General features: G+C 72.7%; 98 protein-coding genes. 51 read left to right on the forward strand and 47 right to left on the reverse strand.

The genetic code is table 11. The annotated features are described in order from the left end of the window. Positions 1-93 precede the first annotated feature (93 nt). The gene (hrpA, locus tag ACIBO1_RS15740; protein WP_396746491.1) at positions 94-4,074 is read right to left on the reverse strand and encodes an ATP-dependent RNA helicase HrpA; all 3,981 of its coding nucleotides are present in this window, start codon (positions 4,072-4,074) and stop codon (positions 94-96) included. A gap of 259 nt (positions 4,075-4,333) precedes the next feature. Here hrpA and ACIBO1_RS15745 point away from each other — a divergent pair, with 259 nt between their 5' ends. Further along, on the forward strand, positions 4,334-4,711 hold the full coding sequence (locus ACIBO1_RS15745; RefSeq protein ID WP_396746494.1) for a cytidine deaminase: 378 nt from the start codon (positions 4,334-4,336) through the stop codon (positions 4,709-4,711). Positions 4,712-5,085: 374 nt separating this feature from the next. On the opposite strand, the gene ACIBO1_RS15750 is transcribed toward ACIBO1_RS15745, so the two are convergent. The 5 genes from ACIBO1_RS15750 to trmB all read right to left on the reverse strand — a co-directional run bounded on the left by ACIBO1_RS15750 (position 5,086) and on the right by trmB (position 11,926). Beyond that, positions 5,086-5,976: a hypothetical protein gene (locus tag ACIBO1_RS15750; RefSeq protein WP_396746497.1), complete on the reverse strand. Its 891-nt coding sequence runs from the start codon at positions 5,974-5,976 to the stop codon at positions 5,086-5,088. 247 nt (positions 5,977-6,223) lie between these two features. After that, positions 6,224-6,868, reverse strand: coding sequence for a hypothetical protein (locus ACIBO1_RS15755; RefSeq protein WP_396746500.1), 645 nt, complete (start codon positions 6,866-6,868; stop codon positions 6,224-6,226). Between the two features lie 41 nt (positions 6,869-6,909). Continuing rightward, positions 6,910-8,310, reverse strand: coding sequence for a hypothetical protein (locus ACIBO1_RS15760; protein WP_396746503.1), 1,401 nt, complete (start codon positions 8,308-8,310; stop codon positions 6,910-6,912). Positions 8,311-8,504: 194 nt separating this feature from the next. Then, positions 8,505-11,009 (reverse strand): DEAD/DEAH box helicase, encoded by a 2,505-nt coding sequence (locus ACIBO1_RS15765; RefSeq protein ID WP_396746506.1) that lies wholly within the window; start codon positions 11,007-11,009, stop codon positions 8,505-8,507. 206 nt (positions 11,010-11,215) lie between these two features. Beyond that, positions 11,216-11,926 (reverse strand): tRNA (guanosine(46)-N7)-methyltransferase TrmB, encoded by a 711-nt coding sequence (trmB, locus tag ACIBO1_RS15770; RefSeq protein ID WP_396746509.1) that lies wholly within the window; start codon positions 11,924-11,926, stop codon positions 11,216-11,218. A gap of 134 nt (positions 11,927-12,060) precedes the next feature. Here trmB and ACIBO1_RS15775 point away from each other — a divergent pair, with 134 nt between their 5' ends. Beyond that, positions 12,061-12,666 carry a hypothetical protein gene (locus ACIBO1_RS15775; protein WP_396746742.1) on the forward strand — a complete coding sequence of 202 codons (606 nt, stop codon included), beginning with the start codon at positions 12,061-12,063 and terminating at the stop codon, positions 12,664-12,666. Positions 12,667-13,117: 451 nt separating this feature from the next. Further along, positions 13,118-13,717: a class F sortase gene (locus tag ACIBO1_RS15780; RefSeq protein WP_396746745.1), complete on the forward strand. Its 600-nt coding sequence runs from the start codon at positions 13,118-13,120 to the stop codon at positions 13,715-13,717. 32 nt (positions 13,718-13,749) lie between these two features. Here ACIBO1_RS15780 and ACIBO1_RS15785 read toward each other — a convergent pair whose 3' ends face one another. The 3 genes from ACIBO1_RS15785 to ACIBO1_RS15795 form a co-directional block, all read right to left on the reverse strand. Beyond that, positions 13,750-14,061, reverse strand: coding sequence for an antibiotic biosynthesis monooxygenase family protein (locus ACIBO1_RS15785; protein ID WP_396746512.1), 312 nt, complete (start codon positions 14,059-14,061; stop codon positions 13,750-13,752). A 104-nt stretch (positions 14,062-14,165) separates the two neighbouring features. Next, complete coding sequence (locus ACIBO1_RS15790) at positions 14,166-14,963, reverse strand: exodeoxyribonuclease III (RefSeq protein WP_396746515.1); 798 nt, start codon at positions 14,961-14,963, stop codon at positions 14,166-14,168. Between the two features lie 258 nt (positions 14,964-15,221). After that, the gene (locus tag ACIBO1_RS15795) at positions 15,222-16,133 is read right to left on the reverse strand and encodes a proteasome assembly chaperone family protein (protein ID WP_396746518.1); all 912 of its coding nucleotides are present in this window, start codon (positions 16,131-16,133) and stop codon (positions 15,222-15,224) included. 195 nt (positions 16,134-16,328) lie between these two features. Between ACIBO1_RS15795 and ACIBO1_RS15800 the strand changes: the two genes are divergently transcribed. Further along, on the forward strand, positions 16,329-17,084 hold the full coding sequence (locus ACIBO1_RS15800) for an EcsC family protein (protein ID WP_396746521.1): 756 nt from the start codon (positions 16,329-16,331) through the stop codon (positions 17,082-17,084). A 26-nt stretch (positions 17,085-17,110) separates the two neighbouring features. On the opposite strand, the gene ACIBO1_RS15805 is transcribed toward ACIBO1_RS15800, so the two are convergent. Continuing rightward, positions 17,111-17,962: a GDSL-type esterase/lipase family protein gene (locus tag ACIBO1_RS15805; RefSeq protein ID WP_396746524.1), complete on the reverse strand. Its 852-nt coding sequence runs from the start codon at positions 17,960-17,962 to the stop codon at positions 17,111-17,113. A 119-nt stretch (positions 17,963-18,081) separates the two neighbouring features. Beyond that, a complete protein-coding gene (locus ACIBO1_RS15810; protein ID WP_396746527.1) occupies positions 18,082-18,672 on the reverse strand; it encodes an antibiotic biosynthesis monooxygenase in 591 nt (196 codons plus the stop codon). A 121-nt stretch (positions 18,673-18,793) separates the two neighbouring features. Between ACIBO1_RS15810 and ACIBO1_RS15815 the strand changes: the two genes are divergently transcribed. The 3 genes from ACIBO1_RS15815 (at position 18,794) to ACIBO1_RS15825 (ending at position 21,554) form a co-directional block, all read left to right on the forward strand. Next, on the forward strand, positions 18,794-19,057 hold the full coding sequence (locus tag ACIBO1_RS15815) for a DUF6343 family protein (protein WP_350695190.1): 264 nt from the start codon (positions 18,794-18,796) through the stop codon (positions 19,055-19,057). A gap of 13 nt (positions 19,058-19,070) precedes the next feature. Beyond that, positions 19,071-20,483, forward strand: a complete 1,413-nt coding sequence (locus ACIBO1_RS15820) for an NADP-dependent succinic semialdehyde dehydrogenase (protein ID WP_396746531.1) — start codon at positions 19,071-19,073, stop codon at positions 20,481-20,483. Positions 20,484-20,585: 102 nt separating this feature from the next. Then, entirely contained in the window at positions 20,586-21,554 is a 969-nt protein-coding gene (locus ACIBO1_RS15825; RefSeq protein WP_396746534.1) for a TIGR03885 family FMN-dependent LLM class oxidoreductase, read from the forward strand. A 42-nt stretch (positions 21,555-21,596) separates the two neighbouring features. On the opposite strand, the gene ACIBO1_RS15830 is transcribed toward ACIBO1_RS15825, so the two are convergent. Next, positions 21,597-22,121 carry a GNAT family N-acetyltransferase gene (locus ACIBO1_RS15830; protein WP_396746537.1) on the reverse strand — a complete coding sequence of 175 codons (525 nt, stop codon included), beginning with the start codon at positions 22,119-22,121 and terminating at the stop codon, positions 21,597-21,599. Between the two features lie 153 nt (positions 22,122-22,274). Next, on the reverse strand, positions 22,275-24,887 hold the full coding sequence (locus ACIBO1_RS15835; protein WP_396746540.1) for a glycoside hydrolase family 9 protein: 2,613 nt from the start codon (positions 24,885-24,887) through the stop codon (positions 22,275-22,277). Between the two features lie 222 nt (positions 24,888-25,109). On the opposite strand from ACIBO1_RS15835, the gene ACIBO1_RS15840 reads away from it, so the two are divergent. Continuing rightward, a complete protein-coding gene (locus ACIBO1_RS15840) occupies positions 25,110-25,838 on the forward strand; it encodes a protein phosphatase 2C domain-containing protein (protein ID WP_350695181.1) in 729 nt (242 codons plus the stop codon). A 105-nt stretch (positions 25,839-25,943) separates the two neighbouring features. Here the strand turns inward: ACIBO1_RS15840 and hrpB are convergent, their stop codons facing one another. From hrpB to ACIBO1_RS15855, 3 genes are all read right to left on the reverse strand, one after another. Then, on the reverse strand, positions 25,944-28,454 hold the full coding sequence (hrpB, locus tag ACIBO1_RS15845; RefSeq protein WP_396746748.1) for an ATP-dependent helicase HrpB: 2,511 nt from the start codon (positions 28,452-28,454) through the stop codon (positions 25,944-25,946). A 161-nt stretch (positions 28,455-28,615) separates the two neighbouring features. Beyond that, positions 28,616-28,816 carry a DUF397 domain-containing protein gene (locus ACIBO1_RS15850; RefSeq protein WP_396746544.1) on the reverse strand — a complete coding sequence of 67 codons (201 nt, stop codon included), beginning with the start codon at positions 28,814-28,816 and terminating at the stop codon, positions 28,616-28,618. Positions 28,817-28,858: 42 nt separating this feature from the next. Next, positions 28,859-29,701: a helix-turn-helix domain-containing protein gene (locus ACIBO1_RS15855; RefSeq protein WP_396746547.1), complete on the reverse strand. Its 843-nt coding sequence runs from the start codon at positions 29,699-29,701 to the stop codon at positions 28,859-28,861. Between the two features lie 143 nt (positions 29,702-29,844). Between ACIBO1_RS15855 and ACIBO1_RS15860 the strand changes: the two genes are divergently transcribed. Genes ACIBO1_RS15860 through ACIBO1_RS15870 form a run of 3 tightly spaced genes read left to right on the forward strand, consistent with a single transcriptional unit; the run spans position 29,845 to position 32,613 of the window. Continuing rightward, positions 29,845-30,471: a GPP34 family phosphoprotein gene (locus ACIBO1_RS15860; protein WP_396746550.1), complete on the forward strand. Its 627-nt coding sequence runs from the start codon at positions 29,845-29,847 to the stop codon at positions 30,469-30,471. A gap of 40 nt (positions 30,472-30,511) precedes the next feature. Further along, the gene (locus ACIBO1_RS15865) at positions 30,512-32,023 is read left to right on the forward strand and encodes an APC family permease (RefSeq protein ID WP_396746553.1); all 1,512 of its coding nucleotides are present in this window, start codon (positions 30,512-30,514) and stop codon (positions 32,021-32,023) included. Further along, positions 32,020-32,613: a GNAT family N-acetyltransferase gene (locus tag ACIBO1_RS15870; protein ID WP_396746556.1), complete on the forward strand. Its 594-nt coding sequence runs from the start codon at positions 32,020-32,022 to the stop codon at positions 32,611-32,613. Before ACIBO1_RS15865 ends, ACIBO1_RS15870 begins: the two co-directional genes overlap by 4 nt. A 125-nt stretch (positions 32,614-32,738) precedes the next feature. Here ACIBO1_RS15870 and ACIBO1_RS15875 read toward each other — a convergent pair whose 3' ends face one another. Further along, the gene (locus ACIBO1_RS15875; RefSeq protein WP_396746559.1) at positions 32,739-33,560 is read right to left on the reverse strand and encodes a SigB/SigF/SigG family RNA polymerase sigma factor; all 822 of its coding nucleotides are present in this window, start codon (positions 33,558-33,560) and stop codon (positions 32,739-32,741) included. 391 nt (positions 33,561-33,951) lie between these two features. Between ACIBO1_RS15875 and ACIBO1_RS15880 the strand changes: the two genes are divergently transcribed. Then, the gene (locus ACIBO1_RS15880) at positions 33,952-34,683 is read left to right on the forward strand and encodes a hypothetical protein (RefSeq protein ID WP_396746562.1); all 732 of its coding nucleotides are present in this window, start codon (positions 33,952-33,954) and stop codon (positions 34,681-34,683) included. Between the two features lie 420 nt (positions 34,684-35,103). Here the strand turns inward: ACIBO1_RS15880 and ACIBO1_RS15885 are convergent, their stop codons facing one another. Next, a complete protein-coding gene (locus tag ACIBO1_RS15885) occupies positions 35,104-35,643 on the reverse strand; it encodes a GNAT family N-acetyltransferase (protein WP_396746565.1) in 540 nt (179 codons plus the stop codon). 259 nt (positions 35,644-35,902) lie between these two features. On the opposite strand from ACIBO1_RS15885, the gene ACIBO1_RS15890 reads away from it, so the two are divergent. Together ACIBO1_RS15890 and ACIBO1_RS15895 are read left to right on the forward strand one after the other, a co-directional pair. After that, complete coding sequence (locus tag ACIBO1_RS15890) at positions 35,903-36,379, forward strand: MarR family transcriptional regulator (RefSeq protein ID WP_350695166.1); 477 nt, start codon at positions 35,903-35,905, stop codon at positions 36,377-36,379. A gap of 11 nt (positions 36,380-36,390) precedes the next feature. After that, entirely contained in the window at positions 36,391-37,380 is a 990-nt protein-coding gene (locus tag ACIBO1_RS15895; protein WP_396746568.1) for a pirin family protein, read from the forward strand. Positions 37,381-38,148: 768 nt separating this feature from the next. Here the strand turns inward: ACIBO1_RS15895 and ACIBO1_RS15900 are convergent. Then, positions 38,149-38,439, reverse strand: coding sequence for a hypothetical protein (locus tag ACIBO1_RS15900; RefSeq protein WP_396746571.1), 291 nt, complete (start codon positions 38,437-38,439; stop codon positions 38,149-38,151). Between the two features lie 195 nt (positions 38,440-38,634). Between ACIBO1_RS15900 and ACIBO1_RS15905 the strand changes: the two genes are divergently transcribed. Together ACIBO1_RS15905 and ACIBO1_RS15910 are read left to right on the forward strand one after the other, a co-directional pair. Further along, the gene (locus ACIBO1_RS15905; RefSeq protein WP_396746574.1) at positions 38,635-39,402 is read left to right on the forward strand and encodes a DUF5753 domain-containing protein; all 768 of its coding nucleotides are present in this window, start codon (positions 38,635-38,637) and stop codon (positions 39,400-39,402) included. Then, positions 39,393-39,581 carry a DUF397 domain-containing protein gene (locus ACIBO1_RS15910; RefSeq protein ID WP_396746577.1) on the forward strand — a complete coding sequence of 63 codons (189 nt, stop codon included), beginning with the start codon at positions 39,393-39,395 and terminating at the stop codon, positions 39,579-39,581. The genes ACIBO1_RS15905 and ACIBO1_RS15910 overlap by 10 nt, the downstream gene beginning before the upstream one ends. 127 nt (positions 39,582-39,708) lie before the next feature. Here ACIBO1_RS15910 and ACIBO1_RS15915 read toward each other — a convergent pair whose 3' ends face one another. Next, entirely contained in the window at positions 39,709-40,296 is a 588-nt protein-coding gene (locus tag ACIBO1_RS15915) for a general stress protein (protein WP_396746580.1), read from the reverse strand. A gap of 179 nt (positions 40,297-40,475) precedes the next feature. Further along, positions 40,476-41,855, reverse strand: a complete 1,380-nt coding sequence (locus ACIBO1_RS15920; RefSeq protein WP_396746583.1) for a glycoside hydrolase family 6 protein — start codon at positions 41,853-41,855, stop codon at positions 40,476-40,478. A gap of 167 nt (positions 41,856-42,022) precedes the next feature. Between ACIBO1_RS15920 and ACIBO1_RS15925 the strand changes: the two genes are divergently transcribed. Beyond that, positions 42,023-42,979 carry an NAD(P)/FAD-dependent oxidoreductase gene (locus ACIBO1_RS15925; protein WP_396746586.1) on the forward strand — a complete coding sequence of 319 codons (957 nt, stop codon included), beginning with the start codon at positions 42,023-42,025 and terminating at the stop codon, positions 42,977-42,979. A 115-nt stretch (positions 42,980-43,094) separates the two neighbouring features. On the opposite strand, the gene ACIBO1_RS15930 is transcribed toward ACIBO1_RS15925, so the two are convergent. Then, positions 43,095-45,218, reverse strand: coding sequence for a SpoIIE family protein phosphatase (locus ACIBO1_RS15930; protein ID WP_396746589.1), 2,124 nt, complete (start codon positions 45,216-45,218; stop codon positions 43,095-43,097). Between the two features lie 188 nt (positions 45,219-45,406). Between ACIBO1_RS15930 and ACIBO1_RS15935 the strand changes: the two genes are divergently transcribed. After that, positions 45,407-46,273 (forward strand): hypothetical protein, encoded by an 867-nt coding sequence (locus tag ACIBO1_RS15935; RefSeq protein ID WP_396746592.1) that lies wholly within the window; start codon positions 45,407-45,409, stop codon positions 46,271-46,273. A gap of 51 nt (positions 46,274-46,324) precedes the next feature. Here ACIBO1_RS15935 and ACIBO1_RS15940 read toward each other — a convergent pair whose 3' ends face one another. Further along, the gene (locus ACIBO1_RS15940) at positions 46,325-46,699 is read right to left on the reverse strand and encodes a DUF6401 family natural product biosynthesis protein (RefSeq protein WP_396746595.1); all 375 of its coding nucleotides are present in this window, start codon (positions 46,697-46,699) and stop codon (positions 46,325-46,327) included. Positions 46,700-46,839: 140 nt separating this feature from the next. Between ACIBO1_RS15940 and ACIBO1_RS15945 the strand changes: the two genes are divergently transcribed. Then, positions 46,840-47,286: a hypothetical protein gene (locus ACIBO1_RS15945; protein WP_396746598.1), complete on the forward strand. Its 447-nt coding sequence runs from the start codon at positions 46,840-46,842 to the stop codon at positions 47,284-47,286. A gap of 40 nt (positions 47,287-47,326) precedes the next feature. On the opposite strand, the gene ACIBO1_RS15950 is transcribed toward ACIBO1_RS15945, so the two are convergent. The 5 genes from ACIBO1_RS15950 to ACIBO1_RS15970 form a co-directional block, all read right to left on the reverse strand. Beyond that, complete coding sequence (locus ACIBO1_RS15950) at positions 47,327-47,683, reverse strand: hypothetical protein (protein WP_396746600.1); 357 nt, start codon at positions 47,681-47,683, stop codon at positions 47,327-47,329. A 26-nt stretch (positions 47,684-47,709) separates the two neighbouring features. Further along, the gene (locus ACIBO1_RS15955) at positions 47,710-47,967 is read right to left on the reverse strand and encodes a hypothetical protein (protein ID WP_350695150.1); all 258 of its coding nucleotides are present in this window, start codon (positions 47,965-47,967) and stop codon (positions 47,710-47,712) included. A gap of 123 nt (positions 47,968-48,090) precedes the next feature. Continuing rightward, positions 48,091-48,552, reverse strand: a complete 462-nt coding sequence (locus ACIBO1_RS15960; RefSeq protein WP_396746604.1) for an SRPBCC family protein — start codon at positions 48,550-48,552, stop codon at positions 48,091-48,093. Between the two features lie 49 nt (positions 48,553-48,601). After that, entirely contained in the window at positions 48,602-49,018 is a 417-nt protein-coding gene (locus ACIBO1_RS15965) for a DUF2795 domain-containing protein (protein WP_396746607.1), read from the reverse strand. A gap of 46 nt (positions 49,019-49,064) precedes the next feature. After that, complete coding sequence (locus ACIBO1_RS15970) at positions 49,065-50,045, reverse strand: YihY/virulence factor BrkB family protein (RefSeq protein ID WP_396746610.1); 981 nt, start codon at positions 50,043-50,045, stop codon at positions 49,065-49,067. Positions 50,046-50,194: 149 nt separating this feature from the next. Here ACIBO1_RS15970 and ACIBO1_RS15975 point away from each other — a divergent pair, with 149 nt between their 5' ends. Then, positions 50,195-50,596 (forward strand): ChaB family protein, encoded by a 402-nt coding sequence (locus tag ACIBO1_RS15975; protein ID WP_396746613.1) that lies wholly within the window; start codon positions 50,195-50,197, stop codon positions 50,594-50,596. Between the two features lie 87 nt (positions 50,597-50,683). Here the strand turns inward: ACIBO1_RS15975 and ACIBO1_RS15980 are convergent, their stop codons facing one another. Next, positions 50,684-52,117: an aldehyde dehydrogenase family protein gene (locus ACIBO1_RS15980; protein ID WP_396746751.1), complete on the reverse strand. Its 1,434-nt coding sequence runs from the start codon at positions 52,115-52,117 to the stop codon at positions 50,684-50,686. A gap of 72 nt (positions 52,118-52,189) precedes the next feature. On the opposite strand from ACIBO1_RS15980, the gene ACIBO1_RS15985 reads away from it, so the two are divergent. Next, the gene (locus ACIBO1_RS15985) at positions 52,190-53,800 is read left to right on the forward strand and encodes a phytoene desaturase family protein (protein ID WP_396746754.1); all 1,611 of its coding nucleotides are present in this window, start codon (positions 52,190-52,192) and stop codon (positions 53,798-53,800) included. A 28-nt stretch (positions 53,801-53,828) separates the two neighbouring features. Here the strand turns inward: ACIBO1_RS15985 and ACIBO1_RS15990 are convergent, their stop codons facing one another. Then, positions 53,829-54,596 carry a polyprenol monophosphomannose synthase gene (locus ACIBO1_RS15990; RefSeq protein WP_350695142.1) on the reverse strand — a complete coding sequence of 256 codons (768 nt, stop codon included), beginning with the start codon at positions 54,594-54,596 and terminating at the stop codon, positions 53,829-53,831. 86 nt (positions 54,597-54,682) lie between these two features. Next, the gene (locus ACIBO1_RS15995) at positions 54,683-55,129 is read right to left on the reverse strand and encodes an SRPBCC family protein (protein WP_396746616.1); all 447 of its coding nucleotides are present in this window, start codon (positions 55,127-55,129) and stop codon (positions 54,683-54,685) included. 169 nt (positions 55,130-55,298) lie between these two features. Here ACIBO1_RS15995 and ACIBO1_RS16000 point away from each other — a divergent pair, with 169 nt between their 5' ends. From ACIBO1_RS16000 to ACIBO1_RS16035, 8 genes are read left to right on the forward strand one after another with little or no spacing between them, the layout of a single operon-like run. Further along, positions 55,299-57,002: an HAD-IIIA family hydrolase gene (locus ACIBO1_RS16000; RefSeq protein WP_396746619.1), complete on the forward strand. Its 1,704-nt coding sequence runs from the start codon at positions 55,299-55,301 to the stop codon at positions 57,000-57,002. Next, positions 56,999-57,970, forward strand: a complete 972-nt coding sequence (locus ACIBO1_RS16005) for a glycosyltransferase (protein WP_396746622.1) — start codon at positions 56,999-57,001, stop codon at positions 57,968-57,970. The genes ACIBO1_RS16000 and ACIBO1_RS16005 overlap by 4 nt, the downstream gene beginning before the upstream one ends. Next, positions 57,961-59,175 (forward strand): glycosyltransferase, encoded by a 1,215-nt coding sequence (locus tag ACIBO1_RS16010; protein ID WP_396746625.1) that lies wholly within the window; start codon positions 57,961-57,963, stop codon positions 59,173-59,175. Before ACIBO1_RS16005 ends, ACIBO1_RS16010 begins: the two co-directional genes overlap by 10 nt. Beyond that, positions 59,175-59,870 carry an SIS domain-containing protein gene (locus ACIBO1_RS16015; RefSeq protein ID WP_396746628.1) on the forward strand — a complete coding sequence of 232 codons (696 nt, stop codon included), beginning with the start codon at positions 59,175-59,177 and terminating at the stop codon, positions 59,868-59,870. The genes ACIBO1_RS16010 and ACIBO1_RS16015 overlap by 1 nt, the downstream gene beginning before the upstream one ends. Positions 59,871-59,880: 10 nt before the next feature. Beyond that, a complete protein-coding gene (locus ACIBO1_RS16020) occupies positions 59,881-61,317 on the forward strand; it encodes a PfkB family carbohydrate kinase (RefSeq protein ID WP_396746631.1) in 1,437 nt (478 codons plus the stop codon). Then, positions 61,314-62,009: an SDR family oxidoreductase gene (locus ACIBO1_RS16025; protein WP_350695135.1), complete on the forward strand. Its 696-nt coding sequence runs from the start codon at positions 61,314-61,316 to the stop codon at positions 62,007-62,009. Before ACIBO1_RS16020 ends, ACIBO1_RS16025 begins: the two co-directional genes overlap by 4 nt. Continuing rightward, positions 62,006-62,953, forward strand: coding sequence for a glycosyltransferase family 9 protein (locus ACIBO1_RS16030; protein WP_396746635.1), 948 nt, complete (start codon positions 62,006-62,008; stop codon positions 62,951-62,953). Before ACIBO1_RS16025 ends, ACIBO1_RS16030 begins: the two co-directional genes overlap by 4 nt. Then, the gene (locus ACIBO1_RS16035; RefSeq protein WP_396746638.1) at positions 62,937-63,920 is read left to right on the forward strand and encodes a DNA topoisomerase IB; all 984 of its coding nucleotides are present in this window, start codon (positions 62,937-62,939) and stop codon (positions 63,918-63,920) included. The genes ACIBO1_RS16030 and ACIBO1_RS16035 overlap by 17 nt, the downstream gene beginning before the upstream one ends. Before the next feature lie 4 nt (positions 63,921-63,924). Here the strand turns inward: ACIBO1_RS16035 and ACIBO1_RS16040 are convergent, their stop codons facing one another. After that, the gene (locus ACIBO1_RS16040; RefSeq protein ID WP_396746641.1) at positions 63,925-64,683 is read right to left on the reverse strand and encodes a TetR/AcrR family transcriptional regulator; all 759 of its coding nucleotides are present in this window, start codon (positions 64,681-64,683) and stop codon (positions 63,925-63,927) included. 97 nt (positions 64,684-64,780) lie between these two features. On the opposite strand from ACIBO1_RS16040, the gene ACIBO1_RS16045 reads away from it, so the two are divergent. Further along, the gene (locus ACIBO1_RS16045; RefSeq protein ID WP_396746644.1) at positions 64,781-65,746 is read left to right on the forward strand and encodes an ATP-binding cassette domain-containing protein; all 966 of its coding nucleotides are present in this window, start codon (positions 64,781-64,783) and stop codon (positions 65,744-65,746) included. After that, complete coding sequence (locus tag ACIBO1_RS16050) at positions 65,739-66,503, forward strand: ABC transporter permease (protein WP_396746647.1); 765 nt, start codon at positions 65,739-65,741, stop codon at positions 66,501-66,503. The genes ACIBO1_RS16045 and ACIBO1_RS16050 overlap by 8 nt, the downstream gene beginning before the upstream one ends. A 64-nt stretch (positions 66,504-66,567) precedes the next feature. Here the strand turns inward: ACIBO1_RS16050 and ACIBO1_RS16055 are convergent, their stop codons facing one another. The 4 genes from ACIBO1_RS16055 to ACIBO1_RS16070 form a co-directional block, all read right to left on the reverse strand. Next, entirely contained in the window at positions 66,568-67,071 is a 504-nt protein-coding gene (locus ACIBO1_RS16055; protein ID WP_396746650.1) for a hypothetical protein, read from the reverse strand. A gap of 102 nt (positions 67,072-67,173) precedes the next feature. Beyond that, positions 67,174-68,805: a RecQ family ATP-dependent DNA helicase gene (locus ACIBO1_RS16060; RefSeq protein ID WP_396746652.1), complete on the reverse strand. Its 1,632-nt coding sequence runs from the start codon at positions 68,803-68,805 to the stop codon at positions 67,174-67,176. Positions 68,806-68,887: 82 nt separating this feature from the next. Continuing rightward, positions 68,888-69,838, reverse strand: coding sequence for a TIGR03557 family F420-dependent LLM class oxidoreductase (locus ACIBO1_RS16065; RefSeq protein WP_396746655.1), 951 nt, complete (start codon positions 69,836-69,838; stop codon positions 68,888-68,890). A 75-nt stretch (positions 69,839-69,913) separates the two neighbouring features. Then, complete coding sequence (locus ACIBO1_RS16070; RefSeq protein ID WP_350695121.1) at positions 69,914-70,039, reverse strand: hypothetical protein; 126 nt, start codon at positions 70,037-70,039, stop codon at positions 69,914-69,916. A gap of 217 nt (positions 70,040-70,256) precedes the next feature. On the opposite strand from ACIBO1_RS16070, the gene ACIBO1_RS16075 reads away from it, so the two are divergent. After that, positions 70,257-71,789 (forward strand): glycoside hydrolase family 3 protein, encoded by a 1,533-nt coding sequence (locus tag ACIBO1_RS16075; protein ID WP_396746658.1) that lies wholly within the window; start codon positions 70,257-70,259, stop codon positions 71,787-71,789. On the opposite strand, the gene ACIBO1_RS16080 is transcribed toward ACIBO1_RS16075, so the two are convergent. Next, positions 71,773-72,054 (reverse strand): GNAT family N-acetyltransferase, encoded by a 282-nt coding sequence (locus tag ACIBO1_RS16080; RefSeq protein WP_350695586.1) that lies wholly within the window; start codon positions 72,052-72,054, stop codon positions 71,773-71,775. The two genes, ACIBO1_RS16075 and ACIBO1_RS16080, sit on opposite strands and share 17 nt — an antisense overlap. Before the next feature lie 72 nt (positions 72,055-72,126). Between ACIBO1_RS16080 and ACIBO1_RS16085 the strand changes: the two genes are divergently transcribed. The 7 genes from ACIBO1_RS16085 to ACIBO1_RS16115 all read left to right on the forward strand — a co-directional run bounded on the left by ACIBO1_RS16085 (position 72,127) and on the right by ACIBO1_RS16115 (position 76,569). Then, entirely contained in the window at positions 72,127-72,510 is a 384-nt protein-coding gene (locus ACIBO1_RS16085; RefSeq protein ID WP_396746661.1) for a hypothetical protein, read from the forward strand. A gap of 93 nt (positions 72,511-72,603) precedes the next feature. Next, complete coding sequence (locus ACIBO1_RS16090) at positions 72,604-73,425, forward strand: DUF1206 domain-containing protein (RefSeq protein WP_396746664.1); 822 nt, start codon at positions 72,604-72,606, stop codon at positions 73,423-73,425. Between the two features lie 177 nt (positions 73,426-73,602). Continuing rightward, the gene (locus ACIBO1_RS16095) at positions 73,603-74,799 is read left to right on the forward strand and encodes a mechanosensitive ion channel family protein (RefSeq protein WP_396746667.1); all 1,197 of its coding nucleotides are present in this window, start codon (positions 73,603-73,605) and stop codon (positions 74,797-74,799) included. A gap of 215 nt (positions 74,800-75,014) precedes the next feature. Beyond that, entirely contained in the window at positions 75,015-75,449 is a 435-nt protein-coding gene (locus ACIBO1_RS16100) for a phage holin family protein (RefSeq protein WP_350695113.1), read from the forward strand. Then, entirely contained in the window at positions 75,446-75,784 is a 339-nt protein-coding gene (locus tag ACIBO1_RS16105; RefSeq protein WP_396746670.1) for a DUF3618 domain-containing protein, read from the forward strand. Before ACIBO1_RS16100 ends, ACIBO1_RS16105 begins: the two co-directional genes overlap by 4 nt. Continuing rightward, the gene (locus ACIBO1_RS16110) at positions 75,781-76,053 is read left to right on the forward strand and encodes a DUF4235 domain-containing protein (protein ID WP_350695110.1); all 273 of its coding nucleotides are present in this window, start codon (positions 75,781-75,783) and stop codon (positions 76,051-76,053) included. Before ACIBO1_RS16105 ends, ACIBO1_RS16110 begins: the two co-directional genes overlap by 4 nt. A 312-nt stretch (positions 76,054-76,365) precedes the next feature. Next, entirely contained in the window at positions 76,366-76,569 is a 204-nt protein-coding gene (locus tag ACIBO1_RS16115; RefSeq protein WP_067306996.1) for a cold-shock protein, read from the forward strand. Between the two features lie 103 nt (positions 76,570-76,672). Here ACIBO1_RS16115 and ACIBO1_RS16120 read toward each other — a convergent pair whose 3' ends face one another. Together ACIBO1_RS16120 and ACIBO1_RS16125 are read right to left on the reverse strand one after the other, a co-directional pair. Beyond that, entirely contained in the window at positions 76,673-76,936 is a 264-nt protein-coding gene (locus ACIBO1_RS16120) for a hypothetical protein (RefSeq protein WP_396746675.1), read from the reverse strand. Beyond that, positions 76,930-77,913, reverse strand: a complete 984-nt coding sequence (locus tag ACIBO1_RS16125; RefSeq protein WP_396746678.1) for an aldo/keto reductase — start codon at positions 77,911-77,913, stop codon at positions 76,930-76,932. Before ACIBO1_RS16125 ends, ACIBO1_RS16120 begins: the two co-directional genes overlap by 7 nt. Positions 77,914-78,072: 159 nt before the next feature. Between ACIBO1_RS16125 and ACIBO1_RS16130 the strand changes: the two genes are divergently transcribed. Next, entirely contained in the window at positions 78,073-79,098 is a 1,026-nt protein-coding gene (locus ACIBO1_RS16130) for an adenosine deaminase (protein ID WP_396746681.1), read from the forward strand. Between the two features lie 266 nt (positions 79,099-79,364). Here ACIBO1_RS16130 and ACIBO1_RS16135 read toward each other — a convergent pair whose 3' ends face one another. The 3 genes from ACIBO1_RS16135 to ACIBO1_RS16145 form a co-directional block, all read right to left on the reverse strand. Next, positions 79,365-80,642, reverse strand: coding sequence for an ATP-binding protein (locus ACIBO1_RS16135; RefSeq protein WP_396746758.1), 1,278 nt, complete (start codon positions 80,640-80,642; stop codon positions 79,365-79,367). A gap of 152 nt (positions 80,643-80,794) precedes the next feature. Then, positions 80,795-81,484 carry a response regulator transcription factor gene (locus ACIBO1_RS16140; protein WP_131054346.1) on the reverse strand — a complete coding sequence of 230 codons (690 nt, stop codon included), beginning with the start codon at positions 81,482-81,484 and terminating at the stop codon, positions 80,795-80,797. Between the two features lie 85 nt (positions 81,485-81,569). Beyond that, entirely contained in the window at positions 81,570-82,421 is an 852-nt protein-coding gene (locus ACIBO1_RS16145) for a DUF1775 domain-containing protein (protein ID WP_396746684.1), read from the reverse strand. Positions 82,422-82,621: 200 nt separating this feature from the next. On the opposite strand from ACIBO1_RS16145, the gene thrS reads away from it, so the two are divergent. The 3 genes from thrS (at position 82,622) to ACIBO1_RS16160 (ending at position 86,733) form a co-directional block, all read left to right on the forward strand. After that, positions 82,622-84,625 (forward strand): threonine--tRNA ligase, encoded by a 2,004-nt coding sequence (gene thrS, locus ACIBO1_RS16150; protein WP_396746687.1) that lies wholly within the window; start codon positions 82,622-82,624, stop codon positions 84,623-84,625. Between the two features lie 172 nt (positions 84,626-84,797). Next, positions 84,798-85,310, forward strand: coding sequence for an HIT family protein (locus tag ACIBO1_RS16155; protein ID WP_396746761.1), 513 nt, complete (start codon positions 84,798-84,800; stop codon positions 85,308-85,310). Positions 85,311-85,674: 364 nt separating this feature from the next. After that, entirely contained in the window at positions 85,675-86,733 is a 1,059-nt protein-coding gene (locus ACIBO1_RS16160) for an aldo/keto reductase (protein ID WP_396746690.1), read from the forward strand. Between the two features lie 16 nt (positions 86,734-86,749). Here the strand turns inward: ACIBO1_RS16160 and ACIBO1_RS16165 are convergent, their stop codons facing one another. Beyond that, a complete protein-coding gene (locus ACIBO1_RS16165; RefSeq protein WP_396746693.1) occupies positions 86,750-88,873 on the reverse strand; it encodes an elongation factor G-like protein EF-G2 in 2,124 nt (707 codons plus the stop codon). 246 nt (positions 88,874-89,119) lie between these two features. Between ACIBO1_RS16165 and pgsA the strand changes: the two genes are divergently transcribed. The 6 genes from pgsA to pdxT all read left to right on the forward strand — a co-directional run bounded on the left by pgsA (position 89,120) and on the right by pdxT (position 94,052). Beyond that, on the forward strand, positions 89,120-89,731 hold the full coding sequence (gene pgsA / locus ACIBO1_RS16170) for a phosphatidylinositol phosphate synthase (protein WP_396746696.1): 612 nt from the start codon (positions 89,120-89,122) through the stop codon (positions 89,729-89,731). Next, positions 89,728-90,606: a phosphatidylinositol mannoside acyltransferase gene (locus ACIBO1_RS16175; protein WP_396746699.1), complete on the forward strand. Its 879-nt coding sequence runs from the start codon at positions 89,728-89,730 to the stop codon at positions 90,604-90,606. The genes pgsA and ACIBO1_RS16175 overlap by 4 nt, the downstream gene beginning before the upstream one ends. A 14-nt stretch (positions 90,607-90,620) precedes the next feature. Then, positions 90,621-91,781 carry a glycosyltransferase family 4 protein gene (locus ACIBO1_RS16180; RefSeq protein ID WP_396746702.1) on the forward strand — a complete coding sequence of 387 codons (1,161 nt, stop codon included), beginning with the start codon at positions 90,621-90,623 and terminating at the stop codon, positions 91,779-91,781. A 26-nt stretch (positions 91,782-91,807) separates the two neighbouring features. Next, a complete protein-coding gene (locus ACIBO1_RS16185) occupies positions 91,808-92,314 on the forward strand; it encodes a hypothetical protein (RefSeq protein ID WP_396746705.1) in 507 nt (168 codons plus the stop codon). Positions 92,315-92,461: 147 nt separating this feature from the next. Next, entirely contained in the window at positions 92,462-93,370 is a 909-nt protein-coding gene (pdxS, locus tag ACIBO1_RS16190; RefSeq protein ID WP_396746708.1) for a pyridoxal 5'-phosphate synthase lyase subunit PdxS, read from the forward strand. A 76-nt stretch (positions 93,371-93,446) separates the two neighbouring features. Further along, positions 93,447-94,052: a pyridoxal 5'-phosphate synthase glutaminase subunit PdxT gene (gene pdxT, locus ACIBO1_RS16195; RefSeq protein ID WP_396746711.1), complete on the forward strand. Its 606-nt coding sequence runs from the start codon at positions 93,447-93,449 to the stop codon at positions 94,050-94,052. A 40-nt stretch (positions 94,053-94,092) separates the two neighbouring features. On the opposite strand, the gene ACIBO1_RS16200 is transcribed toward pdxT, so the two are convergent. The 4 genes from ACIBO1_RS16200 to ACIBO1_RS16215 all read right to left on the reverse strand — a co-directional run bounded on the left by ACIBO1_RS16200 (position 94,093) and on the right by ACIBO1_RS16215 (position 98,021). Then, on the reverse strand, positions 94,093-95,475 hold the full coding sequence (locus tag ACIBO1_RS16200; protein ID WP_396746714.1) for a type IV secretory system conjugative DNA transfer family protein: 1,383 nt from the start codon (positions 95,473-95,475) through the stop codon (positions 94,093-94,095). A gap of 14 nt (positions 95,476-95,489) precedes the next feature. Continuing rightward, positions 95,490-96,026, reverse strand: coding sequence for a hypothetical protein (locus ACIBO1_RS16205; RefSeq protein WP_396746716.1), 537 nt, complete (start codon positions 96,024-96,026; stop codon positions 95,490-95,492). After that, positions 96,023-96,946 carry a hypothetical protein gene (locus ACIBO1_RS16210; RefSeq protein ID WP_350695082.1) on the reverse strand — a complete coding sequence of 308 codons (924 nt, stop codon included), beginning with the start codon at positions 96,944-96,946 and terminating at the stop codon, positions 96,023-96,025. Before ACIBO1_RS16210 ends, ACIBO1_RS16205 begins: the two co-directional genes overlap by 4 nt. 226 nt (positions 96,947-97,172) lie before the next feature. Continuing rightward, positions 97,173-98,021: a helix-turn-helix transcriptional regulator gene (locus ACIBO1_RS16215; RefSeq protein WP_396746764.1), complete on the reverse strand. Its 849-nt coding sequence runs from the start codon at positions 98,019-98,021 to the stop codon at positions 97,173-97,175. A gap of 103 nt (positions 98,022-98,124) precedes the next feature. On the opposite strand from ACIBO1_RS16215, the gene ACIBO1_RS16220 reads away from it, so the two are divergent. Together ACIBO1_RS16220 and ACIBO1_RS16225 are read left to right on the forward strand one after the other, a co-directional pair. Continuing rightward, positions 98,125-98,355, forward strand: coding sequence for an NADPH-dependent FMN reductase (locus tag ACIBO1_RS16220; protein WP_396746719.1), 231 nt, complete (start codon positions 98,125-98,127; stop codon positions 98,353-98,355). Between the two features lie 12 nt (positions 98,356-98,367). After that, entirely contained in the window at positions 98,368-98,667 is a 300-nt protein-coding gene (locus ACIBO1_RS16225; RefSeq protein ID WP_396746722.1) for a hypothetical protein, read from the forward strand. Positions 98,668-98,818: the final 151 nt, after the last annotated feature.

Genomic DNA, 98,818 nt, shown 5'->3' on the forward strand with positions numbered 1-98,818 from the left:
CCTGGATACCGGTGTTGTATCCAGGCCCGACTCCAACGCCGCCGGTCGTCGTCTGGACCCGGCGCGGCCCGGTGAACGTTTCTGGACACCGCACTAGCCGCTCTCCGCGTCGTCCATGGCGCGATAGATGCGCTGCTCGGAGACCGGATACGGGGTGCCCAGCGCCTGGGCGAAGACGTTCACCCGCAGCTCCTCGATCATCCAGCGGATCTGCCGCACCGCAGCCGAGTTCCGTCGGGCCACCGGCAGCGCCGCGACCATCTCGTCGTACTCCCGCTGGACCACGGCGACCCGGTCCTGCTGCTGCTTGTCCCGCTGTGGGTTGGCCGCCAACCGCTCCATCCGCCGCTCGATCGCGGTCAGGTAGCGCAGCAGGTCGGGCAGGCGCGCGTACCCGGCCTCGGTGATGAACCCGGCGTGCACCAGACGGGTGAGCTGGGCGCGGATGTCGGCCAGGGCGGCCACCACGGCCAGGTTCCGGGTCGCGCCGAGCCGCTGCTGTACCGCGTACGCGGCGCCGAGTACCGCCCGGACCCGGTCCATCACCTCCACCACCGTGTCCACCAGCCCGGCCCGCACGGTGTCCCGCAGCGCGGCGAAACCCTCGGCGTCCCAGGCCGGTCCACCGGCGTCGCCGACCAGCTTGTCGATCGCCGCCCCGGCCGCGTCCTCGATCAACGCCTGCACTCCGCCGTGCGGGTTGCGGGACAGCGACAGCTTCGCCTCGTTGGAGAGCCGCCCCTGGAGGAACTTCGCCGGTGACGGCACGGTCAACCGCAGCAGCCGCCGGGTGCCGGCCCAGTGCGCGGCCTCCTGCTCGCCGGCCGAGTCGAAGACGCGTACGCCCACCGTGGCGCCCTCGTCCACCAGCGCCGGGTACGCGGTCACCGCGTACCCGGCCCGGACCTGCTCGATGGTGCGCGGCAGGGTGCCGATCTCCCAGCCGGTCAGCCCGGTACGCGCCACGTCCGGCGCGGCGGCGGCCACCACCTGGCGTACCTCCGCCTTGAGCTGGCGTTGCAGGGACGGCAGGTCCTTGCCCTCGGCGACCGGCTTGTCGTCCTCGCCGAGCACCCGGAAGGTGACCCGCAGGTGCGAAGGCAGCTTCGCCGGCTCCCAGGCGTCCCGGGGCACCGTCACCCCGGTCATCCGGCGCAACTGCCGGGTCAACGCGTCCAGCAGCGGCTCCTCGCCGGGCGTGATCGCGGCCAGCGCGGCGCGGGCGTAGTCCGGCACCGGTACGAAGTTGCGGCGCACCGGCTTCGGCAACGAGCGGATCAGCGCGATCACCAACTCCTCGCGCAGCCCCGGCACCTGCCAGTCGAAGCTCTCCGCCGGCACCTGGTTGAGCAGCGGCAACGGGATGTCCACCGTCACGCCGTCGGTCGGGGTGCCCGGCTCGAAGGTGTACGTCACCGGCAGGTTCACCCCGTCGGCACTCCACTGGTCCGGGAAGTCGGCCTCGTCCACCCCGCCCCGGCCCGCGTTGACCAGCAGCTCCCGGGTGAACGTCAGCAGATCCGGCCGTTCGCGGCGGGCCGTCTTCCACCAACTGTCGAAGTGCCGCCCGGAGACCACGTCGGCGGGGATCCGCTCGTCGTAGAACTGGAAGATCGTCTCGTCGTCGACCAGGATGTCCCGCCGCCGGGCCCGGTTCTCCAACTCCTCCACCTCGGCCAGCAGCCGCTGGTTGTCCCGCCAGAACTGGTGGTGGGTGGACCAGTCGCCCTCGACCAGCGCGTGCCGGATGAACAGCTCGCGGCTCAGCGCCGGGTCGATCCGACCGAAGGTGATCTTTCGCGAGGTGACCAGCGGTACGCCGTAGAGCGTCACCTTCTCGTACGCCATCACCGCCGCCTGCTTCTTCTCCCAGTGCGGCTCGCTGTAACTGCGCTTCACCAGGTGCTGGGCGAGCGGCTCGACCCACTCCGGTTCGATCCGCCCGTTCACCCGCCCCCACAGCCGGGACGTCTCCACCAGCTCGGCGGCCATCACCCAACGCGGCGGTTTGCGGAACAACGCCGACCCCGGGAACAGCCCGAACTTCGCCCCCCGGGCACCCAGGTACTCGTGCTTCTGGGCGTCCTTCAGGCCGATGTGGGACAGCAGGCCGGGCAGCAACGACTGGTGCACCCGGGGAGTGTCGATCTCCTCCGGCAGGTCCGCGTTCGGCGTACGCAACACTTGGCGCAACTGGCTGACGATGTCCTGCCACTCGCGTACCCGCAGGTAGTTGAGGTACTCGGCCTTGCACATCCGGCGGAACGCGCTGGACGACAACGCCCGTTGCTGCTCGCGCAGGTGACGCCAGAGATTGAGGTACGCGACGAAGTCCGACTCCTTATCGGCGAACCGGGCGTGCGCCTGGTCCGCCTGGGCCTGCCGATCGGCGGGCCGCTCCCGTGGATCCTGGATGGACAGCGCGGCGGCGATCACCATCACCTCGACGGCACACCCGTTGCGCTCGCCCTCCAGCACCATCCGGGCCAGCCGGGGGTCGACCGGAAGCTGGGCGAGACGCCGCCCGAGCGAGGTCAGCCGCCGGTCCGGGTCGGTCTCCGTCGGGTCCAGTGCCCCCAGCTCGTGCAGCAGGTTGACGCCGTCGGCGATGTTGCGCCGGTCCGGCGGGTCGATGAACGGGAAAGCGGCGATGTCACCCAGCCCGATGGCGGTCATCTGGAGGATGACCGAGGCCAGGTTGGTCCGCAGGATCTCCGGGTCGGTGAACTCGGGCCGGGCCAGGAAGTCCTGCTCGTCGTAGAGCCGGATGCAGATACCGTCCGAGGTACGCCCACAGCGACCCTTGCGCTGGTTGGCGCTGGCCTGCGAGACCGGCTCGATCGGCAGCCGCTGCACCTTGAGCCGCTGCGAGTAGCGGGAGATCCGCGCGGTCCCCGGATCCACCACGTACTTGATGCCCGGCACGGTCAGCGAGGTCTCCGCCACGTTGGTGGCCAGCACCACCCGACGCCCACCGTGCGGGGCGAACACGCGGTGCTGCTCGGCGACGCTGAGCCGGGCGTACAGCGGCAGGATCTCGGTGTGGCGCAGCGCCGGCCGGTGCTCGACGAGCCTGCCCAGCGCGTCGGCGGTGTCCCGGATCTCCCGCTCGCCGCTGAGGAACACCAGGACGTCGCCGGGCCCCTCGGCGGCCAGCTCCTGCACCGCGTCACCGATGGCCTGGACCTGGTCGCGGACATTCTCCTCGTCCGTGTCGTCGGCGTCCTCGTCGACCTCGACCAGCGGCCTGTACCGCACCTCGACCGGGTACGTCCGGCCGGACACCTCGACCACCGGCGCCGGCACCCCGTCCGGGTGCTCGGCGGTGGGCGGCCCGGCGAAGTGCCGGGCGAACCGGTCGGTCTCGATGGTCGCCGAGGTGATGATCACCTTGAGGTCGGGGCGGCGGGGCAGGAGCTGCCGGAGGTAGCCGAGGATGAAGTCGATGTTGAGGCTGCGCTCGTGCGCCTCGTCGATGATCAACGTGTCGTACTGGCGCAGCATCCGGTCGGTCTGCAACTCGGCCAGCAGAATGCCGTCGGTCATCAGCTTGACCAGGCTGTTCTCGCCCACCTGATCGGTGAAACGCACCTTGTAGCCGACCACCTCACCGAGCTGCGTGCCCAACTCCTCGGCGATCCGGTCGGCGACCGTCCGCGCCGCCAGCCGCCTCGGCTGGGTGTGCCCGATCAGCCCGTGCACCCCACGGCCCAACTCCAGGCAGATCTTCGGCAACTGGGTGGTCTTGCCCGAGCCGGTCTCGCCGGCCACGATCACCACCTGGTGGTCCCGGATCGCCGCCGCGATGTCGGCCGCGCGCTCGCTGACCGGCAACTGCGGCGGGTACGTCACCGTCGGCACCGCCGCCCACCGGGCCGCCAGCCGCGCCTCCGCCTCGGCCACCTCGCCCACGATCTCGGCCAGCGCCGCCTCCCGCCGCTGCGGATCGCGAACCTTCCGCAACCCGTCCAGCCGCCGACGCAGCCGACGCTGGTCGCGGAACATCAACGAGGAGAGACGACGGTGCACCTCGCGAACCGGATCGGTCGCGGCGGTGGTGGCTTGATTCTGCATGTCGTGGCCAAGGATAGGCAGCGACCCGCCGACCCGCCTCCTGGTTACCCCGCCAACGTCAGGGACGGATGTAAGGAAGGGTCCCCTGCTAACGCCTCAGGTATAGGAAGGGTCCCTTCCTAACACCGTGCGCGCCTGCACGTCCGCGTGCCCTGCATGGTGCGCGCCTGCACCCGCGCGTGCGTGCCTGCACCGCGTGGGCGTGAGCAGAGCGGCGGTTATCGTTGACCGCCGAGCCGGAGCGAGCACGGGAACGCCGATGACGATGCGTGACACCGACCGGGCGCTGGTGCAGGCCGCCAGCGCCGTGGCCAAGCTGCGCTGTCGCAGCGCCGCCCACACGCTTGCGGCGGCGGCCCGCACCGTCGACGGGCGGATAGTCTCCGGCGTGAACGTCGTGCACCCCACCGGGGGTGCCTGCGCCGAGGTGGTCGTGGTGGGCACTGCGGCGACCCAGCACGCGGGCGAACTGGAGACGATCGTCACCGTGGGCGATCGCGGTCGGAGCCTGGTGGCCCCCTGCGACCCGTGCCGACGGCTGCTGGCCGATCACTTCCCGGCGCTCCGGGTGATCACCGGCACGGTCGAGGACCCCCAGGTGCACCAGGTAACCGAGTCACCCACCACGCCCGAATAACCAACCTGGCCCCGCGCCGTGCGCGCGTCCTCATGATCCGCGCAACTTCATGGATACTGCTGCCTCCAGGGGTGCCTGAGACAGCAATATCAATGAAGTTGCGTGGATCTTGCGTCGTGCCGCGTCGGGCACGCGCACGCGATCGCGCCGCAGTCCAGGCCGGGCTGCGTCGACAGGCGGGTCGAGGCTGGCGGCGGGTGGCCCACCTTCTCGACTAAAGAAGGCGGTCGGTCAGGGGCTGCGGTCGGTCATGGGTGGCAGCCGGTCAGAGACGGCCGGGCAGGATTGGCGGCTCGTAAGGGTGGCGGTCGGTCAAAGGCAGCGGGTCAGTGGTGCGGCGGCCAAGAGGGGTGGTGGCCAAGAGGGGTGGTGGGTCAGGGGCGGCGGGTGGCCAGGGCGTGGCGGAGTTCGACGAGGAAGCCGTCGACATCGTCGCGGAGACGCTTGGCGGTGACGTGGAGTACCAGCCAGTCGGTGCCGAGCAGGCGGTTGAGGCGGCGTCGGTCGCGGTGGAACTGCTCCGGATCGTGGTGCCAGAGTCCGTCGTACTCGACGGCCACCCGATGCTCGGGCCAGGCGAGGTCGACGCGGGCGATGAATCTGCCCGCACGCTCCACGACGAACTGGGTGACGGGTCTCGGCAGTCCGGCCTGCACGATGCGTACCCGCAGACGTGACTCGGGCATCGACTCGGCCCCGGGGTCGGCGAACTCGACCACCCGCAGCAGTCGTTTCCCGCCACGGATTCCGAGGCGGGCGCGGGCCAGGTCCGCCACGTCGTCGAGTCGGACGACACCTGCGGAGGCCAGCCGGTCGACCACCGCGACCGCGTCTTCGAGGGGGTGCCACTGGGCGAGGTCCCAGCAGGTGCGGCGAGGGGTGGTGACCGGGATGCCGGAAAGCGAGACGGTCTCGTCCACGGCCACGTCGGCGCGGTGCACGGTCAGACCCGCCACCGGCCCGAGTCGCAGGGCGGTGGGGACCAGGACGTCTATCGGCTCGTCGACGCGGACCTCGCCGACGCCGAACAACGCGGCGGCACTGCGGCCCGCGACCGCCGCGCCGGGTGGGAGGACCAGCCGCGCCGCGCGACAGCGGGTACGGTGCGTCACCGCGAGTTGGGCGTCGACGTAGACGTCCCGGAAGAGCCGTCGCCAGGCTTTGCTGCGCAACTGGGTACGAGTGAGTAGCCCACCGGCCACCACCTCGGAGCCTCGGAAGAGGCGCCCACGTAGTTCCGGGGGCCGTCTGGGAGATACCGGCATGGACCCACCCTGGACGAGCGCGCTGCTTCTGCGCTGCTCCTGTGGACAACCGTCGCCCGCTGACAGTCCCGGCCTGTGGACAACGGCATCCGAGGTCGGACCAAGGTGGTGGGACCGACAGACCGGTGCCGGCCCCATGGGGTCTGGACAGGGACCATGGGGCCGGCCGGAAGCGGGATGATCGGTTGCGGACCAGCGGACCAGCGGACCAGCGGACGAGCGGACGGGAAGGGCAGGGGGAGAGGCGTCAGGCGGCGGCGGACCAGATGGCGCGGAAGGCGGCGGCCTCGCCGGCCAGCCAGCGTTCGATCTCCTGGGGCTTGGCGTTGTCGGGCATCCGGTGGGTGGTGCCGCGCCGGACGTCGACCAGGACCGGCTCGGCGTGCGGCAGGACGGCGTCCATGTGGCGGGCGGTCAGGTGCAGGGCGGCCAGGGTGGCCTCCTCGCTGGGCGGCGCCTCGTCGAAGTGCAGGCGGACCGCCTCGGCGCGGCCGTCGGCGTACCGGATGCCGAAGTGTGGGTTGATCTTGATGGGGAGGTCGCCGAGCATGGCCAGGGCGTCGCGGGTCTGCGCCAGGTCGACGGTGGCCGGCTCGCCGAGCGAGTGCAGCCAGGCGGTCGCGCCGGGCGCCAGGGCCTGGTAGAGCGGTCGCCAGCGGGGCTTGACCACGTCGACCACCTGCGTCAGGTGGGTGCCGCCGGTGTGGAAGGCGATGTCGGCCTTGAGCGCCTTGACGAACTGGCCGTGCGGGTTGAACCCGGAGCGGCTGGCCCGCTGCCGACGCAGGCCGCCGACGAAGCTGGCCTTGGTGGGCCCGGTACGGCCGACGTACCGGGTGAAGCCGAGAAGGGTGGCGTACGGCGTGAGGGGGGCGGAGGTGGGCGCGGTCACGAGCATCCTCCCAGGTCAGGAACTCGATTAGTACATACATTCTAATCGACGGGTCTGACATCGCCCAGGGGGGATAAGGGGCTGATCGGACCGCGCTGACGCCGACCTGTCGACCAATTTCGGGACGCCGCTCCGAGCGGGACCAACGTGCGGATCGGCGTCGTCGGCCGGCGGGGTGGGGGTGCCAGGCGCCGCGTGATGGGCGGGGTCCGGTGCGGATCCGCCACCTCCGCCGCCGGGACGGACGGCCGTGTCACGAGCAGCAGCGCCACCAGCAGCCACACCACCGTCGCCACCCGGTTGACCGTGGTGGTGGGCAGTCCCAGCGAACCGACGACGACCACGACCAGCAGGCCAGCGCCGAACCGCACCACGGCGCGGTCGGTCCGTCGGCGGGACCGCCACCAGAGCACGACCAGCATGGTCAGGATCGCGGTCTGTGCCACCACGCCGAGGACGCCGGCCATCACCAACGCCTCCACCCATGCCGAGTCGTACGCGACCCGCAGCCCGTCCAGGCCGAAGCCGGTCCACGGCGAGTGGGTGAACACGATCCCGGCCGCGTCGGCGAGCGTCGAGTTCTCGCCGAAGCGGCGGGCCGAGTACAGCGACAGGAGACTGCCGGACTGTTCGCCGGGGGTGAGCCAGGCGTCGAGGAGCATGCCGCCGATCGGCGAGTCGGGCCGCCGCGCCTGATGATCGAAAACGGCCAGCACGCCGGTGACGGCCAGGGCGGCGCCGAGGCGGGTACGCCATGGCGAGCCGGCCCAGGTCTGCCAGATCGCCACCGGCAGCCCGACCAGCAGGAAGATCTTGGACGCGGTGAGGAGGCCGCCGATGGCGAGGAGCACTCCGGCGACGGCCAACGGGACGGGCCGGCGGCGCAGCAGGAACACGGCGGCGACCAGCCCGAGGCTGTACATGACACCGGCCTCGGCGGGCTGGTTGAAGACGCCCGAGTAGCGGCCCATCGTGGCGGCCCGCTCGGCGGTCGTCACCGTCCCGGTGTCGCCACTCCACCAGGCGGTCAGGATGTGGTCGTACGCGCCGGGGTCCATCAGCATCGCGTACGCCAGGATCGCGTTGGCGGCGAGGATCGTGACGAGCGTCCAGGCGGCGAACCGCAGCAACCGCAGCCGGTCGACGTCGCCGGAGACGATCAGGTAGCCGGCGGCCAGGATGATCGCCGGCAGGAGCAGGTTGTCCAGCCCGGCCCAGAAGCCGACCGTGCGCATCCCGGTGGGAAGGTGGGCGTCGCCGATCGACGCCACGGCGGCGACCGTCGGATAGGCGACGAGCAGGGCGGCGAGCGCCACGACCGGCCCGGGCGCGGTCGGCAGGCGTCGGGCGCGGGCCAGGAACGCGAGCACGGCGACGGCGCAGACGGCAAGCTGCTCGGTACGGACACCGGACACCACGTACGGGCCGAACGACGCCGCCACGAGTACCACGACGGCGCTGTCGGCGGACCGTTGCCCGGGAGGAATGCGTCGCCTATGTGATGGCATGTGAGCGTCGACCCCCACTGTCAAGGAACGCCCCATTTTGTGCCGACAGTCCCCGGGTACGGCGAAGCCCCGGCCCGCTCGGCGCGTCGCGCTGCCGGTGGTCCGTCGGGTCGAGTGGCCGGGTACGCCTAGAGTTGGCCGACGTCGGTGACGCGGACGACCGCCGCCCCCGCCTCGTCCGAGGCGGCCAGGTCGACCTCGGCGCTGATGCCCCAGTCGTGGTCGCCGTCCGGGTCGTCGAGGATCTGCCGGACGGTCCAGCGCTCGCGCCCCTGCTCGATCATGAGCAACGCGGGGCCACGGGCGTTCGGTCCGGTGCCGATCTCCGGGTACGACTCGAAGTACGGCTCCAGGGCGTCCGCCCAGGCGTCGGCGGTCCAGCCGAACTCGGCGTCCAGTTCGCCGAGGGCGTCCCAGTGTCGCAACGCCGCCAGTTCCACCCGCCGGAACAGGGCGTTGCGCACCAGCACCCGGAACGCCCGCGCGTTGCGGGTCACCGCGGCCGGTCGGTCGTCCAGCGCGGCGGCGACGTCGGGCAGGTCGCCCGGGTTGCGCAGCCGCTCCCACTCGTCGATCAGGCTGGAGTCGACCTGCCGGACCAACTCGCCGAGCCACTCGATCAGGTCGACGAGTTCCTCGGTCTTGGCCTCCCCGGGCACCGTCTGCCGCAGCGTCTTGTACGCGTCCGCGAGGTACCGCAGCACCAGCCCCTCGGACCGGGACAGCCCGTAGAACTGCACGAACTCGGTGAACGTCATCGCCCGCTCGTACATGTCCCGGACGACCGACTTGGGGGAGAGCTGGTGGTCGGCCACCCACGGATGCCCCTGCCGGTACATCTCGTACGCGTTGTCCAGCAGCTCGGCCAACGGCTTCGGCCAGGTCACCTCGTCGAGCAGTTCGAGGCGGGCCTCGTACTCGATGCCCTCGGCCTTCATCGCGGCGACCGCCTCGCCGCGCGCCTTGAACTGCTGCGCGGAGAGCACCTGGCGGGGGTCGTCGAGGATCGACTCGATCACCGACAGCACGTCGAGCGCGTACGACGGGGACTCGGTGTCCAGCAACTCGATGGTGGCCAGCGCCAGGGGCGACAGCGGCTGGTTGAGCGCGAAGTCCAGTTGCAGGTCGACGGTGAGCCGGACCCGCCGCCCGGTCTCGTCCGGCTCGGGCAGTTCCTCGACCACGCCACCGGCCCGCAGCGCGCGATAGATGGCGATCGCCCGGCGGATGTGCCGGCGCTGGGCCGCCGCGTCCTCGTGGTTGTCGGTGAGCAGGTGCCGCATCGCGGCAAACGCGTCGCCGGGGCGGCCGATGACGTTGAGCAGCATCGAGTGACTGACCTGGAAGCTGGAGGTCAGCGGCTCCGGCTCGGCGGACACCAGGCGGTCGAAGGTGGGCTGGCCCCACCCGATGGAGCCCTCCGGCGGCTTCTTCTTGACCACCTTGCGCCGCTTCTTCGGGTCGTCACCGGCCTTGGCGAGCGCCTTCTCGTTCTCGATCACGTGCTCGGGGGCCTGCACGACGACCCGACCGAGGGTGTCGAAGCCGGCCCGCCCGGCCCGCCCGGCGATCTGGTGGAACTCGCGGGCCTTGAGCAGTCGGGTACGCACGCCGTCGTACTTGGACAGGCCGGTGAACAGCACGGTGCGGATGGGCACGTTGATGCCGACGCCGAGGGTGTCCGTACCGCAGATGACCTTGAGCAGGCCCGCCTGGGCGAGCGTCTCCACCAGCCGGCGGTACTTGGGCAGCATACCGGCGTGGTGCACACCGATGCCGTGGCGGACCAGGCGGGACAGCGTCTTGCCGAAGCCGGAGGTGAACCGGAAGCCGCCGATGGCCTGGGCGATCATGTCCTTCTCGGCGCGGGTGCAGACGTTGACGCTCATCAGCGCCTGTGCCCGCTCCAGCGCGGCGGCCTGGGTGAAGTGCACGACGTACACCGGGGCCTGCTTGGTCTGCAGCAACTCTTCGAGCGTCTCGTGCAGCGGCGTCATCGCGTACGAGAAGAGCAGCGGGACCGGCCGCGCGGCCGCGCGGACGACGGCGGTCGGCCGACCGGTACGCCGGGTCAGGTCGTCCACGAACCGGGTGGTGTCGCCCAGGGTGGCCGACATCAGCACGAACTGCGCCTGCGGCAGTTCGATCAGCGGCACCTGCCAGGCCCAGCCCCGGTCGGGCTCGGCATAGAAGTGGAACTCGTCCATGACGACCTGGCCGACGTCGGCGCGGCTGCCCTCGCGCAGCGCCAGGTTGGCCAGGATCTCCGCCGTGCAGCAGATGATCGGCGCGTCGGCGTTGACGCTCGCGTCGCCGGTGAGCATGCCGACGTTCTCCGCGCCGAACACCTCGCAGAGCGCGAAGAACTTCTCCGACACCAGGGCCTTGATCGGCGCGGTGTAGAACGTCGTCCGGTCGTCGGCCAGCGCGGCGAAGTGCGCGGCGATCGCCACCAGGCTCTTGCCGGAGCCGGTCGGCGTATTCATGATCACGTTCGCGCCGGAGACGATCTCGATGACCGCCTCCTCCTGGTGGGAATAGAGGTCCAGACCGCGCTCGGACGCCCAGCCGGCGAACGCGTCGTAGAGGGTGTCGGGGTCGGTGGACTTGGGCAGCGCGGCGGTGAGTGTCATGGCCGGTCCATGGTGCCTGTCCCAGCCCCACCAACGCCAACCGGGATACCGCCCGCCGCACCCCGTCGCACCCCGCCGCGCGCCGCCGCCGGGCCGCGGGTCGTCGGGCTGAGATGTTAGGAGCGGTCCCCTGCTATGCACGAGGCGTTAGCAGGGGACCCCTCCTTACATCCCCGAGACATCCGAGACATCCGAGAGCGAGCGCCTCACCGGCGGCGGTACATCAGGTCGGCGATCGGCCGTCCCACCCGCAACGCCCGCCGCTCGAACCGGGTGACCGGCCGGTGGGCCGGTCGGGGCGCGACCCCGTCGTAGAGGTTGACCAGGCCCGGGTCGGCGTCCAGCGTCACCCGCATCGACGCCGCGTACTCCGCCCAGTCGGTCGCGCAGTGCAGCGTGCCGCCCGGTGCCAGCCGGGACCGCAGCAACGCCACGTGCGCCGGCTGGATCAGTCGCCGCTTGTGGTGCCGGGACTTCGGCCACGGATCCGGGAAGAACACGTGCACCGCGTCCAGCGAGTCGGGCGGCAGCAGGCGTACCAGGTCCAGCGCGTCACCCTCGGCGATCCGGAGATTGCCCAGCCCACGCTGGTGCACGAGGTCCAGGAGGTTCGCGATTCCCGGCGTGTGCACCTCGACCGCCAGATAGTCTCGAGCCGGGTCGGCGGCGGCCATTTCGGCGGTCGTGTCGCCCATGCCGGACCCGATCTCGACCACCAGCGGGGCCCGCCGGCCGAAGAGGTCGACCGGGTCGAATCGGTCGACGTCGGCCACCCGCAGGGCGTACATCGGCCACAGCTGCGCCAACGCCGCCGTCTGACGGTCGCTCATCCGGCCGCCACGCGGGTGGAAGGTGCGGATCGGCCGCGCCGGGTGCGGCGGCGCGGACACGGTGGGAAGCGGGTCGGTGGAGGTCACAGCGAACCGAGCCTACGCGAGCATCGCGCCGGATCGGATGTGAGGTACGACCGGGAGTGAGACCATCATCCCGTACGGCAGACCGGGTGTCCGCATCGGCGCCCGGCGACTGCTCCGGCGCGCCGGGAGGGGGCATCGTGTCAGTGACCCGTACTCGTCGTCTGCCCTCGGTCGCCACCTCGTTGCTGCTCGCCGCCGCCCTGCCACTGCTCGCGGCCCTCCTGCTCGCACCGGCGCTGCCGGCCGCCGCCGCCCGGGCCGCCGCACCCGTCGCCCCCGCCGCCCCGCGATCCGGCCCGACGGCCGTACTCGCCGCCGCCCCGCAACCCGGTCCGAACGTCTTCGTTGAGGTCATGCCGAGCACCGTCGAACCGGGGCACCTGGTCGGCCTCCGGGCGAGCTGCCAGGACAACTCGGTCGGCGCGATCGTCGTCTCGGACGCCTTCGGCCGGGTCGCGGTGCAGCCGCAACGCGGCCTGCTCCACGGGACGGCCATGGTCAAGGACCGGGTGCTCCCCGGCAACTACCGGGTCAAGCTGGAGTGCCGGGGCGGCGAGACCGCCTCCACGATGGTCCAGGTGGTACGCCAGATGAAGCCGAGCCGAGGCCCGGCGACCGGCTTCGGCGGCGGTTCCGGTGGCGTCGCCTCGGGCCTGCTGCTGCCCGGCGGGCTCGCGTTGACCGTCACCGGCATGGTCGTCTGGATCGCCGCCACCCGTCGGCGCGGCACGGGCGGGTGAGTCCGCCGTGCCCGCCCCTCGCGCGCCCCGACCCACCGGTTCCGGTGGTACGCCCCGTGCCGGTCGCCCGTCGCCCGTCCCTGGTGCCTCGCGTGGCCGTCCGGTAGGCGGCCCGCCCCGCCCCGACCTCTTCGTGCCCGATCCGCCGCCTCGCGGCCCCCACCCACCCGCAGCCGCCTTCCCGGGCACATCTCGTCCATCCGTGGCGGGCTCCCCGGGTACACCGCGCCCGCCCACCGCCACACCGCGCGGGCCGCGTCCGTGGGCGCACCTACCCGTCGACACCCCGCCGCCCGGGCCGGGTGCGCCGCCGCTGGGGCGGGCGTACCTCACCGACCTGGACGGGCCGATCCCGCCGGACGTGGAGGGCCGGGCCCCGATCGGCGCTGGTGCCCGGGTCCGCGCCCGGCGCGTGGAACGCGTCGAGCGCTCCGGCCGTCGCCCGTGGTCGATGCCGCTGGCCGTGGTGCTGGTGCTGGTCGGTGTCTTCGCCACCGGAGCCGGGCTGGGGCGTACCGCCGGTTCCCCGCTGGGCTGGGCCGCGACCGGAGGCGAAGCGGCGTCGACCTCGGCACCCGTGGCGCGGAGCACGGCCCGGCCGGTGAGCCTGTCGGTGCCCTCGATCGACGTCGCCGCCCCGGTGAAGCCGGTCGGGGACGCACCGGACGGCACGATCGGGGTGCCGCCGCTGAGCCGACACGAGGAGACCGGCTGGTACGACCGGGGGCCGGTCCCCGGCGACCCCGGCCCGGCGGTCATCGTCGGGCACGTGGACACCAAGAGCGGCCCGTCGGTCTTCTACGACCTGGCCAGGCTCCGGGTGGGCGACACGGTCGAGGTGGGCCGCGAGGACGGCTCGGTGGCGGTGTTCACCGTGGACTCCGTCGAGCACTTCCCGAAGGACCAGTTGCCGGCCGACCGCGTCTACGGTCACGACGGCCCACCGACCCTGCGCCTGATCACCTGCGGCGGTCAGTGGCTCGGTGGCCCGGACGGGTACGCCGACAACGTCATCGCCTTCGCCCGCCTGACCGGCACCCGCCCCGCCTGACCACCCGTCGCCGGGGAAGAGGGCGGCTGCGGTCAGGGGACCTGCTGGACGACCTCGAACTCCAGGAGGGTGGCGCCGGAGGCGACCGGGGGACGCTGCTCGGCGCCGGGCGGGGCGGCGTGGGCGGCGCGGGCGGGACCGTTGGCCCAGTCCTGGTACGCCTGCTCGGTCTCCCACCGCGTGTACACGAAGTAGCGGTTCTCGCCGGCCACCGGCCGCAGCAGCTCGAAGCCGAGGAAACCGGGGGAGTTCTCCACGGCCCGGGCGCGGGCGGCGAACCGCTCCTCCAACTCCTCGCCGGCACCGGGCGGGACGTCGATCGCGTTGATCTTCACAACTGCCATGTCTTCACCCTAGACCTGGACGAGCGGAACAGATCTTGGTACGCCGATGCCCCGCCCCAGGGGCCGTTTCGCACCAAGATCGGCGGGAGTGGGTGGCGGGGGAGTCAGAAGGACTCGACCGTCGGTACGAGGTCGACGTCGACCACGATCGGCGCGTGGTCGGAGGGGCTCTTGCCCTTGCGGGCCTCCCGGTCCACGTACGCGGAGCGGACCGCGCGGGCCACCGGCGCCGACGCGTACACCAGGTCGATTCGCATGCCCTTGTTCTGGTGGAACATCCCGGCCCGGTAGTCCCAGTAGGTGTACGGGTGCGGCCCCTTCATCGGGGTGGGCACCACGTCGGTGAGGCCCAGGTCGCGCAGCGCCGCCAGGGCGGCCCGCTCGGCGGGCGTGACGTGGGTGGAGGTCGCGAACAGCGCCGGCTCCCACACGTCCTCGTCGGTCGGGGCCACGTTGAAGTCGCCGCAGACCGCCAGCGCCGGCCCGCCGGTGAGTTCCGTGTCCAGCGCGTCCCGCAGCGCCGCCAGCCAGGCCAGCTTGTACGCGTAGTGCGGATCGTCGGGGGCGCGGCCGTTCGGCACGTACACCGACCAGACCCGCAGCCCGTCGCAGGTGGCCGCGATGGCGCGGGCCTCCGGCTCGGGGAACCCGGGTTCGCCGGGGAACCCGACCGTGACGTCGGCCAGCCCGACCCGGGACAGCACGGCCACACCGTTCCACCGGCCGTCGCTGTGGCTGGCCACGGTGTAGCCGAGTTCGCCCACCTCGGCGACTGGGAACGCGCCGTCGGGGCACTTGGTCTCCTGCAGGCAGACCACGTCCGGCCCGGTGTCGGCCAGCCAGTCCAGGAGCCGGGGCAGGCGGGCCTTCACCGAGTTGACGTTCCAGGTGGCCAGGCGCATGGTGCCAGCCTGCCGTATCCGGGCCCGGTCCGCCGGGCGGCGCACGAGCCCGGCGGGTCGCGGCGGCTCACGACGCGGTGGCAGTTCACCGCGCGCTGGCGGCTCGCCGTGCGCGCTGCGGCTCGTGGTGCGCGGCGTTGCGCGTTGCGCGTGCGGCGGTGGCGAGTGTTAGGAGGGGACCCCTGCTATGCACGAGGCGTTAATAGGGGGCCCTTCCTTGCACGCAAAGCCTTGCACGCAAGGCCGTGCACGCCGCCGTCACGCCTCCGGCGGGCGGGTCTGCTCGGCGAGGAAGCGTTCCAGTTCGGCGCCGAGTTCCTCCGCCGTGGGCAGCGGGCCGTTCTCGGCGGCGAGCAGGTTCCGCTCGCCCTTGCCCCGGGCATACGCGTCGTACTGCTCCTCCAGCGCCTGCACCAACGCACTGGCCTCGTCGTTCTGCGCGACCTGCCGGTCGATCTCGACCCGGACCACCTCGGCGGCCGAGTGCAGCCCGTCGCGGGGCAGCAGCAGCCCGGTGCTGCGCGACACCGATGCCAGCAGCACCTCGGCGGCGGCCGGGTACTCGGCCTGCGCCACGTAGTGCGGCACGTGGGCGGCGAAGCCCAGCGCGTCGCGGCCCGCCTCGCCGAGGCGGAACTCCAGCAGGTGTCCCACGCTGCCGGGGACCTGCACCCGTTGCAGCCACGGCTCGTAGCCGGCGATCAGGTCACGCCGGGTGGCGTGCGCGGTCACGCCGGTCGGGCGGGTGTGCGGCACCGCCATCGGGATCGCGTTCAGCCCGACGGTGAGCCGGACGTCCAGCCGCTGGGCCAGACCCGCCACGGCGGCCACGAACCGCTCCCACTGCAGGTCCGGCTCGGGGCCGGTGAGCAGCAGGAACGGGGTCTCGTCGTCGTCGCGCAGCAGGTGCAGCTCCAACGCCGGGGCGTCGTAGCTCTCCCAGTGGTCCTCGACGAAGGTCATCACCGGACGTCGGGAGCGGTAGTCGAACACCTGGTCCAGGTCGAACCGGGCGATCGGGCGGGCGTCCAGCGATGTGAGGAGCTGTTCGCGGGCCAACCGGCTGGCGTTACCGGCGTCGACGAAGCCGGTGAGGGCCTGGATCAGGACCGGTTGACCGAGGTCGGGCAGATCGTCGGTGAGTTCGTAGAGCTCGTGTGGGTCGAGCACCGGTGCGGCCTCCCTGGTTTGCGCGTCACGGGTCGCCGGGTTGGCGGCGTCCCGATCGCCAGAACGTACCCGTCATCCTGATGCATTCCTGTTGCGGCGGGCCGTTCGCCCCGGCATCGGTGTAGCAACAACCGGCCGGGGTACCGCGTTGCCGTCACGAGGTACACATGGATAGAACTCACCGAAGGGAGAGCGATGAGCGATTCCGTCCCCGCCGACGGTCAGCCCGTCACCCCGGCACCGGCCGGGCCGGCGTCCGCGGGCGAGGCCGTCGAGGCCCCGCCGGCCACGCTCTGGGACCGCATGCGCCAGGATCCGCAGTACGCGCCGGAGCACCTCGCCATCGAGGCGGTGCGCCGGCTCGGGCCGGAGGCGGCACGGTGGGCCCGGCAGGTCCGCGCCGACCATCCACGCCTCACCGAGGAGGCCCTGGCGGAGAAGGCGGTACGCCGGTTCGTCAACCGGGCGCGGCTCTCCGGTGCCGTCTCCGGTGCCGCCGGCCTGCCCGGCGCGGTGATCGACGTGGGAGTGCTGGCCTGGACCCAGGCGCGGATGGTGCTGCACATCGCCGCCGCGTACGGGGTGGACCCGACGCACCCGGACCGCGCCGCCGACCTGCTGGTGCTGCAGAAGGTGCACAAGGTGGCGGCGAGTGCCCGGCTCGCGCTGGGGGTGGCGGCCGGGCGGGAGCGGGCCGGTGCGTTGTTCGGCGGCGGTGGCGGGCAGCAGGCGTTGAGTCGGGTGATGCTGCGGCTGGGCGTACGGCTGGCCCAGATGGCCGGCGTACGGGCCGCGAAGCGACTCTTCGCCAAGGTGGTGCCCGGCGCCGCGATCGTGCTCGGCACCTGGGCCAACTCCTCGGCCACCAAGGGGCTGGCCGAACGCTCCCGGGCCATGTACCGCCGACCGGAGGGCCCGCCCATCCCGGCGCCCCGCATCTCTCCGGAGTAGACGGATGGATCGGAGCCGTCGGCGCGTCAGTCCGCGTAGCCGGCGGAGCGCCAGGTCACCTCGGCGAGGCGGGACTGACCGTCGGTGTTGGGGTGGAAGTAGTCCAACCGGTTGACCAGGTCCAGGTCGAAGCGCACCCGGTGCACCGCCCCGCCGTCGTGGCGGCACCGGGAGCCGTACGCCCGGCAGGCCGCGCGGAGGTGGCTGTTGTAGGCGTCGATCCGGTCCCGGAACTCCGCCCGGCGGGCCCGGTCGGCGGGGGCGTCCGAGGTCGCGTCGGCCAGCAGCGCCGGGCAGACGCCGCGCCGCCAGGCGCGGGCCGCCCGCGAGTCGTCGTGGCCGACCTCCCAGAGGCGGTACAGGTCGGGGATGCTGACCACGAGCACCCGGGCCTTCGGGCGGCCCTCGCGCAGCACCCGCAGCCCCCGGTCGATCTCGGCCCGGAACTCGGTCACCGGCGTCATCGCGCCGATCGTGCTCCGGCAGGCGTCGTTGGCGCCGACCAGCACGGTCACGTAGTCGGCGCGGTCGCGTACCGCCCGCTCGGCCTGCCCGGCCAGCGCGGCGGCCCGCGCGCCCGGACGGGCGTGGTTGTGGGCGTGGCCGCGCAGCCCGGGGTTGCGGTCCACCAGCCGGCGGTAGTGGCTGTCCACGCGCAGGCCGTCCCCGGTCGACCAGGAGTTGCGTTCGCACGAGGTCAGCACCAGGCAGGAGCCGAATCCGGTGGTGATCGAGTCACCGAGCGCCGCGACGACCTTGGGCGAGCCGGCCCGGGGTGTGCCGTCGCTGGGCCTCGGTGTCGGTTCCGCACCGGCCTCGCAGGCGAGCGCGACCAGTGCGAGCAGGCTGACCACGACGGTGGTCCAGCGTTTGGGCATGAGTTCCCCAGCCTCACAGCACAGAGCAACAGCATGGTGACTCTACGCGCGGGGCGGGTGGTGCTCCCGTGTCGGTGTCGGAGATGCGGCAGAGAACTGTCGCGGCCGAGGGCGGCGTGCTATGTGCGCCACGGGGCGCGGTGACCGTGCAGCCACCAGTGCAGCGCCCGGGTGATCCGGGGCAGCACCAGATAGGTCATCAGCGGGGTGAGGGTGAGCGTCATGACCAGGACCCGGGCCGCGACCGGCAGGTCCGGCAGGAGATGGCCGGTCAGCAGGGTCGCGGTCAGGCTGAGCGGGAAGAACGCCAGCCAGATCGTGATCGCCTGCTTCCAGCGGGGTGGCGACGCGGGCACCGCCGCGTCCAACATCTCCACGGTCTCCGCACGGGGTGGGTCGAACCAGCCCTCGATGCCGCTGCGCCGCTCGACCCGGGTGTGTTCGACGATGCCCTGCGCCGAGGTGAGCCACCAGGTGCGCTGCGGCGACTCCTCCCAGCGGCGCAGCGTGTCCGGATCGGCGAAGCGGTAGAGCATGTGCCACTCGCCCGAGCCGGGCGCGCTGCGGACCCAACCGGCGCCGAGGAAACCCGGGAACACCTCGGCCAGCGCCGTACCGGCCCGCATCCACGCCACCATCTCGTCGGTGCGGGCGGGGTCGGCACGTCGGGCCACGGCGACGGTCACCGGCACGGCAGAGCTCACGGTCATGGCTCCCATGGTGCGCGCGCCGACCCGGACCGGCCCATCGGCGGCCGGTCGATGTAACGCAACGCACCACCGCGACCCGGCGGCGACGGTTAGCCCCGGCAGCGCCGGGTAGGTGGGGACGATGACCCGATCACAGCCCCGACGCGCCCGAGGCACGGTCGGCCACGCGAACAGCGCGCTCAACCTGAGGCTCGTACTGGCCGGCTTCGGTCTCGTCAGCATGGCCGTCTTCGCGGTGCTGGCGTTCCGTGCCGACGTGGCCTGGTTGGGTGTGGTCTGCGTCGTTTTCGCAGTGATCGCCGTCGTCGACCTGGCCGTCATCCAACGTCGTCGTGCCGCCCGCCGTCGCGAGGAACCCGGCGTACGGCACTCGCTCTTCGAGTGACGGGAGAAGCCCGATGTCCATCGCCACCACCGACCCCCGGACCGGACAGGTGCTCAAGACGTACGAGGCGATGTCCGACGCGCAGGTCGACGCGGCGATCGAGCGGACCGACCTGGCGTACCGGGACCTGCGGTCCACCACGATCGCGCAGCGCGGGCGGTGGCTTGCGGCGGCGGCCGACCTGCTGGAGGCGGAGCGCGACGAGATCGCCCGGGTGATGACCACCGAGATGGGCAAGACGCTCGCCGCGTCGAAGGCCGAGGTCACCAAGTGCGCCGGCGCCTGCCGGTTCTACGCCCGGCACGCGGCCGAGTTCCTGGCCGACCGTCCCGCCGACGCGTCGGCGGTCTCCGCGACCCGGGCGTTCGTCCGCTACCAGCCGATCGGGCCGGTGCTGGCGGTGATGCCGTGGAACTTCCCGCTCTGGCAGGTCGTCCGGTTCGCCGCCCCGGCGTTGATGGCCGGCAACACCGGACTGCTGAAACACGCCTCCAACGTGCCGCAGACGGCGCTGCTGCTGGAGAACGTGTTCCGGCGGGCCGGTTTCCCCGAAGGGGCCTTCACCACGCTGCTGGTCGGCTCCGACGCCGTCGACCGGATCCTGAGCGACCCCCGGGTACGGGCCGCCACGCTCACCGGCAGTGAGCCTGCCGGCCGCTCGATCGCCCAGATCGCCGGCCGGGAACTCAAGAAGACCGTGCTGGAGTTGGGTGGCAGCGACCCGTTCGTGGTGATGCCCTCGGCCGACGTGGAACTCGCCGCCGAGGTGGCCACCACCGCCCGCTGCCAGAACAACGGCCAGTCCTGCATCGCGGCCAAGCGGTTCATCGTGCACGCCGACGTGTACGAGACGTTCGCCGAGGCGTTCGCGCACCGGATGTCGGCCCTGCGGGTCGGTGACCCGATGGACGACGACACCGACGTCGGGCCGCTCGCCTCGGAACGGGGCCGCGACGAGGTCGACGCCCAGGTACGCGACGCCGTCGACAAGGGAGCCACCGTGCTCTGCGGCGGCGAGAAGCCGACCGGCGACGGCTGGTTCTATCCGCCGACGGTGGTCACCGACCTGCGGCCGGACATGCGGATGTGGGGCGAGGAGGTGTTCGGGCCGGTCGCCGGGCTGTACCGGGTCTCGTCGTACGACGAGGCGATCGAGGTGGCCAACGGCACCCCGTACGGGCTCGGGTCGAACGCCTGGACCCGCGATCCGCAGGAGCAGGAGCGCTTCGCCACCGACCTGGAGGCGGGAGCCGTCTTCGTCAACGGCATGACCACCTCGTACCCGGAGCTGCCCTTCGGTGGGGTGAAGAACTCCGGCTACGGCCGCGAGCTGTCGGCGCAGGGCATGCACGAGTTCTGCAACGTCAAGACCGTCTGGGTGGGTGAGGGCGCGGCCACCGCCGGCGCGGGTGCCCACGCCGAGTAGTCCGGGCTCGCCGGGATGTAAGCAGGGGTCCCCTGCTAACGCCTCGTGTATAGCAGGGGACCCCTGCTTACATCCGGGTCGGCCTGGGTAGGGAAGCCCGGCATGACGGCGATCGGCTTCCACGCCTCTCACGAGCAGATCCACCCGCGCGCGCTGCTGGAAGCGGTGATCCACGCCGAGCGGGTCGGCTTCGACGCGGCCATGTGCTCCGACCACTTCGCGCCGTGGAGCGAACGCCAGGGCCATTCCGGGTTCGCCTGGTCCTGGCTCGGCTCCGCGCTCCAGGCCACCGACCTGTCCTTCGGGGTCGTCAACGCGCCCGGGCAGCGTTACCACCCGGCGATCATCGCCCAGGCGATCGGCACCCTCGGCGCGATGTACCCGGGGCGGTTCTGGGCCGCCCTCGGCTCCGGTGAGGCCGCCAACGAGCACATCACCGGCGAGGTCTGGCCGCGCAAGGACGTCCGCAACGCCCGGCTGCGCGAGTGCGTCGACGTCATCCGCGCGCTGCTCGCCGGTGAGGAGGTCAGCCACGACGGCCTGGTACGCGTGGACCGGGCTCGACTGTGGAGCCGCCCCGAGCAACCGCCGGCCCTGGTCGGCGCGGCGGTCAGCGTCGAGACCGCCCGCTGGTGCGCCGAGTGGGCGGACGGGCTGATCACCGTCAACGCCGCGCCCGAACACCTGCGCCGGATGATCGACGCCTACCGGGAGGCGGGCGGGCGCGGGCCGGTGCACCTCCAGGTGCACCTGAGCTGGGCACCCGTCCAGGCCGACGCCGAGGCGATCGCGTACGACCAGTGGCGCAGCAACGTCTTCGCGCCACCGGTCTGCTGGGACCTGGACACCCCGGAACACTTCGACGTGGTCTCCGCCGAGGTGCCGATGAGCCGCCTCGCCGAGGTGGTCAACATCTCCGCCGACCTGGGCCGGCACGTGGGCTGGTTGGAGGAGTACATCGACCTCGGGTTCGACCAGATCGCGCTGCACCACGTCGGGCAGGAGCAGCGGCCGTTCCTCGACGCGTTCGGCGAGCAGGTGCTCCCGAAGCTGCGCGGCCAGGCCGGCTGATCCACCTCGGCGACGAGCGCGGGCGCGTGGCAGGGCGGCGGCTCAGTCGAGGCGGCGGGCCAGCACCTGTCCCGGCCACTGTGCGCCGTCCGGTCGGGGCACCGTGAACGGGTCGGTGGCGGTGAAGCCCTGCCGCTCGTACCAGCGCACCAGCGCGCCGTCGTCGCCCGCGTAGCAGTCCACCCGCAGCAGGTCCACGCCGCGTTCCCGGGCCAGCTCGGCGGCGTGCGCCAGCAGCCGGCCACCGATCCCGGCACCGGCGTACGCCCGGTCGGTGACCAGCAGGTTCACGTACAGCTCGGGCTCGGTGGCGGGTGGCACGTACTCGGTGGCGCTGCCCACCACCAGTGCGCCGACCTGCTGTCCCGCCACCTCGGCCAGCCACAGCCCACCGCCGCCGGCCCACCCGTCGGCCTGCCCGATCCGGCGTGGGTCGGTCGAGGCCGGCGCGGTACCCCACTGCCCGGTACGCCCCCGTTCCGCCAACCACGCGATGGCCACGTCGAGCAGCCGCAACACGCTGTCCCGATCCGCCACCCCACCCCGCCGCACCACGATCTCCGTCATACCGGCCATGCTGCCACGCGACGATCAAGAAGTTCGGGCCCCGATCCAGCGTGGACCGGGACCCGAACTTCTTGATCAACGAGGCGAGGCGAGGCGAGGCGAGGTGGGAGTGGGCCGGGTGGGGGCCGGTCGCCGACGGCCCCCACCCGGGGTTCAGGAGACGGTGCAGGGTGAGCCGTTGACGGTGACCAGGGCGGGGTTGGGGTTGGCCCCGGGTCCGGTGGTGGCGTTGAAGCCGAAGGTCACCGTGGCACCCGGGTTGATCCGGGCGTTGTACGACTCGTTCTTGGCGGTCACCGTGGCGCCGGCCTGGGTGACCTTCGCCGTCCAGGCCTCCCGGACCTTGGCGTCGCCGGTGAAGGCGAAGCGGGCGGTCCAGCCGTTCACCGCGCTGGTGCCGGTGTTGCGGATGGCCACCTGGGCGGTGAAGCCGGTGCCGCCCTGCCAGGAGCCGTAGTTGGTGTAGGACACCGAGCAGGTGGGCGCCGGCACGGCCGAGGCGTCACCCTGGTCGGCCAGGAACGAGGAGATCCAGGTCAGCGCCGAGTTCCAGTTGATGGCGACCTCGTTGGTGGAGTACGAGGCGATGTCGTCGACGAAGCAGAACATCGGCGCGCAACCCGCCAGCAACTGCTCCACGAACGGGTCTTGGAGCGCGGCGTTCGGTCCACCGGCGAGCGAGCCGACCGGAGGCTTGGGCATGGACGGGTCGAGCTGGTTGCCGAAGATGCGGCTGTGCTGGTTCTCCGCCGCGTGCTCGCCCCACCCGGTCACGTACGAGATGTTCAGCGCGTTGCGACCGAAGATGTAGTCCATCGCCTGCACCGCACCGTCGCGGTACTTCGCCTCGCGGGTCAGGTCGAACGCGGTGGCCAGCACGACCGCGTTGTTGATCACGTTGCTGTTGCCGCCCCAGAAGTAGCTGCCGGCGTCACCGGGCATCGGCAGCCCGTACGCCTGCCGCTGGATCTCGGCGAGGTAGCCGTCGGCGGCGGTGGTGACCGAGGCGCGAACCCGGGCCAGGTCGGCGGCGGGCAGCCCGTTCGGCACGGTGGCCAGGTCGAGGCGGCCCAGCGCGGCGACGCTCTGCCAGCCGAAGCCCCGCACGTCGAAGACGTCGCCGGTGTGGTGCGCCGACGCGGTCAGGTCGGTCAGGTACGTGCGCTCGCCGGTGGTCAGGTACAGCTCCACGGCGGCCCAGTAGAACTCGTCGGTGACGTTGCTGTCGTCGTACGCGCCGCCGCCGTTGCCGTCGGTCGGGCTGGCGTACCGGGTCGGGTTGGCCTTGGCCGCCGCGTACGCGGTCTTGGCGGCGGTGCCGCAGCGCTGAGCGAACGCCGCGTCGTACGGGGCGAACAGTCGGGCGCACTGCGCGGCCACGGCAGCCAGGTTGAGCGTGGCGGCGGTGGACGGCGGGTGCAGCTCGCGCGGCTCCGGGTCGTCCTCCGGCTGCAACGGCAGACCGGTCCAGTTCCGGTCGTGGATCTTGTGGTGGGCCATCCCGGCCAGCGGCTTGCCGGCCGGCACCTGCATCCGCAGCAGGAACTCCAGCTCCCAGCGGGCCTCGTCGAGGATGTCGGGCACCCCGTTGTCGCGCTCCGGCAGCCGCAGCGTGCTGTCGCCGAGGGCGGCGCCGAATCCGGCGGTGGCGGCGTTCTTGGTCCGCTCGAAGGTGCTCAGCAGCTGGTAGGTGGCGATACCACCGTTCACGACGTACTTGCCGTGGTCACCGGCGTCGTACCAGCCGCCGCGCACGTCGAGCCGGTAGTCGCAGACACCGGCCTGACAAGGCACGTCGGTGTCGCCCTGGTTCGGGGCGACGCCCAGGTGACCGGCCGGGCGGGCGTACTCGTCGCCGACCAGGTCGCCGTCGATGGCGATACCGCTGCGCTGGATGTAGAAGAACTGCAACGCGTCGGAGCGCAGTCGCTCGTAGAGCGCGCCGGAGATGTCGAACGGGTGGCTCACCTCACCGTCCACGGCGAGCGTCAGACCCTGCCCGGGGGTGCGGTAGGAGGAGAAGTCGACGGAGTGCACGTTCTGCGCCGAGGCCGGGTCGACACCGCGCGGGGTGGTGGTGCCGCTGGCGACCACGCTGCCGGAGGCGGCGCGCAGCTGCCAGGGCAAGGCCGTGGTGGCGTCGGTGACGACGGTGGCGTTCTTCGGGCCACCGGGCAGGTAGCCGACCTGGTTGACGCGGACCCGGGGGCCGGTGTCCGGCACGTACGGCTCGGGCGGGTTGCCGCCGCGGAGCGAGACGTTGTCCAGGCAGACGGTCTGTCCCTCGGCGGCGCCGCCGACCTGGAAGATGAGCTGGGCGCGCTCGTCGTCCTCGGGCGCCACGAAGGTCCGCTCGATCCGCTGCTGGGTGGGGGTGGCGGCGGCGGTGACCGAGTAGTAGCCGGTGTAGGGGGCGTTGCCCAGTTGCAGCACGGCGGTGACGTTGCTGCCGGGGGTGGCGGTGACGTCGAACCCGAGGGTGTACTCGGCGCCGGCGACCAGGGCCACCGCGTCCTGGCCGATGCCGGCGTCCCAGGGGTTTGCCAGCCCGCCTGCGACGGTGGTGCAGAGTTGACCGTCGGTCACGCCGAGCGGGCCGGTGCCGAAGGAGAACCACGGCGACACGCCGGTGCTGAAATCGCCGTTCGTGATCTGTTCGGGGGCCTCGGCCGGGGGATCGGCGTGGGCGGTGCCGGCGCTCACGGCGGCCAGCGCCACGGTGGTCGCCGCGGCGAGCGCCGCGAGGCGACGTCGGGATGGCGTCACGGATATTCCTTCCGACGAACGGGACGGAATGGTGGTGGGCGTGTGCGGGAAAACCTGGGAGCGCTCCCAGGTATCGGGCATGTTTCCAGGGCGGACGGGCGCTGTCAATCGATCCGGTCCGATGGGCTCGGGGGCCGTCGGCCAGTGAGATTCGCCGCGCCACGCCCGGTCGTCCTGATCTCCTAGAGACAACGGAGCCCTTCTCCTGGCAGGCTGCGTCCCATGACCCTGAAGCTGCGTTCCGCGGGGACGAGCGACCGTGGGCTGATCCGCAGCGGCAACCAGGACGCGCTGCACGCCGGGGCCTGGCTGGTGGCCGTCGCCGACGGCATGGGCGGGATGGCCGCGGGCGACCTGGCCAGCGCCATCGCCATCGAGGCGGTGGCGCCGCTGGACGTGGAGATACCCGAGGACGCGCTCGTCGCCGCGTTGCAGGACGGCATCGCGCTGGCCACCACCCGGATCCGGCAGGCGGTGACCGAGGACCCGCAGCGGCAGGGGATGGGTACGACGCTGACCGCGCTGCTCTTCGCGCGTACCGGGAGCTGCCTGGCCCTGGCCCACGTGGGCGACTCCCGGGCGTACCTGTTCCGCGACGGCGTGCTCAAGCAGATCACCCGGGACGACACGTTCGTGCAGATGCTCGTCGACCAGGGGGTGATCACACCGGACCAGGCCGGCAGTCATCCCCGTCGCGCCGTGGTCACCCAGGCGTTGCAGGGCGACGAGGTCTCCCCGACCTACGCCACGATGCTGCCCCGCCACGGCGATCGCTGGCTGCTGTGCAGCGACGGACTGTCCAACGTCGTCCGGGCCGAGACCCTGGCCGAGGTGCTCGCCGCCCATCCGGACCGGGACCTGTGTGCCCGCAAGCTCATCGACCTGGCCTTGCGCGCCGGTGGTCCGGACAACATCACCGTGGTCATCGCGGACGTGGTCGACGAGCCCTGACGCGCAGCCGGGCTCGGACCGGGCTCGGACCGCGCGCTGCCGACGGGTGTTAGGAAGGGTCCCCTGCTATGCACCAGGCGTTAACAGGGTGCCCTTCCTTTCACGTCAGCCGCGCCCGGCCCGGCGGGTGGGCGCGGCCGTGGTCGGGTCCTCCGGCCAGGGATGGCGCGGGTACCGTCCGCGCAGCTCGGCGCGCACCTGCCGGTAGCCGGTGCGCCAGAACGAGGCCAGGTCGGCGGTGACCGCCACCGGCCGACCCGCCGGTGAGAGCAGGTGCAGCAGCACCGGCACCCGACCGCCGCCGACGCGGGGCGCCTGCGCCCAGCCGAAGGTCTCCTGGAGCCGGACCGCCAGCACCGGCGCGGCCGGGTCGGCGTAGTCCACCCGGATCCGGGACCCGCTCGGCACGGCGATCCGCTCGGGGGCCAGCTCGTCCAGTCGCCCCGCCAGCGACCAGGGCACCAGCCGGCGCAGCGCATCGGCCACGTCGACCCGGGCCAGGTCGGCGCGGCGTCGGGCCCGGGCCAGCTCGGGTCCGAGCCAGTCCGGTGCGCCGGCCAGCAGCGCCTCGTCGGTGACGTCCGGCCAGTCGTCGCCGAGCGCGTGTCGGCAGAACGCCAGCCGGTCGCGCAGCGCCCGCGCCGCCGGTGTCCAGGGCAGCAGGTCGAGGCCGACATCGCGCAGCCCGGTCAGCAGGGCGGCGGCGACCTCCGCCGTCCCGGGGCGGGGCAGCGGCCGGTCGACCAGCTCGATGGCGCCCAGCCGGACCACCTCCCGGGCCACCACGTCGTCGCCGGACCAGCCGACCTCCCGGTCGGTGCGCAGCAGCGCCGCGCCGACCTCACGGGCGGTCGCCTCGTCCAGCACCGCCGCCCGCCGGACCCGCGCGGCCGGCGCGCCGGGTGCCCGGTCGGCCACCGCCACGGCCAGCCACCCGGCACCGGCCAGCGCCGACCCGGGCGCCAGCTCCGCCGCGGTCCCGCCGCTCATCAGGTACGCCGAACCGCCCGGCCGGCGTACCCGGCCCAACCGCTCCGGGTACGCCAAGCCGACCAGCAACCCGGCGGCCAGGTCGTCCGGCAGGGCTTTCCCGGACGGGTCCTCGGCGGTGCCGGTCGGCAGGGCGGTACGCAGCCGGCGTACCTCGGTTCGCCAGCGGGCGGTGGCACCCGGCTTGACGCCGTCGCGTAGCCGACGCCAGGCGGTGGCGAGGTCGTCCCCGGCACCGGCGACGGATTCCTCGGCGAGCAGCGCCACCACCTCGGCGGCGCGCCGGGCGCCCACCCGGGCGGCACCGTCGAGCAGGGCCCGGGCCAGTCGGGGATGCGCTCCGGTGGCGGCGATCGCGCGTCCCCGCGCCGTGATCCGCCCGTCCGGGTCGAGGGCGCCGAGCGTGCCCAGCGTCTCCCGGGCCACCGTCATCGCCGCCGTCGGGGGCGGATCCGGCAGCGCCAGCCCGGTGCCGTCCGGTGCGCCCCAGGCGGCGAGGTCGAGCGCGAAGCCGGTGAGGTCGGCGGTGGCGATCTCCGGTTCCGGCTGGGCCGCCAGCCGCTCGTGGGTCGCCGGTGACCAGCAGCGATAGACGTGCCCCGGCGCCTCACGGCCGGCCCGCCCGGCCCGCTGGGTGGCCCCGGCCCGGGACACCGACACGGTGACCAGCGCGCCGAGCCCCCGGGCCAGGTCCAGCCGGGCGACCCGGGACAGGCCGGCGTCCACCACGGTTCGTACCCCGGGCACGGTCAGGCTGCTCTCGGCCACCGCGGTGGCCAGCACCACCCGCCGTCGCGGTCCCGGGCGCAGCGCGGCGTCCTGCTCGGCGCCGTCCTGGCGGCCGTGTAGCCGGAGCACGTCGACGTGGTCGCGCAGGGCGGCCAGCCGGCCCGCGACGGCCGCGATCTCGCCCACGCTGGGCAGGAAGACCAGCAGGTCACCGTCCTGTTCGTCGAGTGCCCGCCGGACGGTGGAGGCCACGTGGTCCAGCAGCGCCCGGTCCACCGGCCCGGCGCCGGGCGGCGGTACCGGCCGCGCCGGCGGCGCCCAGATCCGGGTCACCGGGTGCAGCGCCGAGGCGGCCCGGACCACCGGCGCGGGCGTGTCCCCGCCGAGCAGGGCGGCGAAGCGGTCCGCCTCGGGGGTCGCCGACATCGCCAGCAGCCACAGGTCCGGCCGCAGCGCGGCGCGGGCCTCCACGCTGAAGGCGAGCGCGAGGTCGGCGTCGAGCTGTCGTTCGTGGACCTCGTCCAGCAGCACCGCGCCGACGTCGGCCAGTTCCGGGTCGTGCTGCAACCGGCGGACCAGCAGCCCGGTGGTGACCACCTCGACCCGGGTCCGCGCGCCGGTCCGGCGGTCGCCGCGCACCGCGTAGCCGACCCGGTCACCGACGCGCTCGCCGAGCAGCGTCGCCATCCGCCGGGCGGCGGCACGGGCGGCCACCCGTCGGGGCTGGGCGACGATCACCCGTCCGGCGACGGCGTCGGCCACCGCCAGCGGGGCGAGCGTGGTCTTGCCGGTGCCCGGCGGGGCGACCAGGATCGCGGCGCCCGCCGCGCGCAGTGCCGCCACCAGCGCCGGCAGCGCGGGACGGACCGGCAGGTCGAGGGGTACGTCGGAGAGCACGGCCCAGTCTCGCACCGGCCCTCCGGCCCGGGTCGTCGTGCCTGTTCCGGCCCCGGCCGACGTGCCTGTTCCGCCCCGGTCGACTGCCTGGCCGGCGTGCCGTTTCCATCCCTGGCCGACGGGTCCCTCGGCCGGCCGACGGTGCCCGCCGAGGCGGCGGATCAGCCGGCGCGGACCTCGTCGACGCCGGTGACGAAGGTGTGCCAGGCCGACGACGGGAAGGTCAGCACGGGGCCGGGGCGGTCCTTGCTGTCCCGCACCGCCACCCGACCGTCGACGACGGCGACCTCGACGCAGTTGCCGTTGCCCACGCTGCGCGTACTGGTGCGCCAGTTAGCCCGGGACAGGTCGAGCGCGGTCATCGCGATCCCTTCGTCGATACCGACTGTGACCGCGCCGAACGGTCACGTAAAGTAACGAGAAGCTTCCTTCAGGCGCACCAAAGACGCCGCTGGATCAAGCGCCAGACGTCGCAGCCTCTCGTGCACAAGGCTATACGAGCGCACCTGCGCGACCTCTTCCAGTGCCAGGCCTGTCGAGAGGTTTTCCAGGTAGACCACGGCCGCGTCGGCGGCGTCGGCAAACGTGAGGATCACGTACGGCGAGTTCATCGCCGGGTGGCCGCCGGCCGCGAATGGAAGTACCTGGATGGTGACGTTGGGTAGCTGCGCGGTGCTCTCCAGGTGGGCGACTTGCTCCGCCATGACCGCCCGTTCGCTCACGGGGCGTAGCAGCACCGCCTCGTTCAGCACCACCGACAGCTCGGCCGGCTCGTCGCTGCGCAGCACGTCCTGGCGGCGTAGTCGGGCGGCCACCTTGCGGTCGATGTCCTCCTCGCCCGCGGTGAGCCGGTAGACCTCCCGGGCGTACGCCTCGGTCTGCAACAGGCCCGGCACCGCCTCCGCCTCGTACGTGCGCAGGGTGGCCGCCTCGGCCTCCAGTCCGACGTAGAACTCGAACCACTCGGGCAGGACGTCGCTGTAGTGCTGCCACCAGCCCCGTTGCTGGGCGCCCCGGGCGATCTCGATGAGTGCCTCGGCGTCGTTCCCGGTCACCTGGTACAGCGCCAACGCGGCCCGGACGTCGCGCGGCTTGATGCCGATCTGGGCGTTCTCGATGCGGGAGAGATTGCTCTTGGACATGTCCAGTTGCCGAGCGGCGACGTCCAGGGTCATGCCGGCGCGTTCGCGCAACTGGCGGAGTTCCCGGGCGATGCGGCGGCGGCGAACGGTGGGGCTCGCGGTCACCCTCCGAGTCTGTCACGGGAAAAGTCCCAGGTCGCGTCAGCACAGAGTGCAACTGCCAAAAACGGGAGTTGCGTTGCAGTTGCTCTCGGTGCATCCTTGCCTGCGGTTAGCGATCACTATGGACGGCCGACCCGGGGGGACGCGTGCTCATCGCCGACGAGTTCTTCCTGATCGCCCACAACGACACCCGGGGCAAGGCCAAGCTGCATCCGGCCGCTACCAATCTCGGCCTGGCCGCCGGCCTGCTCGGCGAGCTGGTCCTCTATGGACATGTGACGGTCGCCGCCGGGCAGGTCACCGTGGTCGACCGGCGTCCACCGGGCGACGCGCTGGCGCACACCGTGCTGGACCAGTTGATCGGCGAGCAACAGCACCAGGCGGTACGGACCTGGCTCAGCTTCCTCGCCCAGACGGCGGTGACCTCGGTGGGGGAGCGGTTGGCGCGGGCCGGGGTGCTGCGTCGGCAGGAGACGCGCCGACTGCTGCGGACCAGCGTCACGTACGTGCCGACCGACCTCAACGTCGCGGCCTGGCCGGCCACCCGACTGCGCGCCGCGCTGGAACGCGCGGATCCGCCCCACGTACCCGACGCGCTGCTGCTCGGGCTGGTGGCGGCGGCCGGCTTGACCCGCGAGGTGCTGTGGAGCGCGGGTCCGCGCGCCCACCACCGGCTCAACCTGATCATTCCGGCCCTGCCGGCTCCGCTGAAGGAACTCGTCGGACAGACCGAGGCCGCCGTGGGTGCGGCCGTGCTGCGCGGCATCCCCTGAGCCGGTTCCCCTCTTCCCCTCCCTGACATCCGGAGCAGTCATGTCCTCGACAGTGACAACCCCACGACCGAGCAACGTCTCCGAGGCACTGGCCCGTGGCCGCCTCGGGGTGCCCTCGGTGGTGTTCTTCGTGCTCTCCGCGGCGGCGCCGCTGACCGTGGTCGCCGGTGTGGTCACCACCGGCTACGGCGTCGTCGGGGTGCTCGGCATCCCGCTGGCCTTCCTGGCGGTCGCCGCCGTGTTGGCGCTCTTCTCCGCCGGCTACGTGGCGATGGCCCGCCGGATGGCCAACGCCGGCGCCTTCTACGCGTACGTGGCCCGGGGGCTGGGCCGCCCGGCCGGGGTGGGCGCGGCCTGGGTGGCGCTGATCGCGTACAACGCCCTCCAAGTCGGGCTCTACGGCACCATCGGCGCCGCGGCGGCACCGGTGCTGGACCGGCTGTTCGGCGTGACGCCGCAGTGGTGGATCGTGGCGCTGCTGGCCTGGGCGCTGGTGGGCCTGCTCGGGCTGCTGCGGGTGGACATCAACGGCATGGTGCTGGCCGCGCTGCTCTGCGCCGAGATCGCCGTCATCGTGCTGTTCGACCTCGGCCAGTTGGGGAACCCGGCGGGCGGCAGCGTCAGCTTCGCGGCGTTCTCGCCGGACAACTTCTTCGTGCCCGGCCTGGGCGCGGTCCTGGTGCTGGCCATCCTCGGCTTCGTCGGCTTCGAGGCGGCGGTGGTGTTCAGCGAGGAGAGCAAGGACCCGCAGCGGACCGTGCCGATGGCCACCTACCTCTCGGTGGCGATCATCGCGGTGGTCTACGCCCTCTCGTCGTGGAGCATGACGGTGGCCGTCGGCCCGGACCGGATCGTCGAGGAGGCCGGCACCCAGAGCGTGGAGCTGATCTTCAACCTGGCCGGCGCGCACCTGGGCGACACCGTCCTCACCATCGGCCAGGCGCTCTTCCTGACCTCGGTGCTGGCCGCGATGATCTCGTTCCACAACACCACCGCGCGGTACGCCTTCGCGCTGGGCCGCGAGCGGGTGCTGCCGGCGGTGTTCGGGCGGACCTCGCCGACGACCGGCGCGCCGCAGGCCGCCTCGCTGGCGCAGAGCGCGCTCGGCCTGGTGGTGATCCTGCTGTACGCGTTCAACGGCTGGGACCCGGTCCTGCAACTGTTCTTCTGGCTGGGCACCAGCGGTGGCTTCGGTGTGCTGCTGCTGATCGCGACCACCGCGGTCGCCATCATCGTCTACTTCGCCCGCAACGCCGAGCAGGAGACGCTCTGGCGGCGGCTGGTCGCCCCAGGGATCGCGGCGGTCGCGCTGACCGCCATCATCGTGCTGGCCGTGCAGAACTTCGCCAACCTGCTCGGCGTCGAGCCCGACTCCCCGCTGCGCTGGGCCTTCCCGGCGGTGTACCCGGTGGCCGCGTTGCTCGGCGCGCTCTGGGGACTGACGTTGCGCAGCAGCCGGCCCGACACGTACGCCCGGATCGGTCTGGGGGCGGAGAGCGCCGCCGCGGCCGTGACCCCGCCGTCGCCGGTCGAGGCGGAGGTGCGGCGATGACCGCTCCGACGATCGCCCGTCTCGACGTGGCCGACACCCGATGGGTGGCCGAGCGCATCGCCGAGTCCTTCCTGGTCCTGGACGCCACCCGGTGGCTGGTCCCGGACGAGGCCAAGCGGGAGGCGGTGCTGGCCGGGAACTTCGAGATCATCGTGGCGCACGCGATGCGGCACGGGCTGGTGTTCGGCACCGCCGACCGGGCCGGGGTGGCGGTCTGGCTGCCGTCGGTCGGTGAGCCGCTGCCGCCGCCGGAGGACTACGACGCCCGGCTGGCCGCCGCGTGCGGGGAGTGGACGCCGCGCTTCGTCCACCTGGACGAGCTGTTCGCCGCCCATCACCCGCACCGGGACCACCATCACCTGGCGCTGCTGGCCGTGCGGCCGGACCGCCAGGGGCAGGGGGTGGGTTCGGCGCTGCTGCGGCACCACCACGCCTGGCTGGACGCCCACGGCGTACCGGCCTATCTGGAAGCGAGCAGCGAGATCGGCCGCGACCTCTACGCGCGGCACGGATACCGGGTGTCGGAGCCGTTCCGGCTGCCCGACGACACGCCGTTCTGGCCGATGTGGCGGGAGTCGTCCGCCACCTGAGTCGTCCGCCCCACCGGCTCGGCCGACGCGGGCGCCGGCCCGGGTGGGCCGACGGGCCGAGCCGGTGACGGCGGACACGACGGTGGCCGGGTCCCTGCGGACCCGGCCACCGTCGCCACCCCCTCTTAGTACGTACCGTCGAGCTGCCCCCGCAGCTTCGTCAGCGCCCGGGCCAGCAGCCGGGACACGTGCATCTGCGAGACGCCGATCTGCTCGGCGATCTGCGACTGGGTGAGGTTGCCGTAGAAGCGCAGGGTGAGGATCTTCTGCTCGCGCTCGTCCAGCGTGGCCAGCGCCGGCCCGAGGGCCACCCGCAGCTCGGCCAGCTCGAACTCGCTGTCCTCGCCGCCGAGCATGTCGCCCAGCTCGGTGGCCCGGTCACCGTCACCGGTCGGGGTGGACAGCGACACCGCGTTGTATGCGCGGGCGCCCTCCAGGCCCTCCAGGACCTCTTCCTCGGTGAGGCTGAGGTGGCTGGCGATGTCGGCGACCGTCGGCGAGCGACCCAGGGTCTGCAACAGCGAGCTGTTGGCGTCGGAGATGGCCAGCCGCAGCTCCTGGAGCCGCCGGGGGACCCGGATGTCCCAGGTGCGGTCGCGGAAGTGCCGCTTGAGCTCACCGATGATGGTGGGGATCGCGTAGCCGGCGAAGTCGACGCCCCGGGTGGGGTCGAACTTGTCGATGGCCTTGATGAGGCCGACGGCGGCGGTCTGGGCCAGGTCGTCGGTGGGCTCGCCGCGTCCGCTGTAGCGGTGTGCGAGGTGGTTGGCCAGCGGCAGCCAGGCCTCGATCGCCCGGTCGCGCAGCGCGGCCCGGGACGGGTGTCCGGCCGGCAGCGCGGCCATCGCGTTGAGTAGGTCGGTGGCGCTGTCGGAAAGCGAACGCGGGTCGAGCTTCGGTGCCGTGGTGGGCGCCGGGGCAGTCGCCGTTTCGGTGAGCGCGGTCATGGTGGTCCTCCCTGCACCTCGTCCGCGGATAAAGACGTGACGCTTTGGTTTAGAGCCTGTTAGTCCGTTCGGGAGTCACCTTAGCCTGATCGTGCCGCAGAAATCTAGCCGAACGGACGATGTACTTAAGTGATTTCAAGGAATGAAACATGCTCAATCGGTCATTCGTAGATCAAATGCCACCGGGCCGGAGGGTGATTCGTGAGCTCAACCGGGCGGTTCGGACGATCCCTCATCGGTCGTTGCCCGCGACGGCCCGGACGGACGGCGAGCCGACACCGCCGATCGGAGGAGACGTCGCCGGGTCGGTTCGACGACTGTCGCCTATCCGTCGTTGTCCCGTCGGTGGGACCGGGCATAGCGTCGCGGGGGACTGTCGACCGGAGGTGTTGTGCTCGACCCCGCGGTGCCCCAACTCGTCGTGAACTGCCGGACGCTGTATTTCAGCTGGTTGCCGGCGGATCCGGACGCGGTGGCGGAGCTCGTGCCGGCCGGGCTCCACCCGCATCCCGACGGTCAGGTCTTCATGAACCAGTACGTGGTCGACGACGCGAGCCAGACCTCCGGCTTCGGCGCGTACTCGCTGACCTATCTCGGGGTGACCCTGGCCGGCGTGGACGCCCCCGACGGGGTGACCCCGGGGGGCTGGTGGACCCACTACGTGACCTCCAGCGAGCTGGTCCGCCGGTACGCCCTCGGCCGGGGCGCCCCCGCGCTGACCGGCGACACCACCATCGCCGTGAACGGCCACGAGCTGGTGACCGAGACCACCATCGACGGCGCGCCGGTGATCCGCGCCCGGGTACGCGCCGGGGAGACCGGGCACACCGTGCACAACGGCCACCACCGGTACGTCACCGCGCTGCACGGCCGGTTGGTCAGCAGCATCTATCCGGTGGTCGCCGAGCCGTCCACCTCCTTCGAGATCGAGTCGGTGGAGTTCCTGGACCCGGATCACCCGGTCTACGTGTTGCGGCCGGAGAATCCGCTCACCATCGGGTGGGGCTACTACTCCCCACGGGGGTCCTTCGCGTACCCGGGTGGTCTGACCGTGCTCGACGCCCCGGAGTCCGGGTCGGCGGAACCGCCGTACGCCGAGCGCACGCTGCCCGCGCTCGGCTGAGCGACACCGACGCCGCCACCAGCGGAGAAATACGGGTCGCTTTCGGGTTTTCCCTGGTCCAGATGGGTAAGCCAGTCGCGGGTCGGTACGCCCCGGTGCGCTGGGCGACATCGTCGTGCGCGTCGGCGTGCCCGCCCGGAGGCCGTCCCGGCCTCATCCATCCGGATCGGGCTCGCCCCGTCGGCCGTCGGTGCCGATGGCGTACGCCCGGCTTCGGCCCGAGCAGCGAGGAGGCCGCACCATGCCCGGCGAGATGACGAACTCCGTGACCGAGCACCGTGAGCAGGCGGTGGAGAGCGAGCGGGGGGCGCTGTTGGCCGTACTGGTGATGGTCCTGCTGGGCGTGGCCGGCATTTTCGCCGTCTCCTGACCCGATCGTCGCTACCCCGTGACCGATTGCGGGCTCAGTCGGTGGCGGGCTCAGTCGGTGGCGAGGCGGGCGTGCAGGTGTTCGTCGTGGCGTCGACCGTCGCCGTAGCGGTGTGACTGGCGCAGCGTTCCCTCGACCGGATACCCGGCCCGTTCGGCGACCCGGCAGGAGGCCGGGTTGGCGACCGCGTGGCACAACTCGATGCGGTGCAGGCCCAGATCGCGGAAGGCCCACTCGGTGAGCCGGCTGACCGCCGCCGAGGCGAGGCCCTGCCGGCGGGCGGCGGCGACGGTCCAATAGCCGATCGACGCGTCGCCCGCGTGGATCCGGTGCAGCGACACCGAGCCGAGCATGATCTCCGGCCGGGTCGGGTCGGCCACCGCCAGCGAGACGTGGGTGCCCTGGGACCAGTCGGCCCGCCAGTGCACCCACTGGCGGGCGGCGTCGAGGTCGAACGCGTCGCCCTGCGGGTTCCACTGGGCGATGGCCGGGTCGTGCCACGCGGCCAGCACGGCGGGCGCGTCCGCCGTGCTCCAGGGGCGTAGCAGCAGGCCGGGGCCGGTCAGTTCCACGACGCGAAAGTGTCGCACAGTCGCATCCTCCGCCGTGGGGCATGCCCCACGGCGGAGCACGCCCTCGTCGCGCGGGCACGCCCCCCGCGATCATGGACTTGTGGTAGCGACACAAGGCACATAAGCCCCGGAACCCTCGCCAGTACTCCATGATCGGCGGGGTCTCGCCGGTATCGCTTCAAAGTTTGACCAAATCATTCACCTGGGCGATGTGGTGCAGATGGTGCCTGCTCCGGGCGTCATTGTTCAAATTTTGAATACGTGCTACCGTGGCGTCATGACCGAGAGCCTGAGCGAGGTGCGACTCGCCGCCTGGCGGGCGTACATCGAGGCGAGCCAGCGGTTGTTCACCCGGCTGGAGGACGACCTGCGGGCCGCCAGCGAGCTGAGTTTCGCCGACTACCACGTGCTGGTGCTGCTCGCCGAGGCCCCGGGGCAGCGACTGCGGATGGGTGAGCTCGCCGGTCGACTGGTCTTCTCGCCCAGTCGACTGACCTACCAGGTCTCCTCCATGCAGCGACGCGGCCTGGTCGCCCGGCAGCCCTGTCCGGACGACGGGCGCGGCAGCGAGGCGGTGCTCACTGCCGCCGGGCTGATGGCGCTGCGCGAGGCCGCTCCGCACCATCTGCGCTCGGTCCGCACCCACCTGATGGACGACCTCGACGACGCCGAGATCGCCTGCCTGACCACGGTCTTCACCCGACTCGGCCAGCGGCTGCAGGGCACCCCCGGCGCCGCCCCCCGCGAGAGCTGAAGGAGCCTCCGATGCCCGCCATCACCGTCGACAACGTCCTCGTCCTGCCCCGGCTGCCGAAGCTCGACGAGTCCACCACCGTCATCCGGCCGGTCCGCCGGCTGACCACCGCGCCCAGCGGCTTCGAGGGCGAGGGCTTCCCGGTGCGCCGGGCCTTCGCCGGGGTGCCCACCACCGAGCTGGACCCGTTCCTGCACCTCGACCAGATGGGTGAGGTGGAGTACGCGCCGGGCGAGCCGAAGGGGACCAGTTGGCACCCGCACCGAGGCTTCGAGACCGTCACGTACATCATCGACGGGGTCTTCGACCACCAGGACAGCCACGGTGGTGGCGGCACCATCACCAACGGCGACACCCAGTGGATGACGGCCGGCAGTGGCCTGCTGCACATCGAGGCGCCGCCGGAGCACCTGGTGGTCAGCGGTGGGTTGTTCCACGGCACCCAGCTCTGGGTCAACCTGCCCAAGGTGGCCAAGATGAGCCCTCCGAAATACCAGGACATCCGGGGCAACCAGGCGGCACTGGTCACCACGCCGGACGGCGGCGCGCTGGTCCGCGTGATCGCCGGTGAGATCGCCGGGCACCAGGGACCCGGATCGACGTACACGCCGATCACCGTCGCCCACGTGACGGTCGAGCCCGGCGCGCAGGTCGACCTGCCCTGGCGGCCGGACTTCAACGCCCTGGTGTACGTGCTGGGCGGCCGGGGCACGGTCGGCGCGAACGGGCGCGGCGTCCGTACCGGGCAGCTCGCGGTGCACGGACCGGGCGACGCGCTGCGGTTCAAGGCCAACGCCCGGCAGGACAGCCGCACCCCGACGCTGGACCTCTACATCATGGGCGGGCAGCCGATCCGGGAGCCGGTGGCCCAGTACGGCCCGTTCGTGATGAACAGCCGGGACGAGCTGATCCAGGCGTTCGAGGACTACCAGGCCGGTCGGCTCGGGGTCGTCCCGGCGGAGCGGGTGCCGCACACCGGCGGTCAGGGCGACCGCCCCTGACGGGTGAGTGCGGGGAGAGCCCGCCCCGGTGCGCGGCCGGGGGGATGGCCGCGGCAGCCGGGGCGGGCGGTCCTACCCGGGTGTGACTCGGCCCGGTCGGTGGCACCGCGCCGGCCGCACGCCCGGTTCGGTCGCGGTGCGCGGCGGCTTGTTCTCGGCGTGGCCAGACGAGCCACCGACCCGGCCCGGCGCGTGCGGTAGCTCGCCGGAGACTCCGCCCGAGCGTGCGCAGGTGGGTACGTCCGTGGTCGTCCGAGCGGCCACGCCTCGGCATGCCGCACCTGGTACGTGCCGTCACCGGCCGGACTTGCGCTGGTGCTGACTGCGGACCCCGTTCGTCCGCACCGGATTCACGACCCGTCGCCCTCGGCGGTCATCGGGCCGCCGACCTGGCGGCCCCACTCCGCGCGAGGCTGAGGTGGGTAGATTTGTTGTCGTTCCAGCGACAACAAATCTACCCACCTCGTGTCGTCTGCTCACGATCGCGACCTCGCGGTGAGCGCGGCCGGGAGCGCTGCGCGTACGGGACGGGTGGGACCTGTACCGGTCGCATCCCTGCGGGCTTGAGGAACAGCGCCCGTCGGACGGTGGCGTCCCCGTGCCGGTCGAGTTGGTACACGTCCACCCACGCCCACCCGTCGTACGTGGGCCGATCCAGCTTCCGGATGAGCCGCACCAGGACGGGTGTGCTGAACTGCGGGGACGCTTCCCGGGTCAGGAGGTACACGCCCGGGGAGACGGAGGCCCTCGCCGCTGCGTTCCACGCGCTCACCACCCGCGTGTGGGGAGGACGTCCGCGAGGTCAGGGCGGACCCGGGCGTACCGGCGACGAGGGCGGAGGGTCCGGTCGGCCTGCACCTCGTGCCCGTACACCTCGATCCACACGTTGCCGTCGCGCTCGATCCGGTCGACCACCTCGGCGACGTACAGGGTCAGCTCGCCCGTACCGGGCTCGTAGGCGCCCTCCGGCGCGCGGACCACGTCGCCGACGGCGAGGCCGGTACGCGGAGCGGGCTCACCCCACCGCCCGGCGGGTACGGCATTCGCGGGTTTCGACACGGTGCCTCCTCCGTCGACGTTGGAGGGGGTCGCCGTGGTTGCTCGCCCGACGGCGACCCCGACAGCACCACGAGCGGGTTTCCGATCCCAGGCTCGCCATGCCGTACACCTGACACCTTGCCGAGGGTTGTGGGACCAACACACTGCGTTGCAATATCGCCTGTAGACGCTTGGAACGTTCTGAAGGGGCAAAGGATGAACCACGCAGTGGTCGAGGCGATGGCGGCGACGGGCGAAACCGCAGAGAGTCTCGCAGCTCAGATAGGGGTAGACCCGAAGACCGCAGCCAAATGGGCGAACCCTGGACGGATTCCACAGACCCGTCACCGAGCGCTGGTCGCTGCGGCTCTTCAGCGAGACGCCGAGTACCTATGGCCGGACGTACTGAAGCGGCGTGAACCGTCGTGGTTCCGCCGATGGGTCGACATCGAGCGCGAGGCAGTCGCGTTGCGGGCATTCCAGCTCGCCTGGGTACCGGGGCTCCTGCAAACCGAGGCGTATGCGCGGGCGACGCTCGCGTGGGAAGCCCTGTCGCCGACCGATGTCGACGAATTGGTGGCGGCGCGGCTGGCGCGGCAAGCCATCCTCACCCGGGCGCACGCGCCGTTGCTCGTCGTGGTCGTCGACCAGGCTGTTCTCGATCGGGCTGTAGCGCCCGACCGGGCGATTATGGCGGCACAGCTCGCCTACCTTGCCGAGGCCGCCGAACGACCCAACATCGACCTCCACGTGGTGCCCACGGAGACCGCAGGCTACCCGGGCCTGAACGGACCGTTCACGATCGCTGATCTGCCGGACGGCACGCGTATGGCGCATGTGGACAGTCAGGCACGTGCGCAGATCATCGATCAAGCAGCGGAGCTTGGTACCCTCGAACGCAGGTGGGAACGCATTCGGAGCGAGGCTCTTCCCCGGGGGCGATCCCTAGATCTCATCAGGGAAGCGGCAGCATCATGGACATGACCGACGCCCAGTGGCGTAAGAGCAGCAAGAGCGGCAGCAACGGCGGCGATTGCGTCGAGGTCGCGGACAACCTTTCTGGCGTCGTCGGTGTGCGGGACTCCAAGGACCCGACCGGCCCGGTGCTGGCCTTCGGCCCGGCGGCGTGGCGCAGCTTCGTCGAGCTGGCGAAGCGGGCCTGATCCAGCGCAGCACGGAAAGCCCTCGGCGGTGGCCGGGGGCTTTGTCGTAGGGCGGTCGGGGCGACGGCCCTGACCACGCGAAACGGCCCACGGGCGGGAGGGTTCCCGCCCGTGGGCCTCGCGTGCGTCAGGTCGCCGGTTGTGCCTGGCGACCGCCCAGGTGCAGCCGGCCCACGAGCTGTCGGGCCTGCTCGGCCACGTCCGCCTCGACGGTGACCGCGTACTGGTTGGCCCGCAGCGAGCTGGCCGAGGTGAAGTCCCGCTTGCCGCCGGTCATGGCGTGCGCGACCCCGCCGAACACGGCACCCCAGACGGCACCGATGACCAGGCCGACCAGGAGCACGGCCAGCCAGTTGCCGACCGTGAAGATGCCGAACAGCAGGCCGATGAACAGTCCGAGCCAAGCACCGGTGCCGGCGCCGATCAGCGCGGCCCGGGCCGTGGTCAGCCGACCGAGCACCGTCTCCACCAGGGTGAGGTCGGTGCCGACGATCGCGGTCCGTTCGACCGGGAAGCGGTTGTCGGCCAGATAGTCCACGACGCGTTGCGCGGACGGATAGTCCGGGTACGCGCCCAGTGTCACGGTCGGCGGCCCGGCTGGCGGGCCGTGCCCGTCGCCACCGGGTGCCGCGGTGCGGCCTCCGGGGCCGGACGGGAGGGTGCCGCCGCCGGTCACACCGGGTTGCCAGGCCGAGGGATTCGACTGTGTGGTCATGGGTCTCCTCCTTTGTCTGTAGTCGCGTTCCCGCCCGTGGCGAGCGGTAACGCCGGTGGCGGATCCGGTACCGGCCGGGCAGACGACCGGGCCCCCGGCCACCGCTGTCGCGGTGTCGGCCGGAGGCCCGGTCTGTGGTGGTGGCCCGAGGGCCCGGTGTGGTCCTGGGAGCGCGCCGGTCAGGCGCAGGTGCCGCCGTTCAGGGTGAAGGGGCCGGGCGTCGGCAGGCTGCTGCCGCTGTAGGTGCCCTGGAAGCCCACGCTGATCGTGCCGCCGACGGGCACGCTGCCGTTGTAGGCGACGTTGCGGACCTCGATGCGGTCACCGGACTGGCTCCACGTGCCGTTCCAGCCGTTGCTCAGCCGTACGCCGGAACCGGCGTTGAAGGCGAGCGTCCAGCCGGTGAGCGCCACACTGCGGTTGGTGACCCGGATCTCGGCGGTGAAGCCGCCGGCCCACGTGTTCGGGTTGAACGTCACCGCGCAGCTGCCGGCGGGCGGGTTGGACGGAGGCGGCGTGGTCGGCGGCGGGGTGGTGGGGGGAGTGGTGGTCGGCGGGGTCGTCGTCGGCGGGGTGGTGGTCGGCGGGGGGCCGGCCGCGATCGCCAGGTCGTACGCCCGCTGCGGCACGAACTGTCCGGCGGCGGCGATACAGCCGTCGGCCTCGCCGGGCAGCTTCACCCAGAGGAACGCGTCGATCGCCGAGTCGCCGGTGGCGGTGGTGCTCGGCGTGCCGATCGCCCGCCCCGGCGGGTCGCACCACTCCGAGCCGGCCGGGCCGTTGCCGTTGCGGCTGGTGTCGATGACCGCCTTGAGACGGGAGTTGCCGGTGGCCTGGATGATCTGCTTGGCGTACGAGACCTCGTCGGCCGTGCGGCGGTAGTTCGACACGTTGACCGAGATGCCGTCGGCGCTGTTGGCGACGTCCGCCGCGTTCAGTCGAGCGGCCGCCTCGCTGGGTGCGAGCCATCCACCGTGGCCGATGTCGAAGTAGACCTTCGCCGCTGACGAGCCGGCCTTGAGCGCCTTGCCGGCGTACGCCATGGAGGCCCGGACCTCGGCCTGCTGGCTGGCGTTCATGCAGCTCGTCATGATCGGGAGCACGTCGGGCTCCAGGATGATCGTGGCGGGCCGACCGCCGAGCCCGGCGGCGACCTGGTCCACCCACTGCCGGTAGGCGGTGTGGTTGGGCGCACCGCCGCCGCTGTGGTTGCTGCAGTCGCGGTTGGGGATGTTGTAGACCACGAGGATCGGGATCTTGCCGGCGTTGGCGGCGGCGTTGACGAAGGAGCTGACCTCCGCGCGTACGGTCGAGGTGTTGGTGGTGGTGTACCAGCGCGGCTGCGGGACGCTGGCGATCCGGTCCCGGATCACGGCGGCCTTGGAGTCGTTCGGGTTGGCGGCCACCCAGCGGGCGGCGCTGGTGTCCGGATCGACGTAGAACACGGAGTCGGCGGCGGCTGCGGGCGCGGGACGCAACGCGCCCACGCCGACGGTGGCGACCACGGTCAGTGCCGTCGCGACGGCGCCGACCACGGCATAGGTGCCTCGGGTTCTCATGTACTGCTCCTCGTATGCATCGAAGACAGTGCGTGGAAGCGCTCCCACATGTCCGACAAAGTACGGGCCGGTTGCGAACTTGTGAAGACCTTCCGGAAGTATCCGGAGGATCGACGGGCACCGCTCGGTCGCCGCCACCCGGGCCAGGTCGCGAATACGATCATCGGATGGGACTGGATCGGGCGGGTGTCGTGGTGGTCGGTGCGGGTATCGCGGGCGTCGCCTGCGCCGGGGAACTGGCGCGGGCCGGCGTGCCGGTGGAGATCCGCGAACGCGGTCGGGTGGCCGGCGGTCGGATGGCGAGCAAACGCTTCGACGGCCGCCCCGCCGACCTGGGTGCCGCCTACCTGACGGTGAGCGATCCCGAGTTCGCTGAGGTGGTACGCGAGTGGGAGGCCGCCGGCCTGGCCCGCGAGTGGACCGACACCTTCGTCTCCTACGACGGCGGCGGGCGGCGTGAGGTCCCCGGGCCGATGCGCTGGGCCGCTCCCCGGGGACTGCGGTCACTCGTCGAGCACCTGGCCCGCGACCTGCCCGTGGTGGTGAACCGGCTGGTGCTCGGCGTCGAGGCCGGTCCGCTGGTGGACGGCACGACGTGCGCGGCGGCGGTCCTGGCGATGCCGGGCCCGCAGGCGGCGCTGCTGCTCGACCCGGCCCTGGCCGCCGCCACCGAGGCGGCCGGGCGGCAGCGCTGGGCGCCGACGCTCTCCGCCGTGCTGCGCTTTCCGACCCGACGCTGGGCCGACTTCCGGGGCGCTTTCGTCAACGACCATCCGCTGCTCAGCCTTGTCTGCGACGACGGCGACCGGCGCGGCGACGGCGCACCGGTGCTGGTCGCGCACACCACGCCGGAGTTCGCCGCCGGTCATCTCGCCCAGCCCACCGGCGCCGCGTCGGCCGTCGAGGCGGCCGTCCGCGACCTGTTCGCGCTGCCCGACCGGGCCGAGCACGTGCACGTGCACCGCTGGACGTACGCCCGGCCCACCTCCGACGCCGGCGCCGGGTTCCACCTGGACGGCGACGGGATCGGGCTGGCCGGGGACGCCTTCGGCGAGTCCCGGGTGCAGACCGCCTGGCGTTCCGGCCGTGACCTCGGCCGCGCCCTGGTCCAGCGCCTGACCTGACGCGCGGTCTCCCCGGCGACCAGCCGCCGTTCGGGACGGCCAGCCCGGTCGGAATGGTCAGCCCGGTCGGGGCGGTCAGCCCGGCAGGGGTGGTCAGCCTCCGGGCGCGGGCTGGTCAGGCGGGCGGGAGCAGGATCTCGAACCAGACCGTCGAGCCGCGCACGGTGGGGTCGGTGCCCCAGGCGTCGCTCAGCTCCTCGATCAGGCCCAACCCCCGGCCCCGGCTGCTCAGCGTGTCGGTGCGGGCCCGGGTCACCGTGCCCCGGGACCCGGAGTCGGCCACCGAGACGAGTAGGCGCTCCGGGCTGAGGTCGATCTCGACCCGTGCCTCGGTGCCGGCGTGCAGCAGGGCGTTCGTGGTCAACTCGCTGGTGCAGAGCACCGCCGCGCCGATCACCGACTCGGCCACCCGCCACTCGGTGAGCAGCGCGGTCATCCAGTGCCGGACCCGGCTCGGGGCGGTCGGCTCGGCCGGCACCTCCATCCGTGCCGACCGGCTCGGCCGCAGGGCGTACTCGACGGCCAGCACCGCGACGTCGTCCTCGGTGGCCCCGGGGACCGAGGCCGTGGCGGCGGCGCACAACGCCCTCGGGTCACCGCTGGGCGCGGCGGCCACCGACTCCGCCAGGCGGGCCAGGCCGTGCGACAGCCCCTGCCGTCGGCGTTCCACCACGCCGTCGCTGAACAGCAGCAGGGTGTCGCCGGGGGAGAACGCGACGGTGCCGGTGGCGGGGTGGTAGCCGATGCCCAGCGGCGCGCCGGTCGGCACGTCCACGTACTCGGCCCGTGGTTCGCCCCCGGGACCGCAGCGCCGCACCAGCGGCGCCGGGTGGCCGGCGCTGGCCAGGGTGAGCTGCTCCCGCTCCACGTCGATCACGCCGAACGCCACGGTCACGAACAGCTCGTATGTGCCGGTCTCGGACCCGAGGCTGGTGACCAGCCGGTCGAGCCCGGCGAGCACATGGTCGGGGCGCGGGTCGTTGAGTGCCAACGCCCGCAGCGCGGCCCGGACCTGTCCCATCCGGGCGGCAGCCTGCACGTCGTGCCCGGCCACGTCGCCGAGCACCACCCCGAGGTCGCCGGTGGGCAGCACGAACGCGTCATAGAAGTCGCCACCGGCGGCGTTGCCGTCGACCCCCGGGTCGTAACGGGCGGCGATCCGCAGCAGCGGCAGGCTGGGCAGGTTCTCCGGCAGCATGCTGCGCTGGAGCAGTTGGGCGGTGCCGTGCTGGGTCTCGAAGCGGCGGGCCCGCTCGGTAGCCTGCCCGACCAGCTCGGCCGACGCGGCCAGCAGCGCCCGTTCCGGCGCGGTCCAGGCGTGCGAGGTGCGGTAGCCGACGGTGAGCGCGCCGCGTACCCCGGACGCGCGGAGCGGCACTGCCGCCAGGGCGCGGACCCGCTGGTCGTGCCGGTCGGCGGCGATGTCGCGCAGCGGCTCGCCGTCGTCGACGAACCGGGGCTGGCCGCTACCCGCGCTGAGCGCCGCCGGTGCCGGCCAGTCCGCCGGCCCGCGCCGCCACAGCGGGGGCAGCCGTTCGTCCGCCTCGTCCACCAGCTCGCCACGGACCCGGCGGACCAGTCGCCAGCCGCCCCCACCGCCGGCGTCGTCGACGGCGAACGAGACCCGGTCGGCGTCGAACGAGGTGAGCGCGTACCGCAGCGCCACCCGGGCCACGTCGTCGAGCGTCAGCGTGCCGGACAGCGCCGCGGCGAACTCGCTCAGCTCCTGCAACTGACGGGTCGCCGGATTGGTCTCCGCGACCACCGACAGCACCCCGGCGATCCGGCCGCTGCTGTCGCGGACGGTCGAGCAGGCCCAGATGTAGACGGACGGGTCGAGACCGTCGGAGTGCAGCGGGAGGGGTGCCTCCTTCTCCAGAAACGGCTCACCGGTGCGGTAGGTCTGCTCCACCACGTCACCGACGCCGGGCAGCCGCCACACGTGGTCGAAGACCTCGGCGGCGGGCCGACCCACGGCCTGCGGGTGCCGGTCACCGATCAGCTCGGCGTACGCGTCGTTGTAGAGCAGTAGCAACTCGTCGCCGAGGTACAGCGCCATCGGTGCGGGTGAGGCGAGCACCACCTCCACGGCGGCGCGGACCGCCGGGTCCCAGGACTCGCGGGTGCCCAGCACCGTCGCCCCCCACTCGTGGTGGCCGACGACGGTCGCGGCGCGCGGCATCGGCGCGCGGGGCACCTGGCCTGCTGGCGTGGGGACTCGCCCGACCGTTCCTGGCATGACCGCAGCCTAGCCCGACCCCTCGACCCGTGTTTCCGATCATGCGCCCGGCGGTTCGTGCCGGGACATCAGGGCAGGTCAGAGCCGTTCTGTCGGGATGTGTCGGGAAAAAGCAGGTGACCTGCACGGCGTGCCGTCCCGACGTTGGGGTAAGCGCGCGGGGCAGTCCATGCGACAGGAGGGACATCATGCCGGAAACCCTGGCGGCCAGGCAGGTCAACATCGGTGACGCTGTGGCCGACATGTGGAGGTCGGTGCTGCTGTTCGTACCGAGGGCCATCGCGTTCATCGCGATCCTGGTGGTCGGATGGCTCATCGCCAGAGCCGTGCTCAAGATCGTTGATGCGGTCCTGGAACGGGTGGGGTTCGATCGCGCGGTCGAACGGGGCGGCATCAAGCGCGCGCTCGAACGGACCAGGTACGACGCCAGTGACATCCTGGCGCGCCTGGCGTACTACGCCGTACTGCTGTTCACGCTTCAGTTCGCCTTCGGCGTCTGGGGTCCGAACGCGATCAGCAACCTGATCGGCGGCGTGGTGGCCTGGCTGCCCCGGGCCTTCGTGGCGATCGTGATCGTGGTGATCGCCGCGGCGATCGCCAACGCGGTACGGGACCTCGTCAGCGGGGCGCTGGGTGGTCTGTCGTACGGGCGGGTGCTGGCCGACCTGACGGCGGTCTTCATCATCGCGCTCGGCGTCATCGCGGCACTGAACCAGGTGGGCATCGCCACCACCGTCACCACTCCGGTCCTGATCGCGGTGCTCGCCACGGTGGCCGGCATCCTGATCGTCGGCGTGGGCGGTGGTCTGGTCAAGCCCATGCAGGACCGCTGGGACGGCTGGCTCCACCGGATCGCGGAGGAGTCGCGGGCCGTCCGCGAACAGCGGCAGGGCGCCCAGGCCGGACGCAGCGACATGCAGCGGCAGATGGCCGACCGGGCGGGCGCCGAGCGTTCCCAGGCGATGTCGAGGGGGCAGGAGTCCTCGATGTCGGGGGGACGGGGTACGTACCAGTCCGGGACCTCGGGTGACGAGACCCAGCAGTTCGGTCGGTGACCGTACGCGTACCGGGACGGGTGTCCGCCACACGGCGGGCACCCGTTCACGTCACAGCGGAGGCGGCTGCGGAGCCGGGGTGTCCAGCGCGGCGGTCAGCGCGCAGACGGCGAGCAGACGCACCAGCACCCAGTCCGCCTCGGCCCACTCGACCGGGGCGGTCGGCGGCTGCCAGCCGTGCTCGGCGGCGGCGGCCCGGAGCCCCTCGGCGTAACCGGCCAGGGCCGCGGTGGTCAGCGGGGTGAGGTCGCCGTGCAGGCTGTCCCGGACCGCGGCGGCGTGCTGGTCGACCACGGCGAGCAGTCCGGGCAGTGCTCCGGCGGCGGCCAGCCCGTCGAGGCCCACGGTGGTGGCGAGCGTCATCAGGGCGGACCGGTTGTCCTCGACGGTGGTCCGGGTCCGAACCCGGTTCGACGGCACGCGCATGGGGAACGAATCTAGCCAACTCGGACCGGCGGCGACCTCGGCCGCTCGGCTGGTCGGGGGATCGGCCGGTCGTCGTCTCGGGGTCCGGACCCGGACGCGCGACCGCCCGACCGGGCAGTGGCGGTAGCAGGGAGGCACGAATGGACACCACCGACGGCCCCGACGAGCGGCACCGGCGACCGGCCGGTGTGAGCGACGACACGGTGGAGGCGCTCGGCAAACTCAGCGAGGCGCTGGAGTGCGTGGAGCGCGCCCGGGGCGAGCTCTACTCCATGCATCAGCGCATCGGCCACGCCGACCTGATGCTGGACGAGGCGGTCCGGATGTTCCGCGCGGCCGGCCACCCGACGATCGCCGACCGGATCGCCGACGAGCTGGTGGGCCGGAACGTGATCGCGGATCGCTGGACGTTCCAGATCGTCGAGGACTTCGACGACGGGTACTACGCGCTCTTCCGTGACCTGGACCGGGCGGCCCGCGACGAGCTGGTCGGGGGTCGGCGGCACCTGTACGAGGCGGAGATGAAGGAGCGGCGTCGTACCCGTGGTCGAGCGGGTCACGAGGCCCGCCCGCAGGAAGCCGGGTGAGGCGGTTCGTCCGCCCGCCGGGATCCAGGTGTGGAGCGGGTTACTCCGTCGAGCGGGCGTCCGCCGGACGGCGGCGTGCGGTGTCGTCAGCGATGATCACCGTGGCCACCATCAGCGCGACGCAGAGGCTGAACAGCCAGGAGCTGTCCTCGGTGAACCTGGCGGAGACGGGCGCCTGAGCGGCGGCGAGCAGGAAGCCGAGCCATGCCAGGCGGCGTTGACGCGTGGTGAGGAAGCCGGAGCCCTGATGCATCCCGAAAGTCTTGCGCGCCGTCGCGGCGTTGCCGTCAGCCGAACGGCCGAATCTGTCCGACCCGTCCGAATCCCGATCCGTCCGGCTGACCCAATCACCGCCGATCATGAGCGTGTCGGCCCCGCAGAGGGCGGTGCCGCGCACTGGTCGGCGGTGATCCGGTGGTGTCGTCAGAGAGTGTCCGGGCCGGTACGACCGGTGGTGGAGGGGCGGTGGGCGCGGTCCGGGTCGGTCGGCTCGCGACCCGTGCCGGGCACCTGCGTACCCCGGTCGGCGGCCTCCGGGCCATGGCCGAACGCGGCCTCTTCACCGGCGTCGTTGCCGGTCACATCGTCGGACTGCCCGTCGAGCGTGGACCGGGCGACCGCTCGGTCCAGTTCCTCCAACGGCAGCCGTTCCTCGTCACGCCACACCCTGTCGTCGCTCATACCCTCGCCCTACCCCCACCCGCACCGGCCAAACGGCGCATCGGCGCGACCGCCGGCGACGGGCACCGGCAATGGCGACGGCCGCCGGGTGAGCGGCGGCCGTGGCGGAAGGTACGGGAGGGATCAGGGCTGCGGTCGGTCGACGGTTCCTCGCCAGGCACCGGTCTCCTGACCGCGTCGCTCGATGAACTGCTTGAAGCGTTGCAGGTCACCCTTTGCCCGGCGGTCCACGACGCCCAGCTTGTCGCCGGCCTGTTCGAGAACACCCTGCGGGTCGAACTCCAGCTGGAGGCTGACCCGGCTGGTCTGCTCGTCGAGCCGGTGGAAGGTGACCACCCCGGCGTGCTTGGTGCCGCCGGTCGAGCGCCAGGCGACCCGTTCGTCGGGGAGCTGCTCGGTGATCTCGGCGTCGAACTCGCGCTTGACCCCGGCGATCTCCACGGTCCAGTGGGTGAGCGTGTCGGAGAGCTGACGGACCTCCTCGACGCCCTCCATGAAGTGGGGGAACTCCTCGAACTGCGTCCACTGGTCGTACGCCGTCCGGATCGGGACGGACACGTCGACGTGCTCGGTTACACCACTCATCAGGATCCTCTCCTGCGCCGGTGCGGGGGCTGGCCGCAGAGGGCCGTCCTCACCAGCGCGTCGTCTCGTTCTTGTGGCCGAGCGCGGCCCAGACCTCGGACACCGTCTGGTACCGGGTGCCCTCCGGCAGGCGCTCCAACTCGGCGAGCAGGTCGTCCGGCGCCTCGTTCTCCCGCGCGTTGGCGAGTAGGGCCGCCCGGTCCCCGGGCAGGGCGGTCATCGTGATGAACCGTCCCAACCGGCTGCGGGCCTCCACGTCCTCGGACGTCATGCCCTGCGGAGTGCCGCTGCGGGTCTCGCCGCCGACGACGGTGGTCGTCTCCGGCTGGTCCTCGCCCGCAGGCTCCGGCACCCGGAACTCGTCGACCCGCGAGCCACCGGTCCCCGGCCCCTGGACCAGGCCGTTGACCTCCTGCTCCATCTGCTCGTCGACTCTCGGTGCGTGCTTGCTGCTGCCGCGTTCCATGCCTTCTGCGCTACCCGGCGAGGTGGGCGGTAAACGCGGCACCGGGTCACGAAGGTGCCGGCGACCGGGGCGGCAGTACCGGCTCCTCGGCGTCGCTCACGCCGGACTGGAGCACCCGGCCGCGCTGCAACTCCGCGTTGATCTGCACCCCGAGCAGCAGGGCGGAATTGGACACGTAGAGCCAGACCAGGAAGGCGATCACCGCGCCGAGGCTGCCGTAGGTGGTGTCGTACGAGCCGAAGTTGGCCACGTACAGGCCGAAGCCGAAGGAACCCAACGCCCAGGCGACCAGCGCCACCGCCCCGCCCGGGGTGAGCCAGCGGAACCGGGGCTGACGGACGTTCGGCGCCACCCAGAACAGCACCGACATCAGCAGCATCGCGATCATCGCCAGCACCGGCCACTTCACCACCGACCAGGCCGTCCGGGCCGCGCCTCCGGCGCCGACCAGGTCGCCGACCGCGTCGGCGACCGGGCCGCTGACGATCAGTCCGGTGGCCACCACGGCGAGCAGCACCAGCGACAGCGCCGCCAACCCGATCTGGATCGGCCGCAGCTTCCACACCGGCCGCCCCTCGGTCACCCCGTAGATGGTGTTCGAGGCGCGGGTGAACGAGGCGATGAAGTTGGAGGCGGACCAGAGCGCGCCGAGCAGACCGAAGCTGAGCAGCACCCCGGCCGAGCTGTTCTGCTCCACCACGCCCCGGACCACGCCGACGAAGTTCTCGTTGGCCACCACCGACCCCGCCCCGACGTCCCGGGCCAGGTCGAGCACGGTGTCGACGGTGCGTTCCCCGTCCGAGACCAGCCCGACCAAAGCGACCACCACGACGGTGGAGGGGAAGAGCGCGAGCACGCCGTAGTAGGTCAGGGCGGCGGCCCAGTCGGTGCAGTTGTCCCGCAGGTAGTTGCGGACGCTGCGAACCAGTACGCCGCGCCAGGTCGACCAGTGCAGTTGCCGGATCCGGCCGGGTAGCGCGGACACCGGCGGCTCGGCGGCCGGGGCGTCCGGGTTCGTCGTGGTCATCACCGCTCCCTGCTGACGACCGGCAGCGGGTACGCCGGGTGGCCCGGCCGGTACCCCCGTCCACGCGACGGCAAACCGGGTACCGGGGTTTACCACCGCGCGGACTGGGAACGCCAGTCGGAATGGCCCGACCACGGAGGAGGATCGAGATGCCCGGGCGTGAGGTACTGCCCAGCACGCTGCGGCGCTCCCCGGACAAGGCGCAGCGCACCTGGGAGAAGACGCACGATTCGGCCGTCGAGACGTACGGCGAGGGGGAGCGGGCGCACCGGACCGCCTTCGCCGCCGTCAAGCACGAGTTCGAGAAGGTGGGCGACCACTGGGAGCCGAAGGGCCGCAAGGGCCCGAGCGACCGGCAGGCCGCCGGGGGCGGCCCGGAACGGCGGGCACCCACCGCCGGCGGGGTGGACGCGAACGCCCCCAAGGAACACCTGATGGCCAGGGCCCGCGAACTGGACGTGCGGGGCCGGTCGAGCATGACCAAGCCGGAACTGGTCACCGCCATCCAGAAGGCCAACAACCGGCAGACCGCCAAGGCTCGCGGCGACTGACCCACGCGGCGGCTGACCGACACCCCGAGGGCCCCGACCCCGCCGTCACCGGCGTGGGTCGGGGCCCTCGGCGTACCGGCGCGGTCCTCACCAGTGCCCGCCGCCGGGCGCCTCGATGTGCACCGCCTTGGTGGCGGTGAACTCGTCCAGCAGCTCCGGGCCGTAGCCGAAGCCCTGGCCGCTGCCTCGACGCGGGTGGGCCGCCCCGGCCGGGGCACCGCCGAAGACCGCGTTCACCTTCACCGTGCCCACCGGCAGCTCCCGCCAGGCCCGCTGGGCGTGACTCATGGAACCGGTCAGCACGGTCGCGGCCAACCCGTACGGCGAGTCGGCGGCACACCGCAGCGCCTCGCTGAACGAGTCGACCACCACCACCGGCGCGACCGGCCCGAACGTCTCCTCCCGCACCAGCGCCATGTCGTGCCGACAGTTGTCCAGCACGGTGGCCGGGTAGAAGGCGCCCGGCCCCTCCGGCAGCGTCCCGCCGACCCGGATCCGCGCCCCGTCGGCGACCGCTGCCGTCACCTGCCCGTGCACCTGGTCGCGGTGCCGCCGGTCGACCAGCGGCCCCAGGTCGGTGGCCGGATCGCCACCCGGCCCGACGCGCAGCGCCGCCGCCCGCTCCACCAGCGCGGCGACGAAGTCCTCGGCCACGTCGCGATGCGCGTAGACGCGCTCCACCGCAACGCAGATCTGTCCCGCGTTGGCGAACGCGCCGGTCGCGGCCTGCCCGGCGGCCCAGACCGGGTCCACGTCCGCGTCCACGATCAACGGGTCGCTGCCGCCGTTCTCCAGCAGCACCTTGGCGCCGCTGCGGGCGGCTGCCGCGGCGACGGCCCGGCCGGTCATGGTCGACCCGACGTGCGCCACCACGTCCACCTCGGCGCCGGCGAGCGCCGCGCCGGTCTCGGCCCCGCCGGTCAGCAGCGAGAGCACACCGGCCGGCAGCGCCGAGTCGAACGCGCGGGCCAGCAGCCACCCGGTCGCCGGGGTGCGTTCGCTCGGCTTGTGCAGCACCACGTTGCCGGTGACGAGGGCGGCGCCGAGCAGCCCGCACGACACCGCCACCGGGTCGTTCCACGGCGTGATGACGGCGACCACGCCGCGCGGCTGCGGTGTCATGAAGTCCAGGGCGTCGGGTGCGCCGTGCAGGGTCCGTCCACCCCGGGCCGGGGCGAGTTCGGCGTACTGCCGCAGGGTGGCGATGCCGGCCTCGACGCCGCCCCGGGCGTCGGCGAGCGGCTTGCCCATCTCGGCGGTGGTCGCCTCGGCCAGCTCGTCGGCGGCGGCGGCCACCGCGTCGGCGGCCCGGTGCAGCGCGGCGGCCCGCTCGGCCGGGGGCGTCGCCGCCCACTCGGCCGCCACGCCGCGCGCCGCCGCGACCGCCTTGCCGACCTCGTCGGCCGTGGCGACCGGCGCGCCGGTCACCGGAGTGCCGGTCGCCGGGTCGTGCACCACCAGGTCACCGGCCTCCCCGCCGGCTCCCCACACCCCACCGATGAGCTGCGCAACCGTGTACATGGCGCGCTGCATGCCCGGATGGTCGCCGGGCAAACGTTTCGCCCGGTTGAGCCCGGGTAGCGTCGGTGGATGATGCCGTCCGGTTCTCTCGGCGCCGAAACCGCCGACGCGGTGGTCGTCGGCGCCGGCCACAACGGTCTGGTCGCCGCGAACCTGCTCGCCGACGCGGGCTGGGACGTGCTGGTGCTGGAGGCGACCGGCGCGCCGGGTGGCGCGGTGCGCTCGGCCGAGGTTACCGCCCCCGGATACCTGAGCGACCTCTACAGCTCCTTCTATCCGTTGGGCTACGCCTCCCCGGTGCTGCGCGGGCTCGACCTGACCCGGTACGGACTGGCCTGGCGGCACGCCCCGGACGTGCTGGCGCATCTCTTCCCGGACGACCGGGCCGCCCTGCTCAACCGCGACCCCGAGGTCACGGCGGCGTCGCTGGAGGAGTTCGCGCCCGGCGACGGCGAGCGTTGGCTGGCCGCGTACGCGCAGTGGCAGCACATCGCCGACCCGATGCTGGACCTGATCACCACCCCGTTCCCGCCGGTCCGCCCCGGTCTGGACGTACTGCGTCGGCTGCACACCGGCGGCGCGTTGCGGCTGGCCCGGCGGATGGTCCTGCCGGTGCGCCGCCTCGGTGAGGAGCTGTTCGCCGGTGCCGGCGGGCCGGCGTTGATGGCGGGCTGCGCGTTGCACACCGACCTGTCCACCGAGGACGCCGGCTCCGGCGTGTACGGCTGGCTGCTGGTCATGCTCGGCCAGCAGGTCGGCTGGCCGGTGCCGACCGGCGGGGCGCAGAAGATCACCGACGCGCTGGTGGCCCGGCTGACCGAGCGGGGCGGCCGGATCCGGCACGACGCCCGGGTGGACCGGGTCCTGGTGGCCCGGGGCCGGGCGATGGGCGTACGCACCGCCGACGGCGGGTTGTACCGGGCCCGCCGGGCGGTGCTGGCCGACGTGCCCGCACCCGCGCTCTATCTGGACCTGGTCGGCGCGGCGGCGCTACCGCCGAGGCTGGTGGCGGACCTGGAGCACTTCCGCTGGGACGGTTCGACGCTGAAGGTGGACTGGGCGCTGTCCGGCCCGGTGCCGTGGACCAATCCACGGCTGGCCACCGTCGGCACCGTGCACCTCGGGGCGGATCTCGGCGGGCTGACCGGCTACGCCGCCACGCTCGCCCGAGGTGAGCTGCCCCGCGACCCGTTCCTGCTGGTCGGGCAGATGACAGTGGCCGACCCCAGCCACTCCCCGCCGGGCACGGAGTCGCTCTGGTCGTACACGCACCTGCCGTTCCGCCGGCACTGGCGCAGCGAGGACGTGGTCGGTCACGTGGAGCGGATGGAGGCGGTGCTGGAGGCCGCCGCGCCCGGCTTCCGGAGCCTGGTGGTGGGCCGGCACGTGTTCGGGCCGGCCGATCTGGAGGAGGCCAACCCGAGTCTGGTCGGCGGTGCCCTCGGTGGTGGCACCGCCGCGCCCTACCAGCAACTGTTCCTCCGCCCGGTGCCCGGACTGGGCCGCGCGGACACCCCGGTCGACCGGCTCTTCCTGGCCAGCGCGTCGGCGCATCCCGGCGGCGGGGTGCACGGGGCGCCGGGGGCGAACGCGGCCCGGGCCGCGCTGGCCCGGGACCGGATGCTCACCGGTGGTGTGTACCGCCGGGCCGTGGACACCGCACACCAGGCCGTGTACCGCTGACGCGGTCGGTCGCGGCCCGCGCGGCGGCTCAGCGCTCGATGCCGCGATGCCGGGTACGCAGCTTGAACGGCATCAACGCACTCTCGATCTTGGTGGCGGTGGTCATCTTCGAGTCGCCGTCGCGCCGTTCCTCGAAGCGGATCGGCACCTCCAGGATGGTGTGCCCGAGCTTCGTGGCGAGGTAGTGCATCTCCACCTGGAAGCTGTAGCCGTTGGACTGCACCCGCTCCAACCCGATGTCGCGCAGCGCGTCGGCCCGCCAGATCTTGAACCCGGCGGTGAGGTCCCGGATGCGGACCCGCAGCAGCGTGTGCACGTACAGGTTGGCCCAGCCGCTGAGCGCCCGCCGGTAGAGCGGCCAGTTCTCGTCCAGCTCGCCACCGGGCACGTACCGGGAGCCGATCACCACGCCCGCCTGGGTGGACAGCAGCGCGCCGAGCATCCCCGGCAGCGCCTCCGGCGGGTGGGACAGGTCGGCGTCCATCTGGGCCACGTACTCGGCCCCGCCGTCGAGGGCCCGGCTGATCCCGTCCACGTACGCCCGGCCGAGACCCTCCTTGCCCGGCCGGTGCACGACCTCGATGCGCTCCGGGTGCTCGATGGCCAGCTTGTCCGCCACCTCGCCGGTGCCGTCCGGGGAGTTGTCGTCCGCGACCAGCACCTTCAGGCCCGGCAACGGCAGGGCGAGCAGGCGCTCGACCAGCAGTGGCAGGTTGCCCGCCTCGTTGTAGGTGGGTACCACGACGGTCAGGCGCGCGTCCCCCCACGGCGTGGGTAACTGGACGGGTTCGATCATGGGGGACATCCTCGGTCTGCGGACAGGCTTCCCCGTGAGCGTAGCCACTTGTCCGTTCCAGGGGGAATCGGCTCCCCCTGCCCAGGTCAGTCCGGTGCCTTCTGCCGACGGGCGATGTCCGCGAGCCGACTCAGCGTCTCCTTGTTGCGTTGGTGCAGCACCAAGTCATTGATCTTGGTGCGCAGCCAGCGCAGCGGGCCGGCGGCGAAGTCCTCGCCGAGCAGCACGCGGGTGCTGTTGGGTCCGGTCGGTTCCAGGGTGAAGACCACCACGCCCTCGCCGGCCGGCCAGAGCTTGACCCGTAGCACCAGCTTGCGTTCCGGCTCGCATTCCAACACCTGGGACGAGTCCTCCAGGGAGAAGGGCCAGGGGCCGGCCCGGTGGTGCAGCCGGGTGCCCACCCGAGGCCAGTCGTCGTCGACGTTACGCATGTGCGCCGTGCCGACCACCCAGTCGCTGTAGGTCCACCCGTCCGCCAGCACGGCCCAGACCTGCCGTACGGGTGCCTCGATGATTCGCTCCACGATCGCCACGAACAGGCCGTACCCAGGTGGGTGGCCCGGCTAACGGCGTCACGGGTTAGCTTCTCGGGGGCCGTGGGTAAGGCCACCCGCGAGCGGCGGTGCGTCGGTCGGTGCGGGAGACCCGTCGGCCACGCCCCGATCGACGTTTACTCCTCGGGGCGCAGGGAACCCGCCGCCCGTGCGACAGGACCGTGGGGAGCCGGATCAGCGCAGGTCAGCCGGGGTGCTGGCCGGCGTCGACCGGGCCGGTCCGGTCCTGTTCGACACGGTGCTGCTGGACCGCGACGGCACCCTGGTCGAGGACGTGCCGTACAACGGCGACCCGGACAAGGTGCGCCCGCTGCCGGGCGCGCGGGCCGCGTTGGACCGGTTGCGCGCGGCCGGTCTGCGGCTCGCCGTGGTCACCAACCAGTCCGGGCTGGCCCGGGGCCTGTTCACCGAGGCGGACCTGGACCGGGTGCACCGTCGCGTCGAGGCCCTGCTCGGCCCCTTCGACTCGTGGCAGGTGTGCCCGCACGACGACGGGGACGGCTGTGCCTGCCGCAAACCCGCACCCGGGCTGGTGCACGCCGCCGCCCGGGCGCTCGGCACCGTACCCGCGCGCTGCGTCATGATCGGCGACATCGGCCGGGACGTCACGGCGGCGCTGGCCGCCGGTGCGGCGGGCATCCTGGTGCCCACCCCGGTCACCCGGCCCGAGGAGGTCGCCGCCGCCGGCTGGCTCGCCGCCGACCTGCCGTCGGCGGTGGACGAGATCCTGCGCCGCCAGCAGGCGCTACGCCCGACGCCGCCGCTGCCGCCCGACGCGGGACCGGGGCGCACGGTGCTGGTGGTGCGGTCGGACTCGGTCGGCGACGTGCTGGTCACCGGCCCCGGTATCCGGGCGGTGGCCGCCGGGGCGGACCGGGTGGTGCTGCTCTGCGGCCCGCGCGGCCGGGCCGCCGCCGAGCTGCTGCCCGGCGTCGACGAGATCGTGGAGCACCGGCTGCCGTGGATCGACCCCGAGCCCGGACCCGTCGACCCGGCCGAGATGACCGCGCTGACCGCGCGCCTGGCGGCCGTCGACGCCGACGAGGCGGTCGTCTTCACCTCGTTCCACCAGTCGCCGTTGCCGCTGGCCCTGCTGCTGCGGATGGCCGGTGTCCGGCGGATCTCCGCGATCAGCGACGACTACCCGGGGAGCCTGCTGGACGTCCGGCACCGGGTGCCGGCCGGTGTGCCGGAGGCCGAACGCGCGCTGTCGCTGGCCGCCGCCGCCGGGTACGCGCTGCCCGCCCACGACGAGCCGCGCCTGCGGTTGCGGCCGCGACTCGCACCGCCGCCGGAGGCCGGCGAGCCGGGATACGTGGTGCTGCACCCCGGTTCGGACGCGCCCGCGCGCGGCTGCCCGCCGGAGCTGGCCGAGCGGATCGCCCGGGAGCTGGCCGCCGCCGGTCACCGGGTGGTGGTCACCGGCGGCCCGCAGGAACGCGAGCTGACCGCCCGGGTCGCCGGCCGGTACGCCCGCGACCTCGGCGGCCGGACCGGGCTCGCCGAGCTGGCCGCCGTGGTGGCCGGTGCCGGCGCGCTGGTGGTCGGCAACACCGGCCCGGCGCACCTGGCCGCCGCCTCCGGGGTGCCGGTGGTCAGCCTGTTCGCCCCCACCGTCCCGTTCGGACAGTGGGGTCCCTGGCGGGTGCCGACGGTACGCCTCGGCGACGCCGCCGCCGGATGCCGCGACACCCGCGCCGCACGCTGCCCGGTGCCCGGTCACCCCTGCCTCAGCGGAATCTCCCCGGGCGCGGTCGTCGACGCGCTCCGGCTGCTCGGCGTACCACCGGACCGGGTGCCCACCCGTCCGACCGTGTCCCGCACGACGGTGTCCACCGGAGGCGGCCGATGAACATCCTGCTCTGGCACGTGCACGGCTCGTGGACCACGTCGTTCGTGCACGGCAAACACCGCTACCTGGTCCCGGCCACCCCGGACCGGGGGCCGTACGGGCTGGGCCGGGCCCGCACGTACACCTGGCCGGAGAGCGCCGCCGAGGTGAGCCCGGAACAGTTGCGCGACACCGACGTCGACGTGGTCCTCCTGCAACGCCCCGAGGAGTGGGAGCTGGCCCAGCGGTGGCTGGGCCGTCGGCCCGGCCGCGACGTGCCGGCGATCTACGTCGAGCACAACACCCCGAAGGACGGGGACGTGCCGCACAGCCGCCACCCGATGGCCGACCGCGACGACCTGCTCGTCGCCCACGTGACCGCCTTCAACGAGCTGTTCTGGGACACCGGCAGGACCCGGACCACGGTCGTCGACCACGGCATCGTGCCGCCGGTCGTGGAGTACACCGGCGAACTGGACCGGCTGGCCGTGGTGATCAACGAACCGGTACGCCGGTGGCGGGTCACCGGTACCGACCTGCTGCCCCGGTTCGCCGAGATCGCCCCGCTGGACGTCTTCGGCCTGAAGGTGGCCGGGCTCGCCGAGCACCTCGGCCTGCCCGCCGACCGCCTCACCAGCCACGACGACGTCCCGCAGCACCGGATGCACGCCGAACTGGCGCGCCGCCGGGCGTACCTGCACCTGTGCCGGTGGACCTCGCTCGGGCTGAGCCTGATCGAGGCGATGAGCATCGGCATGCCGGTGGTGGCGCTGGCCAGCACCGAGGCGGTGATGGCCGTGCCGCCGGACGCCGGTGCGCTGGACACCCGCGTCGATGAGCTGCTGGAGGCCGCCGCCCGGTTCGTCGCCGAGCCGCAGCGGGCCCGGCAGGCGGGGCAGGCGGCGCGGGCCGCCGCCCGGCAACGCTACGGCCTCGACCGTTTCCTCGCCGACTGGGACCGGCTGCTGGAGGAGGAAGTATGCGGATAGCGATGATCTCGGAGCACGCCAGCCCGCTCGCCATCCTGGGCGGGGAGGACGCCGGCGGCCAGAACACGCACGTCGCGGAACTCTCCGCCGCGCTCGCCGCGGCCGGGCACGACGTCCGCGTCTACACCCGGCGGGACGCGGTGGACCTGCCGGTGACCGTGCGCAGCCCGGACGGCTACGACGTGGTGCACGTACCGGCCGGACCGGCCGAGCCGGTGGCCAAGGACGCGCTGCTGCCGCACATGCGGACGTTCGGTGCCTGGCTGGTGGAGCGGTGGCGCGGCGACTGGACGCCCGAGGTGGTCCACGCGCACTTCTGGATGAGCGGGCTGGCGGCGGTGCAGGCCGGTCGACAGGTCGGCGTGCCGGTGGTGCAGACGTACCACGCGCTCGGCACGGTCAAGCGCCGCCACCAGGGCGTCCAGGACACCAGCCCGGCCCGGCGGATCGGCTACGAACGGCAACTCGGCCGGTCGGTGGACCGGGTGATCGCGCAGTGCCGCGACGAGGTCGGCGAACTGGTCCGGATGGGGGTGCCCCGCTCGGCGATGACGGTCGTGCCGTCCGGGGTGAACCTGGGCACGTTCGCCCCGCTCGGCCCGGCCGCCGAACGGGAACCGGGACGCGCCAGGATCCTCACCGTCGGACGGCTGGTGGAACGCAAGGGCTTCCAGACCGTGGTCCGCGCGATGGCACACGTGCCGGACGCCGAGTGCGTGGTGGTGGGCGGCCCGCCCGCCGGGCTGCTGGAGACCGACCCGTACGCCCGGCGGCTGCGTGCGTTGGCCCGTAGCTGCGGGGTGGCCGACCGGGTCCGGCTGGTCGGGGCGGTGCCGAGGGAGGAGATGGGCCGCTGGTACCGGTCGGCGGACATCCTGGTCGCCGCCCCCTGGTACGAGCCGTTCGGCCTGACCCCGCTGGAGGCGATGGCGTGCGGGGTGCCGGTGGTGGCGACCGCCGTGGGCGGGTTGCGGGACACCGTGGTCGACGGGGTGACCGGGGACCTGGTGCCGGCCCGGGACCCGAGGGCGTTGGGCGAGGCGCTGGCCGGGCTGCTCGACGACCGGATCCGCCGGTTCGCGTACGCGGGCGCGGCCCGGGCGCGCGCTCGGCAGCACTACTCGTGGACGGTCACCGCGGAACGACTCGCCGAGGTCTACGCCGAGGTGGCCGCCGTGCACCGGCCGACCCGGGTGGTGGCCTGATGCCGGGGCGCAACCCGCTGGAGACGCACCTGGCACACCTGGCCGCCGCGCTGACGCCGTACCGGCGGTGCGAGCCGCTGCTGGCCCGGTGGGGCGCGGTCCTGGCGCAGCACCTGACCGCCGGGGGCCGGTTGCTGGTGGCCGGCAACGGCGGCAGCGCCGCCGAGGCGCAGCACCTCACCGCCGAGCTGGTCGGCAAGCTGCGCGAGGACCGGCAGCCGCTGTCCGCCATCGCCCTGCACGCCGAGACCTCGGCGCTGACCGCGATCGGCAACGACTACGGCTACGAGGAGGTCTTCGCCCGGCAGGTCCGCGCGCACGGCCGCCCCGACGACGTCCTGCTGCTGCTCTCCACCAGCGGTGGCAGCACGAACCTGCTGACCGCCGCGCGGGCGGGTCGCCAGGCCGGGCTGCGGTGCTGGGCGTTCACCGGGCCGGCACCGAATCCGCTCGCGGACGCCGTCCACGAGGCGCTCGCGGTGGACTGCCCGGACTCCCAGGTCGTGCAGGAACTGCATCTGGTCTCCAGTCACCTGCTCTGCGAGTACGTGGAGCGGGCGATGGTCGAGCAGCCGGCGGTGGCGTACGTGGAGCCGGTGGTGCCGGCGGCGTCGGACGCACCGGCGGCCGGTCCGGTCCGCGCCGGGGTCGAGGTGGTGCTGGACGGTGGGGCCGGCCGACCGGTCGAAGCGTGAGGAGGCAAGCGTGAGGGGACCCGTGGTGGTGGTCGGCGACACCCTGCTCGACCGGGACGTGGAGGGCGTGGTGAACCGGCTCTGTCCGGACTCGCCGGTCCCGGTGCTCGACGAGACCGCGCACGTCGACCGGCCCGGCGGGGCCGGGCTCGCCGCCGTCTTCGCCGCCGCGCAGGGCGCCGAGGTGGTGCTGGTCACCGCGCTCGCCGACGACGCCGGTGGGGCCCGGCTGGGGGTGCTGCTGGCCGCCGCCGGGGTGCAGGTGTACCCGTTGCGGCTGGCCGGGTCCACTCCGGAGAAGATCCGGCTGCGGGCCGGTGGGCGGGTGCTGCTGCGCCACGACCGGGGCGGCGGCGCCGAGACGCCGGGCGAACCCGCCGAGGCGGTCCTGCGCGTCATCGAGCGGGCGTCGGTGGTGCTGGTCAGCGACTACGGCCGGGGGGTGGCGCGGCAGCCCGCGCTGCGGGCGGCCCTGGCGGCGACCCGGGCCCCGGTGGTCTGGGACCCGCATCCGCGCGGACCGGCGGCGGTGCCCGGGGTGCACCTGGTCACGCCGAACGAGTCGGAGGTGCAGGAGTTGGTGGAGGCGCCCGCCGCCGCCACCCGGCTGGCCACCGCCGCCGACGGCGCCGAGCGCCTGCGGCAACGCTGGCGGGCGGGCGCGGTGGCGGTGACGTTGGGTGCCGACGGCGCGTTGCTCAGCCACGCCGGGTCGACGCCGCTGGTGGTGCCGACGCCGGTGGCCGCCGAGGGCGACACCTGCGGCGCGGGGGACCGGTTCGCGGTCGCCGCCGGCCTGGCGCTGGGCCGGGGCGCGCTGCTGTCGGAGGCGGTGCAGGAGGCGGTGACCGAGGCGTCGGCGTACGTGGCGGACGGTGGAGTGGCGACCGCGTTGCCGTTGCCGGTGCGACGGGCGCCGCAGGCGGTGCACGCGGTGGTGGCCGGTGACCGGGTCGGGGTGGCGGCAGCCGCCGCCGCGGTGGCCCGGGTGCGTGCCGCCGGGGGGACGGTGGTGGCGACCGGCGGTTGTTTCGACCTGCTGCACGCCGGTCACGTGGCGACCCTCCAGGCCGCCCGGCAACTCGGCGACTGCCTGGTGGTGTGCCTCAACTCCGACGCCAGCGTCACCGGACTCAAGGGACCGGACCGGCCGGTCGTGCGGCAGGACGACCGAAGTCGCCTACTGGCGGCGCTGAGCTGCGTGGACGCGGTGATGATCTTCGACGAGTCGACACCGGCGGCGGCGCTGTCCTGGCTGCGCCCGGACATCTGGGTCAAGGGCGGGGACTACGCCAGCGGCGGCGGGGACGGCGACTGCCTGCCCGAGGCCGAGATCCTGCGCCGCTGGGGCGGCCACACGGTGGTGGTGCCGTACCTGGACGGCCGGTCCACCACCGGGCTGATCGCCGCGACGGCGGCGCGTACCGGCGTGGGGGTGTCCCGATGAGCGCGCCCGGCACCGGACGCACGGTGCTGGTCACCGGCGGGTCCAGCGGGTTGGGCGCGGCGGTGGTGGCTGCGGTGGCCCGCTCCGGCGGCCGGCCCCTGGTGCTGGACCGGCAGGCGCCCGGCGACGGGGTGGCCTGGGCCGAGTGCGACCTGGCCGACACCCGCGCGGCGGAGGCCGCCACCCGGCAGCTCGCCGAGCGCGAGGGCGGGCTGGACGCGGTGGTCACCGCCGCCGGTGTGGACGTGCCCGGCCGGCTGGCCGACGTGCCCGGCGAGACCTGGGACCGGATCGTCACGGTGGACCTGCTGGCCACCGCCGCGGTGATCCGGGCCGCGCTGCCGTTCCTGACCGCCGCCCGGGGCAGCGTCGTCACGGTGGCGTCCACGCTCGGGGTCAAGGCGGTCAGCGACGCCACGGCGTACTGCGCGGCGAAGTTCGGCGTGGTCGGGTTCACCCGCGCGCTCGCCGCCGAGCTGGCCGGGTCGGTGAACGTGACGCTGCTGGTGCCGGGCGGCATGCGGACCGCCTTCTTCGACGACCGCGACGCGCAGTACCGGCCGGGGCCGGACGCGATCCTCAACGACCCGGCCCACACCGCCGCCGCCGTGATGTTCGCGCTCTCCCAACCGGCCGGCTGCGCGGTACGCGAGATGGTGGTCTGCGCCGAGCAGGAGACCTCGTACCCGTGATCCTGGTCCTGCGTGCCCTCGGCGTCGGTGACCTCGCCACGGCGGTCCCGGCGTTGCGGGCGCTGCGGACGGCGTACCCGGACCGCGAACTGGTGCTCGCCGCGCCGTCCTGGCTCGGCCCGCTGGTCGAGCTGGTCGGCGGCGTGGACCGGCTGCTGCCCGCCGACGGGCTGGACCGGCTCGGGGCTCCCGGCGGGCCGGTGGAGGTGGCGGTGAACCTGCACGGCCGGGGACCGCGCTCGCACCGGCTGCTCGCCACCACCGGACCGGACCGGCTGTTCGCCTTCGCCGACGCGCGGGCGGAGCACGCCGACGGGCCCGGGTGGGACGACGAGGAGCACGAGGTGGCGCGCTGGTGCCGGCTGCTGAGCTGGTACGGCATCCCCACCGACCGGACCGACCTGGACCTGCTCCGGCCGCTGCCGGGGACCATGCCGACCGGCGTGACGGTGCTGCATCCCGGCTCCAAGGTGCCGGCCAAGCGCTGGCCGTCCGGGCGGTACGCGGCTCTCGCCCGGGACCTGACCGGCCGGGGGCACCGGGTGGTGTTGACCGGCAGCACGGGGGAGCGGGCCACCGCTGTACGGGTCGCGGACGAGGCCGGTCTGCCCGCCGACGCGGTGCTGGCCGGCCGGACCGATCTCGGGCAGCTCGCCGCCCTGGTCGCCGGGGCGCGGCTGGTGGTCAGCGGGGACACCGGCGTGGCGCATCTGGCCACCGGCTACCGCACCCCGTCGGTGGTGATCTTCGGTCCGGTCCCGCCCGCCCGCTGGGGGCCGCCGCCGGAGCGACGACGGCACCGGGTGCTCTGGGCCGGCGCATGCCCGACCCGGGACGGGGTAGGTGGTCACCCGGCGGTCGCCGCCGTCGGGGTCGACGCGGTGCTGGCCGCCGTCGAGGAGGTGGAACGGGTGGTGCGGGCGGACCGTGCGGTTGCGGCGTAGCGATCCGGGTCGGCCGGGATACGGCCGCCGGCGACGCGGTCCGGGCTGGTCGTTCGTCGACCCGCGCGGCGCGCCGGTGCGTGACCCGGACGATCTGGCCCGGCTGCGGGCGCTGGTCATTCCGCCGGCCTGGCGGCAGGTGTGGATCGCGCCGCACCCGAACGGGCACATCCAGGCCACCGGGATCGACGCCGCCGGGCGCAAGCAGTACCTCTACCACCCGCTGTGGCGGCAGCGGCAGGACGAGGCGAAGTTCGACCATGTGCTGGAGGTGGCCCGCCGGCTGCCGGTGCTGCGGGAACGGGTCGGCCTCGACCTGACCGGGCGGGGGCTGCGCCGCGAGCGGGTGCTGGCCACCGTGACCCGGCTGCTCGACATGGGCACCTTCCGGGTCGGCAGCGACCAGTACGCGGCCGGGGACGACCCGACCTTCGGCGTGGCCACCCTCCGCCCCGAACACGCCCGGTCCCGCCAGGGCTGCGTGGTCTTCGAGTTCCCGGCCAAGGGCGGCATCGAGCAGGTCCGCCGGGTCTCCGACCCGGAGCTGTGCCGGGTGCTGACCCACCTGCGCCGCCGTCGCCGGGAGGCGGACCGGTTGTTCGGCTACTGGGACGGCCGGCAGTGGCGGGACGTGCGGGCCGACGAGGTCAACGACTACCTGCGCGACGCCAGCGGCGGCGAGATGACCGCGAAGGACTTCCGCACCTGGCACGCCACCGTCCGGGCGGCCACCGAGCTGGCCGTGCTCGGGACGCCGAGGTCGGTCACCGCGCGACGGCGAGCGGTGGCCGGGGTGATGCGCGAGGTCGCGGAGCTGCTCGGCAACACCCCGACGGTGGCCCGTACGTCCTACGTGGACCCTCGGGTGGTCGACCTGTTCCACGACGGCGTGGTGGTGCCGGTGACCCGGGACACCGGGCGCGAGCAGGCCGAGCGTGCCGTGCTCGACCTGCTGGACCGGTCCTGAGCGGTCACCGGCCGCCCGCCGTGCGCGTCTGGATCATCACCTCGACGCCGTCCAGCACCCGGCCGAGCCCGAAGCGCCACTCGGCGTCGACGTAGTCGTCCTCGTCGTCACCCTCCGCGACCAGCTCGTGGATCGCCGGGTACGGCCCGTCGGCGGTGAGCCGGGCCAGGTGTTGCCAGTAGTGCATGCCCACCTGGTCGGGGGTCTGCCCGCTGCGGACCGCCGCCTCCATCAGGTCCGCGGTGGTGGTGGCCCAGCTCCGGGCGTACCCGCTGACCAGCATGATGGTGGAGACGCGCTCGGTGCCGCGCAGGCCGGTGCCGGCCAGGGCGGTCAGCCCGTACTCCAGCCAGCGGACCTGGTTGGGGTTGATCGGGGGGCCGCTGATCGGCACGTGTCGGATCCACGGCTGTCGGCGCAACGCGGTCAGGTTCCCCTCGGCCCAGCGGGTCAGCGCGGGGCGCCAGCCCTCGTCCGGACCACGTGGTGGCGGGGGCGGCCCGTACGCCGTGTCGACCATGAGGTCGAGCAGGTCGTTCTTGGTCGGCACGTACCGGTAGAGCGACATCGTCGCCGCGCCCAGCTCGCGGGCGACGCGGCTCATCGACACCGCGCCGAGGCCCTCCGACTGGGCGACCTGGATCCCGGCGGCCACCACCTGTTCCAGGCTGAGGCCGCGTTTCGGGCCACGGCTCGGACGCTCGCGCAGCCCCCAGGCGAGCGCGACGTTCTCGGGCAGGTCGACGTCGGGACCGTCGCTCACTTCCACCTCCACCGGCCGGGCTTGACCCTCATCGTAGCTTCTGCGTATGGTCTACGCAGATAAGCGTACGGCATACGCAGAAAACGGAGAGTGACCCATGACGAACGGACCACCGGCGGTCGAGCTGATCGAGCTGAGGAAGTCCTTCGGCGACCTCGTCGTCCTCGACGGGCTGACCATGCGGGTCCGGGCCGGCGGCGTGCACGCGCTGCTCGGCCAGAACGGGGCCGGCAAGACCACCACCGTGCGGATCCTGGCCACGCTGACCCGACCCGACGGGGGCAGCGCCCGGGTCGCCGGCCACGACGTGGTGCGCGACCGGCGGCGGGTCCGGCGGACGATCAGCCTCGCCGGCCAGCACGCTGCCCTGGACGACACCCAGACCGGCCTGGAGAACCTGACCATGCTGGCCCGGCTCGCCGGGCTGTCCGGGCGGACGGCCCGCAAGCGCGCCACCGACCTGCTGGAACGCTTCGCGCTAACCGACGCCGGTGGGCGGCAGGCGATCACCTACTCCGGGGGCATGCGCCGCCGCCTGGACCTCGCCGCCAGCCTGGTCGGGCAGCCGTCGGTGGTCTTCCTGGACGAGCCCACCACCGGCCTGGACGTGCGTAGCCGGCAGGGGCTCTGGGAGGTCGTCGGCGAACTGGCCCGCACCGGGGTGACCGTGCTGCTCACCACGCAGTACCTGGAGGAGGCCGACCGACTGGCCGACCGGATCACGGTGCTGCACCACGGAGCGATCGCCGCCGAGGGCACCGCCGACGACCTCAAGCGCCGCTTCGGCGCGCACCGGCTGGAGCTGACCTGGCGCGAGGAGGCCGGAATACGGGAGGCTGCCGGGCTGCTGGGCGACCGGGTCACCGGCCGGGACCCGGACCGGTTGACACTGTCGGTGGCCACCGACGGTAGTGCGCCGCAGGTGCGCGCCCTGCTCGACGAGATCGATCCGGACCGTCACGGGGTGGTCCGGTTCACCGTCCGCGAGGCGACCCTCGACGACGTCTTCCTCACCCTCACCGGCGCTCCGGTGCCCACCCGACAGCAGGTGTCCCATGTCTGAGCTGGCCGTACGCGGATCGCAGACGGCGGTGATGATCGGCCGCTGCGTCCGGCTGTCGCGCCGCAACGTCGACGCGTTGCTCACCTCGCTGCTGCTGCCGGTGATGCTGATGCTGGTCTTCGTCTACCTCTTCGGCGGGGCGATCGACACCGGCTCGGCGTACGTGACCTATGTGGTGCCCGGCGTGCTGCTGCTCTGCGCCGGGTTCGGTGCGGCGGGCACGGCGGTGAGCGTCACCACGGACATGACCAACGGCATGATCGAGCGACTGCGCACCATGGACGTCGGCGCGACCTCGATCATCGGCGGTCACGTGGTGGCCAGCATCGCCCGCAACACGGTCTCCACCGTGCTGGTGCTGGCCGTCGCGGTGGCCATCGGGTTCCGGCCCGCCGTGGCACCGCTGCGCTGGCTGGCCGCCGCCGGGGTGCTGCTGCTGTTCCTGCTGGCGGTGTCCTGGCTGTCGGCGGCGTTCGGGCTGCTGGCCCGTACCCCCGAGGCGGCCGGCGGGTACACCTTCCTGGTGATGTTCCTGCCCTACCCGAGCAGCGCCTTCGTGCCGGTCGAGACGCTGCCCCGCTGGCTGCGCGGCTTCGCCGAGCACCAGCCCGTCACGCCGGTCATCGAGTCGCTGCGCGGGTTGCTGCTCGACCTGCCGGTCGGCACGGCGCCGGCCCGCGCGGTGGCATGGTGCCTGGGCATGCTGGCGGTCGCGGTGCTGCTCTCGGCGGTGCTGTTCCGCCGCCGGATCGCCTGATCCGCACGAGCGAGAAGGGGGGCGACGTCCGTCGGACGTCGCCCCCCTTTCTCGTCGCCGTCGCTCAGTCGTTGAGGACCTGGGCCAGCCGGTCCCGGAAGCGTCGCTCCGAGGGGCTGACCTGGCTGCCCCCGAGCCCGAGGATGCCGCCGCTGGTGGCCGCGCCCACCACCTGGTCGGTGATCTCCACCAGCCAGTGCTGGTACGCGCCGGCCTCGCCCTCGTCCACCTTCTCCGCCAGCAGGGCGGCGGCGGCCTTGGCCCGGCCCAGCACGTCCTCGGCGTACGCGCGCGGGTCCTCCGGCGCGATCACCGGCAACTCCTCGCCGGCCTCCGGGTCGCCCACCCGGGTCACGATCTCCCCGGCCACCGCGGCCACCAGCGGGCTGGCCGACTCCCGACCGGTGGAGATGGTCTCCAGCCCGGCCGCGCTCTCGGCCATCGTCGCCCGGGTGCTGTCGGACTCCGCGGCGCTCGCTGCGGTGAGCACCGCCTGCGGCAGGCCGACCAGCAGCCCCCACTCCTCGTCGGAGAAACCGAAAGCGGTGTACGTCGGCTCTTCGATCACGACCGTGCCTCTCCCGTTCGTCGTCCGGTCCCCGGTCACGCGCCATCCGTGCTGGCCGCGCCGGGTCCGGTATGTCCCCGCCGCCATCGCGGCGGGCTCAGGTTAGTCCAGCGTCAGCAGTCCCTGTTCGGACACCACGCTGACCGACAGCGTCTTGTACCCGACCTCGTCGAAGAGCACCGTCATCCGGTCGTCCTCGTAGCTGAGCACCAGGCCGGCGCCCCACTCGGGGTGCCGCACCTGGCTGTGCACCGGGAACGGACCCACCGCGCCGTCGTCGGCGGTGCTGGTGCCGGCGTGGCAGTTGTCGCAGTGCCCGCAGATCTGGGTCATCTGCTCGCCGAAGTAGGCCAGCAGCGTCTGTCCCCGGCAGGCCGTGGTCTCGGCGAAGGCCCGCATCATGTCGGTCCGCGAACGGGTCAGGTTCTGCTGCCGCTCGGCCTCCGCCACGGCCGCCTCGGCGGCCTCCACCGGAGTCGGCGAGTAGCGCGGCGCGCCGATCCGCTGCCCGGCGCGGGGCTGCGCCGCACCGACCTGCTCCAGCAGGGCCAGGTACTGCCCGAGCTTGCGAGGCCCCAACCCGGTCACCTCGCGCAGCTCCTTCTTGGTGGCCGGCCCCTGACGCAGCAGGGCGGCCAGGTCCCGCAGCTCGGTGGCGTCGGGCAGACCACCGCTGAAGAAGCGTTGCAGCCCCACGTCCTCGGCCTGCCAGAGCAGCAGCACACGGGCCGGCTGGCCGTCGCGTCCGGCCCGGCCGATCTCCTGGAAGTAGCTGTCCGGCGAGTCGGGCAGCGCCATGTGCACCACCCAGGCGATGTTCGGCTTGTCGATACCCATGCCGAACGCCGACGTGGCCACCATGATCGGCACCTGGTCGGCGAGGAACGCCTCGTGCAGCCGAGCACGGGCGCTGGCGGACATCCCACCGTGGTAGAACTGCGCCGGGTAGCCGGCGTCGGTGATCCGGGCCGCGAGTTCCTCGGCCGCCCGCCGGGTGGGTACGTAGATGATGCCCGGCCGCTCGTCGTCCCGCAGCAGCGCGATCAGCCGTCGCCACCGGTAGTCCTCGGTGGGGCAGTGCGCCACCTCGAAGAAGAGGTTCGGCCGGTCCAGCCCGGACACCACGATCTCGGGCTCGCGCAACCGCAGCCGGGCCACGATGTCGTCGCGTACCGGCGGCGAGGCGGTGGCGGTCAGCGCCACCACCGGCGGCCGTCCGATGCCCTCGATGAGCTGACCGAGCGCCAGGTAGTCCGGACGGAAGTCGTGCCCCCAGGCCGAGATGCAGTGCGCCTCGTCGATCGCGACCAGTGCCGGTTTCAGCGCGCACACCTCGGCCAGGCGCTCCGGGTTGGCCAGTTGCTCCGGGGTGATGAAGAGGAACTCGGCCCGCCCGTCCCGGATCTCGGCGATCGCCTCGGCCTGCTGGGCCGGCGACTCGTCCGAACTGATCCGGACCGCCCGCAACTCCGCCCGCTGCCGCTCGTTGAGCGCGGCAATCTGGTCCTGTTGCAGAGCCAGCAGCGGCGAGATCACGACGGTCGGGCCGGGGATCAGGCTCGCCGGTATCTGGTAGATCGCCGACTTGCCGGCGCCGGTGGGCAGCACCACCAACGCGTCGCGCCGCCGCATCACCGCGCGCATCGCGGCCAGTTGGTTGGGGCGCAGGGTGGACCAGCCGAACAGGCTGCGCGCCGCGCGGCGCAACGACATCGAGTGCGTGGTGAGCTTCATCGAAGGCCGCAGGTACCCGGCCGGACCAGCGCCGAAACGCAGGCCCGGCCAAGAGGGACCGCGAGTCCTGTCACGTCGTCGCTCAGCGCGTTCGGGGTAGTACGTCGCGCTGGTACAGGTCCATCAACCCCTGCCAGTCCGGCCCGGTGTTGGCCACGTAGACCTCGTCGAAGCCGGCCTTCGCGTACGCGTCGATCTTCGCCAGGTGCGCGTCGGCGTCGTTGCCGCAGACGAACGCCTCCCGCATCGCCTCCGGGTCGACCAGTTGGGCGGCCTGCTCGAAGTGCCGGGGCGAGGGCAGCACCTGCAACAGCTCACCGGGGATCGCCTCGGTCGGCCAGCGTTCGTACGCCAGCCGCATGCCCTCCTCCACGGTCGGCGCGTACGCGGCCTTGAAACCGGCCTGGCACGGCTTGTCGCCACCGCCGTTGTCCCGGAACCGGCCCACCAGCTCGGCGTCGGGCATGGTGTTGACGAAACCGTCGCCGATGCGGGCGGCCAGGTCCACCGCCTTGGGGCCGAAGGCGGAGACGTAGATCGGCGGGGGCGTCTCGGGCAGCGTGTAGATCCGGGCGTGCTCCACCCGGTAGTGCTTGCCGTAGTGGTTGACGAAGCCGCCGTCCCACAGCTTCCGCATCACCTCGACCGCCTCCTCCAGCATCTCCAGCCGGACGCCGGCCTGCGGCCAGTGGTCGCCGAGGATGTGCTCGTTGAGCGCCTCGCCGGAGCCCACCCCGAGCACGAACCGCCCGGAGTGCAGCACCGCGCTGGTCGCCGCCGCCTGGGCCAGCACCGCAGGGTGGATACGCACGGTGGGGCAGGTCACCGCCGTGGTGACCGGCAGGCGGCAGGTCTGACTCAACGCGCCGATCATCGACCAGACGAACGGGGCCTGGCCCTGCGCGTCCGTCCAGGGGTGATAGTGGTCGGAGATCCAGAGCGCCTGGAAGCCGGCGCGCTCGGCGGCCTGCGCCTGTGCCAGCAACTGCTCCGGCGGGTACTCCTCAGTGGACAGGAAGTAGCCGATCTTCATGGGTGCCCCCTCGCCGTGATGGTGTCCAGGGCCAGGCGGTACCCCGGCGGGGGCGGGTCACACCCGGTCGCGACGTCAGCGCCGGAACATCGCCCGGATGGCCACGAGCAGCAGCAGGCCGCCCACCACCAGGCCGAGCAGGCGTACGCCGGGGATGTCGGCCGGGCTCGTCGCGTCGGCGAGCAACAGCAGCGGGTCCATCTCCGCACTCTGCTGGCAGAGCGCTCCCAAGGCAACTGTAAGGTTTATTGACTATTCGGTGGCGCGGTGTGACCATTGCTGCACCGCCGGGTGGCGGGGGGAGTCCGCGGCGGAGGATGACGGGGGTACGCGACCGCATGAGCGAGCGTCAGCGAGCGAATCATCGGTGCAGTGCGGTGGTGCCTCATGGCGGCCCGGAGCGCAGCGGAGGGCGGGCATGAGCGAGCGTCAGCGAGCGAATCTTCAGCGAGCGAACGGGGATCTGGCGGCGTTGGCGGCCGCGGTCCTGCAGCCCGGGTTCGTCGGCACCGTACCGCCTGCGTGGGTCTGCCGCTGGCTCGGCGACGGCCTCGGCGCGGTGGTGTTGTTCAGCCGCAACGTCGTGGACCCGGAGCAGGTGGCGGCGCTCACCGCCGGGCTGCGCGCGGAGCGGCCGGACGTGATCGTGGCGATCGACGAGGAGGCGGGCGACGTCACCCGCATCGAGTCGGGTCGGGGCAGCACCCGGCCGGGCAACTTCGCCCTCGGCATGGTGGACGACCCGGCCCTCACCGAGGAGGTCGCCCGCGACCTGGGCGTCGAACTCGCCGCGCTGGGCGTGACCCTGGACTACGCGCCGGACGCCGACGTGAACTCCAATCCGGACAATCCGGTGATCGGTGTCCGCTCGTTCGGTGCCGATCCGTCGGTGGTGGCCCGGCACACCACCGCCTGGGTACGCGGCCTCCAGTCCGGCGGAGTGGCCGCCTGTGCCAAGCACTTCCCGGGGCACGGCGACACCCGGGTGGACTCGCATCACGACCTGCCCCGGATCACCGGCGACCGGGATCGGCTGGACGCCGTCGAGCTGGCTCCGTTCCGGGCCGCGGTCGAGGCGGGCGTGCAGGCGGTGATGACCGGTCACCTGCTGGTGCCGACGCTGGATCCGGAGCTGCCGGCGACGCTGAGCACCCGGATCCTGAGCGGTGTGCTCCGGGAGGAGATGGGCTTCAACGGCGTGGTGGTGACCGACGCCGTGGAGATGGAGGCGGTCGCCGGCCGGTACGGCTTCGCCGGTGCGGCGGTGCGGGCACTGGCCGCCGGGGCGGACGCGATCTGTGTCGGCGGCGAGCACGCCGACGAGGAGACCGCCCGGCACCTGCGTGACGCCATCGTGGACGCGGTCGTGGCCGGGGAGTTGCCGGAGGAGCGGCTGGCCGAGGCGGCGAAACGGGTCGGCCAGCTCGCGGCGTGGACGGTGGCTGCCCGTACGGCCGGTGGGCGTACCCCGGTGACGGCCGGTGGTTCGGCGGTCGGCCTGGTCGCCGCGCGCCGGGCGATCCGGGTCACCCGGGCCGACGGAGGCGCCGAGCTGCCGTTGGCCGCGCCGGCGCACGTGGTGGAGTTCCACCCGCCGCACAACATCGCGATCGGGGCGGAGACCCCGTGGGGAGTGGCCGCGCCGTTGACCGCGCTGGTGCCGGGCACCACCAGCGCCCGCTACGCGCGGGGCGAGGTGCCCACCGACCCGGCTGCGGACGCCGTCGGCCGACCGCTCGTGCTGGTGGTGCGCGATCTGCACCGGCACGACTGGATGCGGACCGCCGTCGACCGGGTGCTGGCGGACCGGCCCGACGCCGTGGTGGTGGAGTTGGGCGTGCCCGCACTGGTCACCGGCACGGTGCACGTCGCCACGCACGGGGCGACCCGGGCCGCCGGGCGGGCCGTGGCCGAGCTGCTGGCGGGTACCGCCGTCACGTCGGGCTGGTGACCAGGTCCGCGTACTCGGGGTGGCGCTCGATGTAGGCGTGCATGAACGGACACTGCGGGACCACCCGCTGCCCCTGGGCGCGGACCTGGTCCAGGGTGCCGCGCATCAGTGCGCCACCGACGCCCCTGTTCTGGAAGGCCGGGTCCACCTCGGTGTGCGTGAACACCAGCGCCTCGCCCCGGGGCAGGTACGCGGTGAACCCGGCCAGCGCGTCGTCGACCAGGATCTCGTAGCGGTGTTTGGCGGCGTTCTCCTCGACCAGCATGCTCACCGGCCCATTCTCCACCGCCGGTTCGGCACGACGGGGCCGTTCGCCTTCGTCTCGTACGCTGAGGCGGTGACGAACCGATCGCCCGCCGGCCGCAGCCGGCGCACCCTCGCCTGGAGGGTCCCCACCCGTAAGTCGGCCGGTCTGTTGGCCGGGCTCGCGCTCGGTGCCGCCCTGCTGATGGGATGCAGCTCCGAGGGTGCCCGCACCGACTGCGGGCTGGACGCCTGCACGGTGACCTTCGACCGGGGGGTGGACGCGCGCGCCAACATCCTCGGCGTCGAGGCGCGGCTCGTCGAGGCCCAGGACGACGTGGTGACCATCGAGGTCGCCGGTGAGCAACTGTCGCTGACCGTCGGGCAGCAGGCCGCCGACGTCGGCGGCCTGGCGGTCACCCTGGACAGCGTCACGGATGCCGAGGTCAAGGTACGCATTTCGCGCAATTCCGGCTGACGCCGACAACTGCCTGATCCGGCCGTCCAGCCGTCGCTTTCCGGCGACGGCTGGACACGTTTGGAAATCTTCGCGTCCGGAGATTGATGGCCCATGTCTCTCACCCGGAACGCCGAAGCCACCGCCGCCCGAACGGCGGACAGCCGGTGGCTGGAACTCCTCGCCCGGGCCGGTTTCATCGGCTACGGGATCGTGCACCTGTTGTTCGGTTGGTTGGCGTTGCAGATCGCATTCGGCAACTCCTCCGACGACGGTGACCAGTCCGGCGCGCTGCGGACACTCGCCGCGCAGCCGATGGGCACGTTCGTGGTCATCGCCATCGCCGTCGGCATGGTCGCCATGGCGATCTGGCAGGCTCTCGAAGCCGCCGTCGGGCACCAGACCGAGAGCGGCAACGACCGGATCAAGGAGCGGGTCTTCTCCGCCGCCCGCGCGGTCATCTACCTCTGGCTGGCGTGGACGGCCTGGAAGGTCTTCTCCAACGCCAACTCCGACAGCGCCTCCCAGCAGGAGGAGATGACCGCCCGGCTGATGGAGTCGACCGGCGGTCGGTGGCTGGTCGGTCTCGCCGGCCTGGTCCTCATCGGCGTCGGCGTCGGCATGTTCATCTACGGCGTCAAGAAGAAGTTCATGAAGCGGCTGAAGACCGGCGAGATGAACGCCCGGACCACCCAGCTCGCCCGGCGGCTCGGCATGGCCGGCTACACCGCCCGGGGCAGCGCGTTCGCGGTGACCGGCTTCCTGGTCGTGCTGGCCGCGGTGAACTACGACCCGGAGAAGGCCCGGGGCCTGGACGCCGCCCTGCGGACGCTGCGGGACCAGGCGTTCGGCACCATCCTGCTGTCGCTGGTCGGGCTGGGCATCGCCGCCTTCGGCCTCTACTGCTTCCTCCAGGCCCGCTACCGCAAGGTCTGATTCCTCCCGGCCCGCTACCGCAAGGTCTGATTCCTCCCGGCCCGCTACCGCAAGGTCTGACTCCGCCCCCTCCGTCACCGGCCACCGCAGCGGCGTTGCGGTGGCCGGTGACGGCGTTCTGGGGCAAACTTGCCCCTTTGCGTGGATCTTGTTGTCGGTCCGGAAGGAGAACCACACGTGCACAGCTACCTCGTGACGGTCGTCGCCGCGCTCGCCGCAGCGGCGATCGCCATTGCCGTGGTCGAGGTGGTGCATCGCTCGATCCGGCGGTGGGGCCACCGCTCACGACTGCTGATGGAGTTGACCGAGCACGCCCACCGCTCGTTCCAGATCGCCGCCACCGTGCTCGCCGTGCAGTTCGCCGTCCGGTTCAGCACCGGCTACGCGGTCGGCACCGGGTGGCGGCAGGCGCTTCTGCACATGCTGGTGCTCGCGGTCATCGCGGCCACCGCCTGGTTGGTCACCTCGCTGCTGGTGGTGGTGGAGGACACCGCGCTGGCCCGGTTCCGGGTGGACGTGCCGGACAACCGGCACGCCCGCCGGGTCCGCACCCAGGTCGTCATGCTGCGTCGGGTGACCATCGTGGTGATCGTGGTGCTCACCGTCGGCGTGATGCTGATGACGTTCCCGGCGGTGCGCGGCATCGGCGCCGGTGTGCTGACCAGCGCCGGTGTGGTCGGTATCGTCGCCGCGCTGGCCGCGCAGAGCCTGCTCGGCAACGTCTTCGCCGGGCTGCAACTCGCCTTCAGCGACGCGGTCCGCCTGGACGACGTGGTCGTGGTCGAGGGGGAGTGGGGCCGGATCGAGGAGTTGACCCTCAGCTACGTGGTGGTGCAGATCTGGGACGACCGCCGGCTGATCCTGCCCACCTCCTACTTCACCAGCACCCCGTTCCAGAACTGGACGCGTACCGAGGCGGCGGTGCTCGGCACCGCGGAGTTCGACGTCGACTGGTCGCTGCCGGTGCAGGCGATGCGGGAGGAGTTGCGTCGCCTGGTCGAGGGCACCGAGCTCTGGGACGGCCGAGTCTGCGTACTCCAGGTGACGGACGCGACCGGCGGCATGGTCAAGCTGCGGGCGCTGGTGAGCGCCGCCAGCGCCGGCGCGTTGTGGGACCTGCGCTGCCTGGTCCGCGAGCACATGGTGGCGTGGGTACGCGACCAGCGGCCCACCGCGCTGCCCCGGCTGCGTGCCGAGGTCGGCGACGGTACCGCCTCGCTGCCCTGGCAGTGGGTGCACCCCAAGCGCCGGACCCGCCGCCTTGAGGACGGGGAGGTCCCCGACGACGCCCGCCTCTTCGGCGGCAGCGACGACGGCGACGCGCGCAGCGAGGCCTTCGTCGGCCCCGACGAGCCCGTCGAGGCGCGCCGCTGACCCCGGATGCGTGCCGATGAGGGCCGGTGGGCGGTGTGGTCGTCACCGCCCACCGGCCCTCATCGGGTGAAGACGCCCGAACGGGGCGGGCCGGACAGGTTTGACGGAAGGTTTCCCGGGGACCTCGTGCGGGACGCCCTGCTCCTTCTTCGCACGCAGGATTGGCGGGCGGCTACTTCGGGCATACAGCGCGGTGACGACGAGAGGGGGACAGCATGGCTGACGTGGCGAACGTCCGTACATCCCACAACGGAAGCGAGCCCTCCACCGCCGAGCTGGTCCAGCGGGCGACGGAGCAGGTGTCTCGCCTGGTCCGGGACGAGCTCGCGCTGGCCCGCGCGGAGCTGACAGAGAAGGGCAAGCACGCCGGTATCGGCGTCGGCCTGCTGGCCGGCGGCGGCGCACTGGCCTTCCTGGGCCTCGGCGCGCTGGTCACCGCCGCGATCCTGCTGCTGGCCCTGGTGCTACCGGCGTGGGCGGCCGCGCTGATCGTGGCGGCGGTCGTGTTCCTGATCGCCGGCGTCCTCGCGCTGTTGGGCAAGAAGCAGGTCAGCCAGGCGGTACCGCCGGTGCCGCAGGCGACCGTGCAGAGCCTGCGGGCCGACGTCGACGTGGTCAGCGCGGCCGTGAAGGACAGGGGACGGGCATGACACACAACGGGACGCGCAACGGCCACGGCCACGGCCCCGGCGACACCGACGCGCTGCGGGCGGAGATCCGGCGGACCCGGGTCGAGCTGGGCGAGACGGTGGAGGCGCTGGCCGCCAAGGCCGACGTCAAGAAGCGGTTGAAGTCCTCGGCGGACCAGGCCCGCGAGCGGGTCCGGGAGCAGGCGGCGCTGACCGTCGCCCGGGTCCGTGGTCAGGCGGCCCTGACCCATCCGCCGGTGCGGGGGCGGCACGGGCCGGCGCCGTTCGTCGCCCTCGCGGCGGGCGCGATCGTCACCGCCGTGGTGCTGATGATCATTCGAGGGAGGCGTGGGTGAGCAAGGGGTTGAGCAAGGTCGCCTACCGGCCGGTGGGCATCCTGGCCGGTATCGCCGCCGGTGCGATCGCGGGTGCCGTCTTCCGCCAGGTGTGGAAGTTGACCGCCGGCGACGGTGATGCGCCCGATCCCGTCGACGAGGACCGCCGCTGGGGCGAGATCCTCGCGGCGGCGGCGTTGCAGGGCGCCATCTTCTCGGTCGTCCGGGCCGCCGTGGACCGTGGCGGCGCGGTGGGCGTACGCCGGTTGACCGGCCGCTGGCCCGACTAGCTCCGGACGGCGTCCGGACTGCGGTCCGGGCTGTTCGGCCCCCTTGTCCGTACGCGGTCAAGGGGGCCTTTTGCCTTACCTCGCGGATGCCGCACAGCGGATCTTTCGCATCCGTCAGGTCACATGTCGGAGAATTTCGTCGGGTAGGCTGTGCAGAGTTTTTGCGTACGTGGTTTGCTGTTCCACGCTGTTGAGAGATGGCGTGGGTTGAGAGAAGTCTCCTTCATTGGGGGCCGCCTCAGGCGCCGCTGCTCGAAAACGGCCAACCGGCCGCACGGCGTGCTCGGCCGCCAGTTTTAGAAGGAGATACACATGGCGCAGGGAACCGTGAAGTGGTTCAACGCTGACAAGGGCTTCGGCTTCATCACCGTCGACGGCGGGGGTGCTGACGTGTTCGTCCACTTCTCGGCCATCCAGTCCAGCGGCTACCGGTCGCTGGAGGAGAACCAGCGGGTGGAGTTCGAGATCGCCCAGGGCCAGAAGGGTCCGCAGGCCGAGCAGGTCCGCCCCCTCTGACACACCGGTCGGCGACCGCCGTCCGCCAGATGGCGAGGCAGTCCCCGACCAGGTGCAAAAGCCCCGCGTTCCGTACGGACGCGGGGCTTTCCGCATCCCTCGGTCAGCGTCGCGTCCGGGCCCGCATGCCCAGCCAGAGCAGCACCGCACCGACGAGGGCCAGCAGCGGACCGAGTGCGGCCCAGATCCGCTGACCGGTCATCAGGCTGTCCTCGACGTACCCGAGGCCCTGTACCGTCCAGACCGCCCCGATCACCACGGCCAGCAGGCCGCTGGTGAGCCGGAACCAGCCGCTCATCCGGTCCGGCGGAGCCGGGCTCTGCTCCGCCGGGGCGCTGGTGCCGTCGGCCGTCTCCCCGGTCACCATCGCTGGTGCACCTGGGGACGGATCAGCTCGTCGTAGACGGCGGCCACCGCTGCCTGTTCCTCCGTGGACAGTGGCCGCTGACCGGCCACCGCGGCGTTGCCACGGGCCTGTGCCGCGTCGCGGGCGCCGGGGATGACCACGGTGACGCCGGGCTGGTCGAGCACCCACCGCAGGGCGAACTGGGCCATCGTCCGGTCGTCGCCGACCAGCGGGGCGAGCCGGCGTACCGCCTCCAGCCCCAGCGTGTAGTCGACGCCGGAGAACGTCTCGCCGACGTCGAACGCCTCGCCGTGCCGGTTGAAGGAACGGTGGTCGTCGGCGGCGAAGGTGGTCTGCTCGTCGTACCGGCCGGAGAGCAGTCCGCTGGCCAGCGGTACGCGGGCGATGATGCCCACCCCGGCGGCCGAGGCGGCCGGCAGCACCCGCTCCAGCGGCTTGTGGCGCAGCGCGTTCAGGATGATCTGGACGCTGGCCACCCCGGGCCGGGCGATCGCGGTGAGCGCCTCGTCGCAGGTCTCCACGCTGACGCCGTACGCGGCGATGCGCTTCTCCCCGACGAGGGTGTCGAGGGCGTCGAAGACCGCGTCGGTGGCGAACACGGGCGTCGGCGGGCAGTGCAACTGCACCAGGTCCAGCGTGTCCACGCCGAGGTTGGCCCGCGAACGATCCGTCCACTGACGGAAATTGTCCAGAATGTACGCCTCGGGGGTCTGTGTCACCCGACGCCCCATCTTGGTGGCCACCGTCAGCCCGGCGTCCGGGTGGGCCGCCAGGTACCGCCCGATGAACTGCTCGCTGCGGCCGTCGCCGTAGACGTCGGCGGTGTCCAGGAAGGTGATGCCGGCGTCGACCGCGGCGTCCAGCACCGCCATGGCGTCGTCCTCGGTGACCGTGCCCCAGTCGGCGCCGAGCTGCCAGGCGCCGAGCCCGACCACGCCGACCTGTCGGTCCATGCGGGGGAAGGTGCGTTGCTCCATGCGACCGAGCCTAGTGACCCCCCGGCGGCCGTGCCGAGGCCGGGCCGCGCGAGCCGGACCCGGTGGACGTGCCTCTCCACGACCGGACCGGCGGCCTGCAAGACTGCGCACGGACCGTCGTCGTCGCCGGTGTGCCGGTGCCATCGCCCAGGAGAACCCGTGACCGATCTGCGTACCTTCATCGCCGGACTGCCCAAGGTCGAACTGCACGTGCACCACGTCGGTTCCGCCTCGCCCCGGATCGTGGCCGAGCTGGCCGCCCGCCACGAGGGGCGTACGCCGGTCCCGGCCGACCCGGAGTTGCTCGCCGACTACTTCGTCTTCCGCGACTTCGCGCACTTCATCGAGCTGTACCTGAGCGTGGTGGACCTGGTCCGCGACCAGGAGGACGTCTGGATCCTCACCCACGAGGTGGCCCGGGAGCTGGCCCGCCAGCAGGTGCGCTACGCCGAGTTGACGGTGACGCCGTACTCGCACGTGAGCCGGGGCATCCCGGCGCCGGCGTTCTGCGAGGCGATTGAGGACGCCCGCAAGCGGGCCGCCGCCGACTTCGGCATCGAGCTGCGCTGGTGCTTCGACATCCCCGGCGAGGCGGGCCTGCCGGCCGCCGAGGAGACGCTGCGGATCTCCCTCGACGAGCGCCCGGACGGGCTGGTCAGCTTCGGCCTGGGCGGCCCCGAGATCGGGGTGCCCCGGCCGCAGTTCAAGCCCTACTTCGACCAGGCCCGGGCGGCGGGACTGCACTCGGTGCCGCACGCGGGGGAGACCACCGGCCCGCAGACCGTCTGGGACGCCCTGCGCGAGCTGGGCGCCGAGCGGATCGGCCACGGCATCTCCGCCGCGCAGGAACCGGAGCTGCTGGCGTATCTCGCCGAGCGGCAGATCGCCATGGAGGTCTGCCCGACCTCCAACGTGCGGACCCGGGCGGTGGCCGCCATCGAGGAGCACCCGCTGCCCACGCTGGTCAAGGCCGGGCTGCTGGTGACGATCAACTCCGACGACCCGCCGATGTTCGGCACCACCCTCGACGACGAGTACGCGGTGGCCGCCCGGCTGCTCGACGCCGGCCCGGAGCAGGTGGCGGCGCTGGCCCGCAACGCGGTGACCGCCTCGTTCCTCGACCCGGCGGGCAAGCAGCGGATCATCGAGGAGATCGACGCCTACCTGGCAGCCCCGCGCGACTGACCTCGCCTGCGGAGGTCCCCGGTCCCGACCGACCCGGTCGGGACCGGCGGAGGCCTGGAAGTGCGCGCGACGGGAGGAGGTGTGGGGGGACCGTGTCTCCCGCCGCGCGCACGGCTCCACCGGCCGATGTGCGCTGGGAGCGGAGAGCCGGCGGAACTGCTGGGTTCGGAGCTGATCCTGGCACCCTTACCGGGCCAATGGGACGTCGTTAATTCGGATCTAAGGAAGACTTGTGCCGCCGCACAACCCGGCCGCGTGTGACCCGGTCAGGAGTCCGTGGGACGTTGCCTCGGCCAGCGTCGTCCGCTGCCCTTCTGCTCCCGTGCCTCCCGGGCCATCCGACCCACCAGGCCGAACCGGCTGACCTGCCGGGGCGTCGCCTCCGGATCGGCGAGCAGCATCACCACGCTCGCTCCGCCCAGCCGCGCCCGGTCGATGCTCACCGAACCGTTGGCCTGCAACGCCACCCGTTTGGCGATGTCCAGCCCGAGGCCGGTGGAACCCTGGTCGCTGGTGCCCCGGCGCAGCGCGCGATCCGGGTTGGCGATGCCCGGCCCGGCGTCGTCGATCCGGATGGCCACGTACCCGTCGCGCCGGGACACCGCCACCTCGAACGCGGTGCCCTGTGGCGTGTAGCGGAACACGTTGCCGATCACCGCGTCGAGCGCGGCGGCCAACTCGGCCCGGGGCACCGGCGCCGGGATGCGCAGCTGGGCGCCGACCACCCGGTGCGGGCGGTTCTGGTCACCGGCCAGAGCCGCCCAGAACACCATCCGGTCCCGGACAACCTCGCTCACGTCGCACATCGCCGGAGCCGCCTCGGTGGCCACCGCCTTGCGGGTGGTCTTGATCAGCACGTCGATCTCACCCTCCAGGGTGACGATCGCCTGCCGGATCCGCCGGATGCCGCGTCGATGGTCCAGCTCCGCCTGACTGAACGCGTCCACGCTGGTGTCGTCGGACTCCAGCGCCTCCGCGTCGAGCCGGAGCACGGTCAGCGGGGTCCGCAGCCGGTGGGACAGGTCCGCCACCAACTCCCGCTCCTCGGTGCGGGCCGCGACGAACCGCTCCGCCATCCGGTTGAACGCGTGCCCGGCCTCGGCCACCTCGCGCGGGCCATTCGGCTCCACGCGTACGCCCAGGTCGCCGTCGCTGACCGCGAGCGCCGCCTTGACCAGCCCCCGGGTGGCGTCGACCGTACGCGCCGCGAGCCGGTCGACCACCAGCACGGCCGCGCCCACCAGGGCTACGGCCACCCCGGCCAGCAGCCACCAGCGCCCCGAGCCGCCGAGCGCCTCGTCCGGTACGAACACCTCCACCACGGCCGTCCGGTCGCCCAGCACCACCGGGTCCAGCCGCAGCACCCCGCCGTCGACGTCGACCACCAGGGAACGTCCCTCGTCGCGGGCCCGGTCGAGCTGCCCGGCGTCGGCGCGTCCGGCCTCGGCGGCCACGCCGTCGAGACCGTGCACCACCGGACGGGTCGCCGGGTCGGCGCCGCTGGCCTCGATGGCGCGGTCCACCACCGCCGGCTCGGTGCTCACCGCGAGCGCGCCGGTGACCAGCGCGCTGCGTCGGGCCGCGTCGGCGATCGCCTCCTCGCGGGCCTGACCGCCCAGGGCCAGGCCGAGCGGGATCAGGAAGGCCAGTGCCAGCAGGATGCCGGTGCCGCCGGTCAGCAGCGCCAGCGAGCGCCTCAGTCCGGCGCCACCAGCCGGAAGCCCACCCCCCGCACGGTGCGCAGGTAGCGAGGCTTCGCCGCGGACTCGCCCATTTTGCGGCGCAGCCAGTACAGGTGCACGTCGATGGTCTGGTCCTCGCCGACCGATGGCTGCCGCCATACCTCCTCCAAGAGCTCCCGCCGGGACACTACCCGGCCAGGTCGGGCGGCGAGATAGGCCAGCAGGTCGAATTCCTTACGTGTCAGCGCCAGCGCCTCACCGTCCAGGAGGGCGCTGCGTTCACCGACGTCGACCCGCAGCCCGCCGACGCTGTGCACGGCCGGTGCCACGCCGCGACTGGCACGGCCCACCCGGCGCAGCACGGTGGTGATCCGCGCGTCCAGGTGCGCGCCGGTGAACGGCTTGACCATGTAGTCGTCGGCGCCGGCCCGTAGCAGCTTGACCACGGACTGCTCGTCGTCGCGGGCGGTGGCGATGATGATCGGTACGTCGGTGATGCCGCGCAGCATCCGCAGCGCGTCCGATCCGTCCAGGTCCGGCAGGCCCAGGTCGAGCACCACCAGATCGGGCGTCTCGGCGGCTACCCGGCGCAGCGCGTCCAGCGCGGTGCCGACCGCGTGCACGGCGTGGCCCCGGTCGGTGAGGGAGCGAAGCATCGCGCCGCGTACGACGTGATCGTCTTCGACCAGCAGGACGGTGGCCACGCCAGAACGGTACTCGGAGTGGCGCGGTACGTCGTTGCGGCCCACCCGACAACCCGCCGAGCTGGTACGACGACGAGGCCGACCCTCAGCGGTTCGCGCCGGCCTCGACCACCTCGTCGTCGCGGCGCTGCGCCGGGTCCGCGTCGACCGACGGCTCGGCGGTGGGCTGCTCGTCGAGGACCGACCGGTCGATCTCCTCGGTGGTGCCCCGACGGCGTCGGCTGATCAGCCAGCCGATCACCGCGCCGCCGCCGAGACCGGCGACCAGGCCGGCGGCGAGCAGGCTGTTGGCGTTCGGGCCCTCGTCGGGCGTGGCGGCGGTCGGCACGGGGTCGCCCGGCGCCGCACCGCCGGGTGCCGCGCCGTGACCGCCGTGGGCCGCACCCGGGTACGCCGGGTCGCCCGGCGTGAGGGTCAGCGCGGGCAGCGGGCGCTGGCCGGGACGGTTGCCCCAGTGCACCTGGAGGCCGTCGGCGTAGGTCTGGGTCAGCTCGAACTGCACCTGCTCGGTCTGCGGCAGCGGCGCCATCGAGAACACCAGGCGGGCCGGGCCCGCACCCGCCTCGCCGGTGGCCCGGGTCCAGGTCAGTGCGGCGGTCACCACGTCGGTCGCCGGACCGTGCATGCCCGCGATCGGGGCGTCGAGCTTGCGGGTGGTGATGGCGGGCGCCCAGCCCTCCACCGAGAGCGGATACACCTCGGCCACCGGAGTCTCCGCCGGCATCCGGATCTCGATCCGCTCGGTCCGGACCCCGGGCCGCTCGTCGGGCACCGCGAACTCGAGCTTGACCGAGTTGCCCTGCTGGGCCTCGGCCGGAGTGAACGTCACGCCGTCGGCCCACGCCGTGGTCGCGGGCCAGAGCAGTACCCCGGCCGTGGCCAGGGCGGCCACCAGCGCGCCCCGGCGTCGACGGCTGCCGCCGCGCGTCATCGCCATGCTGGGTCCCCATCCGTGTCGACGTGGCCGGAACCGGCTCCGGCCACACCTGGTAGTTCGGATGCCGGGCCGAAAAGGTTCAACGGTGGCCGGATTCGTCCCCTACGGTGTCGGGGACGGTGGCCACCACGCCGACCGATACCATCGCGGTGAGCCGTCACCGGCACCTTTCCGTCACATCTGCTGCGAGGAGTTCACCCGTGTCCGCACCCCGTATCCCCGCCGTGGCCGACCCCGTCGTCGTCGCCGCCGGGACGACGGCGGCCGACGCGGTGGCGGCGGCCGGGTTGCCCACCACCGGCCCGAAGGCGATCGTGGTGGTCCGCGACCCGCAGGGCGCCCTGCGCGACCTGGACTGGCGTCCGGCCGAGGAGACCGCCGTCGAGCCGGTCGCGCTGGACTCGCCGGACGGGCTCGACGTGCTGCGGCACTCGACCGCGCACGTGCTGGCCCAGGCGGTGCAGGACGTCTTCCCCGAGGCCCGCCTCGGCATCGGCCCGCCGATCGAGAACGGCTTCTACTACGACTTCGCCGTCGACAAGCCGTTCCAGCCGGACGACCTGGCCAAGGTCGAGAAGCGGATGCAGGAGATCGTCAAGTCCGGGCAGCGGTTCCGGCGGCGGCGCTTCGACAGCCTCGACGAGGCCAAGACCGAGCTGGCCGCCGAGCCGTTCAAGCTGGAACTCATCGACGTCAAGGGCGAGGGGCTGGACTCCTCCGAGGTGATGGAGGTCGGCGGGGGCGAGCTGACCATCTATGACAACCTCGCCGCCGACTCCGACAAGGTCTGCTGGTCCGACCTGTGCCGGGGCCCGCACCTGCCCAACACCCGGCTGATCGGCGCGTTCAAGCTGATGCGCTCGGCCGCCGCGTACTGGCGGGGCAGCGAGCGCAACCCGCAGCTCCAGCGGGTGTACGGCACCGCCTGGCCGACCCGGGACGCGCTCAAGGCGTACCTGAAGCTGCTGGAGGAGGCGGCCCGGCGCGACCACCGCAAGCTCGGCGCGGACCTCGACCTGTTCAGCTTCCCCGACGAGCTCGGCTCCGGCCTGGCGGTCTTCCACCCCAAGGGCGGCATCATCCGCCGCGAGATGGAGAACTACTCGCGGCTCAAGCACGAGCAGGCCGGGTACGAGTTCGTCAACACCCCGCACATCACCAAGGGCCACCTGTACGAGGTCTCCGGGCACCTCGACTGGTACGCCGACGGCATGTTCCCGCCCATGGAGGTGGAGGGCGCGAGCTACTACCTCAAGCCGATGAACTGCCCGATGCACGACCTGATCTTCCGGTCCCGTGGTCGTTCCTACCGGGAGCTGCCGCTGCGGATGTTCGAGTTCGGCACGGTCTACCGGTACGAGAAGTCCGGTGTGGTGCACGGCCTGACCCGGGTGCGCGGCATGACCCAGGACGACGCGCACATCTTCTGCTCCGAGGAGCAGATGGCGGGGGAGTTGAAGTCCCTGCTCGCCTTCGTGCTCGAACTGCTGCGTGACTACGGGCTGGACGACTTCTATCTGGAGCTGTCCACCCGCAACCCGGAGAAGTCGGTCGGCACCGACGAGAACTGGGAGCGGGCCACCGAGGCGCTGCGGTCGGCGGCCGAGGAGTCCGGCCTGGACCTGGTGCCCGACCCGGGCGGCGCGGCCTTCTACGGCCCGAAGATCTCCGTGCAGGCCAAGGACGCCATCGGCCGGACCTGGCAGATGTCCACCATCCAGGTCGACTTCAACCTGCCGGAGCGCTTCGGTCTGGAGTACCAGGCGGCCGACGGCAGCCGGCAGCGGCCGGTCATGATCCACCGGGCGTTGTTCGGCTCGATCGAGCGGTTCTTCGGCGTGCTCACCGAGCACTACGCCGGGGCGTTCCCGGCCTGGCTGGCCCCGGTGCAGGTGGTCGGCATCCCGATCCGCGAGGACCACGCCGACTACCTGCACGGCTTCGTCGCCGCGCTGCGCGCCGAGGGCGTCCGCGCCCAGGTGGACGCCGGTGACGACCGGATGCAGAAGAAGATCCGGACCGCCCAGCAGCAGAAGATCCCGTTCATGGTGATCGCCGGGGACGACGACGTGGCCGCCGGCACCGTCTCGTTCCGCTACCGGGACGGCTCGCAGCGCAACGGGGTGCCGTTGGCCGAGGCGGTCTCCCACGTGCTCGACGTCGTCCGCACCCGCACCAACGTCGGCCCCTCCGCCCAGATGTAAGGAAGGGCACCTTATTAACGCCTGCGGTAGAGCAGGGGACCCTTCCTAACACGCACGCCGGGTGCTGCTCCATCGATCACGCCGGGTGCCGGGCCGAGGCTCGGCACCCGCTCGGCGGGGCCGTAGGATCGCCGGTGTGACTGGGGGAGCGGACGAGCACAACGACAGGGACATGGCCGACGGGCTGGACCGGCTCTGGACGCCCCACCGGATGACCTACATCTCCGGCGAGGACCGACCCGAGGGCGGCTACGAGCAACCCTCCGGCTGCCCGTTCTGCCTGGCCCCGGCCCGACCGGCGGAGGAGAGCCTGGTCGTGGCGCGGGGCGAGCACGTCTTCGTGGTGCTCAACCTGTATCCGTACAACCCGGGGCATCTGCTGGTCTGCCCGTACCGGCACGTGGCCGACTACACCGACCTGGACGAGCCGGAGACGGTCGAGCTGGCGTCGTTCACCCAGGCCGCGATGCGGGTGGTCCGCAAGGTCAGCAACGCGCACGGCTTCAACCTGGGCATGAACCAGGGCGGCGTGGCGGGCGCCGGCATCGCCGCCCACCTGCACCAGCACGTGGTGCCCCGCTGGGGCGGTGACGCCAACTTCATGCCGGTGATCGGGCGTACCAAGGTGTTGCCGCAACTGCTCGGCGACACCCGCGACCTGTTCGTCCGCGCCTGGCCGACCTGACCCGGCCCGCAGCCCCCCGCGTCCGGGGCCTCGCGCTTCGCGTCCTGCGGGCTTCGTCGCGGGGCCTCTGTGCCCACCGTGTGCCCCGGGCGGGACCCGCGCCGGGGTCCACTGCCGCGCGGCGCCTTTGCTCTGCCTCACCCCACGCAACGGTTACGCGCTGGAGTCGATGCGTATCGGTGAGCAGAGCAAAGGCGGCCACGAGGGCAACCGGATCCTCCGGCGATTCGCAGGTCGTCCGGGTGGGACACGAGACGGGGCGGATCCGGGCCGCGCCGGGGTGATCCGTGGGCGACGGTCCCCCGTACGGATGATCGTGCTGGATGTCTGTCAAACCGTGTCCGGAAGATGGCACGATGCGCCGGTGGCGGAGTCGACGCGCACGCTCGGGCGCAGCGGGATCGAGGTCAGTGCCCTCGGCATGGGCTGCTGGGCGATCGCCGGTCCCTGGTCCGAGGGGCACACCCCGCTGGGGTGGGGGGCGGTCGACGACGAGGAGTCCGTCCGGGCGGTCCGCCGGGCCCTCGACCTCGGCGTGACCCTCTTCGACACCGCCGACTCGTACGGTGCCGGGCACGGTGAACGGCTGCTCGGCCGGGCGCTGACCGGACGGCGCGACGAGGCAGTGATCGCCACCAAGTGGGGCTACACGTTCGACGAGCGGTCCCGGCAGGCCACCGGTCGGGACGCGTCCCCGGCGTACCTGCACCGGGCGGTACGGGACTCGCTGCGCCGCCTCGGCACCGATCGGATCGACCTGTACCAACTGCACCTGGCCGACCTGCCGGTGGCCCGGGCGCAGGCGCTGATCGGCGTCCTGGAGGACCTGGTCGCCGACGGGCTGGTGCGGGCGTACGGCTGGAGCACCGACCGGGTCGACCGGGCCGTCGCCCTCGGCCAGGACGCCCGGCACGGCGCGGTCGTGCAGCACAGCCTGTCGGTGCTCCGGGACGCCCCCGACCTGCTCGCGGTCTGCGACAAGTACGACCTGGCCAGCGTCAACCGGGGGCCCCTGGGGATGGGGTTGCTCACCGGCAAGTACCACCACTGTTCGACGCTGCCGCACGACGACGTCCGGGGGATGACCTCGGGATGGCTGGAGTGGTTCCGGGGCGGGCGGCCCGCGCCGGAGTGGCTGCGCCGGGTACACGCCGTGCGGGCGGCGCTGACCGCCGACGGGCGCACCCTGGCGCAGGGCGCGCTGGGCTGGATCTGGGCCCGCAGCGACCGCACCATCCCGATCCCGGGATGCCGCACCGTCGCCCAGGTCGAGGAGAACGCCGCCGCCCTGGCCCTCGGTCCGCTCCGCCCGGACCACTTCGCCGAGGTCGAACGTCGACTCGCCGCCCTGCGCTCGGCCGCCCTGCGCGAGGTCGACCGCCCCTACTGGCCCAGCCCCATGCTCCCCACCGCCCGCCCCTGACCGGCCCCCGGAACGGTCAGGGGGTGGGGTGGGAGTCGTAGCGGAGGAAGCTGCGGCGGAAGGTGCCGGCGCCGGCGGTCATCGCGCGCAGCTCGACCGCGTACCGGAGCAGCCCGCTGGCGGGCACCTCGGCGCGGACCAGGGTGCGCCCCTCGGCGTCCGGGTCCGGTTCGGTGCCGAGCACCCGGCCGCGCCGACCGGAGAGGTCGCCCAGCACCGCGCCCACGCTGCCGTCGGGTACCCGCACCGTCACCTCGTCGATCGGTTCAAGCACCACCGGTGCGCCCCGGTCGGCGGCGTCACGCAGGGCCAGCGCCCCGGCGGTCTGGAACGCCGCGTCGGAGGAGTCGACGCTGTGTGCCTTGCCGTCGACCAGGGTCACCCGCAGATCCACCACCGGGTGACCGGCGACCAGCCCGCGTTCCATCTGGGCGCGTACGCCCTTCTCGACCGAGGGGACGTAGTGGTGCGGTACGGCGCCGCCGACCACCCGGTCGACGAACTCGAAACCGCCTCCGCGTGGCAGCGGTTCCACCTCGACGTCGCAGACCGCGTACTGGCCGTGTCCGCCGGACTGCTTGACGTGGCGGCCGTGCCCACGGGCCGGTGCGGTCAGCGTCTCCCGCATCGGCACCCGTACCGGTTCGGTGTCCAACTCCACCCCACCGGCGCGCAGCCGGTCCAGGACCACGTCGGCGTGTGCCTCGCCCATGCACCAGAGCACCAACTGGTGGGTCTCCGGGTTGCGCTCCAGCCGCATCGTCGGGTCGCCGGCCACCAGCCGGGCCAGGTTGCGGGCCAGCGCGTCCTCGTCGGAGCGGGTCTTCGCCACCACGGCCACCGGCAGCAGCGGCTCGGGCATCTCCCACGGGGCGATCAGCAACGGGTCGTCCTTGGCGGAGATGGTGTCGCCGGTCTCCGCGCTGCCGGACTTGGTGATCGCGCAGATGTCGCCGGCCACCGCGACGCCGACCTCGCGCAGCGTGGCGCCCAGCGGGCTGTAGAGGTGGGCGATGCGCTCGTCGGCGTCGTGGTCCGGGTGGCCGCGTTCGGCCAGTCCGTGTCCGGCGACGTGCACGGTACGGTCCGGACGCAGCGTGCCGGAGAAGACGCGTACCACGCAGACCCGCCCGAGGTGCCGGTCCACCGTCGTCTTGACCACCTCGGCGACCAGTGGACCGTCCGGGTCGCAGGTCAGCGGCGGGCGCGGCGAGCCGTCGACGCCGGTGACCGGCGGCAGGTCGTGCTCGGGCGGGGACGGGAATCCTGCGGTGAGCACCTCCAGCAGCACGTCCAGCCCGACGCCGGTGGCCGCGCAGACCGGCACGACCGGATAGAAGTGGCCCCGGGCGACGGCCTTCTCCAGGTCCTCGACCAGCAGGGCGGGATCGATCTCCTCGCCGCCGAGGTACCGGTCCATCAGGGTCTCGTCCTCGCTCTCCGCGATGATCCCCTCGATCAGCTCGTCGCGGGACTCCGCGATCGCCGGCAGGTGCTCCGGGTCGGGCTCGCGTACCTGCGCGGGCAGGCCGGCGGTGTAGTCGAAGACCCGGCGGGTGATCAGCCCGAGCAGGCCGGCGACGGACTCGCCGTCGTCACCCAGCATCGGCAGGTAGAGCGGGACCACGTTGTCGCCGAAGACGCGCTGGCACAGCGCCACCGCCTCGTCGAAGTCGGCGCGCGGGTGGTCCAGCCGGGCGACGGCCACCGCCCGGGGCATGTCGACGGCGGCGCACTCCTCCCAGAGGGCGGCGGTGGCGGCGTCCATGCCGTCCACGGCGGAGATGACGAACAGGGCGGCGTCGGCGGCCCGCAGCCCGGCCCGCAACTCGCCGACGAAGTCGGCGTAGCCGGGCGTGTCCAGCAGGTTGACCTTGATGCCGTCGTGGTGCAGCGGCGCGCAGGACAGCGCCACCGAGCGCTGCTGGCGTACGGCGGCGGGGTCGTGGTCGCAGACGGTGGTCCCGTCGGCGATCGAGCCGGGTCGGTCGATCGTGCCGCTGGCCGCGAGCAGCGCCTCGACCAGCGTCGTCTTGCCCGCCCCGGAGTGCCCGACGAGCACCACGTTGCGGATCCTGGCGGGGTCGGTCACCGCCGGCACACCGCCGGCGGCCCCCTTGTCGTGACTCTTCTGCGCCATCGGGCGCACCTCCCTCAACCGGTGGTGGTAGGTGGCGACCGCCGCGCGCGACGGGGACCGGCCCGGGCGGGTACTGCGGCGATATCTTCCGGGCAACCGCTCCGAACCGTGCAGTCAACGGGTGGTCGGGTGAGCCGGGTCACCTTACTGGCTCGATCTCACACCCGTCGGCGGACCGACACAACCCTTGCCACGCCGACCGGCGGTGTCGCCGGCCAGGGGGCCGACCGTTATCGTGGGACCGCCATGGCGAAGATCTTCCAAGTGTCGGCCCGCGCGGGGATGACCCGCGTCGTGGAGCCGATCGCCCGCAGCCTACTGCGCGCGGGCATATCCCCCAATACGGTCACCGTCGCGGGCACCGTCGGAGTGCTCGTCGGCGCGCTCGGCTTCGGTGCGCGCGGCCACCTGGTCGCCGGTGCGCTGATCGTGACGGTCTTCGCGCTCACCGACCTGCTCGACGGGACGATGGCCCGGATGAGCGGCGGGTCCACCACGTTCGGGGCGTTCCTCGACTCCAGCATGGACCGGGTCGCCGACAGCGCGGTCTTCGGCGCGGTCGCCTTCTATCTGGCCGGCGAGGGGGACCGCGGTGGCGTGGCCGCCGCGCTGATCTGCCTGGCCGCGGGCGGTCTCGTCTCGTACGTCAAGGCTCGCGCCGAGGGGCTCGGGATGAGCGGCAACGTCGGCATCGCGGAGCGTACCGAGCGTCTGCTGATCGTGGGCGTCGGCGGCCTGCTCGCCGCGTGGGTCCACCCGGCGGCGCTGCCGATCGCACTCTGGCTGCTGGCGGCGGTGTCGCTGTTCACCGTCGGCCAGCGGATGCGGTACGTCTACCGGCAGGCCCAAGCCAGGTGAACCTCACCGAGCTCGGGTTCGTCGCCGGCTGGCGGCTGGTCCGGGTGCTGCCCCGGCCGGTGGCGGCGGCGGCGTTCGACGCGGTGGCGGACCGGGCCCACCGCCGTCGGGGCAAGGGCGCCAGCCGGCTGCGCGCCAACCTGCGCCGGGTGGTCGGGCCGGAACTGCCCGACGCGGAGCTGGACGAGCTGGTCCGGGCGGGTCTGCGGTCGTACTCCCGCTACTGGATGGAGGTGTTCCGGCTGCCGTCGCTGAGCCGGGAGCAGGTGCTCGCCGGTTTCCGGCTGGACGGCACCGAGAAGCTCGCCGCCGACGTGGCGTCCGGCCGGGGCGCGGTGGTGGCGCTGCCGCACGCCGGTAACTGGGACCTGGCCGGTGCCTGGGTGGCCGCCAACGGGTGGCCGCTGTCCACCGTCGCCGAGCGGCTCAAGCCGGAGGGGGTCTTCGAGCGGTTCGTGGCCTTCCGGGAGGGCCTGGGCATGGAGATCCTGCCCACCACCGGGGGAGCCCGCCCGCCCATCGACGTGCTGACCGATCGGCTGCAGGCCGGTGCGGTGGTGCCGTTGCTGGCCGACCGGGACCTCTCCGCCCGGGGCGTGGAGGTCGACTTCTTCGGCGGTCGGAGCCGGATGCCGGCCGGTCCGGCGCTGCTGGCGCTGCGGACCGGCGCGCCCCTGTACGTGGCGTCGCTGTGGTACGAACCGGATGCGGCGTGCGCCTCGATCGAGGGGCCGCTGCCGCTGCCGGGGCCGGCGGAGGGCTCGCTGGACGAGCGGGTCCGTACGCTGACCCAGCGGATCGCCGACGGTCTCGCGTCGGGCATCGCCCGGCATCCGCAAGACTGGCACATGTTGCAGCGGATGTGGCTGGACTGAGGGGACGGGACGCAATGCGGATCGGCATCGTCTCCCCGTACTCCTTCGACGTGCCGGGCGGGGTGCAGAACCACGTCATGGATCTCGCCGAGGCGCTGATCGGGCTCGGCCACGAGGTGAGCGTGCTGGCGCCGGCGGACGAGGACTCGCCGCTGCCGCCGTACGTGGTGCCGGCCGGCCGGTCGGTGCCGCTGCCGTACAACGGCTCGGTGGCCCGGATCGCGTTCGGTCCGGTCTCCACCGCGCGGGTGCGTCGCTGGATCACCCGGGGCGACTTCGACGTGCTGCACGTGCACGAGCCGCTGACGTTGAGTCTGTCCATGCTCGCGGTGCTCTCCGCGCGAGGGCCGGTGGTGGCCACCTTCCACACCGCGATGACCCGATCCCGGGTGCTCTCGGTCGCCCAGGGCGTCCTGCAGATCGTGCTGGAACGGATCACCGCGCGGATCGCGGTCAGCGCGCTGGCCCGCAAGGTGCAGGTCGAGCACCTGGACGGCGGCGCGGTGGAGATCCCCAACGGGGTCGCGGTGGCCAAGTTCGCCGGGGTGGCGTCGTTGCCGGGCTGGCCGGGGGAGTACGCGCCGGGCGACGGCGGGACGCTGGGCTTCCTGGGCCGGTTCACCGAGCCCCGCAAGGGGTTCCCGATCCTGCGCGACGCCTTCGTGGAGTTGGCCCGGCAGCGTCCCGGGCTGCGCCTGTTGGTCGCCGGCCCGGGTGACCGGGACGACCTGTTCGACCAGTTTCCGCCCGATCTTCGGGATCGGGTGACCTTCCTCGGGCTGGTCTCCGAGGAGGAGAAGGCCCAAATGCTGCGTAGTGTGCACCTGTACGTGGCGCCGAACACCGGTGGTGAGTCCTTCGGCATGATCCTCACCGAGGCGTTGGCCGCCGGCACCACGGTCGTCGCCAGCGACCTGGACGCGTTCCGCCGGGTGCTCGACGGTGGGCGGGCCGGGCGGTTGTTCCCCACCGGCGACGCGGTGACGTTGCGCCAGCGCCTGGCCGAGCTGCTGGACGACCCCGCCCAGCGGGCCGAGCTGACCGCCTGCGGGCACCAGGTGGTGGCGAATTTCGACTGGCCCGTGGTTGCCCGCCGCGTTCTGGAGGTATACGCAGCGGCGATCGAGGCGACCGACGGACGGGTGATCGACCAGGAGTGGGTGGGGCCGGACTGACCGGGAGGAACGGGAGCAGCACTACGATGCCGGGCATGTGGTGGGTGGTGGGCGCGACGGTGGTCGTCGCCCTGGTGGCGGCGTACCTGATCTGGACCGCCGGCCGGGTCGAGCGGCTCCAGTCCCGTGCGCAGCTCGCCGCGCGCGCCCTGGACGCCCATCTGCTGCGTCGGGCCGCTGCGGCGGCGGTGCTGGCGGAGCGTCGCTACGGCGTCGAGCTGTACGCGGCGGCGCGGATCGCGCTGGACGCCGGCCCGGACGAGCGGGAGGCGGCCGAGAACGACCTGACCCGGCAGTTGCGCGCGGTCGAACTCGACCCCTCCGACCCGGACTGCGACGCGGTGATCGCGGCCAGCCGGCGGCTCGCGCTGGCCCGGCAGGTGCACACCGACCTGGTCCGGGACGCCCGTTCGGCGCGCGGCCGGCCACTGGTGCGGCTGTTGCGGATGGGGCGGGGGCACACCTGGCCGCGCTACTTCGACATCGACGATCCGACGCTCACCGTGCCGGCTGCCGACGTGCGTACCCGCTGATCCGCCGTCCGCGCCGGTCCCCGGCGCGTGGGTGACCGGGGCCACAGAGCAGGCCACCACGCCTGGAATTGGCGCTCGGAGGGGCCTCGCGCCGCGCGTAGCATCTGCGCTGCCCCCGCCCCGAGTACGCCTGAGGAGCCTGTCCAGATGACTTCCCCGACCAGCAGTGCCAGCCCGGCCGTCGGCACCGCCCGCGTCAAGCGCGGGATGGCCGAGATGCTCAAGGGCGGCGTGATCATGGACGTGGTCACCCCCGAGCAGGCCAAGATCGCCGAGGACGCCGGTGCGGTCGCGGTGATGGCGCTGGAGCGTGTCCCCGCCGACATCCGCGCCCAGGGCGGGGTGTCCCGGATGAGCGACCCCGACATGATCGACGGCATCATCCAGGCGGTCTCCATCCCGGTGATGGCCAAGGCCCGGATCGGGCATTTCGTGGAGGCGCAGATCCTCCAGGCGCTCGGTGTGGACTACGTCGACGAGTCCGAGGTGCTGACCCCGGCCGACTACGCCAACCACATCGACAAGTGGGCGTTCACCGTCCCGTTCGTCTGCGGCGCGACCAACCTGGGCGAGGCGCTGCGCCGGATTACCGAGGGCGCGGCCATGATCCGCTCTAAGGGCGAGGCCGGCACCGGTGACGTCTCCAACGCCACCACCCACATGCGCAAGATCCGCCAGGAGATCCGGCGGCTCCAGACGTTGCCGACCGACGAGCTGTTCGTCGCGGCGAAGGAGTTGCAGGCGCCGTACGAGCTGGTCAAGGAGGTCGCCGAGAGCGGCAAGCTACCGGTGGTGCTGTTCACCGCCGGTGGTATCGCCACCCCCGCCGACGCGGCGATGATGATGCAGCTCGGCGCTGAGGGCGTCTTCGTCGGCTCCGGCATCTTCAAGGCCGGCAACCCGGCCCAGCGGGCCGCCGCGATCGTCAAGGCGACCACGTTCCACGACGACCCGGACGTGCTGGCCAAGGTCTCCCGGGGGCTCGGCGAGGCGATGGTCGGCATCAACGTCGACGACATCCCGGTCCCGCACCGTCTCGCCGACCGCGGCTGGTGACATGTAAGGAAGGGCCCCCTGCTAACGCCTCGTGCATAGCAGGGGACCCCTGCTAACACCTCGGAAAGGAACGCATGTGACGGCACCCGTGATCGGTGTGCTCGCCCTGCAGGGCGACGTCCGTGAACACGTCACCGCCCTGACCGGGGCGGGCGCGCAGGCCCGACCGGTACGCCGACCGGCGGAGCTGGACGCGGTCGACGGCCTGGTCATCCCGGGCGGGGAGTCCACCACGATCAGCAAGCTGGTGGACATCTTCGAGTTGCGCGAGCCGATCGACAAGCGCATCGCCGCCGGCCTGCCGGTCTACGGCTCCTGCGCCGGCATGATCATGCTGGCCACCGAGGTCCTCGACGGCCGCCCCGACCAGCGGGGCTTCGACGGCATCGCGATGACCGTCCGGCGCAATGCGTTCGGCCGCCAGGTCGACTCGTTCGAGGCGCCGGTGGAGATCACCGGAGTCGAGGGCGGCCCGCTGCACGCGGTCTTCATCCGCGCACCCTGGGTGGAGCGGGTCGGCGACGACGTCGAGGTGCTCGGCACGGTCACCGCCGGCCCGGCCGCCGGGCGGATCGTGGCGGTGCGCCAGGACAACCTGCTGGCCACCTCGTTCCACCCGGAACTCACCGGTGACGCGCGACTGCACGCCTACTTCGTGGACCTGGTCCGCGCGGCGCGCTGACCGCGCCTCGGGGACGCGCGCCCACGCGGACGGATCGAACTCACGCGGGCGGTGGGGCGGTGCCGTGTCGGGGGTTGGCGCGGGCCCAGCCGCGCAGCACCGGGTCGGTCAGGTGGTTGAAGCGTTCCATCTTCGTCGGCCACTCGTTCTTGAACGCGATCACCTGCTCGTCCGGGGCGAGTTGCAGCAGCTCACCGACGCTGCACCCGATCCGCATCGACAGGGCGGTCGCGGCACCGAAGTTCGCCGGGCTGAACACCTGGAGCACACCCGAGTTATTGATCATGGTCTCGGCGGCGAGGCCGTAGAGGCTGGACAACTGCGCGAGGTCCTGCCAGAAGGTCCAGGTGCGCAGCCCGTACCCGCGCAGCAGCGTGATCGCCTCCTGGAGCAGCGAGAACCGGCCGAGCTGAGCCGCCTCGTCGATGAGGAACAGCAGCCGGGACTGGTTGATCGACCGGCTGTTCATCACGTAGTACAGCAGGCAACCCACCCAGGCCCGCAGCAGGCGCTGATGGGTACGCAGCTTGTGCGGCGGGATGACCACGTAGATGGAGATCCGCCGCTCGGGGTTGGTCAGGTCGCTCAGGGCGAAGCTCGTCCGGGCGGTGGCGTCCACGGTCCGCCGGGAGCTGAAGGCGGCCAGTTGCTGGGCGGCGGTGGCCACGATCCCGCTGAAGGTCTTCTCCGCGTCCGCGATGCTGAGCAGCATCTCGAACTCCTGTCGGGTGCCCGGCGGCATCGACTTCGACCGCGTGTCGAGCGCCACCGCGAGCCGGTAGCGCAGGTCCGACTCGAAGAGCTGGGTACGCAGCTCCTGCAGGGTGTCGGGCCGGTCCGGCTGGCCGGTCATCAGGTCGGTGGCCAGTGCGGCGATCAGCAGTTGCGCCATCTCGTCCCAGAACGGGTCGGACAGCGACTGGATGCCGCCCATCAGGATGTCGGAGAGCACCCGGCCGAAGTCCTCGGCCTCCTCGGCTGCGTCGTCGTCGCGCCGCAGCGCGCCGAAGACGTCGAACGGGTTCAGCGAGCCCCGCTCGTCGCTGCCGCCGTGGCTGGCACCGAACGGGTCCAGCAGCACGATCTCGTTGCCCAGCACGGTACGACGGTGCTCGTGCGTGACGTCGTAGTTCTCGCCCTTCGGGTCGATGACCACCACCGAGCCCTCGTAGGTGAGCAGGTTCGGGATGATCACGTCTCGGCCCTTGCCGGCTCCGGTGGGCGCGATCGTCATCAGGTGGCTGTCGTCGTCCGAGGCGACCACCGGACCCAGCTCGGCGTCGTCGACGATGTGTTCCTCGCCGAGTCCGAGGCGGGCGCGTACCCCGGTGTCGCTGGGTCGCCGCTGGGCGAACTGGCTCTTGGACAGCGGCTCGGGTTCCAGGTGACGCACGACTGCCCGGCCGAGAATGAGCTTGGACATCCGCGACTGCCTCTCTAGGGGTTCCGGCTGATGCGGGCGGGACGGACTCCGGCCATGGCGCCGCTGCCGGTGCCGGAGACGACCGTCAACGGCAGCGGCTGCTGGTAGTGGTTGCCCAGCACGTCGAAGTACTCGATCTCGACGAGCACCAGACTCGGCTGCGCGACCTGCGGTGGGTCGACGAAGCGGAGCCGCTGCTCGACGTCGGTGGTGGGCATGACGACGTCCGCCTTCGGAGCGTTCAGCGCCTCGAAGGCCAGGCTGGTGCGGTCGATCCGGATGCCGGTGATCTGGATGCCGAGGATCGGCCCCGATCCGACGTTGCGGAGCCGGACGGAGAGCACCACCAGGGCCTGCCCGCGCCAGGTCAGCCGGGAGTCCTGGATCATCGGAACGGGGATGATCGAGGCCCGGAGCTGCTCGGCGGCCACCCGCACCTCCCGATCCGAGGAGCGGTTGTTCTGCCAGGACAGGAACAGCGCGACGATGCTGCACACGAAGGTGGCCACCAGGCCCGCGAACTGGATGACGTTGAGCGTCTCCTGCGTCACGGCATCGTCCCGACGGCGCAGGAGAACTCGCAGTCCTTGAAGAAGTCGGCCAGGAAGCCCTTGACGACGCGGTCCCGGAAGAAGTCGCGGTACGGGACCGTGTACTGCTCCAGCAGGAACTCGGGCCGTGGAGCGATGCGCGACTCCAGGGCCGGGTCACCGTCGCCGACGGTCTCGGAGATGCAGTAGAAGTCCAACCAGATGCCGCGGTAGCCCTGGTTCGAGGGGGCCTGGATGTCGTAGATCTCGCGTACGTGCACGTCGGGGGCGACCTCGCGGAAGTTGGAGATCTCCACGTCGAGTCGGCCGGTGCGCAGCGGACCGGCGGCGCCACCACTGGGCACGGAGAGGAACCGGCCGTCCTCGCCGGGGCGGTGCGACAACAGGTTGCCGATCAGTTGGTGGCTGCTGACCGGGCGGGGTGCGCGTACCGGAATGAAATCGTAGGTGAGCAGGGAGAACAGGTAGCTGGTCCGGATCGGTTGCAGGTCGAAATCGGAATGCAGGATGTCGGACAGGTCGATCGCGATTCGCGACACCAGCCCCTGGATGTAGGGCATGAACACCCGGTACCAATTGTGGAACAGTCGCAGCGACGATCCGGGCCGTTCGAGGATGATGCGCAGGTCGCGCCGGATCGCCATCCGGAAGCCGAAGGACGAGTCGTCGTAGACGATCCCGATGTTGCCGTCGGACCAGTCCAGCCGCAGGTGCTGCACCGAGTACAGTTCGGCGGCCTCCAGCACCTCGGCGACGCTGCGGTACAACCGGGCGCCCACCGCGCGTTTGCGTTCGGGCGGCAGGTCGAGATCCTGTGCGTACGGCAGTTCCACCATGAGCGAGAACTTGTTGAGCGCGCTGACGCCGCCCTTGCCGATCATCGGCAGGTCACGGCCGAATTCCTCGAAATCCTCCAGCACGTATCGCCTCCGGGGTGCGGTCGACTGCTCACGACAGCGCCAGTGTGTGACACCCGGGCCAGCCGGAAAAGGCGCGCCCCGGAGCCGGAAGAATGGCTGTTCGGCGGATCCTCGGCAATTGCCGGATGTGCCGAGGGCTATCGTCGGGCGGTTTTAGGGGAATTGCGGTACGCGCCGCCGACGACCCCCGCCATTTCTGTCGGAAAGCCGCCAGGAAGCGGTTCTGCTAGCCGGCCACCGAGCGCAGGGCGCCGGGACGTCGGCCCAGCAGGCGGTCGAGCGCCTCGGCGCAGGAGGCGTCGGCGGGCAGGTGGACGAGCAGTCGCTGTCCGTCGTCGGCGAGTTCGAGCGTCTCGTACGCCAGACGCAGCGGCCCGACCTCCGGATGCCGCACCACGCGCACGCCGCTGGCCTGGATCGCCACCGGACGGCGCTCCCACCGGGAGGCGAAGGGTGTTCCCACCGTCCGGGCGAGGCGCTCGGCGAACGCGTCGACGTCCGGATCGCCCTGACGACGCCGGTGCAACTCGGTCACCTGCTGGTCGGCCAGTTCCGCCCAGTCGGGCAGGTGGCCGCGGGCGCGTTCGTCGGCGAAGACGAACCACACCAGGTTGGGCCGGTCGCCGTCGAGCAGCCCGAGCGGTCGGGTCACCCGGTCGAACGGCTCGTTCCAGGCCAGCACGTCGCCGAGGTGGTTGAGCAGGCACGCGGGCCGGTCCCGCAGCGCGTCCAGCAGGGCCCGGACCTCGGGCCGGACGGTACGCGAGGCGGTCGGGTGACGCCCCTCGCACAACTGCTGACTGTGTTCGACCGACGCGAGCCGCCGCAGGTGGCTCCGGTCGTCCGGGCCGAGCCGGAGGGCGTTCGCCAGCGCGGCGAGGATCTCGGGTGAGGGCCGACTGTCGCGGCCCTGTTCGAGGCGGGTCAGGTACTCGACGCTGACCTGCGCCAGCGTGGCCAGTTCTGTCCGCCGCAGCCCCGGGGTACGCCGTCGCGGCCCGGCGGGCAACCCCACCTGCTCGGGTCGTACCGCCTCCCGTCGGCTGCGCAGGAACGCGCCCAGTTCCCCGTCCATCACGGTCCCAGTGTGCCGGTCCGGACGGCCGTGAGGGTGTCCCCGTCAGGGCCACCATCCGCACGGCCTCCCACCGTGGGCGCTCCGCCGGTGGGATCGGACCATGGACAGTGCACAACGAGAAGAACGCTGCCGCATCGGCGTGGTGCTGGGCAGCAGCCGTCCCGGTCGGCGGGGTGCGGCGGTGGCCGGCTGGGTGACCGAGGTGGCGGCCGGGCACCCGTCGGTCCGGTCCGGCGCGACGGCCGTCGACGTGATCGACCTCGCCGAGCAACAACTCCCGATGCTCGACGAACCGTTCCCGGCGTTGTTCGGCGACGCGGCGGGTGGCTGAGCGGTGACGACGATGCTGATCAGGTACCGGGTCCGCCCGGACCGTCTCGACGAGCATCTGACGTTGCTCACCGCCGTCTACGACGAACTGGCCCGGTCGGCGCCGGAGGGCCTGCGGTACGTGACGCTGCGGCTCGACGACGGGTACACCTTCGTCGACGTGGTGTCGGGACCGCACCTGCCGGATCCGCTGCCCTCGCTACCGGCGTTCGGTCGGTTCCGGGCGAGGCTGGAGGAGCGCTGCGAGCAGCAGGAGATGGCCGAGGCCACCGTGCTGGGCACGTACCGGGCAGGTGAATGGCTTTTTGTCTGATCTGTGAAGCTCGGGGGAGATCGGGCCGGCGGGGGGGGGGGGGGGGGGGGGGGGGGGGGGCGCGCCCCCCCCCCCCCCCCCGGGGGCATGGGGTAGGGGGGGGGGGCCGGCGCGGACGCCCCAACAACACAACCCCCCCCCCCCCCACCGC

The sequence above is a fragment of the Micromonospora sp. NPDC049903 genome (assembly GCF_044460945.1).
GTDB lineage: Bacteria > Actinomycetota > Actinomycetes > Mycobacteriales > Micromonosporaceae > Micromonospora.

What these genes read in the sequence shown, in the direction of transcription:
- ACIBO1_RS15765 (WP_396746506.1), bottom strand. Translation starts at nt 11,009, where the DNA reads ATGACACTCACCGCCGCGCTGCCCAAGTCCACCGACCCCGACACCCTC.
- ACIBO1_RS16080 (WP_350695586.1), bottom strand. Translation starts at nt 72,054, where the DNA reads ATGCTGGTCGAGGAGAACGCCGCCAAACACCGCTACGAGATCCTGGTC.
- ACIBO1_RS16090 (WP_396746664.1), top strand. Translation starts at nt 72,604, where the DNA reads ATGTCTCTCACCCGGAACGCCGAAGCCACCGCCGCCCGAACGGCGGAC.
- ACIBO1_RS15895 (WP_396746568.1), top strand. Translation starts at nt 36,391, where the DNA reads ATGCCCGCCATCACCGTCGACAACGTCCTCGTCCTGCCCCGGCTGCCG.
- ACIBO1_RS16070 (WP_350695121.1), bottom strand. Translation starts at nt 70,039, where the DNA reads ATGGACCCGCTGCTGTTGCTCGCCGACGCGACGAGCCCGGCCGACATC.
- ACIBO1_RS16145 (WP_396746684.1), bottom strand. Translation starts at nt 82,421, where the DNA reads ATGGCGATGACGCGCGGCGGCAGCCGTCGACGCCGGGGCGCGCTGGTG.
- ACIBO1_RS15920 (WP_396746583.1), bottom strand. Translation starts at nt 41,855, where the DNA reads ATGAGAACCCGAGGCACCTATGCCGTGGTCGGCGCCGTCGCGACGGCA.
- ACIBO1_RS15745 (WP_396746494.1), top strand. Translation starts at nt 4,334, where the DNA reads ATGACGATGCGTGACACCGACCGGGCGCTGGTGCAGGCCGCCAGCGCC.
- ACIBO1_RS15960 (WP_396746604.1), bottom strand. Translation starts at nt 48,552, where the DNA reads ATGAGTGGTGTAACCGAGCACGTCGACGTGTCCGTCCCGATCCGGACG.
- ACIBO1_RS15965 (WP_396746607.1), bottom strand. Translation starts at nt 49,018, where the DNA reads ATGGAACGCGGCAGCAGCAAGCACGCACCGAGAGTCGACGAGCAGATG.
- ACIBO1_RS16010 (WP_396746625.1), top strand. Translation starts at nt 57,961, where the DNA reads ATGCGGATAGCGATGATCTCGGAGCACGCCAGCCCGCTCGCCATCCTG.
- ACIBO1_RS16065 (WP_396746655.1), bottom strand. Translation starts at nt 69,838, where the DNA reads ATGAAGATCGGCTACTTCCTGTCCACTGAGGAGTACCCGCCGGAGCAG.
- ACIBO1_RS16120 (WP_396746675.1), bottom strand. Translation starts at nt 76,936, where the DNA reads ATGGTGACCGGGGAGACGGCCGACGGCACCAGCGCCCCGGCGGAGCAG.
- ACIBO1_RS15915 (WP_396746580.1), bottom strand. Translation starts at nt 40,296, where the DNA reads ATGACCACACAGTCGAATCCCTCGGCCTGGCAACCCGGTGTGACCGGC.
- ACIBO1_RS15930 (WP_396746589.1), bottom strand. Translation starts at nt 45,218, where the DNA reads ATGCCAGGAACGGTCGGGCGAGTCCCCACGCCAGCAGGCCAGGTGCCC.
- ACIBO1_RS16165 (WP_396746693.1), bottom strand. Translation starts at nt 88,873, where the DNA reads ATGGCGCAGAAGAGTCACGACAAGGGGGCCGCCGGCGGTGTGCCGGCG.
- ACIBO1_RS15980 (WP_396746751.1), bottom strand. Translation starts at nt 52,117, where the DNA reads ATGTACACGGTTGCGCAGCTCATCGGTGGGGTGTGGGGAGCCGGCGGG.
- ACIBO1_RS15780 (WP_396746745.1), top strand. Translation starts at nt 13,118, where the DNA reads ATGCCGCTGGCCGTGGTGCTGGTGCTGGTCGGTGTCTTCGCCACCGGA.
- ACIBO1_RS15940 (WP_396746595.1), bottom strand. Translation starts at nt 46,699, where the DNA reads ATGCGCGTGCCGTCGAACCGGGTTCGGACCCGGACCACCGTCGAGGAC.
- ACIBO1_RS15750 (WP_396746497.1), bottom strand. Translation starts at nt 5,976, where the DNA reads ATGCCGGTATCTCCCAGACGGCCCCCGGAACTACGTGGGCGCCTCTTC.
- ACIBO1_RS15805 (WP_396746524.1), bottom strand. Translation starts at nt 17,962, where the DNA reads ATGCCCAAACGCTGGACCACCGTCGTGGTCAGCCTGCTCGCACTGGTC.
- ACIBO1_RS15970 (WP_396746610.1), bottom strand. Translation starts at nt 50,045, where the DNA reads ATGACCACGACGAACCCGGACGCCCCGGCCGCCGAGCCGCCGGTGTCC.
- ACIBO1_RS16005 (WP_396746622.1), top strand. Translation starts at nt 56,999, where the DNA reads ATGAACATCCTGCTCTGGCACGTGCACGGCTCGTGGACCACGTCGTTC.
- ACIBO1_RS16215 (WP_396746764.1), bottom strand. Translation starts at nt 98,021, where the DNA reads ATGGACGGGGAACTGGGCGCGTTCCTGCGCAGCCGACGGGAGGCGGTA.
- ACIBO1_RS16180 (WP_396746702.1), top strand. Translation starts at nt 90,621, where the DNA reads ATGCGGATCGGCATCGTCTCCCCGTACTCCTTCGACGTGCCGGGCGGG.
- ACIBO1_RS16105 (WP_396746670.1), top strand. Translation starts at nt 75,446, where the DNA reads ATGACACACAACGGGACGCGCAACGGCCACGGCCACGGCCCCGGCGAC.
- ACIBO1_RS16050 (WP_396746647.1), top strand. Translation starts at nt 65,739, where the DNA reads ATGTCTGAGCTGGCCGTACGCGGATCGCAGACGGCGGTGATGATCGGC.
- pdxS (WP_396746708.1), top strand. Translation starts at nt 92,462, where the DNA reads ATGACTTCCCCGACCAGCAGTGCCAGCCCGGCCGTCGGCACCGCCCGC.
- ACIBO1_RS15975 (WP_396746613.1), top strand. Translation starts at nt 50,195, where the DNA reads ATGCCCGGGCGTGAGGTACTGCCCAGCACGCTGCGGCGCTCCCCGGAC.
- ACIBO1_RS15800 (WP_396746521.1), top strand. Translation starts at nt 16,329, where the DNA reads ATGAGCGATTCCGTCCCCGCCGACGGTCAGCCCGTCACCCCGGCACCG.
- pgsA (WP_396746696.1), top strand. Translation starts at nt 89,120, where the DNA reads ATGGCGAAGATCTTCCAAGTGTCGGCCCGCGCGGGGATGACCCGCGTC.
- ACIBO1_RS16155 (WP_396746761.1), top strand. Translation starts at nt 84,798, where the DNA reads ATGGCCGACGGGCTGGACCGGCTCTGGACGCCCCACCGGATGACCTAC.
- ACIBO1_RS15785 (WP_396746512.1), bottom strand. Translation starts at nt 14,061, where the DNA reads ATGGCAGTTGTGAAGATCAACGCGATCGACGTCCCGCCCGGTGCCGGC.
- ACIBO1_RS15985 (WP_396746754.1), top strand. Translation starts at nt 52,190, where the DNA reads ATGCCGTCCGGTTCTCTCGGCGCCGAAACCGCCGACGCGGTGGTCGTC.
- ACIBO1_RS15810 (WP_396746527.1), bottom strand. Translation starts at nt 18,672, where the DNA reads ATGACCGTGAGCTCTGCCGTGCCGGTGACCGTCGCCGTGGCCCGACGT.
- ACIBO1_RS15820 (WP_396746531.1), top strand. Translation starts at nt 19,071, where the DNA reads ATGTCCATCGCCACCACCGACCCCCGGACCGGACAGGTGCTCAAGACG.
- ACIBO1_RS16060 (WP_396746652.1), bottom strand. Translation starts at nt 68,805, where the DNA reads ATGAAGCTCACCACGCACTCGATGTCGTTGCGCCGCGCGGCGCGCAGC.
- ACIBO1_RS16075 (WP_396746658.1), top strand. Translation starts at nt 70,257, where the DNA reads ATGAGCGAGCGTCAGCGAGCGAATCTTCAGCGAGCGAACGGGGATCTG.
- ACIBO1_RS16225 (WP_396746722.1), top strand. Translation starts at nt 98,368, where the DNA reads ATGCTGATCAGGTACCGGGTCCGCCCGGACCGTCTCGACGAGCATCTG.
- ACIBO1_RS15850 (WP_396746544.1), bottom strand. Translation starts at nt 28,816, where the DNA reads ATGACCGCGCTCGACCTGTCCCGGGCTAACTGGCGCACCAGTACGCGC.
- ACIBO1_RS15890 (WP_350695166.1), top strand. Translation starts at nt 35,903, where the DNA reads ATGACCGAGAGCCTGAGCGAGGTGCGACTCGCCGCCTGGCGGGCGTAC.
- ACIBO1_RS16185 (WP_396746705.1), top strand. Translation starts at nt 91,808, where the DNA reads ATGCCGGGCATGTGGTGGGTGGTGGGCGCGACGGTGGTCGTCGCCCTG.
- ACIBO1_RS16025 (WP_350695135.1), top strand. Translation starts at nt 61,314, where the DNA reads ATGAGCGCGCCCGGCACCGGACGCACGGTGCTGGTCACCGGCGGGTCC.
- ACIBO1_RS15955 (WP_350695150.1), bottom strand. Translation starts at nt 47,967, where the DNA reads ATGAGCGACGACAGGGTGTGGCGTGACGAGGAACGGCTGCCGTTGGAG.
- ACIBO1_RS15840 (WP_350695181.1), top strand. Translation starts at nt 25,110, where the DNA reads ATGACCCTGAAGCTGCGTTCCGCGGGGACGAGCGACCGTGGGCTGATC.
- ACIBO1_RS15935 (WP_396746592.1), top strand. Translation starts at nt 45,407, where the DNA reads ATGCCGGAAACCCTGGCGGCCAGGCAGGTCAACATCGGTGACGCTGTG.
- ACIBO1_RS15925 (WP_396746586.1), top strand. Translation starts at nt 42,023, where the DNA reads ATGGGACTGGATCGGGCGGGTGTCGTGGTGGTCGGTGCGGGTATCGCG.
- ACIBO1_RS16125 (WP_396746678.1), bottom strand. Translation starts at nt 77,913, where the DNA reads ATGGAGCAACGCACCTTCCCCCGCATGGACCGACAGGTCGGCGTGGTC.
- ACIBO1_RS15865 (WP_396746553.1), top strand. Translation starts at nt 30,512, where the DNA reads ATGTCCTCGACAGTGACAACCCCACGACCGAGCAACGTCTCCGAGGCA.
- ACIBO1_RS15875 (WP_396746559.1), bottom strand. Translation starts at nt 33,560, where the DNA reads ATGACCGCGCTCACCGAAACGGCGACTGCCCCGGCGCCCACCACGGCA.
- ACIBO1_RS16015 (WP_396746628.1), top strand. Translation starts at nt 59,175, where the DNA reads ATGCCGGGGCGCAACCCGCTGGAGACGCACCTGGCACACCTGGCCGCC.
- ACIBO1_RS16220 (WP_396746719.1), top strand. Translation starts at nt 98,125, where the DNA reads ATGGACAGTGCACAACGAGAAGAACGCTGCCGCATCGGCGTGGTGCTG.
- ACIBO1_RS16115 (WP_067306996.1), top strand. Translation starts at nt 76,366, where the DNA reads ATGGCGCAGGGAACCGTGAAGTGGTTCAACGCTGACAAGGGCTTCGGC.
- ACIBO1_RS15945 (WP_396746598.1), top strand. Translation starts at nt 46,840, where the DNA reads ATGGACACCACCGACGGCCCCGACGAGCGGCACCGGCGACCGGCCGGT.
- hrpA (WP_396746491.1), bottom strand. Translation starts at nt 4,074, where the DNA reads ATGCAGAATCAAGCCACCACCGCCGCGACCGATCCGGTTCGCGAGGTG.
- ACIBO1_RS16045 (WP_396746644.1), top strand. Translation starts at nt 64,781, where the DNA reads ATGACGAACGGACCACCGGCGGTCGAGCTGATCGAGCTGAGGAAGTCC.
- ACIBO1_RS15990 (WP_350695142.1), bottom strand. Translation starts at nt 54,596, where the DNA reads ATGATCGAACCCGTCCAGTTACCCACGCCGTGGGGGGACGCGCGCCTG.
- ACIBO1_RS15910 (WP_396746577.1), top strand. Translation starts at nt 39,393, where the DNA reads ATGGACATGACCGACGCCCAGTGGCGTAAGAGCAGCAAGAGCGGCAGC.
- ACIBO1_RS16200 (WP_396746714.1), bottom strand. Translation starts at nt 95,475, where the DNA reads ATGTCCAAGCTCATTCTCGGCCGGGCAGTCGTGCGTCACCTGGAACCC.
- ACIBO1_RS15815 (WP_350695190.1), top strand. Translation starts at nt 18,794, where the DNA reads ATGACCCGATCACAGCCCCGACGCGCCCGAGGCACGGTCGGCCACGCG.
- ACIBO1_RS15870 (WP_396746556.1), top strand. Translation starts at nt 32,020, where the DNA reads ATGACCGCTCCGACGATCGCCCGTCTCGACGTGGCCGACACCCGATGG.
- ACIBO1_RS15825 (WP_396746534.1), top strand. Translation starts at nt 20,586, where the DNA reads ATGACGGCGATCGGCTTCCACGCCTCTCACGAGCAGATCCACCCGCGC.
- ACIBO1_RS15830 (WP_396746537.1), bottom strand. Translation starts at nt 22,121, where the DNA reads ATGACGGAGATCGTGGTGCGGCGGGGTGGGGTGGCGGATCGGGACAGC.
- ACIBO1_RS15905 (WP_396746574.1), top strand. Translation starts at nt 38,635, where the DNA reads ATGAACCACGCAGTGGTCGAGGCGATGGCGGCGACGGGCGAAACCGCA.
- ACIBO1_RS16100 (WP_350695113.1), top strand. Translation starts at nt 75,015, where the DNA reads ATGGCTGACGTGGCGAACGTCCGTACATCCCACAACGGAAGCGAGCCC.
- ACIBO1_RS15790 (WP_396746515.1), bottom strand. Translation starts at nt 14,963, where the DNA reads ATGCGCCTGGCCACCTGGAACGTCAACTCGGTGAAGGCCCGCCTGCCC.